Here is an 85498-nt window from a genome sequence, read left to right on the forward strand (position 1 = left end):
TATAGCTACCTATAAGCTCACTATGTGCATTTTGATGATTGTTGTCACTTCAAACAGTATTAAGAAGACCGCCTAGCCTTTAGAACAAGACCAATATGAAACACCTGAAGGGAACTCTCATGAATAACCGTAGAGCCTCTTCATAAATGGCCGCACCCGGTGATTCCGTACCTAAAATCCCGTTCCGTACATTCCTCCTCAGGGCACACCTGCTAAGGATCCTTTGGGGGTTCCCTCATGTCGGTTATGCTTTTTGCTGTAGTACTTCCGATAAACCGTGAACCGTCTCCTGTTTTATACGACACATTAATGTCCCTCATATTTTTGGGGGAAATAGTATTCAGCGCGATTATGATTATCGCAGTAAGTAAAGCACTCAAACACCGGTCTTAGCAAAACATATGTGGTTAATCCTCATTGGTCGCACGCGGTGGTGCTACTGTTGGAAGGACGCCGATATGAGTCAGGAGAGACCGCATGCGCACCCTTCACATACAACAGCAGGCTCTTAAAATCACCGACCACTACATTATTTATGATGATTTAGGCCGTGGGGTGTACCAGGTTGATGAAGAGTTCCGGATGATGGGGAAGAAGATCACCGTACTCAACCTAGAAACTGGGGTGAGCTTCATGTTTACCCGCCAGGGAGGTTTTACGAACGAGTTCTATGTGGCTTTCTCCACCGGTGCCCTAGTGAATATTAAAAAATACTTTGCGTTCTTCCAGCTAAAGCTTGATGTGGACTCCAACTGTGCCCCGCCAATGCAGGTGAGGGACAGGTACCTGGGGCGTGAGTTTAATGTACGTACTGAAGAGGCTGTTGTTGCAACCATCAATAAAAAGTACTTCACAATCGGCGACCAGTATGTGGTGATGGTATATGACGATAGGTGTCAGGATATTGTTGTAGCAATTTTCCTGGCAATCGACTATATCTTGGACCGCAGGAAAGGTTCAGGAGAGAGCAGCAGCTCGTCATAACACAGCAAGGCTCCGGGGTATGGGGGTGAGGCCCCGCCAGAAAGGGGTAATTGGCGGCGGAATCTTGATGGAATAGCTGTGTGATAAGAGGGGGCAACGCCCCCTTATTTGCGTGGCTGCATGCCAAGACATTTAGGGTTGGAAGCACGCCGATGGCAGGTTCGGGGACGCACCTAGTTAATATGTAAACCTTTGAGTGAGAAATAGAAAAATCTTTACTAAGGGTTGAAAGTTCTGGGCAGTGTCTCTTAGGGTGGGTGATGGAGGGATTTTGACAGGAAACATTCTGAACTCGCTCAAGAGTGCGGAGGTTTGACTGTTTATTCCTCAGACATGCATCCGCAATCATGTGAAAGGACTAAAGACCATGCCAACCGATAACACTGGTCTTTCCCGCCGTAAGCTACTGCGTACTACCGCCATTGGTGTACCTGCCGCTGGTCTGCTCGCTTTCGGCTCTACCCTCGTGACCGCAACAAGCGCGAACGCTGTTGAGGTTGACGGCTGGTGGGGCCCTGAAACCTCAGCGGGTATCCAGCGTCTGATGATCGCCATGTTTCCCAAAGAACAAGAGATCTTTCCCATAACTGTTGATGGCATTATCAGCGCGCAACCTTCGGATATGGCACCATACTGCCCAGGTATTGTTGGCGGTTGGGAATGGGTAGATCGTGCTCAGCAGATAGCTCAGGGACTCAGTATGGGATCGCCCACAATCGGGAGGATGCAACATTGGATGGATTCATATTCTAACCAAGAAGATCCCTATATGTGGATTGGTCCCGAGCTTATTGATTCTCTCCATAAACATTATGGTTACACCAGCGTCACTGAGGTTTCTGCAAAGAAATACGGTCTTAAACCCGGTACTCTGCCCGGCGGTGGTGGAGTTATTAAAGGGCTGCAAAACGAAATTAACCAGTGGGTTGGTTAACCAACGATTCCCTCTCTACTGCATAGCCGGGGCGTATTATCTGTGGCTTAGAGCGCGCTCTGACGTAGTCTTTCCTATTGTTCTGAGCCTGAAAAATACACGAAGGAAGAGTGTCACTATGGCGAATGAGCATTCTGGTATTTCTCGCCGTAAATTACTGTACACCGCCGCCATTGGTGTGCCCGCTGCGGGCGCGCTGGGTCTAGGGGCGAACTTTGCGGCCGCATCCGTAGCACAGCCAACGCTTGAAGCCGACGGCTGGTGGGGGCAGCAAACCACGGTGCAACTCCAAAAGTTCATCTTTACCCTCTACGCGCAGGAGCTTGGCAAGCCCACCTACGGGTATGAGGAAGGCATCATAAAATTCCAGCCAGCCATACGCAAAAAAGAAAACCCCGGTCTAGGCAGCGGCTGGGATTGGGCAGCTGATGACGGCACGCAGGGTTACGACTTCACCATCTACTACCTGCAACGCTGGCTAGGCGTAGAAACTGACGGGCTTATCGGGCCCAACACCATTAAAGCTCTGCAAACCCACTACGGCATCACTGCAGACGGTCGCCTGGATGGCCCCTCAGACACCATTAAAGCCCTGCAGAACGAGCTTAATCAGCATGTCAGCTAAACGATTAGTGCACTGCAAACCTGGCTTGGGCAGCCCGCTGATGGCGTACTTGATGGGCCCTCACCGACTATTGAGGCCTGCAAAACTACCTGAACTCTCATGAAGTTAAGGCCTAAAAGGATAAGTTGTTATCGCACAAATAGTGTGACATTTTCTCACCTCGTGCATGTGGTGAGGTGAAGGAGGAATATTATGAATCTCGAAAACACCGGACTTTCCCGCCGTAAGCTGCTGCGTACCGCCGCTATTGGCGTTCCCGCCGCAGGTGCGGTTGCGATGGGGGCTACCCTGATCGCCGCCCCCGCATCCAATGCGGCTATGATTGCCGCCGATGGTTATTGGGGAACCAAGACCACACGGATGCTTCAAACACTCTTCAAACTTGATGTGGTAGACGGTATCGTCTCAAGTCAGCCCGCATCCCGTGCGAGTGCTAACCCCGGGCTGGCAGGCGGCTGGGACTGGGTGTCTGATGCTTCTGCTAACGGCTCACAAACCATTCGTGCCCTTCAGGGCATGCTCAAAGTGACCCAGGACGGGCTCATTGGGCCGGGCACTATTTCCGCGCTCCAGGCACGCTACAAGCTCCCCCAGGATGGAGTGCTAAGCGCCGAGTCTCCCACCATTAAGAGGCTCCAGGCTGAGCTCAACCGGGTCGCTTACGACTAGTTCAGCATCCAAAGCTTCAGAATCCATACCAAGCTCTGGATATACCTTCTCGTAAAGTGGGGATGATAAAAATGACGAACGAACATTCTGGTGTTTCCCGCCGTAAGCTGCTGCGTACCGCCGCTATTGGCGTTCCCGCCGTCGGTGCTGCAGCCTTTGGTGCTAGCCTGGCGACTGCCCCGGCGGCAACCGCTCTTGCAGAGGATGGGTACTGGGGCTCCGAAACGACGGTTGAGCTGCAGAAGCATCTCAACAGTGTAGCTGCCGCGAATTCCGCTGTTGTGGGTGGTCTTCCCCTTGACGGGCAGATCGATAGCCAGCCTGCCTCGCAGTCCAGCGCGAACCCGGGCTTGACCGGTGGCTGGCAGTGGGTTTCTGATGATGCCGCATCCGGCTCAGACACCATTAAAGACCTGCAGCGGTGGCTGGGCGTGAACACTGACGGTCTGATCGGCCCCAACACGATCAGCGCCTTGCAGTCTTACCTTGGCCAGACGGCAGACGGGGTATTTGATGCCCCTTCACCGGCTATTGTTGCGCTGCAGCGTAAGCTCCTTAGCAGCAACTACCCCTAAACTGAGTACTATGTGAACGCGCGGCGCCCCCGGGGCGGGATACTTGAGGCTATTCGTAGCTCACAGGTTCCCTTCTGGGGGCGTTGAGCATATACTAGGGGCCTCTGCATGTGGGTTAGTGCAGAGGCCCCTAGTATTTATGCGGGTTTTTACCCGGCTCTCTAGTGCTTAATCGGCTCGCGGGAGATCACAACCTTCACCGCGTTATGCTCGGCGGCATTTGCGAACAGGTCGTATGCTTCCTCGAACTGGTCGAAGGTGAAGTAGTGGGTTGCCATTGCCTTCGCGTTCAGGCGGCCCGAACGCACCATGTTCAGCAGGTTGCCCACGGTGTTGCAGTTCACCAGACCCATGTTGATGTTCACGTTCGAGATCCACATGGTGTTAATCGGCAGCTCTACCGGCTTGCCGTGCACACCCGCGTTCGCAACGTTGCCGTAGGGGCGAACGATCTTGGTGCAGGTCTCGAAGGTCTGCGGCACGCCCACGGCCTCAATCGCCACATCCACGCCCAAACCGTCGGGGGAGAGGGCCTTAATCTTCTCGATAAAGTCCGGATCAGCTGCGTTGACCTTATCGGTTGCTCCCAGTTCCAGAGCCTTGTTCATGCGGTTATCGTCCATATCGACGGTAATCACACGCCCGGCACCACACAGGTTCGCCGTCATGATCGCGCCCAGACCCACCGGACCTGCGCCGATAACAGCCACCGTATCGCCCGGTTTGGTGTTGCCGTTGAGAATACCCATCTCGAAACCGGTCGGAAGCGCATCCGTGAGGAAGAGAACGTCCTCGTCCGTGAGCCCCTCGGGAACCATGTGCACCGACGTCTCGGCGTAAGGAATGCGCACATACTCGGCCTGGGTGCCGTCAATCATGTACCCGAAAATCCAGCCGACACCGCCTACGGTCTGGCAGTGTGAGGGCTTATTGTCCTTACAGTATGAGCACTTGCCGCAGTTCGTGACCGCCGGAATAATGATGCGGTCGCCAACTTTCAAATCGGTGACCGCCGAGCCGACTTCGGTAATCGTGCCGATAGCCTCGTGGCCCAGAATACGTCCTTCTTCAACTTCGGGAACGTCGCCCTTGAGGATGTGCAGGTCGGTGCCGCAGATGGTGGTGGTATCAACGCGAGCAATCACATCAGTGGGTTCAAGGACGGTCGGATCCGGAACTTCCTCCCACGCCCGCTTGCCTGCGCCATAGTAAACAACTGCCTTCATAATGACTCCTTCGTTGAGTTCTATGGAGGGGGGAGCGGCGGTGATAATGTCATCACCACTCCTATAAACTTATAAATATATGTTTATAAGTTATATGTCTATTAAACACTAAAACACCTCAGCTGCCTAGATGTTACGCAGATTACATTTAAGGTTGTGGTGACTGTAAGAGGCGGTGGCGGTACATTATTAAGCCAGGTTTAAAAGCGAGAAGCGGATTTTTGACCAAGAGGGTGATATTTTCTCACCTTTCCGGCCAAAAACCCGCTTCTCGCGTATACGCACGAGGGGGGAGCGATACAGCACGGGTACCGCCCGCCTCGTCGCTTAGATACTTGCGGCGTGCCCCACTTTCACGTGGCTGTGGCGGTCACGCTCTGCATCGTGATAATCCGACTTGAAGCCCTTAAGCACCACCTCAATATCGTTTTCCTTCGCATAAACGTTGGAGAAGTCCTCAATCAGCTCCAGCACATCACTGGCAATATACGAAGAGTTCTCGGCATTGATCGTGACCTTCGAGCCGGGGCGAATATTCTTCAGCGTCTTCTTAATAGCCGCCTTGTTCAGGAACGACACCTCTTCCGCCAAATCCAGCGTGATTTCGTCGGCCTCCGCCAGCTCCTCACGGCTGAGGTAGTAGGCGCGCTTCATATTGCCCTGCAGCACGAAGAAAATACTGATTGCCAGGCCAATAGCCACACCCTCCAGCAGGTCAAGGGCAACCACAGCATCACCGCGCGGTGCCGGTAAAAGCCCTTATGGGCGGCAGAAAAACACGACGATAAACGCATGGCCACACGCCTCGTAAATGGTAGGGTGGTTGCTAAAAATAGGCTGCATATGGGGGATAGCATGGCGGACAACTACACATACCGGGATATTTCCAGCGGTGAAGCATTCCGCGAGCACCTGGGCTCACTGGGCTGGTCGAAACCACGCAAAAATCAGCCCGTATTCACCCAAGAATACGGTGAAGACCTCATATTTCGGGCCGCTTTTCTCTACGCAACATTCAACCATACGCCGGGGAAATACAGCGGCATCCCGGCGTTTTATGTGATGTCTAAAAAATGGCGTAAAACCCTGCGAAAAATATCGGCACACCTCGATCAGCCTCTTAAATCTGTGCCCTCCCCACATGACGGCGATATGTACTTTATAAGCGTTGGCCACCCCCGCTACCACGAATTTGTAGATCACGAAGCGAGAATGACTTACCTGAGGCCCGACGGGACACTCAATATAGAAGCATTCACTCGTTTCAGCACCGCCGCTCATCGGTTCATGGAAACCTTTGATCTGGCGGACTATGTGGCACTTACCGAGCAGGAGCTGCAGCAGCAGCGCCTCGATACCGTGCTGCCGGATGTGCTCGGGTATTTGTCCGTAAACACGATGAACGACCTGCGCGATGAACTCTACCGGAACGTGCACGCACATCTTACCGACCGCAGCGCCACGCTCTTCGCGGATCAGCACGTGCTGCGCCGCCGGTGGGATGTTATCGCAGACTATTTCTCGCTGACCTGACAGGCGACGGTGAGAGCCTTGTGATAGGCACGGCAAAGCCTAAACCGGCAGGGAACGGGCGGTCTCAGGAATGCGTCTGACCCGCTGGTGCATCCAGGTAAACACCCACACCAGCACGAAAGCGGCGACCATCGTCAGCACAATCGTGCCGCCAGTCGGCAGGTTAAACGCCCACGAGAAGTACAGCCCCGCGGTCGAACACAGCACGCCGAAAACCGGTGAGAACAGCATCATGGTGCCTAAACGGCGGCATGCGAGCCGCGATGCGCTGGCCGGAACCACAATGAGCGCAAGCACCAGCACATTCCCGAGCGTCTGCAAAGAAATCACCACGGAAACCGTCACGAGCACATACAGCAGAATATCCAGCCACAGCACCGGCAACCCTAACGCGCGAGCACTTTCACGATCCAGGCTCACCGTCACCAGCTGCCGATGAAACAGCCACAGAAGCAGCAGAATCCCGGCGGACATAGCCGCCGCCTGGGTAATATCGCCGCGTGAAACCCCCACAATCGAACCGAACAGGAAATCCTGAATCGACCCCGAATACCCCGGTGCCAGCGAAATAATCACAATACCCAACGCGAACGAACCGGCAAAGAAAATACCGATCACCGAATCCTCACGCAGCTTCTGGTTCTGACTAAAAATAGCCACCAAAACCGCCGTGATAACGCCCGCGATCAAGCCCCCGAACACCAGGTTGCCGCCGATAACGAACGCAACCGCCAAGCCGGGAAACACCGAGTGGGCAACCGCATCGCCAATAAAAACCATGCCGCGCATCATCACATGGCACCCCACCACGCCCGTCACCAAAGAAGCCAAGGTCACTGCGGCCAGGGCACGCGGCAGAAACGCCAGGGAAGGGTTGAAAAGGTCAAACAGAAAATCAAGGGGAGTAATCATGCCGCTGCCTCCTGCGGGGTTACACGATGACCGGCAGGATGCCCCTGCCGGGTGCCGCCGGTCGAGTCGCCGCCTGCGCCCGGTACAAGTATCTCGGGCGATGGGTTTGTGCCCGCGCTTCCGCCTTTACCTGTGCTTTCTCCCTCGCCCTCAAGTTCGCGCCCGTGCACCCAGGCGTAAAGCTGCTGCGGCGAAAAATCCTCGGCTTTGCCGTCCAAACTCAAGGAACCGCGCACCCCGCACAGCCGCGAACAAGACTCCTGCGCCGCCACAATATCGTGGGTAGACATCAGAATCGTCACGCCCTCGCCCGCCAGCTGCCGGTACAGTTCGGTGAGCGCGGACTGGGTGGGCGCATCCACCCCCGTGAAGGGCTCATCAAGAAGCAAAAGCGCCGGTTCAACCGCGAGAGCACGCGCCAGAAGCACCCGCTGCCGCTGCCCGCCGGAAAGCTCTCCGATAGGACGGTTCTTCAGCTGCATTAAATCCGTGCGTTCCAGAGCGTGAAAAACCTTGACCCAATCAGCGGTTTTAGGGCGACGAAACCAGCCGATCTCGCGGGTTCGCCCGGTCATGACCGCATCCTTGACGGTGATCGGGAAATCCCACTGAAACTGGTGCTTCTGCGGCACATAGCCGATGCGCGCCCGCGCGGTGCGCGCGGTACTGCCCAGCACCCGAATGCTCCCCGAGGCAGGATGCAGCAGCCCCATAATGGCACGTAACAGCGTGGTTTTTCCGGCACCGTTCGCCCCGAGAAGACCCACAAATTCGCCGGGGTTCAGGGTGAGTGAAAAGTCCCGCAGCACCGCCCGCCGCCCGTACCCCGCATAGAGGTTCTGGATGCTCAGCGTCGGATTTTCACTCCCCGTCGCGGGGTCGTTTTTGGAGCCTAGCACGGTGGTACCTTTACTCATCCCGCGCACCCTTTCCGCTCGCCATGATGCGCTCGGCCTGCGCCTGCGCGGCCTTATTGCGGCGCATCATGAAGAGGCCCGCTGCGGCAAGCACCGCCACAGCCCCCACGCCGAGCGCCACCGGCAGGACAGGGAACCCGCCGGATGAGGCCCCCAGACTATCGGAAGCCGCCGCAGAGTGCGCGCCCTCCGATTCGCCCGCCGGTGCCTGATCCGTGGCCTGCTGCGCCAGAGCGTACACCTCATCCGCAGTCACCGAATCCCCGATGGCGAACTTCATATAGCGGGTATCGGAAACAACCGAACCATCCACAAGTTCCGCACGGGCCGTCACCTTCAGCAGATAGGCGCCGGGCTTGGTAAACACCCAATTGGCGTGGGTATGCGTGTTCTTCTCAACCCATATATCCTGTGGCTCGTGCTTGGACGAATCCCACAAAACCTGCGGCTTCGAGAAATTCCCGTTCTCCAGGTACAGCGTGAACTGCCCCGGTCCCTGAACCTGCTCTAGGGTGAGGGTGACCCCGCGCGGGGTTTTCTGCACAAGCCCCGGGTCCTGAGTGGTCCAGCCAGGCCAGACGACCCCCTTCGTCTCGGTCTGCGGAATCACATACACCTGCTCGCCGGGCCGTGCACCCACAAACGAATACCGGTCATCATCAGGAACCTGGCGCAGGGCCGCATCGGAGCCGCGGTACAGTACATCATCCACGCTGCGCCAGATGGGTGTAGCGGCATGATCGTCATGGATCATGAGCTGAAACTTACCGTCGGTAAAACGCGGGCCCATATCAACATGCCCGCTCGAAATTTCGGTGCGTCCCGTGCCCACCGGCTGCTCGGGCGAGAGCGTCTGCTGCAGAGCCTTCTGCTCTTTGCTGAGGTTATCCCCACTCGGTCTTGAAGAGGCCGCCGCAGGTGACGGGTCGGCATGGGCAACACCACCAGCCGAAACCAGCAGGGCAGCACTAAGGGCAGCTGAAATAACCTTCTGACAAGTATTTATGCTAAAAATAGAATTTTTCAAGGGTGTTTCCTTCACAGTACTAAAAGTGCATTTTGTGGGCGTCTACAAGCCGCCCATAGCCCGCTGTATAGCCCGAGCATTAGCGCGCATCATATCCGCATAGTGGGGCGCCTCATCATCGAGCGAATCAGAATACAGGGCGCCCACCTGAACCCCGTTTTCATGGGCGACCTCACCCAAAACCGGGCTTCGCGCGCGGGTATTCTTATCAAGAAATATGGCCGGTACACGCAAATCCCTGATAGTGCGCTGCAGCCGCTGCCGCTGCTGGATGCTCGGCTCACTGCCCGCCACCGGCGTCACAAACCCCGCCACGCTCAGCCCATAAGTACTCGCCAGATAGCGGTACCCGTCATGGGTGGTAATCAGGTTTTTCGAGGCCTCGGGCAAAGACGCATAGATGCCGCGAATCTCCCAGTCCAGTTCATCAAGCTCACGCATAACACGCTCAGTATTCGCCGTGTACAGGCTGGTTCCGGGCGGGTCAGCCTCAGCGAGAGCATCACGCATGACCTGCGCGGCCGCCTTCATATTCGGCACCGAATGCCATATATGCGGGTCTATCTCGCCGTGCACATGTTTGCCAAGCACCGCCTGCGCCAGCAAATACACCTGCCCCCGATGCTCGCGCGAAGACCCCCTCAAGAACCCGTATTGGCCACCCGCAGGAACCTCCTGCAGAGTGCGCGAAGGAACCGCAATGATCGTGCGAGCCAGGTCGTGCTCGGTGACTTTCCCGCCGCTATCGGCGCGAATCACAAGCCGCCCCGTATATGCATGAACGGCTATATCAGCATGTCCAGAGGCTAAAACGGTCATATTTGCGCCCAGACGAGAGGCAGCCTCGGCAGGGTCCTCACCCACCACAACGTGCAGTGTTCCCTGCGCCTGCCGCACCCCCTCGGGTGCGTTGCGGGGCGTAGCCAGAACATCAAGTTCGTACACACCGGCATCCGCAAAAGCCCACGAAAGATGCGTATGCGCCTGCAGCGGAAGCTCCAGCGACCCCATATCGCCGGTACGCACCCTCACACCATCCTGCGTGGATTCCTGCGTGCCGCGCGCCTGAGAATCGCACATCATCTCGACCGCGCCGAAGGTCTGCGTAATAAACGCCGCAACCTGCCCGGGCCCCTTCACACGGGTAACCGAAAACGCGACCGAAGCATCCGAATCTGAGGGCGACTCAGCGGAATGGCTAGCGGATGCGCCCGAAGACTCGGCGCCCTCAACGCGCAGCCCCAACCAGATAGAATCCAGCGAGGCATCCTCCACCACGGGCTCAAGCTTGCCGCCGTACTGCTCAATCCTCTCGGCAACCGCCACCTGCGCCGAACCCTGCGGCAGGTTAGAGCTCACCATCGCCGCCATTTTGCGCTGTTCCAGCAGCAGACCGTTGGTGAACGCCAACCGCGCGTAGGCGACATCGCGCACATCCCGCAGGCTCGGCTCATAAGAATGCGGGTCTGCACCATTAGGAATGAGGGCGTGTACCCGCGCACGCTCGCCGCCAACAGCACGTGCCACATCCGCCAAAATCGGGGTTGTCGCCACCACCTGAAGACGTCCGTCGGCCTCAAAACCCAAGGACGTATTCTGTGCGGTGCAGGCGCTTAACGCCGCGCAGACAGGCAGAAAACCCAGGAAAGCGCGGCGGCTGAGCCCATTACGCGGCATGACGCTTGCGGCGGCGCACGGCGTACACGATCATGCCGCCTAAAGCGACAGCAAGCACGGAGGTGCTGACCATAAACGGGTTAAAACCGGCCCCGGTGCTGGCCAGCTGACCGGCAGCAGCGGCCTGCTGCGCATCCTTAAGTTCCTGGTTGGTGAGGGCGCAGTCCTTACCCGAGGCGGTCTTACCAACGATGCGCACCTTCGTGCCGTCCGGTTTCGTCACAATACCGCTGGCCGCATCCACGGTGCCGCGCCCCGCCTGCTTATCGGGGGTTTTGCTCTCGCCAGCGGGCGCATCATTGTGCGCACCTCCGCGGTGGCCGCCGTTATCTGCGGGTTTCTGCGCCCCCTGCTGCTTATCGCCGCCGGAGGTGTTTTCCCCGCTGCCGTTACCCACCGTGAAGTTCAGGGTGGAGGTGCTCTCAACGGTCTGCCCGTTCTTCAAGCGCACCTGCCAGCCGATCGTCACCCGGTAGCGGCCCTCCGCAGTAAACACCCAGTTGCTGTGCTGGTGCGTATTCAGCGGAACCTGAAATGAGCCGCCGCGGGAGGTGAACACTTTCTGCCCGGCGGAACCGAAGTTACCCGAGAGGAACACCGACATTGAGCCGGGGCCGTCGAACCCCTTCAGGCTCATGGTGACCGGCCCGTCGGCCTGTTTGAGAAGCTCAGGATCCTGGGTACTCCACCCCAGCCACGGTACACCCGCCTGCTGGGTAGCACCAATCATGTGCACGGTACTTCCCGCGGGGGCAATATCTTCCATGCCTGCCGGGAATTTCAGCTTCGCAGCATCACCCAACACGAAATTGAGTGAGCTGGGGGAGACGTGCTTGGGCGGGCTGAACCGGTCATCTTTCACGGCAGAGCTCAACGTGGAGCCGTTCAGCACCGGACCCACATCGAAATGCCCTTCAGTGGCGCGGTCTGACCCGCCGTATTCAGCCACGTTCTGCACCGTTGCCGTGTGCAGCGCGGGCTCAACACTCGGGACGGATGCGGGGCTGCGCAGGGACTGTTTGGCGTCTTTGACCTGAACCTCGGTGGCGTAGCATTTCTCGCTGCCTGACCCCGCCGAATCCGACCCGCCTGAACCAGCCCCACTGGAACCCGCTCCGCCCCCGGCAGAACCCGACCCGGCTGCCGCACTCTGATGAGACGCACCGGGGGCCACATTGGCGCTATTGGAGCCGCGCACGCTTTTACCGCCGGATGCGCCCGCCGGCGGGGTGATGCTCTGTACAGTACCGTCTGTTCCGGTGCCGCCTGAGTCGGCAGTGCTGGCGGCACCATTACCCCCAGAAGGTTCCGCCGCGTTTACCGCCTCCGGGGTGCTGCGATCGGCAGCCCCCGACCCCTGACTGGCACTGTTGCCAGCCTGCTGCGCTTGGGGCTCTGGCGCGGACCCCTGCGCGGCAGGGCTCTCGGCTCGTGGCTGCTGCGGTGCACCGTTCGAGCCCCCGCTGGCGGGGGCACCCGCCTGCCGCACATTATGGGTGTTGGCCCCCGAAATATTGGCCGGGGTTTTCGGCGCGCCTGCACCGGCGGGGGAGGCCGCGCTCGCGGCTGCCGACCGGTCAGCGGCTTCGGGGGCGCCGCCGTGCCGCTCGCCCTCCTGGGTGCGCATCTGCTCAAAAATATTGGCCGGAACATCGCCCACCGCCACCGTGTAGGTCTGCTCAGCGCTGATCGGTGTGCCGTCGGCGCGCTGAGCTGTCGCCCGGAAAGTAAGCCGGTAAACACCCGGTGCGGTAAATGCCCACCCGGGGTGCGCATGCTCACCTGCGGTTATGGTGTGGGCGGGCAGATTCTCGCGTGAACTGAACAGGCGCGTGGGGCCGCTGGGGTCCTCATGGAAAACCTCAACGGAGCCACCATCGGGGGCCTGGGTGCGCACAAGTTCGAGTGATATTTTGTTCTCTTTCAGTGCGTCGCGGGGGATACTATCAGCCCCGAAGCCGGGGTGAAGAATCCCGCCGGTGCCGGTGTGCGGGATATACCAGATAGGGGTGCCTTTGGGGGCAATAAATTCATAGCCTGCAGCCACAGTGCTGCGGGTGGAGTCAGTATTTGGCAGGTGGAAAACAGTTCGTGCGGGATCGTAAATACCTTCACCGTCGTGTGTGCTGGCCCTCGAACCCAGTGTGAGGGCACCGTCGCGCAGGGAGAGATCTACCAGGTTGGCGTGCACCCCGGCAACAGTATTTTCCCCATCAATACGGTGGGTTCTCTGGTTGCTAGTGGTGTCCGATGCGCTCGCGGTGCCGTGTTCTTCGTGCGCGAGGGCTGGTGCTGCGGGGGTGAGGACAAGCCCGCAGGTGAGCGATGCGGCACTGAGTAGGGTCAGGGCGGATGTGCTTCGTTGCATGTGTTCCTCCAGGTGCGTGATGCGGTGACTGGGCGCGGTTTGGCGCGGGGGAGTACGTTCGCCCCCGCGCCGTTGGCGTATTCGGGAATCACTATACAGAGCATTTTTGTTAATGACAATTATTCGCAAAAATGCTACGCTATTGCCCGTAAAAATTAGAAAGGAAAGCATGAACACGCACCTCCGAACCCAACGTCGGGCACCCGGAAAACCCCTAGCGCGCCTCTCCGTCGCGGCGCTGATCATCCTCACCGGGTTAGCCCCCAGCATCACAGCCCACGCCGGGCCTGACGACGGGCGCATCATCACCACCAAAGGCCACGTGGACGCCCCCAAAGCCTACTGGGAAAACGGCACGTTCGTTCTCAAAAATGAATCCAACCCCTACAAGACCGGCGCCGACCTCTACGACCTCGACAAAACCGTCAACTGGGTCGGTAAAGGCTGGGACGGGCGTAACGGCGCCTCACAATACACCCTCACCCTCCCCAACTCACCCAGCCTAGGTTTTCTAGGTGAGCCCGGGCAGACCCTCTACATGGCGCCCACCCTCACCTGGGGCAACCACGACCCCATCTGGGCGGGTCTGGGTGCATCCGTCAAAATCCCTACCGAACAGTTCCGTGACGGGGTGTTCGCCACCGACATCCTCTCGGTGGACGGCCCCGGGCGCATGGAGCTATTCCGGTACAACCCCGACGACGGCCCCGCTCAGATCAACCGCATTCTCTCAAGTACCAGCACCGGCTGGCACTCCTGGCTGCTGAGCAAAGGCAGCCACACCCACAACACCACCACCTTCACCCGGCCCGGGCGGTACGAAGTCACCTACCGCACTGTGGCCCGCGGTACCGACGGCAGAATCATCCAGTCCGCGCCGCAGAAACTCGTGTGGCAGGTAGGCGGTAATAAGCCTATTCTTGGTGACGGAACCCCCACCGCCGTACCCACAGAAGAGCGCTATAACGCCGCGAATGTGGGGAACCTGGACACCGCCAAATATGTGCTGTCCGTGGCACCGCACACCCCAGACCCGGACCCCGCCAAGAGGAGAGACGCCGACGATAAGCTCAGCGACATCACCTTCACAGCGGGCGATAAAAACCTCAAAGGCAAGCTCACCCTGTACAACAACGGGTACTTTCTGACGGATCTTGATGTCACCAACGGCACCGCCACCTGGAGCGAAATGATGGGCGGCGAATCATCCCACCTGCAGGCGGTGTTCACCCCTGAAGGTGACAGCGGTGCACGCTGGATCTCGCATCAACTCGCGTATGAGCCTGGGCGGGCTGAGAGCGTGTACAGTGACGACGGCAACGGCCAATGGCCCGTAAAAACCCCCGAAGAGCGCAACACTACCCTCAATACCGCCACCTACACCCCCGCCAGCGGCGACTATACGGTGCGCACCGTACCCTCCACGCAGGAAGGGTACCGCACGATTGAGGTGACCTTTGCCGACCCGAACTTCCGCGGGTTTATTCGCGGCGGGTTCTACGCCCCCAACGACTACGAATACCCCAAATTCGATATTGAAACCACGGTCGAAAACGGGGTGGCGCGTTTTACCTACCGGGAAGACAGCTACTTTGAGAACAGTGAACTGATCGCCAAAGTACTGCCGCACCCAGATATGAACGCGCGCGCCTCGAGCGTGAAACTCACCGGTGACTACCGGCGCGGCGGCGACTATAGCGTATCCGGCACATTCACCGTGGAGGGAACCGCCGGGCAGGCCCCCGCCGACCCCGCACCCAGTGCTCCCGCCGGTGAAACGCCCGCCCCGTCGTCCAGCCCGAGCGCCACACCCGCTGCGCCTATTACCCCCGCCCCGTCCCGCACAGAACCAACCAGCCCAGCACCAGCCGCCTCAGGGCCAGCCCAGGGTGAGCCTGCCGCATCGGCTGCAGCGCCCCCACCCGCCCCGTCGCACCCCACCTGTGATGCCCGCACCCTTGATGGCCGCCGCAAAATCCACGACGGGCACCTTGACATTCAGGGGCAGCTGCGCGACAAGCAGCTTCACGTGGGCCTGAAAGACGATAGCGGTCTGATCGACCCGGACTCGACCGTGCGCCCCCTTGATTCGGTGGTGCTCACCGTGAGCGATCGGGCACGCCGCACCCGTAATGAGCACATGAGCAGCCCCGCCCTGAACTTCATCGGCCCGGTAGGCACCGCTTTCTACGGGCTGCCCCAGACCCAGATCAAGGGGCTGCCCTGGCCGGGGTACAGCACCGAGAATATTGACTACTCCCAGCTGTCGGGCGGGGTGAAACTGCACGTGGTGCCGCGCACCATGCCGCGCGGCGCCCGGTTTGGGGTGTTCACAGAGTCACTGACCGGAGCGGATGTGCTTCTTGACTCCACCACCGGCAAAGACACGATTGATATTGCGTACGCCACTCACGCGCACGCGAACTGGGTGTTTACCGAACCCGGCCGGTACGGGTTTGACGTGTACTACACCGCCACCCTCAAGGACGGTACGGAGGTAAAGAGCGAGGTGCAACGCATGCAGGTTGCGGTGGGGGATGAGGCCGCGAACGGCTGCTCAACCGGCGACTCCACCGGATCTGCAGCCCCCGGCGCGTCTGGGGGCGGCACCGCTGCACCCTCCGGTTCTGACCGCGCCACCCCCGGCGCCGGAACCACCGACAACACCACTTCTGCGCCCGCACCCGCTGGCGAACCTGAGGCCACAGCACCCTCGTCCGGGGCAGGTGACTCATCACCCGGTGCCGCGCCTGCACCCGCGAATAATGGCTATGGTGCCGGTGCTCATGGCTATACTGCTGGTGCTGGCACCGGTTCGGATAGCAGCTCATCAGACGGTTACGGTGCCTCAGCTGATAGTGGTGCTGGCGCGGCCGGATCGTACGCCGGTGGCTCTGGCGGATCTGGGGCGGTATCCGGTGGGTCTTCCGGTGCGGGCTCCTCGGCTGGGGCGTTGGCGCACACAGGGTTCGCGGCCGCTGGTGTGGCTGCTGTGGGTGCGGCTGCCTTGGCAGGCGGCATTATTTTAGTTGTCATTCGCCGCCGCAGCAGCTCACGCTGATTCTTGGCAGCAGCATACTCGCCCCACGAGTGAATAGCGTTCCTCTAGGGGTATATGGCGTCCCGGCCTGTAGAACAATACTGACAGGCCGGGACGCCATATTTCTGAGCAATATCTGGCTATTTACGTATGAACCTGAATGTATTAGAGTCCGGTGAACGATAAATGTGGGTTATTGTATGGAACCCTCACGCAGGTGCGTGCTAAAAAATATCCGAAAACACTCTTTAAATTTCACGAAATACATACATAGTGCGGGTGCCTGCCCAATAATTGTTTACAGATTTTCGTTTATAGGGTCACACAATAATAGGTCAGCATAGTGTGGTGAGTCTCCTCATAACTGCAGCCATACTTTCCTGGCATCCTAGGTACACTTAAAGACGGCAGTTACACGGTAATCACAAAAACACCGGCAGTACGGGGTGAGGAGGCACAATGCAGGCAGCGTATCAGGGCGCGCCGCTGGGTTCGTCCTACCGGCTGGTGGAGCCCGTGGGGGAGGGCGCGGTCGGTACCGTGTGGACGGCCACCCGTTCCGATACGTCTGCGTTATTCGCTGCGAAGCTGCTTAAACCTGAGTACGCGAACAGCCCCGAATTCCTGGAGCGTTTTGTCCGGGAACGCACCGTGCTCATGCAGCTTCAGCATTCGAGTATCGTGCCGGTAGTGGACATGATCGTTGAGGGCGGTAACCTGGCGATTATTATGGAGTACCAGCACGGCGGTACTCTGCGCGATATGCTCCGCACCTTGGGCACGATTGCCCCCGGCACGGCTTTGGCAATGATGGAGCGTGTGCTGCTGGCCCTTGAACAGGCGCACCGTAAAAAGGTGCTGCACCTGGACATTAAACCTGATAACGTGCTGCTTTCCGGTAATCCCACCGAGACGTTTCCTGAGCAGGTGCGGGTAGCTGACTTCGGTATCGCCGAGCTCACCGGTGACGGCCCCGCATCCAGTACCACCGGGCGCGGCAGCTACGGCACGCCCATGTACATGTCGCCTGAGCGTAAACACTATGGCACCGCCACAGAATCCGCTGACGTGTACTCGGTGGGGGTGATGCTCCATGAGCTTCTGATTGCCTACCCGCCCACACCGAACAGCGGCAACCCCGCCGGTGTGCACGAGAGCATCCCAAACGACCTGCGCACTGCCCTTGAGGCGATGCTCGCCACCTCCCCAGATACGCGCCCCACCGCCGCGCAGGCTGCCGCGTCGCTGCGCGCCCTAGCAGCCCGGTACGCCCCGGCCCCGCCAATGCTGCCGGTGAATCCTCCCAGCAGCCCCCAGCACACCCCGCCAGGCACCGGCCCGGGGGAGCGGATGGTAACGGTTGTGCGTGGGGCTTCAGCTGTCTCCCAAGACACCGTGATGGGCACCCAGATGCCGGTTGAGCCTTTGCCCCACTTGGGGGAGGCATCATCCCAGACGGTGCTGCGTCCGGTGCGTGTGAGCCCCGAACCTGAGCAGCAGGCACAGGAGGAAGAAGAGGAAGAACCAACGGGCGGCTTTACGCGGCAGCTGCGCCGCCCGATCGTGTGGGGGTCAATCCTGAGCGTGCTGCTGATTGTGGTTGTGATCGGCGTGGTGATTTGGAACCCTGTGGCCCCGAAGAAGACCGAAACCACCCACGAGAAGTGGTCTGCGCAGGGCAACGATTCTAAACCGTTGCCCTCGGGGCTGGGCACGCAGGTTTCAGCGGAATACGATTCATCCTCGCAGAGTGCTTCTCTTACGTTTAAGTTCTCGTCGCAGAAGTCCGCGCTGAAAGGCGATATTCTGCAGGTTATCCCCGGCACTGCCGAGGGCGGCACCTGCCCCGAGACGACGTGGAGCCCCTCTAAAGGCCAGAAAGCGCAGAAGAACCACGCCACAATCACCGGTATTGATAAGAAATGTTCGTGGTCTTTGCCGGAGGTGGAGATCCCCGCAAACTCGACGGTGTCGATGACTGCCACAGTGAAGGTCTCAATTTCGGATCAGAAGGACTTGCAGAAGTGGGTTTCTGAGATTGAGCGTAAAACCCAGGAGGCCATTACCGACCGCGAGGTGCAGTCCACCTCGTACCCGCTGCAGCGGTTGCAGGCGATTGCGGTGAAGGTGCCGGATAAGGTGGTTAATCAGAGTGCCCTGCCGATTACGGTGGTGCCGGTGTGGCCCAGTGGGCAGGACGATGTGCACCCCATCCTGCGTTCGCCAGCAACGGGGGACCCGTCACAGGTGGTGCAGGCGGTGGCCCCGGACCAGTCGGCGGTGCGTTTCACGGATAGCTGTGCGGGGCATATTTCGGTCTCCGCGGATGGTAAGACTGTTACGACCCTATCGATTGCTCCGCAGTGTACTATCACTGCGACGGTGGGTAATTATACGGATATTCGGAGTAACCAGTTCAGTATCACTGCCCGTTAGCACCCCGGCCAGGTACGCCCCAAGCCCCGAATATAGCGCGCCCCTAAGATCGGGTGCACCGGCAGCCCTCATTATTGGGGCATAGGAAACCCCCCAGAAGCTGCGGTATGTGTACCGCGGCGACTGGGGGTTGAAGTGGCTTCCCTCTCATCCGCAGGGCTGCTGTATGGCAGGGCGGCGACCTCACAGCATATTTTATAACTATGCGTTATTGTGTATGGCTAGCCTGCGAACCAGGTGATAGAAGCATCAGCTGCAGAACCCGCCGTTTGCGGCCGCAGCCCCAGTGACTGTTCGGAGGCGTGCAGAAGCGCGGGCTGGGCGGTTACCGCATTGGGCCGCGTAAAGTCTAGCGCCGGACCCGCAAGCCCCTCGCCGGAGCGCATCTTCACCGTTGCAAGAGTCTTAAGCACCGACTCGTTATTCATATCAAGGTTCAGCGCTGAGGCGTAGGCAAGGGCCACCACGGCATCATGGGAGCGGGAATCCGCATAAGCAGCCACGGTACTGAATTCCTGGTCGCCGCTGAGGGTCTGCACATTGGAGTCTGCGCTCATAATCCCCACCGCTTTCAAAAAGGCAGACATGCTCCGCCCTTCATCTGTGGACTGCAGCGCCACCGAGTCGGAAGTATCCACTCCGCTAGTGGCCAGCGACGAGGAGATGGCCCCACCCTGTTTCACCAGCTCTGTGCTAAAGACCGGGCTTATCGCCTGGGGCGAGAGCAGTATGGTGGTTTTGACGGCGGCCTCTTGAAGCGCCTTCACAAGGCTAGCCTGCATAGCGGCGGGCGCGGCAACTGTCACCGTCGTCCCGGGGCCAAGCTCCGCAGTTTTTTCTGCTACAGAACGGGCCAGCGCAGCCGGGTCGTCCCCAGGCTTATATGTGAGAGTGTGGGCTGCCAGAATACCGGTGCTGTACCCTTGGGCCTCAACCGCTACAACCTTATTCGGGTCTTCCACCCCGGACTGCAGGGCCACGAGCGACGCCTCAGCGTTGGGTGCAAACGACCACACCCCATCGCCGGTTCCAACGTTGTCGTACACCTCAATCATGGGGATATGGTACTCTTTCGCCGCTGTCACAGCGCCTTGCACGTGGCTTCCGGAAGAGGCCATGACGATGCCCTCAACCCCTTCGGCCTTCATCTGCTCCACGGCTTGCCGGGCGCCCGTCTCAGTGCCCCTATCGTTGAGGGTCAACAGCTCTACAGGCGCATTACCCATGTGCAGACGGTACGCGGCCACCGCCGCACCCTGAGCGGGCTGCAGCCACTCCGAGCCTTCAGTCTCCTCACCGTAGGTGACAATCACCCCGAGCTTAATAGACTTACCAAGCGTGGGAAGTTTAATATCTAACGGCACACTGGGAGCGGCGGCCGCACCGGGTTTTGGGGACTCGTTTTTAAAGGTCGGCAAGGGGCTGCGGCCCGAGGTGAGCCACATGCTGGTGGCCACAACCAGCGCCAGCACCCCCGCAATAACAGCCCCGACGGTCAACACGATTTTCACGCGTGACCGCCGAGGCGTCTGCTGCCCTTCGGGGTTAGCCATTCTGTGCTTCTCCCACGCGGAAGGTGTACAGCACCCGAACTTCGGCGTTACCAGCATCCGAAAGGTGGAACGGTTTCATCTTCTCCAGGGACTTGAGCGACTCCTTGAACTGCGCCTGACGCAGCTGAATGTTAGCAATATCTTCAGAACGGATGCTCGTGTACCCCTGCGCGTTCTGGGAGGCTAAAGCCAGCTGATAGTCGGCCGAGCCCGCCTTCGCAGAATTCGATTTGAGCGAGCCAAGCAGGCCAGCCCCTTCAACTTTACTGTCGCCAAGGTCAAGCATGATCTTATTCAAATCGCTGTACAGCAGAGCGGAGGAGCCTTCCAAGTCTCGGGTCGCTGCAGAGGTGCGCTGATCAAGCAGCCCCAGCGACTGCTGGGTAGCCCCGTCGAGGGCGGCCCGCACATTATTGGTACGCTCCGACAGGTCTTTACGCTGGTTCTCAACCGAATTGCCGGCACCAACCACAATATTGTCGGAGGTCTCTACCAGCTGGTTAATGGAGCGTGAGAACGCATCCTCAACAGCACGGTTGCCGCTCTGCCCACGGTCCGAGATCACACGGATCTGCTTGCCAATGAGGTCGTTCACCTGCTGCGCGGTCTTATCAGAGGAGTCTTTGAAGGCTGCCTTCACGGTCTCCGAGATTTTATTGTGCTGCTCCGCCAGATCTTTGAGGTTCTGCCCCAAATCGTCGCTCTTGCGGGTGAGAGCATCCACCTTCTGCTTGAGGGCGCTGATGTTCTTCTCCTGCTCACCGTTACGGTCACGGTTGGTGTCGCCGAGCTTGTTCGCTTCATCCTCTAGGGCTTTGAGCTGCCCGTCAAGATCATTCACCCGAGCGTTAACCCGCTTAGCGTCTGCGGCCAGGCCCTTTTCCGCGTTCGGGTCGGTTTCAGCAGAGACGATCCTCCATCGGCCCTGCTGCTCAACGATACGCTGATCCATGGGCTTACCGTGGTGCGGCTTCACCTCGTTAGCGTTCTCCACTACCGCTGCGGGGGTGGTAGCCTCACCGGATGCCCCCTCCGAAGGGCTCGCGCTGGCACTTGTACTTGCGGATGCTGAAGGCTCAGCACTTGTGCTCGGTGCCGCTGAAGGCTCAGCCGAAGGCTGATCGTTGGGGGTATTGGGGGTGTTAGGTTCGGGCGCAGGTTGCGGCTGCTGCCCACCACCTGCACCGCAGGGGGTAGCCGTGAGGTAGGAACGTAACCGCGCCACCTCATCGGGGCTCAAATGCCCGCCGCGTTCGGTAGAGAGCTCACACAACTGATCTGCGAGCTTCTGATTCTGCTCCTGGGCAGACCCTTCACCGGTGAGCTCTGCCTGAGCCTCCTGAGAAGTCTTATAGATACGCCCAATACCTTCCTGCAGGCTGTTAGAGGACTCCTTGAGCGAGTTCACGTTGCCACGGATATTCTTAATGGTTTCTTGAACTTTCGCGGTGTCTGCGCTACCTGAATTTTGCGAGTTCAGATAGTCAGAAAGCTGCTGAATAGACGCCTGCAGGTCGCTGTAGTTCTTATTGGCGCCCTTAAGGTAATCCGGTCGCATATCGTTAAGCAGCGAGTCGCTGGCCACGGTTAGACCAATCAGGTTAGCCTGCACAGAGGCTGAGGTGCCGTACAGGGCACAGGTCACCGAATCCCCACCGTGATCACGGCACTGTTCGGGGCCGGGGTCTTTCGGACCGATAATCTGCGAAAGGGTCCCCGACAGTTCCCGCTGGCATCCTGCGTTGGCTTGGGCGTAACTGCCAAGCACATCCGCAAGCTGCACCAGATTGGAATAGACAGAGCTGCCGCCATGGGGGGCGGACCGATCCACCGTGCAGGAGTTGCCGCTGGCGTTAACCTTCACGGAAGGGTGCACGGAGGTATCCCCCAGCGCCGAGTCGAGGGAGCCCACGGTGCGCTCCAGCTGGGTTATCAGCTGAGAATTATTGGTCTGAGCGGTTTTGGAAAGATCAGTTTTCAGATCACGGATCTGGCTGCTGAGCTCCTCCATGCGTTTGGTGAGCTTCTCGTTGCTGCCTTTAAGGTTTTCGGCGGTGCCATTACCCAAAGAACCAGCGGTGGAATCCAGGTTTTTGCGCAGCTCATTAATCTGGTCACTAGCCGAGAGCAGGGTGCCGTTCACATCCGAAACAACCTTCATGGTGCGCTGCAGCAACGCCATCTGGTTCTGGTCGTTCTTATTGAACCCGTTAGTGAGCACGTTTTCACTGGACAAAGAGTCAGCAAACCCCGGCTGCACCGCGATATCGAAGTTAGGAACCTTAAAGTCCTTCGCATCCATCTTTAGCACCAGGGACGCGTTCGCCTCAGTGGTAGGCGGAGTGATGATAGTACCCCACTGCACCACCGCCTTGCCGTCCGAGTTGGAACTAATCACACCGTTAGTGGCGTTAGGGTCCTTAGCGTCAAGGCTGCTGCCAGCAACCACCTGATTGGGGGTTGAATTTTCCAGCACTGTGGAAGCGGCAACAGTCAGCGGCACACCCACAAGAGCTTTTTTCTTATGGCTGCTCCCGCCAGCATCATAGGTAATTTCCTGCGGTTTAACACTCAGGTTTTCAACCGAAATTTTAATGGTTAGCGGCCCGGAATACCCCTTAAGCTCATTCAAGTCCGTGCCGTTGCCTTTATTGCTCTGGTACTGCACCGACACACGCACGGGCACATCGTTCACCACATCGCTCACCTTATACTTCACGTCTTTAGTGGAGCTCTGATGGGTGTGCTCATTCACATAAATATTGGTGCTATTGATTGCTTTAACCGACCCGGTGTGGTCAACATTAACGTTCACATTCTGCAGGATATTTGTGGGGTCACTTACCTGCTGTTCGCTTCTGCGGGTCTCTGTGGGGCCATCATCAGCCGAAGGGGAGTCGGAGGAACACCCTGCGAGCAGCAGCATTAACGCTACCCCCGCCGCCAGAGGTGCCTTGAGCAATCTAGATGCGCGGCGTTTCTGCGACGTTTGGCCGACTGTATCGCGGCTGTTAGGCGCTTGGCGGGCTGTCATAGTTACACTCCTGAGATAGGAAGGGTACGCGTATGCGCGGACCCAGTTAGTTTCGGTGATGTTCAACGTAATTCTTTTATTTTACGACTAATCCCCCTCCACTTTAAGTAACCTGGAGTGTGAGAAACGGAATGAGGTTGGATAATAAGGTAGTGAGATGAGCTGCCCCAGCCACTCTACGGGTGGTATTAAACACGCCAAACAAGTCACCGGAGAGGAAGTTACAGGGTGAAAATTCTAGTTGACCTACACGGGTTCACGCGCACCTTCGAGCTGGACCACTGGCAGGAGAATACTACGCTGAGCGACCTTATTCTTGCCGCCGGTGGACCCTATATCGCCCCCGACGACCCCCTGTATCTAGACTCTCAGCCGCTACAGGGCGCCTCGCAGCTGGGGTCGGTGGCACTGCTGGAGGGGAGCGTCATCAGTCAGCGCCCTCTACCGATGGCCCGCCCCATACGCGGCTGGAACCTCACTCTTGCTGGTGGTACCAGAGCCGGAGCCATCGTGCCCCTGGCGAAAGGTAGGCCCCTCATCGTGGGCCGCTCACCACAAGCCGACATTGTGCTGCCCACCGAAAGCGCCTCATGGGAACACTGCCGTATTGAACGCACCGAAGAAGGCGTGAAAATTACTGACGCCGGCTCCACCAATGGAACCTTCGTCAACGGTATAAAAGTACCCGAAGAAGGCACAGAAACCGACGAATTTGCGGTTATCTACACTGGTGGTGCTGTGCTTTTGCTACGGCCCCAACTGGCTGAGACCCCCGCCCCCAAACCCGGGATGCTCCCAAACCTCACACCCGCATACACCGCACCCTATAACCGTCCGCCACGGGTTGCGCTCATGCCAGCACCAGATACCGTCAAAATACCCAAACGGAAAAACGTCTCAAAACCATCCCGCTTTAGTATTGCAACGGTTCTAGCCCCCCTCATCTTCGCAGGCGCCATGGTCGCAATGATGCGTGAAATCCGTTACGCCCTCTTCGCAATACTGAGCCCGATAGCTGCCCTCGGCATGTGGCTCGAACAAAAATGGCGCTTCAAAAAGGAAACCCGCGAAGAAGAAGAACGCTTCAAACAGGAACTCGACAAAACCAAAGAAAAATTCAAAAATATCTACAACCACGAGCGTATGCGTCTTCAGGAGCTCGCCCCAGACCCTGTCAGCGTCATGCGCCGCATTGAACTACCCAGCGTGGAACTATGGCAGCGCCGCTTCAAAGCCGCTGACTTCATGGCGCTTCACGTGGGGTACGGCAACTATTCATGGGTTCCTACAAATGACCTAACAAGTAGCCAAGAACCCGAAAAAGAAATCCAAGAACTCCTAGACTCCTCCATGCTCATGGGGGCACCAATGATCGCCGACCTCACCGACTCAGGGGTAATCGGTATCGTAGGCAACCGTGAAGGCGCGCTCGCACTGGCCCGTAGCCTTCTCATGCAGTCCGTCACCCACTGCGGGCCCGCAGACCTTACCCTCGGTGTTTTCTTCGACCAGGGCAAAGAGGAAGAATGGGCGTGGACCTCATGGCTGCCGCACACCCGACAAAGCGGATCCGCTGTTGGGGGGCGCTGGATCTCACACAACTACGAACAATCCACCGCCATGCTCAAAAACCTACAACAGAGCATTGATGGGCTGCTCTCACCCGGTTTAATGCTCGTTATAGACTCCGAAGTACTCACCGAAGGTCACGACGCCCCCGCACGTAAACTCCTCTCCCACGGGCGAGGCAGCGACCCTAACCGGGCATCCAGCCGTGAGAAAAACCTCCACAAGGTGTATGGTATCGTGATCGCCACCTCTGAAGAACAGCTGCCAGCTTCCTGCACCGTAGTGGTTGACGTGGGGGAGGACGCCGCTGCAACATTCTTCGAGCCCGAAAAACGCCGCACCGTTGAGGACGTCATCATTGGCGGCATCGACTTAGAATACGCCGTTCAGCGCGCCCACCTGCTCGCAGAGTTCGAAGACCCCGAACTCGTCATCCCCGGCGCGGGCCTACCCTCACTGGTGCGCCTGCCAGAAATCACAGGAGTGGGCACCCCGCCCACCGCCCAGAAGATTATTAGTACCTGGCAGAAATCCAAAGGATACAGTACCGAAATCGGTGTCGGCGACCAAGGCGTGTACACCCTCGACCTCGTCAAAGACGGCCCGCACGGCCTCGTTGGCGGTACCACGGGTTCGGGTAAGAGCGAATTCCTGCGCTCCCTCGTGGCGGGCCTAGCAACCCATAACGACCCCACCCGTCTGAACTTCATCCTCATCGACTTCAAAGGCGGTGCGGCCTTCAAAGCCTGTGAACGGCTGCCGCACACCATCGGCACCATCAGCAACCTTGATGAGCAGCTGGCAAACCGCGCCCTCATCAGCCTCGAAGCCGAAATGGAGAGGCGGCAGCGGCTCTTCGCCGCCGCCGGTGAAGGCGTAGACAACATCACCGAATACCTGGCCACCAACCCGCCAGAACCCATGCCGCGCCTGCTCCTGGTCATCGACGAGTTCGCCATGCTCGCCAAAGACTTCCCCGATGTGCTCAGCTCACTTGTGAGTGTTGGTGCTGTGGGCCGAACCCTTGGCGTGCACATGATCCTGGCAACCCAGCGGCCCGCCGGCGTGGTGAACAACGATATTCTGGCAAACACCAACCTGCGTGTAGCGCTGCGTGTGCAGTCCAAAGAAGACTCCTCGAACGTGATCGAAGTTGCTGACGCAGCCTCCATTGAGCGCTCGCAGATGGGCCGCGCCTACATCAAACTGGGGCAAACCGATATTACCCCCATCCAGACCGCGCTGGTAACCGGGTTCAGCGGTGTTATTGAGCACGAACCTATTGAGCTGCGTTCCACTAGTATTTTCGGGGTTCCTGAAGCACCGCGTGCCCTCCCCAAACCCAAAAACAGTGACGCCAACGACCTGGACAACCTCATTGACGCCATTATCGCGGCGAATCAGGAGCAGCGCTACGCCCCGCCGCGCAAAGTCTGGCCTGAGGCGTTGGGCAATAACCTGCCCCTCAACAATTTTGGTGCACTCCAGCCCGACACTGCACAGACCGCACCGCAAGTAGACTCAGACGCGCCGCCGGTCGGAACCCTAAACGGTAGTACCGTGCTCTTCGGGCTTGCAGACATCCCTGAAGGTCAGTGTCAGGTACCTGTCGGATGGGACTTCAAAGTCAGCAATATGTTCCTCATCGGCACCCCCGGCAGCGGCACCAGTACAGCATTAGCATCTATGGCGTTCACCCTGTGCCTGAACACCGACCCGGAACAGTTCGACATGCTGATCCTCGACTTAGGCGCCGGAACACTCGCACCCCTGCAGAACCTACCGCACGTGAGCGCCTATGTGGGGCCCGGTGAAGGAGCCAAAGAACGGCAGACCAGGTTCTTACGACACCTCATTAACGAGTTAGAACGCCGCCGCTCCAACCCCGCCGGAAACCGCGACCTGATCATCCTCATCGACGGTTACGGAACCCTCCGCGACGAATTTATGGAATACTCTGGTACCGACTACCTAGGCGCCTTCCACCGCGTCTACTCGGAAGGGCCCGCACTGGGCATGCACTTCATCATGGCCACAACACGTCTCAAAGGCATCCCCTCCGCTGTGAACGATGTTACCCAGCAACGCTGGCTCTTCCACCTATCAGATCCCTACGACTACTCCGCCTACAAAATCAAGGGACCTGACATCCCTGCGCAGGTTCCTGGACGATGCGTCGATGGCAGCACCATCCGGCAGATCCAGGTCGCAATCCCACAGATGAGTTTCGCCGACGCCGTGGAGAACGTCATACACCGCTGGGGAGCCGTCGACAAACCGGATGTTATCGGTCAGCTGCCGTCCCTTGTGCCACTCTCAAAGATGGGAGTGGAGCCCTCTATCGGCGGCGAGAACTGGATTATCCCGGTTGGTATAGCAGAGCACAACCTTAAACCGGTGGCGATAGAGCTGTATGAGGGTGAAAGCGCCCTCATTGGCGGATCACCGCGCTCCGGGAAAACGACCCTGCTCCAGGCTATCGCCGACTCTGTCATACAGCAGCGCGAACGCGGCGAAAACAACGCCCAAGTGTGGGTTATGTGTACTAGGCGCTCGCCGCTGGCCCACCGTGATTTTGACCGTAAGGCAGTGACCCCGCAAGAGATCACAGCTTTAGCGGCCGAGCTGGAGATTACCGAGGAACCGGTTCTTCTGCTCATTGATGACGCTGAACGCATTGACGATGCGGGGGAAGGCATTACGAATATTCTGAAGGCGGAGTCCCCCTGGATTCGTGTTATTGCTACCGGCAAGCCGGGTGAGCTACGCACCATGTATTCGCACTGGACGAAGATGGTGCGTAAGTCGCGTACTGGTGTACTTCTGCAACCGCATGTTGACTATGATGGGGACATGTTCTCAATGAACCTGCCACGCCGCGCACCTGTGGCTCTCACTTCGGGGCGCGGATACGCGGTATTGGGCGGTATTCCGGTGTTAATGCAGGCGATGAGCCCCGACGGCCTTGAAATTAAGCCAAAGATGGCCTCATAGTGTGGAGCGTCTTCTAGAAAATATCCCTCACGATACTCGTTACCGTGAGGGATATTTCTGCAGTTACCAGCGTGTGCCTAGTTGAGTTTTGGCTCCATGTTTCCGGTGGCCATGCCGGTGATGCGGGGGTTTGCGGTGAGGAAGTCGATGACGCGGGGGTAGTGTTCGATGGCCCAGGTGATTTGTTGCATGTCGTGGGGGTTGTTGGGGTCTGCCCAGCGGTCTTGGGTGCAGCGGAAGTATAGGTGTGCGGGGATGGTGTATTCTTTCATGCCGCGTGGGGAGTAGGCGGCGATGGTGTAGCCTTTGTCGTTCCAGAGCCAGATGCTGTCGGGGTCGGTGCCGTCGTTGTCGGGACGGTTGGATTCTGGGGTGTATTGGTATTCGTTGATGGAGGTGGTGCGGAGTTTTCCGGTGAGTCCTCGGTAGGTGATGGTGTTATCGGGGTTGAACCTGAGGTATTTGGTTTCGTAGTAGTACATACCAATCAAACCGAAAAGGAGACCAATAACGGCAAAAATCACAACGATTGTTTGGAATTCTGCAAGGTGCGTAAACATGTATATATTCATCCCTCCAACTAGGGGAATGTAGATGCTCCAGACCCAGGGCTCTGAGCGGGGGAGCCTTTTGACGAGGGCTCCGCTGCGTTTGTCCCGGGCGCGACGTACCTCGTCCCGGGTGATGTAGAAGATGATAAAGAGGAATGAACAGGTAAGATAAATCAGTATAGGAGACATCTATAAGTGCCTTTCCCGTATCATTTAGTAATCTAGTTTAAAACTGGGAAGGAGGGTTTACTTAAAAGATACCCTTTAAGTAAACCCTCCTCCATCATATGAGCAGGTTAGTTTTCTGAATCGGTGGTTCGCACGACCAAACGATCGTCAAACACGACCATTCATACGGTTGTCGTTAATATTGGTACATGCACCCTTTCCAATAGATGCTATATCCTATGGAGCCCCTTATCACCTTAGTCTTGGCCCCTGCCTCTGTAATAAGGTCGATAATTGTAAAAATTAAACTAGGGTAACTCTACACATTCCTAGTTAATGGTAGGGTTTGTAGTATCGCGGGCAAGCCCTTTCATACTAGGATTCTCTGATAAATATCGTGTTATCACAGGATAATGTTCTATAGCTTTATTGATAGCCTGCATGTCATTTGGGTCAGCAGTGTCAGCCCAGCGGCCATTAATGCACCGGAAACATAGGTGCGCCCCAATAGAATACTCTTTAAAAGCTTGTGGGGAGAAAGAGGCGATATTGTTACCATCGTTATCCCAGAGCCAGAGGTTATCGGGTGAATCTGGTATATCGCTATTGAGGCTTTCGGTCCTAGAGGTATATTTGTACTCATTAATTGAGGTAACAGATGTTGTTTTTGTTTTCCCCAGAAAAGAACGATGAGTAATAGTTGCATCAGGATTAATGCTGAGGTATTTAACCTCATATCGGTATACGAGAGATGCGGCCACTAAGACAAACGTAACCATCCCAAGAATATGTGGTAGTTCAACACCTGGCATAAGTACACATAAAGCAACAGAGCAATCAACTGCGAAAACCAGTGTGAATATTCCTATCCATCCATCAAACCGAGGAAGGCGCTTCACATTTTTCTTTTCACGTTTAAAACGAGCACGTCGTAATTCGTCATAAATAATGTAAAAAAGTATGACTATCGGAGATGCTATGAGGGATGTTGCAATAATATTTGTTGGTGTGTCCATATCCGTACCTCTTGGAACAGGGTGAGAGGTAATCTCCTTGTGGGTTGCGGGGTGTGATGGTTAGTTTTTGGGTGTGTGAGGGTGAGGGTTTCGGTGGCGAGGTTGTTGCCGTTGGGGCTGATGCTGAAGTATGTCATCTCGTAACGGTGTCTCATAACGAGTCCAGTAAGTAGAAGAGTTACGACGAGCGCAACAACTGGTTCAGGGCTGATATCTATGGTGGCAGGAAGAGCTGCTATATCAGCAAATATAAGTAATACCAGTATGCTCGCCCACCCCCTCAAACCGATGGAGGCGCCTGACATTAGCTCCGCTGTGTTTGTCCTGTGTACGGTGTATTTTGTCCCGGGTGATGTAGAAGATAATAAAGAAGAATGAGCAGATGAAATATATCAGGAATGCAGGCATTATTCTTATCTTATAAATACGGGACGTTCACAAAGCATCACAGCTATCTTAAGCTTTCGGTCTGTACACACCCACAATACGGGATGTGTACAGACCGAAAACGTTATTCATGGGCTTTGCGCCTTATGAATAAGTCCCAGTAACCCAGAAACCAACTTAGAACCGGTAATGGGTTAGGTTACGTGAGCAAGGTACCTTTACTCTATTTTGCTGGGCCCTCTTTACGATGCCTAGGACCTTCTACTCCTTTCTGATGCCGTGGAGTCTTTGAGGTTTCAGGATCTTTGAAACCCTCATTTGGCTTTGCACCATAATGCACCCCATAACGTCCGTGATCATTTTCAAGGTGTTTGAGTCCTGTTCCGGTTGCTACGTTATCGATACCAGTACCCACGACCTTGTTATAGGCCCCAGTCCCGACGCTATTCAAGTAACTGTAATCCTTGCCGTTCTGGTCGTGGGCGACCGTCTTATCCTGAACCGGCTGCTCTAGTAAACTTGCTCCAGGCAGGCTTGATCCACGAGATACAGCTTCCTGCCTCAGGGAGTATTTCACCTTACCGGGTAAGGTTGTAGGAGTTTTCATCTCTGGCAGGGCAGAGTTGACTTTTTGCTCAATTCCGTGGGTAAGCACCCCAGAACCAAAGCCCGTTACCGCGTTTACAGTAGCCCCCGCCACAGTAGGGTGATCAGCATCTTTAATATAGCCAAGAGTATTTGCGGCACTGTTTGTCACACCACTCGCAAAGGCTTCAGTGGCATACTTTTTACCGGTTTCAGAGGCAAGCTTAGTGGTAACACCTGAAACTGCTGGAAGTTTAGAACCGACATAGGTAGCTGCCTTACTCGTTCCATTACCAACCATGGTACCTACGCCCGTAGCGGTGACTGCTTTCCCAAGTCCAAAAGTGGTTACTTGGATTGCTGCCTGCGTAACGCCTCCCTTAATCATTGAGCCTTTATCATACGTCCCGTCAGCGTTCATCTTGGTGCCATCACCTACGCCGTAAACACCTGCCCCTGCGATAGCAACATACGGGGCAGCGGGACCGCAAACAAGACTTACCGCCATAATGGTTGCACCAGCAATATGGTACAAAGTCTGTGTATTCTGTGTATCAACGTATTTTTTGAAATCCTCATGGCTTAATGGAGCTGTTCCCCAGGGGTCGATCATACCGACCGGGTCATGCCCCAGGAAAGAGTACGAGTCCGCGAACCAGCCCGCACCTATGATGGGCGGCAGGGGATCTTGGGAAAGGAACTTCTTTGACGATGGGTCAAACACTCGTGCGCCCATCAGCGCGAGTCCGCCCACTGCGAGCGTGCCGGAACCGGTGAAGGACACACCCTCGGGCAGCCCCACACTGGTAAGCAGCGCGGATGCACCCGTGCCACCAAGAGCACTGGGCAAGGTAGGTGCACCGGGAGTCTGCGGCGCACCAGTAGCGCTTATACCCCCTAGCCCGGGAGCGCTCAGGGCACCAAAACCGACCATATCCCCGGTATTGGGTACCCCGGGGACACTCCAGGGGTCAAACCCGCCCGGTACTGCCGCTTGGGAGAACCCGCCGTCAGCCCCTGCAACCGGAATACTCCCGGCCCCCAGCAGCTGCGGGGCCGAAGAAGTCGGATCCCACAGCAGCGGCACCGTTACCTGGTCGTTACCAGTGATAGCGGTGGCAACCCCGGCAGCGTCGGCGTGCACCCGAAGACGCGAACCTACAGTAATATCCCCAGTGTTGGTAGTGTCGCTGACGGTAGCCAGAGCACCGGTAATACCCCAGGTGTAAGTACGTTCTCGAATCACACCATCCGAGGTGACGCTCTTCTGCCCAGTACGCTGCCCGGCTGCGTTATAGGTGTAGGACACTTCGGTACTCACCCACGCGGCAGAAGCACCCTCAGGTGTGTGGGGCCTTTCAATCGTGGTGCAGTGCAGCAGCTGGTTGAGCCCGTTATAGATGAACTGACGCTCACCAAGCAGAACCCTGCCCTGAGTGGTCTCATCCTCGGTGGTGTTGTGGTGGTAAAGGCGCTCGGCAACCATGAGCCCTCCCTCATACACCCAGGTGAGTTCATACCCGTCAGCGCGAGCACCGGTCAGCTGCCCGGCCTCGTCGTAGGAGTACATCACCAACCCACTCGTCGTGGAATCAAGCCCGATAATCCGGCCGGTGTGGTCCCGGATCACCTGCACACCCTCAGCAGTGTTTTCATCGCCCTGCTCGCTGGTGTGTTCATAGGAGGACACCAACCCGTCCTGCTCGAAATCCCAGGTCGAGATAGTCTCGCCGACCTGAGCACGCACCAGGTGCCCCATCACATCGTAGGAGAACTCCCCAATGACCGACTCGCGCTCACGCACACTAGGGCCAGCGATTGAGGCTGTGTTGATTGAGCGGATCGGGCGTCCGGCACCGTCAAGCATCCACTGGGAAGACCCGTAGGGGGTGAACATCATCGTGCGGAACCCATCGGCATCATACGCATAGGTGAGCGTATACGAACCTGTACTGGTGAACGTCTCCAGGGCCTCAGCCGTACCGGGATCGCTGGTATTCTCGGTCCCATCGACCTGGCGGGTGTACTCGATCAGGTTCCCGGTGGCATCAAAGACACGCCGGTACGTCACCGGGGTATCCCCGGTGTGATCCTTCATCCACGTAATCGTCGATCCCGGCAGCGCGGGCGTACCCGTGCCGTACTCAGCAGCTAAGGAGCCGTCGATAAGCGTGCGGGTCAGATCCCCCGTGCGGGCATCGTACTCGAAGGAGCGGGTACGAACCCCGTCATCCTCAGACAGCAGGCGCCCGGCGGCATCCCACGTATAGGTGGTGCGAATAGCCGGAGTCGTAACGACGTTATCCGGGCGAGGCTTCTTCGCAACCTCAAGGATGCGCCCGGCGGCATCGTACTCGTACTCGGTGATGGCCCCAGTCGGATCCGTCACTGAGGTCAGCAGCCCGTCCGCGTCGTAGGCGAAGAATGTCCTATTTCCCAAGCCGTCGGTAACCCGCACCAGCTGGCCGAGCTCATTATAGGCGTAGCGGCGGGTACCAAAAGTGGAATCCTGCACCCGCACCAGCTGGTTGCACGCATCCCACGCATAGGTGGCAACGCGGCGTCCTGCTTGAACCTTTATTAACCGCCCGGCGGCATCATAAGTCATCTTTTCCACAAGCCCGTCAGGGGTGTGTCGCTCGATCACCTGTGAGGCAGCATCATACACCAGTGTCGTTACAGCCCACCGGGTCGGTTCTTCCCACGAGGACGCCCCGGTGACGGGATCGGTCACCCGCACAGGCTCATTAAGCCCCACACGCTCAGAGGACAGCCTTCCGCAGGTGTCGTAGGTGTAATCGGTAAACCGGCCCGCCGCACTAATAATGCGGGTGACACGTCCAGCGGCATCACGTACATACCGTGTGAGCCCACCATTGGCGTCCAGGGCCTCGACGATATTCCCGGCAGCATCATACGTAAACATCTGCCGACCCGTCGACTGCGAGGATGTACCAGCAGCGGCGATAGCCTCAGTAGAAGAGGATACTCCGTGCGAGATCCCCGTCCCGGTAGTACTAGCAATACCTGCACCAGCAGCACCAGCTCCCGTAGGCACCCCAGAAGCACTGTGCGAGGAGGATACAGAACTCCTAGATGTCCCGTCCTGCTGGCCGATTTCGGTCACCCGCCCAAGAACATCCACCTTGCAGAACGCCGACGAGAAAAGACCCTCACCGGTACCAGCAACAGACTCAACACCCTCACGCCGGTCGATCGACCGGCGGGAAATAACCCCCGTCGCATCCGTGATTTGGGTGATTTCCCCAGCATGATCGTACTCGAACCGCGTGATGGCTCCAGTAGGATCAGTCAGGCTAATCAACTGGGACAAACCGTCCCAAGAATACTCCCACACCCGGTTTCCGGCGGTGACCATCTTCACTAAGTTTCCGAAAGTATCGTACTCACGATGGGTCTTGCCTCCGGCCGCATCTGTGACAGTCGCGATATCCCCACCGGCTGTATAAGTGAACTCAACAGTCGCCCCATCAGGGTTAATGACTGCGCTGGGCAATGTGCCAACTGCAGAATTACGGGTACCACCTTGTAACTGTTCGCGCGCCATATAGGGGGTGCCATCGCCAACAGGGGACTCGGGGTAAACAAATGACCACTTGGCACCCAGCGGATTTATCACGGCGGAAATTACACCCGCTTCATTGTACTCAAGCGTGGTAGTGGCCCCTAGTGGGTTTGTGACAGAGGTTATCTGACCAGCGATATCTCGGGTAAATCGGGTAGTATTGCCAGCAACATCACCTAATGCAACAATATCGTGGTGCTCATCATACTCCAGGGTGATGTACACACCTGTTGGGTCGCTAATTTTCAGGATATCGCCTTCGGGGGAATACTCCCACGTGGTAGCTTCCCCGGCACCGTTGAGAACAGCTATTGGGTTTGGGTTCACCACCCAGGAGCCTTCCTCGTACCGGTACGAGCTCACCGGCATAGGCTCGCTGAGGTTTTTCACGTCTCGGGCATCACGCACACTTACTGAGAGCAGCCGATCCTGTTCATCCCAGGTGTACGTGTAATCAGCGCCCTCGGGGGTACGCTCACGCTTAATGTGACCACGCGCATCAGAGGTACGTACCAGACGTGAACCGTCACGTTCAGTGATGCTCACACGGTTGCTGAACCGGTCATAGCTCATCGACATGCGTGTACCGTCGGTTGCTGTAATGCTCAGCAAACGCCCCTTAGCGTCAGAGACCCAGAGATTTGAATTTTCGCCAGTATCAGCATCAGCAATGATGGTCGTGACATTCGGTGTATACCTGTAGGAAATATCCCGTCCGTACTCGCTGATCTGCCCGATCACACGGCCGGAATCATCATAGGTATTAGTGACTTCAAGATCACCGCGCGAGTTAATCACTCGGTGAATCAAACCCCGCTCAGTGTGCGTATAGGTACGTGTTCCAGCACCAGTCGTTACCTCAGTAAGCAAGCCAGATACCTGCACCGAGGCACTGGATTCAGCAGCTTCGGTATAGGAATAGACGACGTTCTGCACCGGTTTCCCGGCACGTTCACCAACGGTGTTGTACGTGAATGCCGCCGCTGGACGCACACTACCGGTTTCCTCAGCAGGCTCATAGTCCACATGAACACCGCGATGCGCTACTGGATGTACCAGATCCGTCACCCGGTTTTCAGCATCCAGAACGAACACGGTCAAACTGCTCAGATGCCCCTGTCGGTGTGCCACTGGTGCACCAGAGGGGGCGTAGAAATACGCCTCATGCTGGTTATTATGCGTCATCCACAAGAACGGAACCTCAGGAACCACAGCAGAGCCACCTGTGACTGTAGCCTGCTCATAAGCCCGCATTTGCGCATCGCGCACTCGGGTAAACAACTCATCCGTGGCGGGAACTTTGGTCAGCCACCATGGCTCCCGGGCTGCGCGGGCGAACCCTTCGCCCTCCCGGTCAAAGAGCACCGCACGTCCATCAGACATAAACCACGAAGCTTGCTCGTCCTCAAAGCTCAGATGGGTATCCAAGGTCGAGAACCAGCCAAGCCCGAACACGCCTGAAGGAACTTCGTCGGTATGTGTGACCGCCAGACTGTTATACATACGCTTTAGCGACAGCGTCATGGCACTGGTGGTTCCAGCAAAGATTAGGTCGGTCTCGGGTTCGATAAAGTTGCCTGTTGCCACATTGACTGGATCATTTGCAAACCCAGAGGTCGGTGTCGCACCAGAAACTTGGGGAAGCGTGACATCGATATGCGTAAGAGAAATCTGCGGACCTACCTGGGCGTCCAAGGTACTGTCAGCAAGAGCAACTGGGTTTCCGGAACTTGCACCAGCATCACGGAATGCTTGGGCAACCTTATGGAGCCAATCTGTGACGAGGTTACTCTGCTCATTGAGAGTCTTCAGACCACTCATAGCTGGGGAGATATCTAGAGTTCCGAAGGAGGTATCACGTGCTGAATCAAAAGCCGTAAAGGCATCATTGATAGCCCTGTATTCGTTAATGTGCGTATTGGTATCGTCGTTACAGCGGATAACATACACATCCAAGTTATCTGGCATAGCCGAAGAAGTCCCTGACCCGGAGCTTGGCGCGGGAGGCGCAGGAGCGGCAACACTTGAGGGTGCTACAGGTTTGGCAGGTGCGCCTTCATAGCCAGGGCCTACATCGTCATTCCAGGTACTTTCTATGGAGTCGCCCCACCTCTGCCAGAACCAGCGATCTTCCCAATCACGAGCATGTTGACGGTTCCGATTTTCACGGGCTACACATTCCTTGAAATAGTCCACAAGGTCTGCTGCGTATAAGAGCATCGCGGCAACGTTAGTAGCGTTTGCTTTAAGCTGTGCATGCCTGTCTTTAAAATCTTCTGAATATTTCCCAGTAAAGCTGGCGCAGCTTTCAGTGAGTTGTTGGTCGCGTCCGCCTGAAGATCCACCGCCACCTGCCTGCCCATAGGACTTCGTGAGATTATTGCCCGCAGTCCTAAGAGCTTGCCTTAAAGTGTCTGCAGCAGCATCACTAAATTTAACATTTTCTTGTGCTTTGGGTTCTTTCGAAAAATCAACAGACGTAGTAGGGTTGCTTGCACCAGATACACTCACAGTAGGAGCTTCACCACTATCGTTGCTGGCGGAAGTGCCCTCTGGAGTATAAGTTGGCCAGTTATTCCACCCGTTATTACTGTCTTGGGCATGTCCTGGGGTTTTGTACAGAGGAGTAGGGGGTTTTTGTTCAGTGGCGCCTGCCGCGAAGGCAGCGCCAATACTAGCCCCGCTGGCATTAGGAAACGAAGCTGAGCCAGAGCTGACACCATCAGATTGAGAGTACCCTTCTGTTGAAAGAGGAGGGCCATCAGAAGAGTTTGAAGGTTCGTTTTCCGGGAATCCTTCAGAGTTGCTTCCAGCGCTACTAGCGTCTCCTGCTGACGCAGGTGCGCTTACATAGTTCTGTGGCGAAGGCGAAGTAGTGCCTGACGTTTGTTCTATGGGTGTGCCATTGTCTCCATAAATAGCACTGCTTGCAGTAGGAGAAACAGCAGATGCAGCCGTGGTATCAGAACTGCCTAGACCGTCAACATGCTGGCCCGGCCCTCCGCCGGAGAATGTTCCGCTCTGTACATGTGTGTTATTTGAGGAATTGGTCTGTAATGAGGGGTCAGGGTTCACTTGGTGAGAAGACAGGGTTCCAGAACTCTCGTGGGGGTTTGGAAACTGGTGTGGAACGTTCGGATCGGGCTGTGGCAGGTTTACACGTTCGTGATGTCCCGTTATAGAGGATGAAGAAACTGGTGTCTCACCGTTCTCTCCCGGTTGTGCCCCATATGTTGTAGATGAGGCATCCGAATTTAGGCGAGGGTCAGGAAATGAGGTGGAGTGCTGATTCTGCCATGCCTCATGCTGTGATAGATCAGGTTTTCCCTGATCAGGTGCCAACGTATCACGTTGTACATGTGCATTGTTTGCGCTGTCACTCACAATTTTGCCGGTAACTGGCTGAGAATCCGGGTTCGGAGTTGGTGAAGGCATGGCAAAACCTCGTATCAAGACGTGTATAAATATATCTGGATTGGCGCAGAATTCCGCGAGCGAAATATTTAGAAAATGTAATTAAGTTATAAAACTATGAGAAGTTATGTAATGAAAAGCTTCCCCCAGCAATTCACTGTTGTAGTGATTAGGGGTTTGTGTGTTGCTGGGGGAAGCTGTTGGGGTGTCTAAGGGGTGTGTTCCTTAGGCGCCGCCACCTGCCTGGAAGATGTCGTTAGAGATCTGCTGCAGGTTGTTGTTGAGCTCGGTGAGCTTAGTGAGGGTGTTCTGCAGTGACTGGTGGGTGCTCGGCCAGGTGTCTGAGCGGAAGGTGGTGGCTAGGGGGCCGTCCCAGACGTTGGGTTCGGAGAGGTTCCTACCTTCGGTATCTAGAGCCTTGATCTGGTCGGTGAGGCCGCTGGTAATGATGGTCTGGATTTTCTGGATGGAGTCTTTGGCAGACTGGGAACTAAGAACGCGATCACTCATCACGGTTTCCTTTCGGTAAAGTGGGTGGGTTCTGCGCGGCGTGGCAGAACTCTAGGTTGTAGTGTAGGTTGAGGTTTGCTGTGATTCAAGGGATCTTGGGGTGTTGTTATCAAATCTTAATAATGGGTTGTGTGGTGGTGGGGTTTTGTGTGTCCTGTGTTTGTGAGGGAAGAGGGGTGATGGAGGGCGGCTTTGTGATGTTGGCGGGGGTGGTTATTATGTCAGAATATGACGTATATTTTACGGGGAATGTAATGGGGTTGCTGGGTGAGAAATAATACTGTTTGTGTATTTTTATTATTTGTCTTGTATTTATTTGTGTTGTCTAAAAATGTAAATAAGCGTGTTAATTAATTTTTGATTTTGTTAGCTTGGTTAGGGGCAATGGGGAATTCGAGTGGTTTGGCCCAAGCATGATCCTGTAAAAACCGTACCCCTGGCCTACTCGCTAGGATTTGTTGGAATCGTTCATCCTCCCACACCTGCACCCAATGCCCCATCTCCAGGCGGTACTGCAGCTGAGCGTAAAGAATCGTGGCATCAAACTGGTTCGTATCAAACCCCAATTTGATGTGTTTAGGCAGTTGGGTGCTTCTGATCTTCACCCACCCGTTTTTCCTGGTTTGCTCATAGGAGACTTTGTAGATGCTGTGGTAGTCGAAGTAGCGGACTTTGCGTCGCCAGTTGCGCCAGCGGATCCCGGTCGTCGTGAAGCAGTGGTAGTAGTTATGACAATGAGCCACAAAAATAAAACCAGCAGGACTGACCATCACCACAGAAATAAGATATTGACCCACCGGATCATAGCTATTTCTAACCCAGAAATAGATGGGCAGTCCAATGAACGCGATGAAGAGTATCCCGTAGCTGATGATGTAGGCGATCGGTGGGCGATGCTGTTCTACATTTAGGGTTTCTAATCCTTTTTTACGTTTGGCCCCGGGCATGATGTTCACCAGGAATCCGCCGAGTAGGCCGTAGAACGCAGGACCCATACAAGTACCCCTTACTGTATCTTCTTGTAAAGCATAAGTTATCAAAAACATACACCCTGGGGTGTGCTCGTGCAGAACACACAAACACACCCTAGGCCACTGTTAGGCACTCATGATGATCCCTGACAATGCTCTGTATTAGAGGTTTCTTGGTCTTCAGGTCCTTGCTCTGCTGGGTGGTTCCGGCCTGTATCCCAACCAATATAGAACACCCCGATGCTGATCAGCATACTCACAAACATTAACGCTCCCCAGCCTAGCTCTTGACTTATAAAGATATAGACTATAGTGCAAAGGAGAAATAATATTGTGAGCAGTACCCCTCCGGTCATGAGGCTGTACTTATAGATTTTAGTTTCAAGGTCCATCAGAGATATCTTTTAGGATAGAAGGTGCACAATATTTACACCTATCATTATAGTTTCTGTGCGTAACTATCAGAATTTTCAGAAGAACAATACTCTCACTTGGGGAAACATAGGTTTCCATAGACACTGAATGAACCTGTGGGTGCTCACTTTTGAGGGAGGAATATTCCTAAAAGATCAAGAAAACATAGATTTGGGATGGTTGATGAGTCAGGGTGTATAAGTGTTGTCGTTATAATCTCTTATAGGTCTTCCCGTGTGTTCATCACAGCCCACCTTCTATAGGTTTGGCAGAAGATCATCTGGCTTATAAGATACAGGAATTTTGCCTGCCTGCAGTTAGTATAATATTGCTATTTTTGTAATATATGGTTATCTATTCTTTAAGATTTTCGGTGTAAGCGTCTAGTATTTTATTGTAACTGTAAGTGTGTGCTTTTAAAACGGTTTATTTCTGTAGATGAGGCCTTGTAATTTGAAATATTTATAGGATAGCCTCCAACTTGCATTCCCAAAATACCTCATGCTTTAAGGATGGGATACATAATTAATTATGCTATATGCTATATCTGTAGAGTTCAGATATTTATCTTCAAAAACACTCCTTGATTAGAATTGAAATATAACTGTTACCGTAAATAATCACAAGTAACCTCAGGTGCAAGGATTCCGCTCTCTTCGAGTTCTTCCCAGGCAAACGGGGCACAGGCGCCAACCCAGTTAATCTAATTCGAGTTTTCTCTCATACGCCAACCGCTTAATGTGCTCAAGCATCTTCTCATACGACCCATATCCAGTCACCAACGCCTCAACTTGCTCAGGAGTTAGATTCTGTGGCCACTCTTTATGTTCCACCCGATACAGAATCATCGCAAATAAGATAGAGGCATTAAACTGCCACGGATCAAAACTGAGCCGTACTTTTTTGATGTTGCGGCTGCGTACACGTAGGTATCCGTTCTTCCCATTATTCTGCAACAGGATATCGCTTATACTCTCATACGGCATATACCGGGTTTTCCACCGCCAGTTCCTCCAGTAGACTCCGATTTCGGTTTGCTGGATATAAAACGCATGACAATGATTCACTAGAGAAAATACTAAAGGGCCTCCCAGAACCGTGGCTAAAATATAGAAAGATATATTAAATCCCTTTATGATAGAATAGTATGTCGCTAAACTATAAAGTCCTATCAAACATGCATAACTTATGATAAAAGCAAGCCTAGGTCGGTACTGTTTGACTCCGAGCACGGGTTGGCCCATCGTACGTTTCAGTGAGGGAACATTTCGGATAAACAACCCCGCCAAAAGTCCAATCAGTGCAGGAGGCACCACGACCTACTTTCTCCTAGAACCCACAGAACCCTACCCATTCTCACGAGGAAATTCGAGTGGTTTGACCCAAGCATGATCCTGTAAAAACCGTACCCCCGGCCTACCAGAGAGGATTTGCTGGAATCGTTCATCCTCCCACACCTGCACCCAATCACCAGTCTCTACACGATACTGCAACTGAGCATAAAGAATCGTGGCATCAAACTGATTCGTATCAAACCCCAATTTGATACGTTTAGGTAGTTGGGTACTTCTGATCTTCACCCACCCGTTCTTACTCGTCTGCTCATAGGAGACTTTGTAGATGCTGTGGTAGTCGAAGTACCGGACTTTCCGTCGCCAGTTACGCCAGCGGATCCCAGTTTCCGTGAAACAGTGGTAATAGTTATGACAATGAGCCACAAAAATAAAACCAGCAGGACTGACCATCACCACAGAAATGATGTAAGCCTCTACAGTAAGCCCATATCTGATCCAAAAGTAGATAGGGAGTCCAATGAACGCGATGAAGAGTATCCCGTAGCTGATGATATAGGCAATCGGCGGGCGATGCTGTTCCACATTTAGGGTTTCTAGTCCTTGTTTACGTTTGGCCCCGGGCATGATGTTCACCAGGACCCCACCGAGCAGACCCCAAAACGCAGAACCCATACCCAATACCCTTCTTTACCTTATCTTCTAAATCTTTTAGCAAAAATAAATTATCAAAACTACGCCTTGGGGTGTACTACACATATCTGCATGTCACACCCCCCCAAGACTATAATTTTTAATTACTTCATGCCAAACCACTGATCGGTCAGCTGAGAAAAGCCGTCCTTACCATTGCCTGACACCGTTCCATGAGCTGTACCAGCAGCCGATGCATTCATCAGACCGACACCCGTCTTAGAGTTACCTACCCCATGGAGCGACCGAGGCTGATTAACACCCATCTGCCGTATAGTATGTGGTTCATTCGTTCCTGATAATGACGGGTTAAATGTTGTACCAGCACCTGTTACGCCTGAGTACAATGCCTTAGCAGGTGATATCTCTTTACCCGCCATAGCATCTTCTAACACCGATGAACCAGCACCAATGAAACCATTATAGGTAGCCTGAATAGCTTTCTGGGCAGGACCAGTGGTAGTTAAATTCGAATTATAAGCTTTAATCGTACTACCAGCGGCAGGACCACTAAGGCCGCCTAAACCGCCAGCAACACCACCAGCAACAGTAGAGGCAATATGTGCCCTAAGATCGTACTTATAATTATCGTTACCCGTGGTAAGCCCAATCACAGGATCTTTAAAACCGTACACAAAACCTGCCGCCGCACCATTACCTGCGTTCACAGCAATATTAGTGCGTATTGCTCGAGCTGTCCTCTGGCTATAGTTAGCGGCTGCTTGAACAGGGGCTTTAAGCTTGCCTACACCTTTAGCAAGGTACTGTCCACCATATTTGCCGATAGCGCCACCAACCGCACCAAAAGCGGCGCCAACTCCACCAGAAATAGCCACATTGCCCCATTTAATGCGCCCATCAGGGCCTTTATTCTTATCCATCGCATCGGCAGCAGCCAACATACCACCCGATAAGGCACCAAGAGCGATCAGGGCGGCGCCACCAGTAACGAAAACAGCCGCAACAGCAAGGACGGTGCCTACTATCAGCAAACCTGTCTTGATGTAGTCTGCATTGTCGTCGAGCCATTTCCCGACACTATGCTGGTATTGGTCTTCCCGGATCTTATTCAAATTCTCCACACTAATCGGCGACAGACCCCATGGGTCTACTAGTCCCACAGGATTATTACCCACCAGCGAGTACGGGTTACCCACCCAACCAGCACCAGGCACTGGCAGAAGCGGATCCCGAGACGTAAACGACCTACTCACCGGGTCAGCCACTCGAGCGCCCATCAGCGCAAGCCCACCAATCGTGAGTGCACCGGAAGCATTAATACCCACACCCGGCACGGCACCAGCAACGGCAGCATCAGAACCCGTCAGAGGTGTGATTGGTAACTGGAACGGATCCAACAGCCCCGCCGAAGAAGCCAGCCCAGGCACAGAAGACACCCCAGCATTCGAGGTGAAACCACCCAGAACGTCGGCACCCCCGGCAAGCACCGACGACGAAGTACCACGCACTCCGGAACCACCAGAAGCAGGGGTACCCAGCATGTTCACACCCGGGGTCGGCACAGGCATCTTGCCCACACCCACCACGGTCGGCACCTCCGCCGTCGGGTCCATCACCACCGGGGTCCACCCCGAAGCAAGAGAGGAAATACCGGCAATGTCACCTGCCATTCCGGCAGCCACCTGCACTCGAGTACACGAACCACTATCCGCTGTGGTCCTTGAGGCAATACTGCCCGCCAGGCTATACCCCATCGTCACCGAAGATCCATCCGAGGCAACCTCACCCGTACGGCGACCGACAGCATCATAGGAATACAACCGCACCAGGGTCAGCGGCAGCCCCTCGACCGTGCGCCCGTCACCAGCAAAATTCAGGTCCACATGCTCAGGCAGTTGGGCTGTAAACTCGCTAGCGTTCCCACCGGAGAGGAACTTTCGCACCTGCTCAGCACCAGAATCGGCATTATCTGCAACACTGGCGGCGGTGTAGGTACCGATCGCACGCACCTGTGCCGCATCATCATACGCCAGCACACGCACCCAGCCAGCCGCCTCAGAGGCAGTATTATCGGTAGCCTCTTCACCAGTAGTAGTGTTTCGGGTGTATTCTTCGCGGATTAGGCATCCAGCGGCATCCCACACCCATGACATCCGCTCGTTTCCGCGGCGGGCAGATATTAACTGACCGGCGCCATCATAGGCGTACGTAATCAGCCCGGCGGCAGAATCTACTCCCACAATCCGGCCAGCTTCATCACGAATAATCTCAACCCGCACATCGGCAGAGTTATCAGCATCCGCAGCGGTTTCGGTGTACCCCGTTATCGCGCCGTGACCGTCGTAGGTCCACGAGCGCACCGTATCGGCTACCTGCGCCCGGATGAGCGCGCCGGCGGCATCATAACCAAGCGAAGACTGCTCACCCGTATCAGTATTCGTGATAGCACTAATATTCCCCACCGCGTTCCGCGTGTAGGCCAGTGCACCGTACGGACTGGTAAACCCAGTGCGGTAACCGTCGGCATCATACGCATACGACAGCTCATACGCACCATTGGAGGTGGCAGACTGGAACTTGCCCCACGAGCGTGCTACCGCAGTGATACGTCCGAGCCGATCCAACTCGTACCGAGATACCCACGGTAGGTTTTCGTCACGGTCATCGGCGGGAATACCGGCGGCATAGTCAGTCACCGTCACCGACCGGGTACGGTTATCACGATCTACCCGCAGCTGTTCGTTACCATCCACCGAATACGCACATGCCGCACCAGAGCTGTCGTAGCCCCACGCATGTACCTTCTGGGCTGCATCAACTACACGCAATACACGACCAGCAGCATCGTACTCATACAAGGTTATAGCGCCGGCAGGATCCATCGTCTTCACCATGTTCCCGAGCACATCGTACTCATAGGTGGTGATACGCCCGGCAGGATCCGTCACCTTCGTGACATTGCCAGCATCATCGTAGGTATACCGGGTAACACCGCCAAGACCATTGGTGACTTCGGTGACTTGCCCGGCGGCATCATAGCTGAACTTGCGGGTGCCCCAGGCGGCATCTCGAATGCTGCGCACACGTCCACACGCATCATATGTGTAGAATACGTCCCCGCCAGAACCGCCAATAGCCGAGACAACCCGCGAGTTTGCGTCATACGTAATCTTCTCGCTCATACCGGGCAGATTCCGCTCGGTCAGGCGCCCATCGGCATCATAGGAATACCGAGTCGTAACAGCCTCGGCGGTTTCAGCACCCTCAGTCACAGAATCCAAACGCCCACAGCTGTTATACGTGTATGCGGTAATACGCCCCGCAGGCGAAACCTGACGCACAAGCTGGGAGGCGAGGTTGTACTCGTACCGGGTCAGACCACCTTCGGCATCCAGGATTTCCACCGGATTACCGGCCGGATCGTAAACCACCAGCTCGGCGGCTGACTCGGGGGTATCGGTTTTCTCTGCCCGTGCTTTAGGAGCTTCCTGGGCTGCCTCAGTCGGTGAGAAGATTTCTTCACGCGCAACGGGGCGGCCAAGATGGTCGAACTTAACCCGTACGCCGTCGGTGCCGTCCCAGCTGGTAACACTGCCGCTCTTGCGATCTGCCTGAGTACGCACGCGTACCCCGGTCGGATCTGTCATCTTCGTGAGCACGCTGGCGGCATCGTAGGTGTTTTCCCAGTGACCACCGGCTGGATCAACCGTACGAATAAGCCGTGAGAGCCCATCCCACACATACGAGAACACGCCCCCATTGGGCAGGGTTACTGTGGCGACGTTTCCGTTTTTATCAAAGGTGCGTTCGGTGCGGCGACCGAGCGGATCGATAACCGCAGTCATATCACCGCTGGGTCCGTACTCATAGCTCGTGCGTGCACCAGAGGGGTCAATGACTGCGACCAAACGACGACCAGCGGTGTACTCGAACTTCCAGCGGGAACCGTCAGGGTCTTGCCGCCCGGTAATATTGCCAGCCGCGTCATGGGTGAACGAGGTTGTTAGCCCTAGCGGAGTAGTAACCTGAGCGAGGTGCCCGGCAGCGGTATAGGTGAACGAGGTTGTGTTGCCCTCTTGGTCGGCAAAGCTGGTCAGGTTGCCAAACTCGTCATAATTCAGGGTCATGTTGACCCCTTCGGGGCCGGTCAGGGAGGTCAGCAAGCCGCCCTCCCAATTTAGTTCGGTGACCCCGCCCAAGGCATCGACAACGCGGGAGGGATTGTGATCCCAAGCGTTAGCGTACTCGTAAGTAATCGTTGAGATCGGAGTGACCTCACCGGTATCAGCCTCAGCATCCGCAGCATTGCGGCGTGCCTGGGTGGCTGCATAGCGCTTCTTCGGGTCCGTTTCAAACGCCGATATAGATACCGCCGTCACGCGATCGTACTCATCGTAAGCGTAGCGGGTATCTTGACCCTCTGGGGTAACATCGCGGGTAATGCGTCCGCGGCTGTCGCTGATGCGGGTTGTGCGAGAACCATCACGGTCAATCACCCGGATACGGTTGCTGAACCGGTCGTACCCGAAGGATGTGCGCCCACCGTCAGCGTCAATAATTGCGGTTAGGCGGCCGCTGTCATCACTAATCCACACATTGGCTTGGGATCCGTCTTCATCAGCAACTTCGGTCACTCCGCCGTCAAGGTACAGGTACCGCACATCGCGACCGTACTCGGTATGCTGATGTGCAATTCGGGCAGATTCGTCATAGGTGTTGGTCACCTCGACGGTGCCATCTGCGGCGATGACACGGTGGATTAGCGCGTTGTCATCGTGTTCGTAGGTGCGTGTTCCTGCACCGCTAGTCACGGATACCAGGTGCCCGGTAGCGGTACTGCCTGCGGGGGCGTAGGCGTATTCGACACGTTCCCCTGCCGAGGTTCGTGCTACCGCGACGAGCCCATCCACATAGTCGAACGTGATGGAACGGTTCAACTCATGCACCAGGGATGAGATAAGTCCGTCAGCAGCGCGCGTGACCGCCAAAGTGGTGCCTTCTCCGCCCGTGGAGCCAAGCCATGCGCCGGTGAGCGTGAAGAACCACTGGTGACCCTGGTTATCAGAGATGATGTACAGGTCAGTTTCAGTGCTCAATGCACAGGTTTCCAGGATGAAACGCCCCATGGGTGTAGTGGCGATTTCGCTGGCACCGGTGCGAGTAAGCCAGGAGGGATCGGTCTCAACCCGCGCAAAACCTTCACCAGCGCGGGCAAAGAGCAGGTGACGGCCGTCCGGCATAATCCAGGTAGCGCCTTCATCAGAGAAATTCAGAACCGTATCAAGGTTAGAAGACCAGCCCGGGCCGAAAACCCCAGCCATCGGTGGCAAATCATCGCCATTACCGTGCACAGTCAAACTGTTGTACATGCGCGTGACGGCACACGAGGAAGCGAGGTTGCTAAACGCAATATCGATTTCCTCTTCGATAAAGTTACCGGTCGCAACGTTGACCGGGTCATTCGCATATCCGCTAGAAGTAGGGTGGCCTGTGACAGTAGGAGCGGGAACCTTTAGATCTTCGCGGCTACTTTTAATAGATTTGCTCTCAAGAGCAGCCTGAAGCGCTGCATCAGAGAGCTTTTTTATGGTGTTTTCGCCGCCTGCTTTGTCGAACGCATCCGCAATCGTGGTTGCCCACTTATCCTCTTGATCGTTGGCATTATTCCACTGATCAAAAGCTTCCAACAATTCTTTGCAGTCAACGGTACCCCATTGACATTCTTCCTTGAATCTAGCAGCTTTAGCACGAATATCACCAGGAATATTCCTAAAATCTTCGAACAGCTGATGTGAGGCATTTGCGCTTTCCCTCAGATCAGATGGCTTTGCTGAAGAAGTGTCTTTTGCAGACCCTGAGCCGCTCCCCGGCCCCCCTTGAGCAGGATGGTTACGTTGTTCTGGCTGAGGTTCCTTGATAGCAGTATATGGAATATAGGGGTCGGGTAGCTTTGGCGCTGACCCCCAGAAATTATCCCAACTTTTAAAAAAGCCAAACCAATCATCTTCATAGTGCCGGGCATCCTCACGGGCCTTTTGCTCTTTGTGAGCGGCCTCTTTCAGGTTATCCACTGCTGTGGCAAGTTGGTCGAGAATGTCGGCGATTTCGTTGCCATTCTTAACGGCAATCCTAATGTTATTTTTATAGAGTTCTGAAAAATACCCTTTGAAGTTGGCCTGAGCAATTTCTGCTTTACTACTTTGATTAGGTATCTTATCCCGGAGGTCTCGTGCTGTGTTTCTGCATGCATTAGCAAGAGCATCTGATGTAGCATCATCAAACTTAACATCAGTACGGTTGGCATAGTGAGGGCTGTTACGGTCTGGTTCGTCGCTCATTGGGAAGATATTCCTTTGAGATAAAGGTACAAAGTAGGGTAGTTTATCGAGATAACGCTGAGTGGGTGTGTTAGTACAAGGGAAGATTAGGATTTGTGAAGCTGTGGTGTGCTTCCCCCTGCAGTTTTTTGTGTGTTGCTGGGGGAAGCTGTTGGGGTGTCTAAGGGGTGTGTTCCTTAGGCGCCGCCACCTGCCTGGAAGATGTCGTTAGAGATCTGCTGCAGGTTGTTGTTGAGCTCGGTGAGCTTAGTGAGGGTGTTCTGCAGTGACTGGTGGGTGCTCGGCCAGGTGTCTGAGCGGAAGGTGGTGGCTAGGGGGCCGTCCCAGACGTTGGGTTCGGAGAGGTTCCTACCTTCGGTATCTAGAGCCTTGATCTGGTCGGTGAGGCCGCTGGTAATGATGGTCTGGATTTTCTGGATGGAGTCTTTGGCAGACTGGGAACTAAGAACGCGATCACTCATCACGGTTTCCTTTCGGTAAAGTGGGTGGGTTCTGCGCGGCGTGGCAGAACTCTAGGTTGTAGTGTAGGTTGAGGTTTGCTGTGATTCAAGGGATCTTGGGGTGTTGTTATCAAATCTTAATAATGGGTTGTGTGGTGGTGGGGTTTTGTGTGTCCTGTGTTTGTGAGGGAAAAGGGGTGGTGGAGGGCAGCTTTGTGGCGTTGGTGGGTTGGTTAGTTTTTGGGGTGTGTGGGGGTGGTGAGGGTTTCGGTGGCAAGGTTGTTGCCGCTGCGGAACCTGTGCAGGGATCGAATGATGTTTAGGGGGTGGGCGGCGGCTTTTTTGATGGTGTGTGCGTCTTCTGGGGTGTTCATGTCGGCCCAGCGGTGTTCGGTGTGTCGGAAGATGAGGTGGGCTGCGATGGTGTATTCCTTGAGGATCCTGGGGGAGAAGGAGGCTATTATTTGTCCTTTGCTGTTGTAGAGTTTGAGCTGGTCGGGGTGGAAGTCGCCTTCGGCGGTGGTTTCTGTGGGGGTGTAGGTGTAGGCGTTGATGGAGGTGATGGGGGTGGTGATGCGGCGTCCGGTCCAGGTGCGGTGGGTGATGGTTCCGTTGGGGTTGATGCTGAGGTAGCTGGTGGCGTACCTGTGTAGCAGGAGTAGTCCGAGGAGGCAGAAGATTGTGCTGGTGAGGATGGCGCCTGTTTCGAGTGTGGGGGTTGCGAAGAGGAGGAGGGCGAGGGCGTTGGCCCAGAAGAGGGTTGTGGTGATGCCTATCCATCCGTTGTAGCGGGGTGGTCGTTTGATTTTGCTGGTGTTGTGTTTGTCGCGGGCGCGTTGTATTTCGTCATGGAGGATGTAGAGGGTGAGTACGAGGGCGGAGGTGGAGAAGGTGAGGATGGGGATAGACATCTAAATCTCCCGGTTGGTGGTAGGCTGTTGCTATTTTAGGCTGGGGTGGGGGTGTGGTTGGCGATTCCTGTGGCTTCGGTGTTTTCTTGTAGGTAACGGATGATTTCTCCGCGTCCTTTGCTGGTGGTGGCTTTTTTGATGATGGCTGCTTCGTCGGGGTTGTTCATGTCGGGCCAGCGTCCACGTGCGCATCGGAAGACGAGGTGGGCCATGATGCTATATTCTTTCAGGTACTCGGGGGAGTAGGTGGCGATGGTGTTATTTTTGCTGTCCCAGAGCCAGAGGTTGTCTTCGATATATTCGTTGTTTAAGTGCGTGTGTCCTGGGGTGTACTTGTATTCATTAATTGAGCTCACGGGTGCGGTGTGGGGTTGTCCGAAGCTGCTGCGGTAGGTGATGGTGGCGTCGGGGTTGATGCTGAGGTATTTTGTTTCGTAGCGGTATAGTAGAGCGATTCCGGTTGCTGCGGAGAGTATGCCGCCTGCGAAGTAGTACCAGTTGGGGAGCCATTCGGATGCTGGGAGTGCTATGAATAAGGCGATGAAGAAGCCGACGAGGCAGATGCAGCCGAAAATAGTTGCGGCGCCTTCAAGGCGGGGGAGGCGTTTGACGATTTTCCCTTTTTCTTATCGCGGTAGCGTTTGTATTCGTCGTGGATGCCGTAGAGTATCATGATCCCTGCGGAAATTTGTAGGATTGTGGTGAGGGTGTGTAGTGGCATGGCGTGTTTTTCCTTGTGGTCTGGGTTTTAGTGTGTGTTTTTGGGTGTGTCGCGTATTTTATTCATAGTTATCTCTATCTTGAAATAAATTTGTAGCGATTATAATTCAATAATTTCTTACCCGATATCATATATTAACTCTTTGTCTAATTTTTGAAATCACTGGCGTGTTCCAGTGAGTGTAGGTAGGAAGCTAAGAACTGATAGATCTGTGCGCCAGCGAAAATATGTTATTCACCGTCTTTCTGGCCAGGATGGCTGGACCGTATACCTGGTATGGCTGAGCAGTCTTAGATCATATTAGTGATTCGGTGAACCTTGCTACGATATATGTACATTTATGAGTACCCCCGTAGGGTGTGCCAAATGCCCAAATTCTATGATGAATAGGGGCATGCAAGGAGGGAAGAATGGAGCCGTCAAGGTACCCGCGTGTGGATGCCATTATTCGAGGGCCAGCTGTTGTTGAGTTGGCTGTTCAGGATCAAGGGGTTCGCTTCATTCAAGAGGCCACAATTGATGCTGCTTTGTCCCGCTCCTATGTTTATGTTTCCACTATTGCCAGTAACCTAAGGCGCCCGGTATACGTCCATGTAACAGATGCGCAGGGCGGTAACAGAGTCATGGTGGTATACCCGAATGGTTTTGTCGAGCCCGAAAATGTGGTGTTTTCTCAAGCTGCGGTAACGGCCTCTGCTGCGGAGAACAAACCCTTCTACAAGCGGGCAGTGTTTCTTGTTCCGCTGGCGCTGGTTCTTGTTGTGGGGCTGCTGGGTGGCGGCGTGTGGGGGGTCATGTTTTTTCTCTCGAATCAGGGGGAGAGAACTGTTGCGGCTGAGTCTCATGAAACTAGCGCAGAACCCCAAAGTCCCAGCTCTACCCAAGAGAAGAAAGGTGACACCGTCCAGTTAGCCGGTGCTGCTGAAGTTTCCGCCGTCTCTCAGGATGGTAAATATGTCACCTACCTGTCCGGTAAAACACTGTATGTTGTATCGGCTCAGACGGGGGAGGAAGTCAGCAAAACGGAGGTAAAAGAGCCTGATAGTGCGCTTTCTGAGCTGACAATACGGCCCCACCAGGGTGGTTTTGCATACGTCGGTAAAGAGTCCTACCTCACGTGGTCCAGTGATAAGAAATTCAGTGAGGTGCTGCGGTACTCCGCTAAAGACCAGCAAATGCTCACCCGTCAAGGGGTTACTGCTTTGGTTAACCGTGATAACCCGTCTAAACCAGCGAAAGTAACGCTGCTGGGGTCATCGCCCAAAGAGTTTCGCACCCCGGCCGAGGGCGCGTCGTTTATTTCTACTGATGGTTCACGGGCGTACTGGGCTACTTCCCAGGATGGAGGAACAGTTGTTACGGCTGATTCGTCCGGCAAGGTTGAGGGTTCGCATAAGCTTGCCTCACCGGGGGAGGGGGCACGTCTTATATCGTGGGCTGGGGTGAGCTCGCGTGGCGAGGTGATGACGCTCTGGTCTGTTGATGGCCGTTCAACCCTGGTTTTTCAGTCGGTTAGTTCTGATGATATTGCGGCGAAGGTCTCCGTTGAGGCATCAGAGGGGGCCAAGGTAGATTTTTCTGGTTCGACACTACTGTTAGGTAAGCAAATTATCGACTGTAACACTCGTTCAACGTATACCATAGAGATGGTCCCTGAAAAAGCTACCCCACTTCCGGTGGGCTTTCACCTTTCTGGCGGCACGGGCGGCGTTTCGTGGGCTGGCCCCGGTGGGGTGCGCAAGAGCCCGGAAGGTGAGGTTCTTGGTGTTAACCATGATGGAGCATCCGTGCTGTTATCAGCCGACCATCACCACATGACAATTATTAAGAAAGATGGAGAGTGAGTGACCCCATGAAGAAACAAGTGACAGTGCTAGGTGGTTTGGCTGTTCTTGCAGCTATTAATATGGTTCCGGCTATGGCTGATGACGCCCCCTCTGAAGCGTACACCCCGGCGGCTGTGGCAACTGAAGAGCCCGCTGCTGCGGCTTCCCCGACGGCTGTCGTTCAGCCTGCTGCTGAGCCTGAGGCTCCGGTTCTTGCCACAGACCAGGACCCTGTCGGTTTATTCCCGACTCCTGGACTGACTCCCACTCCGGGGGATGCGACACCGGCAGATCCTGCTATTGATCCGACCCCAGCACCTGCCGACCCGGCAATTAACCCCACTCCAGCGCCTGATGCCCCGGTAACTCCCGTCCCGGCGGCTCCTGTGGTTGATACCGATCCTGCTCCTGCTCAGCCTGCCCAGCCCGCACCAGTTGAAACCCCTGTTCCGGCAGCCCCGGTAGCTCCTGCCGCCCCGGCCGACACCTCTGTGGCAGGCGGTTCCGTTGCACAGGCCCCGGTTCAGGCAGCGCCCGTGCAAGCCCCTGCCGCTCAGGCTACTGTTCAGGTGGCCCCCGCCGCGCAGGCACAGGCTGCACAGGCTCCGGCCTATACTCCTGCCTACACCCCTGCTTCTGAGGCGGCAGCTGGCGGCTCGGGTGCTGGTGCTGCAGCTAATGGTGCGTCCGGCGGGTCTGCCGCTGTTGCAGGTTCTCAGGCCGCCCCGGCTGCTCCTGCCGCTCAGCAGGCTCAAGACTCTGGGACTGTTGCTGTGCCTGCTAATAACCCGGCCGCTGCTTCTGCTGCGCAGGGTGTGCAGAGTGAGAGTCAGGCGACCGCAGCGAAGAGCACCGGTAGCTTGGCGAACACCGGCTTCTCGACTACTCCGGTGGCTACCGCTGCAGGACTATTCGCAACGGGTGTAGCTCTCACCTATGCCGCATCGCGGAAGCGCAAGCAGCAGGCATAAAGAGCCCTCCAGGGAACTGCTTTAGTCCTACCACTGCGGTTGTGAGTGTTCCCAGACGTGTGCTTGTTATATGCCTTGCAGCTATAGATTAACTATTCTTGAAAAGAACTAAAGTTCGCCTGGATTGGGTGATGAAACAGCCTCTCAATCCAGGCGAATTGTTATATAGCACAGGGTAGACCCGGGGTGCTGTATCAGACCTCTGCTTAAGGTGTTTGAGTGGTTGCATGGTTTATAGGCCCGGGTAGCTTTTACTTTACGGATAAATATAATTTTTTACCTCTTGAGGTTTTAAGATAGTTTTAGAAGTATCTATCTGCAATATGATTTATATATAGCATGTTTGAATCTTTAATATTCATTTGTCTATAATAAAATTTGGACGGTACAGCCGTTTCATCTGCCGATAATTAGAAAGAAATATACCTTTATGAGAACGCCGATAAGGTGTGGCGCTGCTGCTGGCTCGGGTAGCTTTACAACGGTATCTGCCATTGGCAGCCGTGGGCACATTGCAGTACCCAAAGGGCAGCATGGCAGAGGTGTGCTTGCCCTCCTTTCTACAACTATTGATAACGTCGGACTATCTTCTTCTTTTACATACACTCCACAGAGCCCCCTTATCGTTACTCGCTATCTCCTGGCATTTAGGGGGTTATTCCTCCGTAAAACGAAACAGAGGGCTAAGGTGCAGCCCGTTCACACACAAAAGTTACGGTGTCTTCTGGGTATTGGGCGCGGCACCAACGAGGTATGGGCAGCCTGCCAGCCCGTGCGTGACCATTATGTTGGGGGCTGGTCGGCCAGTCATGTTTATCGCGGAGGAACCTGCACTGTTGGACCCACCTGCGGTATCGGCAGATGGTGGGCAGCTGTTCTTATAACCATGATTGCCACAGTCAGTAATTATTGTATGAATACTATTTTGGAGGTGCTTAATGTCTCGTGTGCTTGAGGGGCAGAAGCGTAATTTTCTTTTTATCGTAATGCTCGGCGTGATCCTAATACTGGCTGTTTTGCTGGTGTGGAATCTAATGGGAAATAAGGGAGAGACTAAAAACTCTGCTGAGGGTGCAGCGGCGGCATCATCTAGTTCTGCGCCGTCGGCTGGCGGGCAGCCCTCAAGTGCGTCGTCCTCTAGCGCTACAGGCCGTGGTGATCATAAGTGTGATGTGCCGGTGGCTCCTGATAAGGCTTTTAGCGCTGAGCTGCCGTCTGATTATCGGTTTGAGACAACAACCCATGGTGTTATTTACCCGATATCGGCTCAGTATGGTCCTACCTATAAGCCAGGCATGGTGGTGGGGTATTGTTTCGCTCATAACCCAACAGGTGCTGCTCTGGCGGCTAGTCAGGGTAGCACGATTGTTGGGGATACTCGGGCTACTGAGGCCGAGCTTCGTGGACTGTATTCTTCGCGTATAGCAGCTGATCTTCATTCCGCGCCTAATAGTAATACTGAGCGTGTACATGCTCGTATTGCTGGTTATGATATAGAAAATTATTCTCCTGAAAAAGCTACTATCGGTATTGTTGTTATCGCTAAGGACTCGGATGGGAAAAATACGGGATTTAAGGTATCTATACCATTAATTTGGGAGGATAATGATTGGAAAATAGATACTGATAAAAAGCCGGAGCCGTCTCCTTTAACCAAAGAGCCAACTTATATTTTTAAGGCTCAAGGTGGATCACAAAATAGTTAAAATAATGGAACTATGGGTGTAAAATTCTGAGTGTGAATAACCGTGAATACATTTACTGCGGGATTCAGGGTAGATCATACGCATTAGTGCAACATAAATATAGTTCTAAATGTGATTATAAATATCAAGCAGCTGTGGCGGCCATTCAGCGGCCGTAATATTTGGTAATTATTTTATTAATATTTTTTTGGAGGTGCTTAATGCCTAACGTTTCTAAAATCCGGGGGCGTAATTTTCTTTTTATTGTCATGCTCGGCGTGATCCTAATACTGGCTGTTTTGCTGGTGTGGAATCTAATGGGAAATAAGGGAGAGACTAAAAACTCTGCTGAGGGTGCAGCGGCGGCATCATCTAGTTCTGCGCCGTCGGGTAGCGGACAGCCCTCAAGTGCGTCGTCCTCTAGTGCTACAGGTCGCGGTGATCATAAGTGCGATGTTCCGGTGGCTTCTGATAAGGCTTTTAGTGGTGAGGCGCCATCAGATTATCAGTTTAAGACGTCAACGGTGGGGATCGTGTACCCGGTGAGTGCGTCGGCGGGGCCGACGTATACCCCGGTTGTGGTTGGGTATTGTTTTGCGCATAATCCGGTGGGGGCCGCAATGGCTGCGGCGCAGGTTACGGCTGTGTCGGGGGATTCTCGCGCGTCTGGGGAGGAGTTAAAGGATCTGTTTTCTGCTTCTGTTCGGGAGAACCTTGATATGTCTGTGGCTAAGCCTGTTCATGATACCCGTATAGCTGGGTATGAGGTTGAGCAGTATTCACCGGAGAGGGCAAAGATTGGGGTTGTTGTACTGGTGACTCGTGAGGGTGAAAGTAAGCAGACTGCGGTGAAATTTACTCTGCCGTTGGTGTGGGAGAACGATGACTGGAAGGTGGACGTGAATCCAGACACGGTGGAGCCGGTGTTGGTGACTCGTGCGCCGGAGCAGGTGTTTAAAGCCAACGGAGGCAAAAGCTAATGAATAATTACGTGGCTGATTTCGCTGCGGGTACAACCAAAATATTGGGGATTTCAGTTGTGATATGAACCCTGCGATTGATGATAAAGCGGAATGTCATGAGAATGTGGCTGCTGCCTCTGAAAAGGTGCGAGGGGCTGTTGAAGATCCTGATGGCACTGCTGTTAAAACTGAGCTTGAAGGCCTGAGTAATGATTTTCCGATCTCCCTGTGGGCCGGAGCTGTTAACTTTTTCAGACATTTATTTCGTCATGGATTCATGCTGGCCCTGTTATTAGTCTTGAAAAAGACACAATGGACTGGATGAAGGTAGTAACCAGCCCTATAATGTGGATCTGCGCAGTAGATGATGGGTAGCTATTCGCTGCGATAGTGGTCGCAATATTCAGCAACTATTTTATTAATATTTTTTTTGGAGGTGCTTAATGCCTGATGTTTCTAAAATCCCGGGGCGTAATTTTCTTTTTATTGTCATGCTCGGCGTGATTCTAATGCTGGCTGTTTTGTTGGTGTGGAATCTAATGGGAAATAAGGGAGAGACTAAAAGCTCTGCTGAAGGTGCGGCGGTATCATTAAGTTCTGCGACTTCGGGTGGCGGACAGCAAACAAGCACACCACCTACAGGCCGTGGCGATCATAAGTGTGAGGTGCCGGTGGCTTCTGAGAAAGAATTCAGTGTAGAAGCGCCATCGGATTATCGGTTTAAAAAAACTTATGATGGTATTAAATATCCGGTCTCTGCAACGTATGGTCCTACCTATACGCCTGGTGTGGTGGGATATTGCTTTGCTCATAACCCAACCGGTGCTGCTATGGCAGCTATCACGTACATGGCTGCTGAAAGTGATATTAATGCAACTGAGGCAGAGCGTAGGGGTTTGCTTTCAAAGCGTGTTGCTGCTGAATATAAGCCTGAAGCTCCTGAGAGCCATCCGGCTGACTCTGCTGATGCCCGTATCGCTGGTTATGATATAAAGTCTTACTCGCCAGAGCGGGCTGTGGTTGACGCTGTTTTTCTGTGGAAATCTGATGGGCAGAATCATATTGCTAAGTTCTCCGTGCCGATGGTGTGGGAGGACGGTGACTGGCGTGTTGATGCCGTTGAGAGCGAGATCCATCTTGAAACTGTAGAGCATATGCCAAGCCAGGTTTTTAAGGCACAAGATAACGAGGATAAATAGTGGTGTATCAGTATGGGAAGACTCATATGAGGAGTGCGTAACTTTTATGGGTAATCATGGCCACGGGCGATACCTGTAAAAGCCTCCTGCTCAGTAGGCTTGCCGTAGGGGGTACGCGCCTAGGCGCCTACTGTCGCTCTTAATGGATGTGGCCTGCATTCTATTGTTAATAGCGCACGCACCTTCGAACCGCTACTTCTGCCCCCGCCGCTGTATGATAAGAGTGCGCGATCACCTTATGTGGAAAGGATGCGACCCCTGTCATGACTTCCGTATTGAACCGCCGCACCGCCCTGGGCCTTCTGGGCGCAGGGTCTGCTGCATTTTTAGCGGCCTGCGCCCCGCTAAGAAGTGTCAAGAAAAGTAGCGGCGATAGCAGCAGCAGTAGCAGTAGTAGCAGCCCCAATTCACATTCTCCGGAGCCGTCTGAGGAGTCCGTGAGTCCTGCGGTCTCTACGTCATCGTCTTCATCAGCATCTTCGGAGCCTGCGAAGAGCTATAAAGGTGAGGCAAAACTAGAGAAATACGAAACCTCCGCAGGCACCTATGAGCCCGGCACCAGCGAGCACCCCCCGCGGAACGTGCCTAAACCCATTAAGCCAGCGAATATGAATGAAAACTCGGTGGCTGGTCTATACTCAACAATCGCCTTCTATGCCGCTTCGTTCCAGTATTTTGTGACAACAGGCGACCGGCAATACCTGGACCAGGTAAAGACTGATGAGGAAGAGGACCTGAGTGACTACGATGAGATGGCACAATATATCGCAGGCGGTGTCGCATGGTTTGAAAACCCCAAGATTGTTATTACATTAACAACTGACCAGCCCACCAAGTCAGGCTCTAGTTACACATGGCCCTCTACGGTCGTTTTTGATTACGGTAAAAATGTTCATAACGCACAAGGCCAGACGGTTCCTGTGCCTTCTACAGGGGCTGAAAAGCCTCAAAAGGGGTATATGAAAGGGAAATATACTGGTGGCGTGTGGGAAGTTACCATCATGATCTATGATCTTTCAGATAACTCATAAAAAGAAATTTAAGGTAATAAAAACGAATTTTAGCTACAATAAAAGAGTCAAACATCCTGAATCTGGACAAATGAGATCGATAATATTGTGACTTCCGTATTTAACCGCCGTGCCGCGCTGAACTTTGCGGGTGCTGGATCTGCTGCAGCATTGTTGTCTGCCTGCGCCCCTATAAGAACCGTTGTGAAGCATCAAGAGGCTGAGAGCAGTAGCGCATCGTCCAGTGCCTCCGCCGGTCCAGCGAGTTCGTCGTCTTCTGCTGCCTCTAATTCACCGTCCAGCTCGTCGTCGGTAGACCATAAAGGGGAAGTGAAGCTCGAAAGCTACGACACTTCTGCGGGAACCTATTCGCCAGCTACCCGCACCCAGCCAGCGAAGAACGTGCCCAAGCCCATCAAACCAAAGAACATGAACGAGAACTCTGAGGAAGGGTTCTACTCATCCTTGGCATTCATGGCAGCCTCAATGCAGTACCTCATGACCACTGGGGATTCCCAGTACACTGAGCAGGTCAAACTTCACCCAGAGGAGAAGAAAAACTACGACATAATGGTTGAACAGTACTCGGTTCTGCAAACAGGCGAAGTCTGGTTTGAAGCTCCCAAGTATGTCATCACCCTAGAAACATCCTCGTCCAATAAATCGGGTAAATACTATCTATGGCCAGCAACCATCACAACCGCAGTAGGTGCCTACTTGGTGACTGCCGGTCAAGTGCGCGATATGCCTGCTAATGAACGGAAAACTAGTAGCAAAGTTGTTATGCGTGGCGAGTATACGGGTGGCGTGTGGGAGCTTGCAGCTCTTCAGGCACTCTCCTCAACGGTGAAGCCCTAAGCCGCCCCTTGCACCTTGGTATGCGGAAAAATTCTTGCCTGCGCAAAAAGCTGCAGCGCAGATTTGGGCTGGAAAACCCCCGCTCACCGTGGTGAAAGCTCAGTATGATGCTGAGGCTGGTTATTCCCAGCTGAAAGGAAACCTAACATGACATTCATAGTGAACCGCCGTGCCGCCTTTGGCTTTTTAGGCGCTGGCTCCCTTACGTTTTTAACCGCCTGCAGCGGTTTAAATATAAACTCTTCTGCCTCGGATATTTCTGGTAATGATCAGACAAAAGAGCCCGAGAAAGACTATAGAGGTGAGGTGAAGCTCGAAAGCTACGATACCTCTGCGGGAACCTACTCGCCAGCTACCCGCACCCAGCCAGCGAATAACATACCAAAACCTGTTAAACCCGATAATATTCATGAGGACTCAGTGGCGGGCCTCTACTCGTCTCTTGCGTTCATGGCAGCGTCGTTACAGTATCTTTTCGCTACGGGAGACGACCAATATTTTGAGCAGTCAGACCTCAATGACAAAGAAAAACGGGATATGACTAAGGCTAGTTCTACCAAGGCTATGTTAAAGGCGTTTAAAGAGGGGAAGGCATGGTTTGGCAATCCCACTTTTACGTTTTTTCTGGAAGAATCCCAGCCTACTAAACATGATGACACCTACCATTGGTCTGCTACATACACCTTTGATCTTGGGGAATATATAGTAGCTTTCGGAAACGTGCGCGAGCTCAAAGAGACAGAACGGAAGCATACGGGTAAGGACGAGCTTACTGCCAAATATTCGAATGGTGCGTGGCATATTAGTGACTTCAACTCTCAGTCGCCGGGTGGTGCATCAGCCAGTGCCTCACCCAGCAGTTCAATCTAGGCGGTTACCTGCGTCTGCTTCAAAGACACGTGGCTGGTGCGGCGCTGCTGAAGTGTCGGGTGTGCACCATGACTGACTAAAGTACGTAACAGGGGTGCCCCAGATGGTTAACCATCTGGGGCACCCCTGTATCACGGGCCGGAACCTGCTTCTACGGTTCGTGTTAGCTGGCAGGTTACAGGTAGGCACGGGCCGGGTCGATAACGTCCCGTGGGGTGCGTGCGGCGCCCGGTAGCGGCGAACCCACGGCCTTAAACACCCAGTCGTTCCCGTCCCGGCTAATGGAGGCGACCATCAGGCCCGTGTGCGAGCCTTTCTGCGTCATCTCAAAACGGGCCAGCTCCTGCCGATTTTCCACATTTTCGACGCGCACAAACGCGTTCTCAATACTGCTGAACTGATCACCCGAATATGATGTGATCACCAACGCCAGGGTGTTGACGCGGGCATCCACCCCGGGCAGGTTAATGTCTATAACCTCGTCGTCGCCATCACCGGCACCAGTGAGGTTATCACCGTGGTGGATGATTGAGCCGTTTGCGGCACGCAACGACCCGTAAAACACGGCCTCAACCATTTGCCCCGAGGCATCATAGGCCAGCACCGAAGCGTCCAAGTCCACGGCCTTCTCCTTGGTGCGCCCAAAGAAGCCCTTCACCTTGATCGGGTCCCAGCCCAGACCCAGGCGTACCTGGGTGAGGCCGCTATCTTTTGACAGGTTAATCTTTTGGCCTTTTGAAAGGTTAATGGCCATAGTTTCTCTACCCTTCTACATCGTTGTACGTTAGTTGTCATGCCGCGCCGGGTGACAGCGCCCACCCCAGTGGGGCGGCCACCCGGCAGCGGTTACGGACACGCTCACAGGGCGGCCTAATCGGTTGAGCTTCCCGAGGTTACGGGTTCTTTGGCGTCCCCATCATTCTCGGCGGCTTCGGCACGGTTAGCGCGGCGGGATGAGATGACCGAACCCGCAATGAACACGATGCCGGATAAACCGATCACATAATCCGGGATATCCCACTTCAGGGTCGCTATTAGCATGAGCGCCAGAACACCGATCGCCCAGTGCGCGCCGTGATCCAGGTAGCGCAGCTCCTGCAGGGTGCCTTTCTCAACCAGGTAGATCGTCATTGAACGAACGAACAGGGCGCCCACACCCAGGCCGATCGCAATAATAATCGGGTCGGAAGTCACCGCGAAAGCGCCCAGCACCCCGTCGAAGCTGAATGACGCATCCAGCACCTCCAGGAAGATGAACATGGAGAACGCGGCCTTACCCGTGAGCATGGCGACCTCCGACAGAGACTCTTCCTGAGCCTCATTGCGGTCCTCCATGAACGTCGCCAGACCGTTCGTCGCCAGGAACGTGAGCATACCCAGCAGCCCGGAGAGCAGGATCGTGTACTGTTCATGGTGCTCGGCCCCGAACAATTGTGCGGCCGCCAACAGGATCGCACCCGAAACCAGCACCGGCATTGAGTCGAAATGCCCCGCCTTAGCCAGTGGCCTCTCAATGACCGCCAGCCAGTGCACATCCTTACCTGCCTCGAACAGGAATGAGAGGAACAGCATCAGCAGGAACATGCCGCCGAAAGAGGCGATCGTGTGATGCGCCGATTCCAGGATGTAACCGTAAGTGCCGGGGGTGTGCGGGTCGCCGCGCTCCATGGCCAGGTTCCACGCTTCGACCGGTCCCACGTTACCGGCCAGGCATACGATCAGGAACGGGAACACCAGACGCATCCCGAATACCGCAACGAGCACGCCTACAGTCAGGAAGATACGGCGCCAGGCGTGCGACATCTTGTTCAGGTATTTTGCGTTCACGCCCGCGTTATCGAACGAGAACACGATCTCAAGCACGATCAGGATCGCGGCGGAAACCATGCCCGAAACACCGCCGTAGAACATCGCCACAACGAGCGCTGCGAGGGTGATGAGCAGGTCATATTTGAAGAATTTCAACAATGCCATTGATTAAAAGCTCTCCTTATAGAGCGTGTGTGTGCTGTCTAGAGGGTTCTAGACGGTAAAACCGTAAGAGGTGAGCAGGTGCGGCAGGCCACCGGTGAAGGGGTCTTCCACAGCCTTGAAACGCCACTCGCCATTATGGCGGTACACCACAGCGAACAGCACCGCCGGTGCCGCCGAGCAGTCTTCGGACAGGTCGTAGCGGGCGATCTCTTCGTTGGTGTCGTCATTAATCAGGCGCACGTAGGCGTTGCGCACCACACCGAAGTTCTTGCCGGTCTTCTCACCCTCGTAAATAGAGGCGAGGATGTGCACACGCTGAACCTGCGGGTCCACCTTCTCAAGGTTCACGATAATCGTCTCATCGTCGCCTTCGGCGTCACCCGTGCGGTTATCACCGGTGTGCACGATCGCCCCGTCCGCGCTGGTGGGGTTATTGAAGAAGATCAGGGAGGCGTCATCGAAAATGATCTTGTCATTCTCATCGGTGAGCATGACCGAGGCGTCCAGGTCGTACGTTTCCCCGGCAATTGACAGGTCCCAGCCGAGACCGATGGTGAGGTTCTTCAGGCCGGGGGCCTCCTTGGTGAGGTTAATGGGGTTGCCTTTGGTGAGCTTAATAGCAGCCATGTACCTTTCCTTATCTCTTGTCTATTTATGGTGGTTATTTCTAGCCGATAATGGCTATTGCGAGCGTAGCGTACCCACTCTCGCTTAATACTAGCGCGCCCCTGTCCAGGGTTCGGGTAAACCCCAGGCTGGTGTTGGCCAGTATAAGATTTTCTCCGCCCACAACCAGCGAACGCAGCTGCGTGAGCGCCCGCGGCGGTATGCTCAGCACCGTGCAGTCGGTGTTGAGAGTGATCCTGGTGACCGTATCAATGGGTTCGGGCCGTGAAGGCTCAGGGTAGTCGATGGTGGTGCCGTCCCAGGTGAGCAGGGTTGCGTGCAGGTTCGTGCCGGTGATGCTCACCCCGCCGATTCCGGACTGTACCGCATCAAGTATGAAGGCCCGTTCCTCCTGCGCCGCTTCGGTGATATTCGGGGCGGACCCCCACCAGTGCGGTTCGGGGTCTGGTATAGGGCTGGCGGTTACGGGTGTGGATGTTTCGGTGGTTTCGGCCCCGGAGGGTGCCCCCGATATTCGGCTGTTGGGCTCTGCGGGGGTGTAGGTGGCGGTGCGGCGCGCGGGTTTACGCATATCCGGCGGGGCCACCGACCGCCCCGCGCTATTCGACCCGCCGGGTTTGACGACTGAGGGGGCCTGCACGCGACGCCCGCCGCCACCGGGCTGTGCCGCCGGTGTGGGGGAGCTGTGCCGGGTGTTTTGGGTAGCGGCCGAGGCTGTTCGCTGGGGTGCGTGAGCCGCCGCGCTGCCCGTGGTGGCAGGGGCGCTGCCGCCGTGGTCACGAGTATTCTGCGGCGCCGGGTCGGCCAGGTACGCCGTTAAGAAGCTGTAGCGGCTCACAACCCGAACCCCCGCAGCATCGCTGGAACATCTGCCCATTCGTCACACACCGCACGCACCTTCCAGTCCCCACGGTGCCGGTACACCTGCATGAGGCGCACCGCCGCGCTGCGGCCCACCTGCGCCAGTGGTGCACGGAACATGGTGGCTCCCGTGGCCGGGTTAATGACGCGGGCCCGTATGCCGCTGGCACGGTTAAGCCGTATTGAGCTTTCCCCGTTAATGAAAAGCACCACCTCCAGCGAGTCCACATCCGCCGGAACCTCCGGTAAATGTATGCCGAACTGTGCCTTGTCGTCGCCCATGATCTCGCGGCGGTGCACACTGGCGGAGCTGTCAAGCACCTGGTGTGCGAACACGAAGTCGCGGCGGTTCACCAGGCGCCCGCCCGTTGTGAGCAGCACCCCGGCTTCCAGGCATTCACGCAGCAGCGGTTCGTCGGTGCGCCACCGCAGCCCCACCAGGATATTGTGCACCTCGGGGGCGGCCTGGGTCAGGTTCACGTTCTGCCCGATGCTCAGTTCCATCATGTTACCGCCCCCATCATGCCACCATGCGCTTACGCATAAATAGGGTGTGCGTCTCAAGGTCCATGCTGTGCCCGGCCCGCACCAGGTTCAGGGCGGTGGAGAACTCGCGGTTCGCCTCCGTGAGCGCCTGCACCAGCTCGGTGGTTTGCGTCTCGGTGGGGGAGTGGGTGCGCGTATAGGCGGTGAAAAGGTTCGGCAGGTAGGTGCTTAGCGCCGTCTGCAGGGTGTATGAGGTTGTTTCCGGCAGCGCCCGGTGCGTGTTAGACCCCGCCTCATCCGTGATCTTCCGGTAGGTTTCGACCATCTCAAACGCCGGAAAGAGCGCCCGAGGCGGTACCGTGTCAGCGAACTGTCCCAGGCGTATGCTGGCCTCCGCGATCACCTCGACGGGTGTGGGCTCGTGTACCTGCGGGTACGCCTGTGCGTTACCGGCCTGGGCAGTATGCTCGCCCACCCCCGCCCCGGGTGGGGCTGGCTGCTGCCCGGGCTGGGGTGCAGGGTGTGTATCCTGAACCCCAAGAAACCATTTAAGGAAGCTCATTGGCGCTAGTTCCCGGTGATGGCGCGGGCAGAACCGCCGCCGGTGACCGTGTTCTCTTCGGCGTTGCTGCGTTCGACGCGGCGCATCGAGTCGGCGGTGAGCTCCCGCAGCATCTGGTTTGACTGGGCGAACGCATCCACCGCCCCCTGCCTGAAGGAGGAAATCTCATCAAGAGCGGCCAGCACCTTGCCGTGCGCCTGCTCCAGCACCTGCGGGTCGATTGCGGGCTGGGACGCCATCTGCTGGATGCGCGTAGCCTGCGAGGACAGCATTTCGGCGTTGCGCGTGATCGCGTTCTCCGTGGTTTGTTTCAGGGCGCCAAGCTGCTGCAGCACCGCCTCCTGCATGCCCAAAGAGCGGGCGATGTAGGCGGTCATCTTGTACGCCCACAGGGTGGTGTCTTCGGCGCGACGGATACCGCGAATCAGCTCTTTACCGTTGCTGGAGACAACGTCACTGGTCAGGTACGCCTGCCCGGCAATTTCAAGCTTCGTGAGCAGGTCGCTGATGCGCTGCTCGGTCACGTACAGCACCTTCTCGGTGTAAATGCGCGCGGTCTCTTCATCCCCTTCAAGCCGGGTCTCTTCGGCGGCGGCACGCACCATATCGGCGAACTGTTGAAGCACCGCAACCTTCTCGTTCAAATCCCGCATGCCTTCCTGCAGGCGTTCACGCAGCTTCACCAGTTCCGCCTGCTGCATCACCAGGGCGTCCGTGGACTTTTTAAGTTTTTTGCTGATGCCCTCAATATTGCGGTTGACGGTGGCGTACTGGTAGAAGAACGCCTCCATCTTGTTTTTGCCGCGCCCCAGCAGGCGTTTTGCCAGGCCGCGCTTGCCGGGGGTGCCGTCAATTGCGCTGTAATCCAGGGAGTTGATCTGCGCGCGTAGTTCAGCCAAGTTTTTCGAGGCTTTCGTCTGCGGTGACTCGGGGGCGAGCTCAAGCTCCTGCATGTTCAGCAGCCGCTGGGTGATTACGTCAATACCGTTGAACGTGTCGGCACCGTACACCGAGATCGTGTTCTCAAGGGTGTCAAGCAGCGTGGGGGATTTCAGGTCGGTGTTATTCAGCGCTATTGCCAGCTCATCAGCGCCGTTATTCACCGTGGCTGCCTCGGGTGCGCGGGTCTCTTTTTTCACCAAATCCAGGGTGCCTTGGGTGCCCAGTCTGGCAGGGGCCTGGGTAACGGTTGGGGGTGCACCGAACTGTGGTTCGGAGGCGGGAACGTCAGACACTGGACACCCTTTCTGTAGCGCACTAATAGTCACGGTGAAGCCGCCAATACGTACCGTGCACGGTTATTCGGGTGCCGCGCACCTGTACGGAGGCAACGTATTCTATTGTACGGAAAGAACCTGAATAGTCGCGCAAAAGCGGCCCGGACAGTGCGGCGCGAAGCGTTTTAGTGCTGCTTTAACACAATATTCAGGGGTAACGTTTGGGCATGCGCTGCGCGCCGACGGACGGTGCGTTGGAGACTGAACCTCCACCCGTTTTCGGTTCTCTCAGATGAGCCCAGGACGATCAGCTTTCAGGCCCAGGCGCCCGTCGCCAGAGATGAAATACTTGCCAAAATAACAAGCAACACCGTGGTTAAGCCGTTAAACTAGATACCTCCATGCAGATAAACTAATATGGCAATCACCAATCGTTGAGGATGACACGCTATGACAACTTCCGCCTATACCCGCCGCACCGCACTCATGACCGTGGGTATTGCAGCCGCTACCGCGTTCACAGGATGCGCCTCCACACTGGTGCCTGCCACCACACAAACAATAGAGGAAGGGGCAGCCAGCCCCTCAAACTCTGAACGCACCGACTTTAGCGGCGAAGCGAAAATCGAGAACTACGACACCTCCGCGGGAACCTACGAACCCGCCACCCGGGAACACCGCGCCAAAAACGTCCCCAAACCTATCCTTCCCGAAGAAGCGAATAAGAACAGTGTGGCCGGACTCCACGCCAATATTGCCTACTTGGCTGCCGCCTACATCTACGGGTTCACCAGCGGCGACGCGGAATGTGTTGGAAAAAGCGCATTAAACAGCGAAGATAAAGCCTCTCTGACAAGGGCTATAGGCCATGTGAGTGACTCCACCTGGGTTGCTGACCCCACACTCATCATTAGTCTTAAAGAGGCTACACCCCGGCAAGACGGCGATACCTACACGTGGCCAGCTCTGCTCACTCTTAAAATCGGCCCCTTCCGGGTGAAGAATCGTTCAGTGGAAGAAGTCCCAGAATCAGAACGGTCAAAAGAGTTCCCCATGGATATTGTTGCCCGGTACAAGGACGAGCGGTGGGTCTTTGATACCCTGCCCACCAACCGTAGCTCCTCATCGCCCGGTGCAGGGGGAACCTCCCGCGTCTAGGATGCCAGCACAAGGCTGCTGCCGCGCTCGTCCCCAGGACCCGGTGCCCTGTTTCTTCTGTGCCCCGTGTAAAGTGGAACAGCTCACGAGTGTTACAGATGATTCACAAGCCATAACACTGGTTACCTGCACCGCAGTGAAGGCGGTGGGGTCTTTAGATGTTCCCCGGCGGTCGATATGATGAATGAAGAACCGACCATCGACCGCAAAAAGGAACGATGACCCTATGACTTCCGCATTAAACCGAACTTCCGCCGTGACCCGCCGCGCCGTGCTCACGGGGATCGCCGCAACAGGTGCCACCGCGTTAGGGGCCTGCACCTCCTCCGCCCAGCTCACAGACATAAGGGGAGACTACTCGGGCGAGATCAAGTTCGACAGCTACGACACCTCCGCGGGAACCTACGAACCCGCCACCCGAAAGCACCGCGCCAAGAACACGCCTAAACCCGTCAAACCCGCCAACATCGACAATAAAACCGTTGCGGGAATCTACTCCGCCCTCGGGCATTATGCGGCCGCCATCACCTACGCCATAAACACCGGGGAAGACACCTGTATTCAGCAGGTGAACATGGAGGAGGCAGACAAAAAGGGCGTGTACGAGTATTTTGGGAAACCCTTCACCCAGGCATGGGTGGGGGAATCCAAGTGCGTTTTCATCCTTAAAGATCCTCTGCCCACGAAAAAAGACGACACATACATGTGGCCTTGCACAACGAAAATCACTATCGGGGAGTTCGCTGTGTCAGATGGCCGTGCGCGAGATATTTCCAGTGACAAGCGGGAAATAACCGATGACGCAGAGATGCATCTAACCTACAAAGACAACAAGTGGGTCATCAGCACTGACGCCTTGTTCTTCTCCTCCGCAGCCAGCGGCACGAACAAGGTATAGATGCACTCTTATGCACCCGCGAAGGATATAAAAATCCAACACTGCGAGCTAGAAGCCGCGCCGTATGGGTAATGATGAAACGGTGATAAACCAGGTGGTTAACAGATACAGCAGGGCACACAACCTTATTCCTGCCACCGCCCTCTCCCGAGTAGGGTCGATCGCCTACACTGTGGTGGTCGCATGGTACGTGAGTCAACATGCAGGTAATCAGATGGTGGGGCTGATGAACGCACTCAATGGGGCAGGGGTGCTTCTTGCCAGTATTCTGGGGTTCACGATTATTGACAGATACAATAAGAAAACACTGCTTATCGCCTATGACATTATAAACAGTATTTTCTGTATAGTCGCCGCCGTATTATCGATATACCTTGACAGGCACGCAAGTGTTTTTATTGTGCTCATTCTTTCGGCATGGTTGTCGCTTATCGCAACAATATATGCGCCCACCAGCCGGGCTATCATTCCTGAAATACTCCATACTCAAGAGTTTGAAAAATACAATAGTGTTTATTCGGTGGTAGGGGAATTATCGCGTTCGGCGGGCCCGCTAGTGGGTGCAGCTATCCTGGCGCAACAGACAGCTGATGCTCTTGAAGCTGCGCTGATTGTCAATTTTGTCTCTTTCATGCTCTCTTTGGTAATCACTCTGTATCTGCCTTCGGGGCGGCGTGTGTCTCGTGCTGAGGTGAAGGAAGAAAAACCTCGAATAACTCGTGATTTAAGTGATGGACTAGTATATATAGCCTCTTCAGCATATCTTAGACGCGAGGTGCTCTACATTACGGTCATTAACGTGTGGGGAGCCTCCACTCTGTATCTGCTGCTGGGGCGAGTGGCGCACCTGGGGATGGACTCAAACATGTATGGGTTGGGCATGTTTATCTCGGCGCTGGGTGCTGTGGCTGCATCCGCTACTATTCATAAAACGCCCAGTCTCGGGGCAAAAGCTCACCCAAATACTCTACTGTTTCTGATGTGCTGCGCGTACTGTATAGCTATTATTCCCGGAATTATTAGTGTATTTTGTGCATTATTTATAAGCGCAGGAATTATAGTTATTTACAATATTCGACTATATAGTGATGTGCAGAAGAACAGTACCCCCAAACATATTGGGAAAGTTATGTCGGTTATTTTCCTGGCAACTGCACTCTTCACCGCATTAGGCAGCCTGCTGTTCTCACATGTGAGTGTGTGGGCTGATACCGGGCTGTACGCCATAGTGTGTGCCGCATCCCTCATAGCTGTTACAGCGGGTCTTACCCTCACCAAGTGGACCCGCCGCACGACCTAACATCTAGCCCCTGAGGCCGCGAGCAGAGGATATGTGTTCTAACAGAGGAGAAAATATCCGCTGCTCGAACCGATACCCTCTGCCCGCAGGTTTGTGGGTCTGCTAAAGATTTTGCTAAAGGCGCAGGGCGCTACAGCCAGATGCGCACCCGCTCCTCGGGCGGCAGGTACAGCTGATCCCCCTCGGCAACACCGAAAGCCGTGTAGAACTCGTCAATATTGCGTACCGTGCCGTTCACCCGGAACTCATCGGGGGAGTGCGGATCCACCGAAATCATCATCTCCGCGTGCTGCGGGCGGGACTTCGTGCGCCAGCCCTGGGCCGTGGACCACAGCAGACGCTGCGCCGCGCTCATCCCATCAAGCACCGGCGCATCCTCCAACGAATTAATACCCTGCTGCTCAAGGGCGATCTTATACGCCTCAATCGCAATCGACAATCCCGCCAAGTCACCAATATTCTCACCCAGTGTCAGCTCACCGTTTACCCGGAACTTTTCCGGGTCAAGACCCACCGGGGTGTAGGCGTTATACTGCTCAACCAGGGCGTGCGTGCGCTTATTGAACTCCTCATAGTCCTCATCGGTCCACCAGTTATTCAGTGCCCCCGTGCCGTCATAGCGTGAGCCCTTATCATCAAAACCGTGGCCGATCTCGTGCCCGATCACCATGCCAATACCGCCGTAGTTTGCTGCATCGTCGGCCTCGGGGTCAAAGAACGGCGGGCGCAAAATAGCGGCCGGGAACACGATCTCATTCGCCGGGGGCATATAGTAGGCGTTCACCGTCTGCGGCGACATCAGCCACTCGTTCTGATCCACCGGCTGGCCATTGCGTTCCAGCATAAAATCACAGTCAAAGGCGGAGACGCGGCGCAAATTCTCGAACAAATCGCCCTCAACCAGCTCAAGTTTCGAGTAGTCACGCCACTCATCCGGGTAACCGATTTTCGTCACGAACATGGACAGCTTCTCCAGGGCCTTCGCACGGGTGGCCTCGGTCATCCACTCCAGGTTCGTGATCGAGCGGCGGTATGCCTCCAGCAGGTTATCCACCAGTTTGAGCATCTTCGCCTTATGCTCCGGCGGGAAATGCACCGCCACATACTCCTTGCCGACCTCCTGATCGAGCGCCTTCTCAACCGTGCCCACGCCGCGTTTCCACCTATCGCGCAGCTTCTCCGTACCCGAAAGGGTGCGGCCGTAAAAATCGAAATTCGCCTGCACCAGCTCGTCATACATAAACGGTGCCCGCGAATGCACAGCATTCCACACCGCCCACAGCTTCCACGTCAGCAGCGGCGTCTGCTCCCACAGGCGCGCCACACCCTCAAAGAACGACGGCTGAGACACCACCACCTTGCCCATGCTGTCGGGGTCAGCACCAAGCGCCCGCAGCCAGTGCGAGAACTGGAACCCGGGGAACTTCTTCTCAAGCTCGGCCGCATCCACCGGGTTGTACCGCGCCTCGGCGTCGCGGTTAGCGACCACATCCCAGTGGTGGGCGGCAATCTCGGCCTCATGCGCAAAAATCAGTTTCGCCGCCTCCGCCGGGGTGAGGCTAAACCCCTCCGCCAAACCGGTCAGCTCAAAAACACGCGCAATATGGTCAATATAGGCGGAGCACACCTGCTCGTACTTCTCCTCACGGTAGTACGCCTCATCCGGCAGGTTCAGGCCCGACTGGGTCATATAGAACGTGTACTTCTGCGGGTCTTTCGAATCGATACTCGTGTACCAGCCGATCAGCTGCGAAATACCCGCGCGTGAGAGCAGCGCCAGGGTGACCGCCAGCTGCTGCGGGGTCTGCGCGTTCAGGATGGGGGCGACCTCTTTCAGCAGCGGGCCCAGGCCATCCGCCTCAATTTTCTTGGTGTCCATGAATGAGTTGTACAGTGCACCAATACGGGAAGCAGGCTGTTCCTTGGCGACGCGCTCAATAATCTCACGCACATGCTTCTCGGCGTCATCGCGCAGGGTGTACAGGCCGCCGTCTTTGGAACGGTCGGCGGGGATCTCGTACGTGTCGAGCCACGCGCCGTTCACGTGGCGGAAGAAATCATCGCCCGGTTTGACGTTTGAATCGACCCATTCGGTGACAATACCTGATTTTTTAGTGTTATCCATGAACCCATTCTAGGGGGTGAGCAGATGGCGCGCCTCACCACGCAATATGAGGTTACCCCTCAGCCTGCCCGCAGGATGGCCCGGGACGCGGGTAAAACAATCCGCGAACAGCGGGTATTTTGCCGAAAAGGTGATATTTTCTCACCTTCTCAGGCAAAACCCCGCTGCTCGCGGACCTATAAAGAGGCTACAGGCTCGCCCGAACCTTCTTCGCGGCGGACACTACGTTCTTGAGCGTCCTCTTCGTCTCCTCGTAGTCGCGGGTCTTCAAACCGCAGTCCGGGTTAACCCACAGGTCAGAGATGGTTCCGTACCCAATCGCGGCACGGATCAGCTCCTCAACCTCGGCCTGCGAAGGCACACGCGGCGAGTGAATATCCCACACGCCCGGGCCCAGCCCCGAAACATAGCTTTCGGGAATATCCGCCAGCAGCTCCATATGCGAGCGCGCCGCCTCAATACTGGTCACATCCGCATTCAGGGCATTAATCGAATCAATAATCTCGTTGAACTCCGAGTAACACAGGTGGGTGTGAACCTGAGTTTTATCCTCGACCGCGCTCGTCGCCAGGCGGAACGCATTCACCGACCACGCCAGGTACGCGGGCTGCTCATCACGGCGCAGCGGCAAAAGCTCACGCAGTGCTGGTTCATCCACCTGAATAATGCGTATGCCTGCCGCCTCCAAATCGGCGATTTCGTCGGCGAGCGCCAATGCAACCTGATTCGCGGTTTCCTCGCGCGGCTGGTCATCACGTACGAACGACCAGGCCAGAATAGTCACCGGGCCGGTCAGCATGCCCTTGACGGGACGATCGGTGAGGGACTGGGCGTAGGAAATCCAGGGCACGGTCACGGCCTCGCCGCGCAGCCCTTCACCTGAGCGTTTCACATCGCCGAACAGCACCGACGGGCGGGTGCAGCGTGAACCGTAGGACTGCACCCAGCCGTGCTTCGTCGTGGCGAAACCATCGAAATTCTCGGCGAAGTACTGCACCATGTCGTTACGTTCGGCCTCACCATGCACGAGCACATCCAGGCCCAAATCTTCCTGGAGTTTAATAACGGAGGCGATCTCTTCACGCAGGAACTCCTCAAGCTGCTGCTGCGTGATTTTACCGGCACGTGCCTCTGCACGGTGGCGGCGAATATCGCCGGTCTGCGGGAACGAACCAATGGTTGTGGTCGGCAGCTTCGGCAGGTTCAGATCGGCTTGGGCATCCCGGCGGGTCTTCAGTTCAGGGCGCTCAAAATCCTGCGGTTTCACGGATGCGGCACGCTCACGGATTGCCGCATTATGCTTACGCGGATCCGCTGTGAAACGTGCTAGCGCTTCGTCGGAGGTCTTCAACTCTGCCTCAACCGCAGACTCACCGTCGGCAAGACCGCAGGCAAGAGTCACGATCTCGGCGACTTTCTGGTCGGCAAAAGCCAGACCGTCTACGGGCACATCGGCGGGGTCTTCAAGGTCAAGATCGTGCGGCACATGCTGCAGCGAGGTTGAGGACGCAACCGCCACCGCACCGCCATTAATGTTCTGGAGCGCGTGCAGGAGCGCTCGCAGGTCGGCACGCCAAATATTGCGCCCGTTAATGGCACCCGCCACCAGGGTTACGCCGGAGTCTTTGAAGGCGGTCAGCGCCTCGGCATCGTAGAGCGTGGAAACCAGATCGAGATGCAGCGCCTCAATACCGGTGTCTAACAGTGCGGGCAGGTTCTCGCGCAGATTGCCGTAGGGGCTTGTCACCAGGATTGCGGGGCGGTTCGTCTCGGCTGCCAACGCGGTGTAAGTTTTACGCGCCAATTCGGCGATTTTGGCGTTGGGAATGTCGCGGTCCACGGTCAGGCCGGGTTCGTCGAGCTGCACCCACTGCACGCCGCGTGCCGCCAGCTCGGCGAGCACCTGCCGGTAGGCTTTCACGAAATCGTCCAGGCGATCCAGCGGCGTGAACCCTTCGGGCGAACCCTGTTCGGCTTTCGCCCCAAGAAGCAGAGTGAGCGGGCCGACCAGCTGCGGGCGCACCGTCACCCCATGTTCCTTGGCGACTTCAAGCTGCTCGTCAATAGCCTCAAGATTCAGCGTGATCTCGGTATCCGGGCCGATCTCGGGCACCAGGTAGTGGTAGTTCGTATCGAACCATTTCGTCATCTCCAGCGGAGGCAGCGTCTCTGTGCCGCGCGCTAGAGCAAAGTACCCGGGCAGATCGAGCAGGCCGCGCGCATCCTTGGCGTCGGCAAGACGCTTGGGCACGAGGGTGAAAAGGCGCACGGCATCGAGCACCTGATCGTAGTACGAGAAAGTCGCCGGGATAGACGAATCGGTGGCGCTAAGACCGCGCTCGATCACACGGTCATAGTAGGTGCGCTGCACATCTGCGGCCGCCTGGCGCAGCTCATCCTGCGTGATTTTGCCTTTCCAGAACGCTTCCTGTGCCTTCTTCAGCTCACGGAAACGGCCCACGCGGGGGTAACCGACGACGGTTGCTGTGGGGAATGGGGTGCGGGTCATCCTAGTTCCTTACTGTGGGAGGGGGTCAAATAAAAGGGGAGTTTAGAGGTATTGAAGATCGCTCAGGGGGAGTTTGAAACGGTTCGAGTAGCGCGGAACGTCGAGTTCTTCGAGGACGTCCAGCACAGCCTCATGCTCGTTAAATGTGAAGAAATGCAGGCCGGGGGCGCCAGCATCAAGCACCTTGCGACATTGGTCGAGTGCATGTTCCACGCCGATGCGGTGCATCTCGCGCGGATCGCTCGCGGTTTCCAGACGATGTGCCAGCTCGCGCGGTACTTCAAGCCCGGCAAGCTCGCACAGCTTCGTCAGCCGAGTCAGCGAGGTAACGGGCATAATACCGGGGATAATGGGCATCTGAACCCCGGCAAGGTGCGCAGCATCCACCAACCCCGAATAGCGCTCGGTCTCAAAGAAAACCTGGGTGATGGCGAAATCCGCCCCGGCACGCTGTTTTGAAAGCAGAATCTCAATGTCTTGAAGAAGCGAGGAAGATTCGGGGTGTTTATGCGGGTATGCCGCAACCCCAATCGATACCTTCCCCGCGGCAAGATGCGCGAAATCCTCACGTTCCACCCTGCGAATCAGTTCCACCAGGTAGCGGGCAAAAGGCAGCTCAAGCGGGCGCGTGTCTTCGGGCGGAATATCGCCGCGCAGCGCCAAGAAACCGCGCACACCAAGCCCCAGAATCAGACGAACCGAGCGTTCCAAATCGGCCACGGAATGCCCCATACAGATGAGATGCGCCAGCGGATTCAGCGAGGTTTCATGCACCAGGTGATCGAGCAGAGCCAACGTCTTTTGGCGGCGCTGCGCATCGCCCGAATAGGTGACGGACACGTAATCCGGGTTGGTTTGCTCAAGCTCGGCAATGGTTTTGAGCAGGGACTCGCAGCTTGCGTGCGACCGTGGCGGATACAGCTCGTAGGAGAGAGCCGGGTGAACTGTCGTCATTTTCATTCCTTCGTGTTCACCCGATAGAAGCGTGCCCGAAGGTACGCCGAATTCTTTATGCACAATGCGAAGGGAATTCACTTCTATCGGTTCTGGCGGGAGCACCTTGTCCGCCCACCCCGTGGGGTGGAGGCTGGCGAGGTTGCTGCGACGTCTAAGAGCCAGATCTCTCGGTCGCTCTGGATAGATAACACTCCTACTTTAGGCAGGATGCGCGGTGTCAGCAAGAATATGTCGGCACATGTCGTCGCACGGTCATAACCGCTTAATATTGCGGGATTCGGCGAAACAATACGTCATATAGGTTCGCGGCAGTGTGGACTAGCGTATTGACACCTCGGCTGATTTGGCCGCGAGTAGATAATATGTCGACGAGCAGATAGCGGAATGTTATCTGATCGTCACAAAACTATCTGCTCGCGAAAGAATTGCAGGGTGCCTTGTACGTCATGTTGCGACCACGTCCTGTCAAACACGGTAGAGTAAACGTATGGAACGCATCGAATCTCCCGCATATGCACGCCTGGGTAACTCCGGGCTGGTCGTGCCCTCCGTCGGTATCGGCTGCAACAACCTGGGACGCCCCGGCACTCCCACTCAAACTCAGGAAGGCACCAACGCTGTTATCGCCGCCGCAGTTGAGGCGGGCATCGGCTTCTTCGATATTGCCGACCTGTACGGTGCCGAGCCCGGGCTGTCAGAAACCATGTTCGGTACCGCGATGCGCGAACTCAATCTCAACCGCGATGACCTGATCATCGTCACCAAATTTGGGCTTCCCACCGGTACCCTCAACGGCAATGATTGGGATGCGCGCGGCTCACGCCGATACATTATGCGTGCCGTCGAAGGTTCACTGCGCCGTCTGGGAACCGAGTACATTGACCTGTATTTCTACCACAGCCCCGACCCGAACACCCCGCTGGAAGAGACCCTGTCTGCTCTTGATACGCTTGTGACCAGCGGAAAGGTTCGTTACCTGGGGCACTCCAACTTTGCGGGGTGGCAGCTTGCCCACGCCGAGCATCTCGCCCGCGAACTCGGCACTGAGCGGTTTATCGCCGCCGAAAACCACTACAACCTGCTGGATCGCCGCGCCGAACTCGAAATTCTGCCCGCCGCCCGCCACTTCGGGCTCGGGGTGCTCCCATACTTCCCGCTCGCTAACGGGCTTTTGACCGGAAAATACCTCCGCGACAGCATCCCGGCAGGGTCACGCCTGTCGCACTCCAAAGCGCAGGTACTCGCGCAAGCCGATTGGGAACAACTCGATGCCTACCGCGAATTCTGCGCCGATCTGGGGATCTCTGAGGTTCAAGCCTCCATCTCTTGGCTCAAACAGCAGAACCCCGTTGCCAGCGTGATCGCCGGGGCAACCACCCCCGACCAGGTACACGCAAACGCGCAGGCCGCAAGTGTGCGGTTCAACGACGACGAACTGGCGCGGCTCAACGAGATTTTCCCCGCCCCCGAGAGCATCGCGCTTTTCTAACACAACCTTCACCACAGATATTGCTGAATGGGAATACTGCCGCCGGGGCGAGCGTTAAACCCCTGCACCACACAAAAACGCAGAACACCCGACCGCATGAGAGACAAGAATACCCGCATGAGCATCACCACTGAGCCGCCGAACCGCGCCAGCACACTACCCCCGCTCGGGCAGGGCGCACACACCCGCCGCCTGGGCGTTATCGCACTGGTGGCAACCTTCGGCGGGCTCCTCTTCGGGTACGACACCGGCGTTATCAACGGTGCCCTCGACCCCATGAGCCGCGAACTCGGCATGGACAACACCATTCAAGGCTGGGTCACAGGCTCCCTCGCCTTCGCTGCCGCCCTCGGAGCCATGGTCACCGGGCGCATCTCAGATGCCATCGGGCGACGCAAAACCATCATCGGACTCTCAATCCTCTTCATCGCGGGCGCGCTCGGATGTGTTTTTACCCCCAGCATTGCTGTACTGTTGATGGGTCGCACGATGCTCGGGCTCGCCGTGGGAGGCGCATCCGCGGTCGTGCCTGTATTCCTCGCCGAACTTGCACCCTATGAAATTCGCGGCTCACTCTCCGGGCGTAACGAACTCATGGTCGTCGGCGGGCAGCTCGCAGCGTTCATCGTGAATGCCATCATCGGCAACCTCTGGGGTGAACACGACAGTGTATGGCGGTGGATGTTCGCCGTCTGCGCCCTGCCTGCGCTCGCGCTTTTTATCGGTATGCTGCGCATGCCCGAATCCCCACGCTGGCTTATCGCCCAGGGGCGCACCGAGGATGCGCGCGCCATTATGCGGCGCATCCGCCCCGCCGAACGTGCTGACGCCGAAATTGCGGACATCACGCGTTCACTTGAGGAAACCCGCACCCAAATCGGCTCGGGGGCTAAGGGCAGCACGGGTAAAATCCTGCGTGAAAAATGGTTTGTGCGGATTCTGCTGGTCGGTATTTTGGTGGGTGCCGGGCAGCAGCTCACCGGTATTAACTCCATCATGTACTACGGCATTAAGGTGCTCAAAGAGGCCGGGTTTGACGAAGGCTCGGCGCTCATTGCGAATATCGCGCCGGGCGCTATCGCCGTGGTCGGCTCAATCTTTTCGCTGCGCATGATGGAACGCGTGAACCGCCGCACGATGGTGATTACGGGGTATTCATTGACCGCGTTTTTCCACCTGCTGATCGGGGTGGCGTCTATGCTCCTGCCGGAAGGCAGCCCCGCGCGCCCTTATATTATTCTGGTGCTTGTGGTCGGGTTCGTGGGGTCGATGCAGACCTGCCTGAACGTTTCGACATGGGTGCTGATGAGCGAGCTGTTCCCGCTTCGGGTGCGGGCGGTCGGCATGGGTCTTTCCGCATTTTGCGGGTGGATGATGAACGGCCTGCTGTCCCTCGTGTTCCCGGTCATTCTGGGTGCACTGGGGCTGACCGGATCGTTCTTCGGGTTCATGGTGGTGAACGTGCTGATTGCCGTGCTCATGTGGCGTAACCTGCCCGAGACCCGCGGCAAAACCCTGGAAGACGTGGAGGCGGGCGTTATCTCGGGCGCAGCCTACCCGTTTGCGGCTACTCGGTAGACGGCACCCCCTCTTAGCTCGCGAGCAGGTAGGAGCTCATACCAAAATCCACCTGCTCATGGATAAATAAGGCCGCTGGATACGGTTTACGGATTCTGTTGTAGAAAGTCTTCAAGAGAGATGCGGTAACCATCATCTTTGGCACGGGCTTTACGCAGAGCCTCAATATCAAGTAGCTCTTCGTATTCTTCTACAGGGCTTATATCAGGCATATGGCCTACTCAAGGTGATGCATTGATAGGGAAGGCTTGTGTTAGTCTTAACATATCTTCGCAAAGTTACCTGCGTACAGCGGAAGACTCAGCAGCGGCAACTACTGAGTCTTCCTGGTAGGTAGAGCACTACTTCAGAAGCTTAATGAGGCTTGAAGCAAAGCTCATGATGTACGAGACGGTCTGAGCAGCTCCATCGGTAAGGGCAAAACTTACCAAGAGCGCTTGGGCCGTTTCTACGTAGTCGTAGAAAGACATCGTATCCCACCGCCTTTCCGCCCCGGGAATCTCCACAGGATATTCTTCGCAAAGTGGCTGTGGGATTACCCTGCAGAAAGGGCACTTCTAACTTTAAAGCACGTATGTATTAAACCTGTAAACATACAGCATGTGACTACCTGAGGAACTAAACCAGCAACAGTTCTATGTTTTTGTTGACCCCAGCAAAGGCACCCCTATCCTGCGGGGCAGGCGGTTAAGTGCTACCGTCAAATAAGACGGCACTACGCCGAAACAAACGCGCGCAGGCTCTCGGCACACACCCGTGGCGCGCATCCACCCACCCGATGAGCCAAACATAACAACTGAATCAGGGGCAAAGAAGTGACCAACACCGAGAAAAATGACTGGGATTTGCGCAGCGAGAAGGTTCAGAAGAACCAGGTAGCCGCCTACGACGAGATGCGCCGCCGCTGCCCCGTAGCGCACGACGAGTTCATGGGCTACTCCGTGTTCAAGAATGCTGATGTGCAGCATGTGCTCGACCATCCCGACATTTACTCGAATGTTGTCTCGACGAGGCATATTGCCGTGCCGAACGGTATGGATGCGCCCGAGCACACAACGTTCCGTGCCGTGAATGACAAATACTTCACCCCCGAACGTCTGAGGGAGTTCGAGCCGAAAATTCGTGAGGTCGTCAAGAACCTGGTGGCTGATCTGCCGCGCGGCACCGAGGTTAATGTGATGGACGGGTTCGCGCAGGCTTATGCTATGCGCATTCAGAATGCGTTCATGGGCTGGCCCGCGAGCCTTGAGAAGCCGCTGATCGAGTGGATTGAGAAGAACCGCGAGGCTACGCTGCGCCGTGACCGTGAGCAGATCGGCAAGGTCGCCCTTGAGTTTGACACCTATATTCGTGAGCTTCTGGATGCGCGCCGCGACCAGGCCGCCGCCGGGAACCCGCAGGATGTGACCGCCGAGCTGCTGACCGACACCGTGCAGCTGCCCGGCCACAAGCCGCGCACCATGACCGATGAAGAGATTGTGAGCCTGATTCGTAACTGGACGGTGGGTGAGCTTTCGACCGTTTCGGCGTGCGCCGGGATTATCGTGAACTTTTTGGCGCGCAACCCGCAGGAGCAGGCACGGCTGCGTGACTCACTGGGGGAGGGGCATGCGGAGGTCGCCGCCGCGGTTGAAGAGATTATGCGCCTTGAAGACCCTCTAGTGACGAACCGCCGCGTGACTACCGAAGACACCGTGCTGGGTGGGCGTACTATTCCGGCGAATTCGCGGGTGACGATTAACTGGTCGAGTGCCAACCGTGACGAAGACGCGTTCGAGGATGCGCTCACCTATAACCCGCACCGTGACCAATCCCGCAACCTGGTGTATGGCGACGGTATTCACGTCTGCCCGGGTGCCCCGCTGGCCCGCCTAGAGTTGCGCCTGCTCATGGAGGAGCTACTGAAGGCAACCAAGAGTATTGTTCCTGGTGACGAGTCTGACGTGCCCGCCACCGAGAACGCCACCTACCCGATCTCGGGTTACTCGACGGTCCGGGTGGTGTTTGGGTAGGGTTTAGGGCCTCATAGCAGCTTTCGACCAATTGCGAAGGGGGCGGGCTACACGTCCTTACCTTCCTTACGTAGGACGTATGACTGTACGCCACCCCAGGGCAGCGACGCAGTGGTGCAGATTGGGCTGTACCACTCAAAAACCTGTGTCATATTGTGGACAGATGCAGACCGAATATCTAAGAAATAGAGCACTTTTTCTTTAATATTTTTTAATTTTTCACCCTGACCCACAGAGTGAGTATTGAGTGTCGTTTTCAAATATGCTAAGTTGTTTTTCCCTTCGAGATTGGGGTTAGGGGCCAATAATTTAGCGGCTAAACAGCCTGAAAACTGTACTGCGCAAGCAATAATTCGCCATCAGATTTTAAATATTTACCCGTAAAATTTAAACACTAGTTTGTATTTTGATATTTTTGAATGTTCTTTAGTGCTGTGATGGAAAAATTTTCACAATCTGGTATTTGTCTCATTGGGTTTGGTTAATCGCGCAGATATCCTCTACAGTCGAATGGCGGGTTTAGGAAAATCTGTTCCTCAAGTTGAGGTTTAAAGTCTTCCGGTCATAGTGTCTAGAACAGTTGTTAGGGGTTGCTCTCGTGTATCTCAATACCTTGACAAAACCAAACCCCAACAGCCTGTGCCGTGCCCACCATCTCTTCTTACTCCATAGATGGGTTCCCCACGTATTTTTTCTGCCTGTAACAGGGAATAACCCCTGCCTGTCTGCCTGCCCCCAAACACCTGCTGCCCCTTTGGGCATGTTAACTACTCGCAGCGACTGCCCACGCGAGGCAGCGTGCATGAGCAACGGCCAAGCAGGCAGCTTTACGGGACGGATCGGGGCATATAAAATCCCCAGTCTAGAGCCCCTTTCGGTGCATAGCCACCGCAGCTGGAAGGCACTGAATTCTATCCCACCCTGCAGCAGAGAATCGGCTGATAATGCCCTTGCTCCCGCCTGCTGCTTACGGCGCGCCAGTACACGACCATAGCCCGCACTAGTACAGCCCAGTAACGTCAGTAAATAACCAGCAGCAGGATAAGGGAGGTGAGAAACGATGTACACCACGCATCACATAGGCACAGCGACCCGCTCACACGGTTACTGCACCGCACCGGTGGCGCAAGATAAAGATCGGGGGAGGGCGCCGCCTGTGCTGTGTTCACCCCCGAAACAAGAAGAATAGGGTTAACCGCGGGATCCCATCCCATCCGTGTCCCTGCACGGGCGGGATCTGAGGGGATAAATTGCTGTTCCTGGTATCCCTAAGGGGCCGCAACGAGGTTCTCAAAGCGGTCGGGTGAACGCACCTATTGGCCCTATTCGCTGGAAACACCGCTAGTCCGGAAAGTGGTGTCTCTGGTTATCACCGATATTTCCCTGTTGACCCAAGAGGCAGGGGAACAGGTTTAGAAAGGAGAGTAGAGAGAATCCCCAGAACAACAGTGATCTTTTAGGTAGCAGAGTCTAGTGGATGATATTGAAGACTTGGCAGACGGTATGCCCTAAGCCGTTTCGTCAGCTTCAGTTCAGCTTCCAGCCCGTGAGGTGGGGTGCGCAGCCAGTGCATCCACCGAGGCGTGGTAGCCACCCACTAGGTAGGTGACTACCCCGCTTAGATATGTTGTGCAGAAAGAATGGTTAGCTAGCATCTCTCAGCAACATGTCTAGGCACACCTAAACACTTGGGCTGCTGTCCGTCATAGGCGGGCGGTAGCCCAAGTTTGTGGGTGCTCTCACAGCGAGCACGCCCACTATTCTACTACAGGCGATGATGGTACCCGAAGAGCATTTAATATACTGATAAAACTATATATCGCAGTGGCGCGTATTTTAGAGAGCAGCAGATATTGAGAATGTGGCTTTATTTCTCTGCTATAGCAAGGGTTTACGATATTCCTTGATAAGTAAAAGTGCATAACTGAAATTTTACATACGAAATTATTTACAAAAAATTTAAATTTTTTTAAAAACTTATGGATTAAAAATTTAACCTCACCTAGGATGGGGACTATCGGATTGATAATCCGACCTGAGAGTACACCACTCTTAGGAACACCCTAGAGATAGGAGTCTCTACATGCAGTACATCAATGCTGATATCCGCGAGCTTGGCTCGTTTGAGGAGGCCACGAGCGGTCTCTGGTTTGGGGCTTACCGTGACATTTTTGCTGGCCGTCTCTTCTTCCAGTTCTCCCTGTAAAAGGGCGTACCCTGGCAAGGAAATTCTAGGGATAGGAGTTTTACCATGCAGTACATCAATGCTGATATCTGCGAGCTTGGCTCGTTTGAGGAGGCCACGAACGGCTTCTCCTTCTTCGGCCTGTACCGCGACCTGTTCTTTGGGCGCACCAACGTGATTGTCCATGCAGGCTACTACCCCTAAGCCTACATTTAAGAAGGTGCCTCACCTTTGAGGCACAGGCACTGTAACTCAATGAAGTAATATCCGGTGCCGAACCCTCTGTGTATGTAATCCTACATTGTAAGAGCGCATATTTCGGGATAAAAAATGCACCCGAAATATGCGCTCTTTCCGCTCTTATGTGCGCACCTATTTATTAGATCGTCAGGGGAATACAGGGGAGGGGCTTTATTATCGGAGGGCAGCTCCAATAAATACTTAATTATTACCCTGAAAAATAAAAACAATGTAAAACTGGCTATATGGTGGAGAATCTGCGGCTGCCTGGTTGTTTCAATAAGCTGTAGTGAAAGAACAATAACAGTACTCACCGCAGTAGGAGAGGGTGAACCCTACAAGTTCTGCCCTTCGTACATGACTTCCCAGGCGGTGCCGAACCGGTCGATGCAGCGCCCGTCGTATGCTTCCCACACCTGCTTCTCAAGCGGGTAAAGTACGGTTCCGCCCTCTGACAGCGCTGCAAAAACGCGATCCGCATCGGGCACAGAATCAGCCGAATAGACCAGAAAACTTGCTGGTGCGCCTTCGGGTGCTTCCTCATTCATAACATCTGAGCCCATGAGAGTCATGTTATTAAACATTAAGGCGGTGTGAGCGATCTTCTCACCCCATTCTTCCTTGTACATCCCAGCGCTCTTGAGCGCGTCTGCCATGTCCCGGTAGCGGATAAGGCCATCTCGCTGCGCCCCAAAAAGCTCCTCATAGAAGTCGAAAGCTTCACGGGTGGTTCCGTGGTGGTTTGAAAGATAAACATTCATCTGTGCCATGTGAAATTCTCCTGATTTCGGATGATGGGGACAATAATTTCACGGTAGCAAAGCCACACTGCCCTTTGCTTATCTTCAATTGCGCACTTATTGACTCTTACGGGATGACAGCAGGTAACGTGCCAGCAACACCGGAAAATTCATGATGATAGGCGGGTCTTCGGGCAGAGGCAGGCGCATCATCAGGTGAACCGGCTCAGGTGTTGTTGCCGCATCAAATGTTATTGAGGAGTCTGCTTTAGCGCGGTAATTCTGGCTCAGCGCCTTTAGCGGATGCACCCCGAAACGCACCTCGCACGCCAGCAGGTAGTAGGTTCCGGGTGGAATATTCGTGAAGGTGTATTCCGCAGAACCAACCACCGCCACCCCAATAACCGGCTCTCCTTTAGGAATCGCAGTAGGAAACAACCCCATAAACGTAATATCGCTGCGGTAATCTGGTGGGTACACGGCTCGCACCGTCAGCTGATGCGGTGTTGTGACGGCGCTTTGACGGTGCTCAAACTGGGCGGTGCGACCGCACAGCCCCAAGAGCACACTCCGGGCTTTAAAAGACTCCCGGCGATAATCGCGAGGCGAGCTACCCGTATGCTGTTTGAAGGTGCGGGAGAAGGACGTTAAGCTACTGTACCCGGCAGTAATAGCGCTAGCTGTTACGGTACTAACGGGCGAGGAACGATCCAGAAGCCTCTCAATACTGCACTGAATTTTCAACACCTCAACATACTGCTTAATGGTGTATCCCCTCACCTGCCTAAACCGACGTGAGAGATAGTACGGGCTGTACCCGCAGGCTTTAGCAATGCTGGTGAGGCTGGGCGTGTCCCTTATATGGTCACGAATATAACGTATGACGGCAGTAGTTTCCATGTAAAATTATTTCCCAAGTATGTGACAAGTTCCAGAGCTCCTCCGTATACTCATCCCCTCATAGATTAGTATGCTAGAAATTTATCTTATCTAAGCTATATACTATTAAAAATACACCAGATATTACGAATATACTGTATTCAAATAATATAAATCAAGAAGTGTTTATTTCTTTGGTTGAATCTCCAATTACTGATTATTTATTATTGGTAATGATTACTTTGAAGCACTGTTTCTATATTATATTTGAGGGTTATCCGGGGGGCTACGGGGTGGTTCCCTGAGTAACCATCATGCTGTGCAGGGGAGAGGTCACTGCATTTTTATATTACTAATAAAAAAGTCAAATGATGGGGCAACCGTCATGAGAAAACCATCGGAATGCAAAACACAAAGAGAATTATCGTGCGGATTAAAACATAAAAAACCAGAATCCGATAAACCTATAGCAAACATATTTTTAACCATTTGTTCATCGAAAAAACTTGGTTCATGAGAATCTATGACTATCTCATCAATAATATTTAATGGGATTTGATAATTGGGGCCATCGGAAAAAGTTTCCTCAAGAAGCATATCTTCATTCCACAAGTCATAAAATGCGCCTCCGTCATAATTTTTACAATCTTTTGCATTGAATAGCGCTTGTGAAATCCCGTCTTTGTTTTTATACAGGAAATCTATATAAGCTTTAGGGAGTCTATATTTTTCAAATATTTCCTTCATATCATGCTCCTTCAGCTATAACTTGAGACAAGTACCCATGTTTAGCTGCTCATTTTGCGATTTTAAATATTCCTCTGCCCGCTTCTTTAAGGTTTAATCACCAAGGTATTTTCGTCTTGGTTATCTGCGGTACAGGCCCGCTGCCTGGGCGGATATATTCGGGGTGGCAGCAGCCGAGCTAGGGGCCGGTGCATCAGCACGCACAATCTGCGACTGTTTAAACCGGCGGTCAGGGGTGCAGGTCTGCTTGTATTTAGTGTCCGCTAAGCTGCGGATCTTCTGCACATAATTCTGCGTCTCGGGGTACGGCGGGATGCCCTTATACTCCTCAACCGCGCCCGGCCCGGCGTTATACCCGGCCAGCACCAGATCCAGCAGCTCATCATCATTCGCGGCGTATTTAGCTAAACGCTCCTTCAACCCAACCAGGTAGCGGGACTGTGCAGCAATCGCATCGTGCGGGTCGCGCCGATCCCCGCCCTGACCCCACTGCGCCCACGCGGCATCGGTAAACTGGGCGATACCCTGCGCCTGTGCGTCGGAGACGGCACCCACCTGCCAGTGGCTCTCCGTCTCAAGCTGCGCGGCAAGAATCCCCGGGCGGTACCCGGTAGCGGATGCGCCCCGCAGCAGATCCTCACGCACCTCGGCGGGCGCATAGGTCAGATCGGTAACCTGGCAGTACTCGTCATAGGTTGCCGCGAGCCCCACCACGCCGCCTCCGAGCAGTACAACGGACGCGATCACCTGCCAGTTAGCCATGAAACCAGCCACGAACTTCGTGAGGAACCCCGCCCTCGACTTTTCAGACGCCATGCCTTCTAGAATAACGCACCCCGCCGCGGAAGCGGACGCGGCCCACACGCGCTAATCGCCGGAGCCTCCTCACGGTGAACGGGGTGCGTGCCGGTGCTGGTTACCGGCACCGGGCGGTGGGCAACCGGGCCGTTGTGCGCAGGTAAAATTTAGACGGGCAACCCTAGAAGAAAATGCTCATATTATTCGCACCATCAGGGAAAGGGATTATGGAAGCTTCTCAGGATAAAGAGCATAAATCAGCAATTGAACTGGATCTATTATTAGATGATTTTGTGTTGGATAAAAACAGTAATTGCTTAAAAGAGCTATTTGAATTACCTAGCGGGAAGTGGGCTGAAGTTAAACATTTCTTTGACCAAGATTATTACGCTTCAAACTATCGCAATTCGAATATTTCTGTCTGCTGGCTGCCAGATGTTGACGGAAGCAGCGATAAGTATCGAATAATCGTATTTTTTGATACAAATGATTTGGTGTCTCAGGTAATATCTTTGAACATGGCAACTTTGTCATCGAATAACTCTTGCTGACTACGCCAGGGCAGGGCGCAGATGCTATTGCCCAGAAGGCATCGGCAGAACTGCCTGTCCTGTTAGGTGAGGACGAAGTTTTTGGCCCACGTGAAATCTCCCGAGGCGCTCTGCCTACTCCGAAACTCCGGCCCGAACTCAGGACCCCCAGCAGGACAATACTCTTTCCCGTACCCACCATGAGCTAACCCCG

The 85498-nt window shown here is 55.4% G+C and carries 64 protein-coding genes and 1 riboswitch; of the genes, 27 read left to right on the forward strand and 37 right to left on the reverse strand.

Translation table 11 applies throughout. The features are described from left to right. The first annotated feature begins 477 nt into the window (after positions 1-477). From D8M41_RS10485 to D8M41_RS10505, 5 genes are all read left to right on the forward strand, one after another. Positions 478-984 carry an LURP-one-related/scramblase family protein gene (locus D8M41_RS10485; RefSeq protein ID WP_023133914.1) on the forward strand — a complete coding sequence of 169 codons (507 nt, stop codon included), beginning with the start codon at positions 478-480 and terminating at the stop codon, positions 982-984. A gap of 367 nt (positions 985-1351) precedes the next feature. Beyond that, on the forward strand, positions 1352-1918 hold the full coding sequence (locus tag D8M41_RS12030) for a peptidoglycan-binding protein (protein WP_238693523.1): 567 nt from the start codon (positions 1352-1354) through the stop codon (positions 1916-1918). A 118-nt stretch (positions 1919-2036) separates the two neighbouring features. After that, the gene (locus D8M41_RS10495) at positions 2037-2543 is read left to right on the forward strand and encodes a Tat pathway signal sequence domain protein (protein ID WP_023133912.1); all 507 of its coding nucleotides are present in this window, start codon (positions 2037-2039) and stop codon (positions 2541-2543) included. A 192-nt stretch (positions 2544-2735) separates the two neighbouring features. After that, positions 2736-3212: a peptidoglycan-binding protein gene (locus tag D8M41_RS10500; RefSeq protein WP_126926984.1), complete on the forward strand. Its 477-nt coding sequence runs from the start codon at positions 2736-2738 to the stop codon at positions 3210-3212. Positions 3213-3283: 71 nt separating this feature from the next. Beyond that, positions 3284-3787 (forward strand): peptidoglycan-binding protein, encoded by a 504-nt coding sequence (locus D8M41_RS10505; RefSeq protein ID WP_126926985.1) that lies wholly within the window; start codon positions 3284-3286, stop codon positions 3785-3787. Positions 3788-3948: 161 nt separating this feature from the next. On the opposite strand, the gene D8M41_RS10510 is transcribed toward D8M41_RS10505, so the two are convergent. Beyond that, positions 3949-5013: an alcohol dehydrogenase catalytic domain-containing protein gene (locus tag D8M41_RS10510; RefSeq protein ID WP_126926986.1), complete on the reverse strand. Its 1065-nt coding sequence runs from the start codon at positions 5011-5013 to the stop codon at positions 3949-3951. Between the two features lie 327 nt (positions 5014-5340). Next, positions 5341-5742 (reverse strand): SulP family inorganic anion transporter, encoded by a 402-nt coding sequence (locus D8M41_RS10515; protein ID WP_126926987.1) that lies wholly within the window; start codon positions 5740-5742, stop codon positions 5341-5343. Positions 5743-5868: 126 nt separating this feature from the next. Here D8M41_RS10515 and D8M41_RS10520 point away from each other — a divergent pair, with 126 nt between their 5' ends. Next, positions 5869-6546: a hypothetical protein gene (locus tag D8M41_RS10520; RefSeq protein WP_231375397.1), complete on the forward strand. Its 678-nt coding sequence runs from the start codon at positions 5869-5871 to the stop codon at positions 6544-6546. Positions 6547-6585: 39 nt separating this feature from the next. Here D8M41_RS10520 and D8M41_RS10525 read toward each other — a convergent pair whose 3' ends face one another. The 5 genes from D8M41_RS10525 to D8M41_RS10545 are packed head-to-tail and all read right to left on the reverse strand — an operon-like array spanning position 6586 to position 13447. Further along, positions 6586-7458 carry an anchored repeat-type ABC transporter permease subunit gene (locus tag D8M41_RS10525; protein WP_023133905.1) on the reverse strand — a complete coding sequence of 291 codons (873 nt, stop codon included), beginning with the start codon at positions 7456-7458 and terminating at the stop codon, positions 6586-6588. Continuing rightward, complete coding sequence (locus D8M41_RS10530) at positions 7455-8375, reverse strand: anchored repeat-type ABC transporter ATP-binding subunit (protein WP_023133904.1); 921 nt, start codon at positions 8373-8375, stop codon at positions 7455-7457. Before D8M41_RS10530 ends, D8M41_RS10525 begins: the two co-directional genes overlap by 4 nt. Continuing rightward, complete coding sequence (locus D8M41_RS10535) at positions 8368-9402, reverse strand: choice-of-anchor M domain-containing protein (protein WP_126926988.1); 1035 nt, start codon at positions 9400-9402, stop codon at positions 8368-8370. The genes D8M41_RS10530 and D8M41_RS10535 overlap by 8 nt, the downstream gene beginning before the upstream one ends. Positions 9403-9444: 42 nt before the next feature. Further along, a complete protein-coding gene (locus D8M41_RS10540) occupies positions 9445-11079 on the reverse strand; it encodes an anchored repeat ABC transporter, substrate-binding protein (RefSeq protein ID WP_126926989.1) in 1635 nt (544 codons plus the stop codon). Further along, entirely contained in the window at positions 11069-13447 is a 2379-nt protein-coding gene (locus tag D8M41_RS10545; RefSeq protein WP_126926990.1) for a TIGR03773 family transporter-associated surface protein, read from the reverse strand. Before D8M41_RS10545 ends, D8M41_RS10540 begins: the two co-directional genes overlap by 11 nt. 169 nt (positions 13448-13616) lie before the next feature. On the opposite strand from D8M41_RS10545, the gene D8M41_RS10550 reads away from it, so the two are divergent. Together D8M41_RS10550 and D8M41_RS10555 are read left to right on the forward strand one after the other, a co-directional pair. Further along, the gene (locus D8M41_RS10550; protein ID WP_126926991.1) at positions 13617-16508 is read left to right on the forward strand and encodes a choice-of-anchor M domain-containing protein; all 2892 of its coding nucleotides are present in this window, start codon (positions 13617-13619) and stop codon (positions 16506-16508) included. 438 nt (positions 16509-16946) lie between these two features. After that, positions 16947-18923, forward strand: a complete 1977-nt coding sequence (locus D8M41_RS10555; RefSeq protein ID WP_126926992.1) for a serine/threonine-protein kinase — start codon at positions 16947-16949, stop codon at positions 18921-18923. A 221-nt stretch (positions 18924-19144) separates the two neighbouring features. On the opposite strand, the gene D8M41_RS10560 is transcribed toward D8M41_RS10555, so the two are convergent. Then, the gene (locus D8M41_RS10560) at positions 19145-20476 is read right to left on the reverse strand and encodes a hypothetical protein (RefSeq protein WP_126926993.1); all 1332 of its coding nucleotides are present in this window, start codon (positions 20474-20476) and stop codon (positions 19145-19147) included. Continuing rightward, complete coding sequence (locus tag D8M41_RS10565) at positions 20469-23510, reverse strand: hypothetical protein (RefSeq protein WP_238693524.1); 3042 nt, start codon at positions 23508-23510, stop codon at positions 20469-20471. Before D8M41_RS10565 ends, D8M41_RS10560 begins: the two co-directional genes overlap by 8 nt. A gap of 228 nt (positions 23511-23738) precedes the next feature. Between D8M41_RS10565 and D8M41_RS10570 the strand changes: the two genes are divergently transcribed. Beyond that, positions 23739-28073: an FtsK/SpoIIIE domain-containing protein gene (locus D8M41_RS10570; protein ID WP_126926994.1), complete on the forward strand. Its 4335-nt coding sequence runs from the start codon at positions 23739-23741 to the stop codon at positions 28071-28073. 77 nt (positions 28074-28150) lie between these two features. On the opposite strand, the gene D8M41_RS10575 is transcribed toward D8M41_RS10570, so the two are convergent. From D8M41_RS10575 to D8M41_RS10635, 12 genes are all read right to left on the reverse strand, one after another. After that, entirely contained in the window at positions 28151-28633 is a 483-nt protein-coding gene (locus D8M41_RS10575; protein ID WP_238693525.1) for a hypothetical protein, read from the reverse strand. 488 nt (positions 28634-29121) lie between these two features. Continuing rightward, positions 29122-29808 (reverse strand): hypothetical protein, encoded by a 687-nt coding sequence (locus tag D8M41_RS10580; protein ID WP_126926996.1) that lies wholly within the window; start codon positions 29806-29808, stop codon positions 29122-29124. 610 nt (positions 29809-30418) lie between these two features. Beyond that, complete coding sequence (locus tag D8M41_RS10585; RefSeq protein WP_238693526.1) at positions 30419-36334, reverse strand: DUF6531 domain-containing protein; 5916 nt, start codon at positions 36332-36334, stop codon at positions 30419-30421. A 1671-nt stretch (positions 36335-38005) separates the two neighbouring features. After that, a complete protein-coding gene (locus D8M41_RS10590; RefSeq protein WP_126926998.1) occupies positions 38006-38290 on the reverse strand; it encodes a pyrophosphorylase in 285 nt (94 codons plus the stop codon). A 350-nt stretch (positions 38291-38640) separates the two neighbouring features. After that, positions 38641-39285 (reverse strand): hypothetical protein, encoded by a 645-nt coding sequence (locus D8M41_RS10595; protein WP_126926999.1) that lies wholly within the window; start codon positions 39283-39285, stop codon positions 38641-38643. A gap of 1088 nt (positions 39286-40373) precedes the next feature. Beyond that, a complete protein-coding gene (locus D8M41_RS12035) occupies positions 40374-40661 on the reverse strand; it encodes a hypothetical protein (protein WP_238693527.1) in 288 nt (95 codons plus the stop codon). Positions 40662-41021: 360 nt separating this feature from the next. After that, a complete protein-coding gene (locus tag D8M41_RS10610; protein ID WP_126927002.1) occupies positions 41022-41642 on the reverse strand; it encodes a hypothetical protein in 621 nt (206 codons plus the stop codon). Positions 41643-41764: 122 nt separating this feature from the next. Continuing rightward, the gene (locus D8M41_RS10615; RefSeq protein ID WP_238693528.1) at positions 41765-47308 is read right to left on the reverse strand and encodes a DUF6531 domain-containing protein; all 5544 of its coding nucleotides are present in this window, start codon (positions 47306-47308) and stop codon (positions 41765-41767) included. A gap of 827 nt (positions 47309-48135) precedes the next feature. Further along, positions 48136-48420, reverse strand: coding sequence for a pyrophosphorylase (locus tag D8M41_RS10620; RefSeq protein ID WP_126926998.1), 285 nt, complete (start codon positions 48418-48420; stop codon positions 48136-48138). 212 nt (positions 48421-48632) lie between these two features. Continuing rightward, positions 48633-49310: a hypothetical protein gene (locus D8M41_RS10625; protein WP_126927004.1), complete on the reverse strand. Its 678-nt coding sequence runs from the start codon at positions 49308-49310 to the stop codon at positions 48633-48635. A gap of 35 nt (positions 49311-49345) precedes the next feature. Further along, positions 49346-49666 carry a hypothetical protein gene (locus D8M41_RS10630; protein ID WP_126927005.1) on the reverse strand — a complete coding sequence of 107 codons (321 nt, stop codon included), beginning with the start codon at positions 49664-49666 and terminating at the stop codon, positions 49346-49348. Between the two features lie 170 nt (positions 49667-49836). Then, a complete protein-coding gene (locus D8M41_RS10635; RefSeq protein WP_126927006.1) occupies positions 49837-50031 on the reverse strand; it encodes a hypothetical protein in 195 nt (64 codons plus the stop codon). A gap of 410 nt (positions 50032-50441) precedes the next feature. Here D8M41_RS10635 and D8M41_RS10640 point away from each other — a divergent pair, with 410 nt between their 5' ends. From D8M41_RS10640 to D8M41_RS10680, 9 genes are all read left to right on the forward strand, one after another. Continuing rightward, positions 50442-51875, forward strand: coding sequence for a hypothetical protein (locus D8M41_RS10640; protein WP_126927007.1), 1434 nt, complete (start codon positions 50442-50444; stop codon positions 51873-51875). Positions 51876-51883: 8 nt separating this feature from the next. Beyond that, the gene (locus D8M41_RS10645) at positions 51884-52828 is read left to right on the forward strand and encodes a hypothetical protein (protein WP_161970783.1); all 945 of its coding nucleotides are present in this window, start codon (positions 51884-51886) and stop codon (positions 52826-52828) included. Between the two features lie 938 nt (positions 52829-53766). After that, complete coding sequence (locus tag D8M41_RS10650) at positions 53767-54534, forward strand: hypothetical protein (protein WP_126927009.1); 768 nt, start codon at positions 53767-53769, stop codon at positions 54532-54534. Positions 54535-54734: 200 nt separating this feature from the next. Next, entirely contained in the window at positions 54735-55493 is a 759-nt protein-coding gene (locus D8M41_RS10655; protein ID WP_126927010.1) for a hypothetical protein, read from the forward strand. Positions 55494-55557: 64 nt separating this feature from the next. Then, positions 55558-55800: a hypothetical protein gene (locus tag D8M41_RS10660; RefSeq protein ID WP_126500735.1), complete on the forward strand. Its 243-nt coding sequence runs from the start codon at positions 55558-55560 to the stop codon at positions 55798-55800. A gap of 118 nt (positions 55801-55918) precedes the next feature. Next, a complete protein-coding gene (locus D8M41_RS10665; RefSeq protein ID WP_126927011.1) occupies positions 55919-56674 on the forward strand; it encodes a hypothetical protein in 756 nt (251 codons plus the stop codon). A 263-nt stretch (positions 56675-56937) separates the two neighbouring features. Then, a complete protein-coding gene (locus D8M41_RS10670; RefSeq protein ID WP_126927012.1) occupies positions 56938-57705 on the forward strand; it encodes a DUF6318 family protein in 768 nt (255 codons plus the stop codon). 87 nt (positions 57706-57792) lie between these two features. Continuing rightward, on the forward strand, positions 57793-58542 hold the full coding sequence (locus D8M41_RS10675; protein ID WP_126927013.1) for a DUF6318 family protein: 750 nt from the start codon (positions 57793-57795) through the stop codon (positions 58540-58542). Between the two features lie 147 nt (positions 58543-58689). Then, positions 58690-59412 carry a DUF6318 family protein gene (locus D8M41_RS10680; protein WP_126927014.1) on the forward strand — a complete coding sequence of 241 codons (723 nt, stop codon included), beginning with the start codon at positions 58690-58692 and terminating at the stop codon, positions 59410-59412. A 175-nt stretch (positions 59413-59587) separates the two neighbouring features. Here the strand turns inward: D8M41_RS10680 and D8M41_RS10685 are convergent, their stop codons facing one another. The 7 genes from D8M41_RS10685 to D8M41_RS10715 form a co-directional block, all read right to left on the reverse strand. Further along, positions 59588-60166, reverse strand: coding sequence for a TerD family protein (locus tag D8M41_RS10685; protein WP_126500729.1), 579 nt, complete (start codon positions 60164-60166; stop codon positions 59588-59590). 116 nt (positions 60167-60282) lie between these two features. Further along, positions 60283-61386, reverse strand: coding sequence for a DUF475 domain-containing protein (locus tag D8M41_RS10690; protein ID WP_006889107.1), 1104 nt, complete (start codon positions 61384-61386; stop codon positions 60283-60285). Positions 61387-61434: 48 nt separating this feature from the next. Next, entirely contained in the window at positions 61435-62013 is a 579-nt protein-coding gene (locus D8M41_RS10695) for a TerD family protein (protein ID WP_126854670.1), read from the reverse strand. A gap of 40 nt (positions 62014-62053) precedes the next feature. Next, on the reverse strand, positions 62054-62851 hold the full coding sequence (locus tag D8M41_RS10700; RefSeq protein WP_006889094.1) for a hypothetical protein: 798 nt from the start codon (positions 62849-62851) through the stop codon (positions 62054-62056). Continuing rightward, positions 62848-63381, reverse strand: coding sequence for a TerD family protein (locus D8M41_RS10705; protein WP_006889085.1), 534 nt, complete (start codon positions 63379-63381; stop codon positions 62848-62850). Before D8M41_RS10705 ends, D8M41_RS10700 begins: the two co-directional genes overlap by 4 nt. A gap of 13 nt (positions 63382-63394) precedes the next feature. Next, entirely contained in the window at positions 63395-63922 is a 528-nt protein-coding gene (locus D8M41_RS10710) for a hypothetical protein (protein WP_126927015.1), read from the reverse strand. A 5-nt stretch (positions 63923-63927) separates the two neighbouring features. After that, on the reverse strand, positions 63928-65157 hold the full coding sequence (locus tag D8M41_RS10715) for a toxic anion resistance protein (protein WP_006889106.1): 1230 nt from the start codon (positions 65155-65157) through the stop codon (positions 63928-63930). 432 nt (positions 65158-65589) lie between these two features. On the opposite strand from D8M41_RS10715, the gene D8M41_RS10720 reads away from it, so the two are divergent. The 3 genes from D8M41_RS10720 (at position 65590) to D8M41_RS10730 (ending at position 68495) form a co-directional block, all read left to right on the forward strand. After that, positions 65590-66297 (forward strand): DUF6318 family protein, encoded by a 708-nt coding sequence (locus D8M41_RS10720; protein ID WP_126927016.1) that lies wholly within the window; start codon positions 65590-65592, stop codon positions 66295-66297. A gap of 226 nt (positions 66298-66523) precedes the next feature. Then, on the forward strand, positions 66524-67195 hold the full coding sequence (locus D8M41_RS10725) for a DUF6318 family protein (RefSeq protein WP_126927017.1): 672 nt from the start codon (positions 66524-66526) through the stop codon (positions 67193-67195). A 64-nt stretch (positions 67196-67259) separates the two neighbouring features. Next, entirely contained in the window at positions 67260-68495 is a 1236-nt protein-coding gene (locus tag D8M41_RS10730; protein WP_126927018.1) for an MFS transporter, read from the forward strand. A 130-nt stretch (positions 68496-68625) separates the two neighbouring features. On the opposite strand, the gene D8M41_RS10735 is transcribed toward D8M41_RS10730, so the two are convergent. The 3 genes from D8M41_RS10735 to D8M41_RS10745 all read right to left on the reverse strand — a co-directional run bounded on the left by D8M41_RS10735 (position 68626) and on the right by D8M41_RS10745 (position 74083). Next, positions 68626-70620, reverse strand: a complete 1995-nt coding sequence (locus D8M41_RS10735; RefSeq protein ID WP_126927019.1) for a M13 family metallopeptidase — start codon at positions 70618-70620, stop codon at positions 68626-68628. 187 nt (positions 70621-70807) lie between these two features. Next, positions 70808-73129, reverse strand: a complete 2322-nt coding sequence (metE, locus tag D8M41_RS10740; RefSeq protein WP_126927020.1) for a 5-methyltetrahydropteroyltriglutamate--homocysteine S-methyltransferase — start codon at positions 73127-73129, stop codon at positions 70808-70810. Between the two features lie 42 nt (positions 73130-73171). Further along, positions 73172-74083, reverse strand: a complete 912-nt coding sequence (locus D8M41_RS10745; RefSeq protein WP_126927021.1) for a methylenetetrahydrofolate reductase — start codon at positions 74081-74083, stop codon at positions 73172-73174. Positions 74084-74163: 80 nt separating this feature from the next. Beyond that, positions 74164-74273: riboswitch (SAM riboswitch) on the reverse strand. A 300-nt stretch (positions 74274-74573) separates the two neighbouring features. On the opposite strand from D8M41_RS10745, the gene D8M41_RS10750 reads away from it, so the two are divergent. Further along, positions 74574-75575: an aldo/keto reductase gene (locus D8M41_RS10750; protein ID WP_006889108.1), complete on the forward strand. Its 1002-nt coding sequence runs from the start codon at positions 74574-74576 to the stop codon at positions 75573-75575. Positions 75576-75671: 96 nt separating this feature from the next. Further along, positions 75672-77153 carry a sugar porter family MFS transporter gene (locus D8M41_RS10755; protein WP_006889116.1) on the forward strand — a complete coding sequence of 494 codons (1482 nt, stop codon included), beginning with the start codon at positions 75672-75674 and terminating at the stop codon, positions 77151-77153. Positions 77154-77239: 86 nt separating this feature from the next. On the opposite strand, the gene D8M41_RS10760 is transcribed toward D8M41_RS10755, so the two are convergent. Further along, positions 77240-77365 (reverse strand): hypothetical protein, encoded by a 126-nt coding sequence (locus D8M41_RS10760; RefSeq protein ID WP_006889090.1) that lies wholly within the window; start codon positions 77363-77365, stop codon positions 77240-77242. Between the two features lie 129 nt (positions 77366-77494). Then, positions 77495-77623 (reverse strand): cell division protein FtsL, encoded by a 129-nt coding sequence (locus tag D8M41_RS10765; RefSeq protein ID WP_232617579.1) that lies wholly within the window; start codon positions 77621-77623, stop codon positions 77495-77497. A 345-nt stretch (positions 77624-77968) separates the two neighbouring features. On the opposite strand from D8M41_RS10765, the gene D8M41_RS10770 reads away from it, so the two are divergent. From D8M41_RS10770 to D8M41_RS11710, 3 genes are all read left to right on the forward strand, one after another. Then, a complete protein-coding gene (locus tag D8M41_RS10770; RefSeq protein ID WP_006889117.1) occupies positions 77969-79165 on the forward strand; it encodes a cytochrome P450 in 1197 nt (398 codons plus the stop codon). A gap of 2083 nt (positions 79166-81248) precedes the next feature. Continuing rightward, a complete protein-coding gene (locus D8M41_RS12105) occupies positions 81249-81371 on the forward strand; it encodes a hypothetical protein (RefSeq protein ID WP_006889120.1) in 123 nt (40 codons plus the stop codon). Positions 81372-81416: 45 nt separating this feature from the next. Further along, a complete protein-coding gene (locus tag D8M41_RS11710; RefSeq protein ID WP_006889091.1) occupies positions 81417-81554 on the forward strand; it encodes a hypothetical protein in 138 nt (45 codons plus the stop codon). Between the two features lie 371 nt (positions 81555-81925). Here D8M41_RS11710 and D8M41_RS10775 read toward each other — a convergent pair whose 3' ends face one another. The 4 genes from D8M41_RS10775 to D8M41_RS10790 form a co-directional block, all read right to left on the reverse strand. Then, positions 81926-82360 carry a VOC family protein gene (locus D8M41_RS10775; RefSeq protein WP_006889086.1) on the reverse strand — a complete coding sequence of 145 codons (435 nt, stop codon included), beginning with the start codon at positions 82358-82360 and terminating at the stop codon, positions 81926-81928. A gap of 87 nt (positions 82361-82447) precedes the next feature. After that, positions 82448-83230: a helix-turn-helix transcriptional regulator gene (locus tag D8M41_RS10780; protein ID WP_006889110.1), complete on the reverse strand. Its 783-nt coding sequence runs from the start codon at positions 83228-83230 to the stop codon at positions 82448-82450. Positions 83231-83542: 312 nt separating this feature from the next. After that, entirely contained in the window at positions 83543-83956 is a 414-nt protein-coding gene (locus tag D8M41_RS10785; RefSeq protein ID WP_126927022.1) for an SMI1/KNR4 family protein, read from the reverse strand. 120 nt (positions 83957-84076) lie between these two features. Further along, complete coding sequence (locus tag D8M41_RS10790) at positions 84077-84772, reverse strand: lytic transglycosylase domain-containing protein (protein WP_094758794.1); 696 nt, start codon at positions 84770-84772, stop codon at positions 84077-84079. 209 nt (positions 84773-84981) lie between these two features. Here D8M41_RS10790 and D8M41_RS10795 point away from each other — a divergent pair, with 209 nt between their 5' ends. Beyond that, positions 84982-85305 carry a hypothetical protein gene (locus D8M41_RS10795; protein ID WP_126927023.1) on the forward strand — a complete coding sequence of 108 codons (324 nt, stop codon included), beginning with the start codon at positions 84982-84984 and terminating at the stop codon, positions 85303-85305. Positions 85306-85498: the final 193 nt, after the last annotated feature.

Source organism: Rothia sp. HSID18069 (genome assembly GCF_003989155.1).
GTDB classification, from domain to species: Bacteria; Actinomycetota; Actinomycetes; order Actinomycetales; family Micrococcaceae; genus Rothia; species Rothia aeria.

What these genes read in the sequence shown, in the direction of transcription:
- D8M41_RS10485 (WP_023133914.1), top strand. Translation starts at nt 478, where the DNA reads ATGCGCACCCTTCACATACAACAGCAGGCTCTTAAAATCACCGACCAC.
- D8M41_RS12030 (WP_238693523.1), top strand. Translation starts at nt 1,352, where the DNA reads ATGCCAACCGATAACACTGGTCTTTCCCGCCGTAAGCTACTGCGTACT.
- D8M41_RS10495 (WP_023133912.1), top strand. Translation starts at nt 2,037, where the DNA reads ATGGCGAATGAGCATTCTGGTATTTCTCGCCGTAAATTACTGTACACC.
- D8M41_RS10500 (WP_126926984.1), top strand. Translation starts at nt 2,736, where the DNA reads ATGAATCTCGAAAACACCGGACTTTCCCGCCGTAAGCTGCTGCGTACC.
- D8M41_RS10505 (WP_126926985.1), top strand. Translation starts at nt 3,284, where the DNA reads ATGACGAACGAACATTCTGGTGTTTCCCGCCGTAAGCTGCTGCGTACC.
- D8M41_RS10510 (WP_126926986.1), bottom strand. Translation starts at nt 5,013, where the DNA reads ATGAAGGCAGTTGTTTACTATGGCGCAGGCAAGCGGGCGTGGGAGGAA.
- D8M41_RS10520 (WP_231375397.1), top strand. Translation starts at nt 5,869, where the DNA reads ATGGCGGACAACTACACATACCGGGATATTTCCAGCGGTGAAGCATTC.
- D8M41_RS10525 (WP_023133905.1), bottom strand. Translation starts at nt 7,458, where the DNA reads ATGATTACTCCCCTTGATTTTCTGTTTGACCTTTTCAACCCTTCCCTG.
- D8M41_RS10530 (WP_023133904.1), bottom strand. Translation starts at nt 8,375, where the DNA reads ATGAGTAAAGGTACCACCGTGCTAGGCTCCAAAAACGACCCCGCGACG.
- D8M41_RS10540 (WP_126926989.1), bottom strand. Translation starts at nt 11,079, where the DNA reads ATGCCGCGTAATGGGCTCAGCCGCCGCGCTTTCCTGGGTTTTCTGCCT.
- D8M41_RS10545 (WP_126926990.1), bottom strand. Translation starts at nt 13,447, where the DNA reads ATGCAACGAAGCACATCCGCCCTGACCCTACTCAGTGCCGCATCGCTC.
- D8M41_RS10550 (WP_126926991.1), top strand. Translation starts at nt 13,617, where the DNA reads ATGAACACGCACCTCCGAACCCAACGTCGGGCACCCGGAAAACCCCTA.
- D8M41_RS10555 (WP_126926992.1), top strand. Translation starts at nt 16,947, where the DNA reads ATGCAGGCAGCGTATCAGGGCGCGCCGCTGGGTTCGTCCTACCGGCTG.
- D8M41_RS10560 (WP_126926993.1), bottom strand. Translation starts at nt 20,476, where the DNA reads ATGGCTAACCCCGAAGGGCAGCAGACGCCTCGGCGGTCACGCGTGAAA.
- D8M41_RS10565 (WP_238693524.1), bottom strand. Translation starts at nt 23,510, where the DNA reads ATGACAGCCCGCCAAGCGCCTAACAGCCGCGATACAGTCGGCCAAACG.
- D8M41_RS10575 (WP_238693525.1), bottom strand. Translation starts at nt 28,633, where the DNA reads ATGTTTACGCACCTTGCAGAATTCCAAACAATCGTTGTGATTTTTGCC.
- D8M41_RS10580 (WP_126926996.1), bottom strand. Translation starts at nt 29,808, where the DNA reads ATGGACACACCAACAAATATTATTGCAACATCCCTCATAGCATCTCCG.
- D8M41_RS10585 (WP_238693526.1), bottom strand. Translation starts at nt 36,334, where the DNA reads ATGCCAGATAACTTGGATGTGTATGTTATCCGCTGTAACGACGATACC.
- D8M41_RS10590 (WP_126926998.1), bottom strand. Translation starts at nt 38,290, where the DNA reads ATGAGTGATCGCGTTCTTAGTTCCCAGTCTGCCAAAGACTCCATCCAG.
- D8M41_RS10595 (WP_126926999.1), bottom strand. Translation starts at nt 39,285, where the DNA reads ATGGGTCCTGCGTTCTACGGCCTACTCGGCGGATTCCTGGTGAACATC.
- D8M41_RS12035 (WP_238693527.1), bottom strand. Translation starts at nt 40,661, where the DNA reads ATGCCGTATGAGAGTATAAGCGATATCCTGTTGCAGAATAATGGGAAG.
- D8M41_RS10610 (WP_126927002.1), bottom strand. Translation starts at nt 41,642, where the DNA reads ATGGGTTCTGCGTTTTGGGGTCTGCTCGGTGGGGTCCTGGTGAACATC.
- D8M41_RS10620 (WP_126926998.1), bottom strand. Translation starts at nt 48,420, where the DNA reads ATGAGTGATCGCGTTCTTAGTTCCCAGTCTGCCAAAGACTCCATCCAG.
- D8M41_RS10625 (WP_126927004.1), bottom strand. Translation starts at nt 49,310, where the DNA reads ATGTCTATCCCCATCCTCACCTTCTCCACCTCCGCCCTCGTACTCACC.
- D8M41_RS10635 (WP_126927006.1), bottom strand. Translation starts at nt 50,031, where the DNA reads ATGCCACTACACACCCTCACCACAATCCTACAAATTTCCGCAGGGATC.
- D8M41_RS10640 (WP_126927007.1), top strand. Translation starts at nt 50,442, where the DNA reads ATGGAGCCGTCAAGGTACCCGCGTGTGGATGCCATTATTCGAGGGCCA.
- D8M41_RS10645 (WP_161970783.1), top strand. Translation starts at nt 51,884, where the DNA reads ATGAAGAAACAAGTGACAGTGCTAGGTGGTTTGGCTGTTCTTGCAGCT.
- D8M41_RS10650 (WP_126927009.1), top strand. Translation starts at nt 53,767, where the DNA reads ATGTCTCGTGTGCTTGAGGGGCAGAAGCGTAATTTTCTTTTTATCGTA.
- D8M41_RS10655 (WP_126927010.1), top strand. Translation starts at nt 54,735, where the DNA reads ATGCCTAACGTTTCTAAAATCCGGGGGCGTAATTTTCTTTTTATTGTC.
- D8M41_RS10660 (WP_126500735.1), top strand. Translation starts at nt 55,558, where the DNA reads ATGAACCCTGCGATTGATGATAAAGCGGAATGTCATGAGAATGTGGCT.
- D8M41_RS10665 (WP_126927011.1), top strand. Translation starts at nt 55,919, where the DNA reads ATGCCTGATGTTTCTAAAATCCCGGGGCGTAATTTTCTTTTTATTGTC.
- D8M41_RS10670 (WP_126927012.1), top strand. Translation starts at nt 56,938, where the DNA reads ATGACTTCCGTATTGAACCGCCGCACCGCCCTGGGCCTTCTGGGCGCA.
- D8M41_RS10680 (WP_126927014.1), top strand. Translation starts at nt 58,690, where the DNA reads ATGACATTCATAGTGAACCGCCGTGCCGCCTTTGGCTTTTTAGGCGCT.
- D8M41_RS10685 (WP_126500729.1), bottom strand. Translation starts at nt 60,166, where the DNA reads ATGGCCATTAACCTTTCAAAAGGCCAAAAGATTAACCTGTCAAAAGAT.
- D8M41_RS10690 (WP_006889107.1), bottom strand. Translation starts at nt 61,386, where the DNA reads ATGGCATTGTTGAAATTCTTCAAATATGACCTGCTCATCACCCTCGCA.
- D8M41_RS10695 (WP_126854670.1), bottom strand. Translation starts at nt 62,013, where the DNA reads ATGGCTGCTATTAAGCTCACCAAAGGCAACCCCATTAACCTCACCAAG.
- D8M41_RS10705 (WP_006889085.1), bottom strand. Translation starts at nt 63,381, where the DNA reads ATGATGGAACTGAGCATCGGGCAGAACGTGAACCTGACCCAGGCCGCC.
- D8M41_RS10710 (WP_126927015.1), bottom strand. Translation starts at nt 63,922, where the DNA reads ATGAGCTTCCTTAAATGGTTTCTTGGGGTTCAGGATACACACCCTGCA.
- D8M41_RS10720 (WP_126927016.1), top strand. Translation starts at nt 65,590, where the DNA reads ATGACAACTTCCGCCTATACCCGCCGCACCGCACTCATGACCGTGGGT.
- D8M41_RS10725 (WP_126927017.1), top strand. Translation starts at nt 66,524, where the DNA reads ATGACTTCCGCATTAAACCGAACTTCCGCCGTGACCCGCCGCGCCGTG.
- D8M41_RS10730 (WP_126927018.1), top strand. Translation starts at nt 67,260, where the DNA reads ATGGGTAATGATGAAACGGTGATAAACCAGGTGGTTAACAGATACAGC.
- D8M41_RS10735 (WP_126927019.1), bottom strand. Translation starts at nt 70,620, where the DNA reads ATGGATAACACTAAAAAATCAGGTATTGTCACCGAATGGGTCGATTCA.
- metE (WP_126927020.1), bottom strand. Translation starts at nt 73,129, where the DNA reads ATGACCCGCACCCCATTCCCCACAGCAACCGTCGTCGGTTACCCCCGC.
- D8M41_RS10745 (WP_126927021.1), bottom strand. Translation starts at nt 74,083, where the DNA reads ATGACGACAGTTCACCCGGCTCTCTCCTACGAGCTGTATCCGCCACGG.
- D8M41_RS10750 (WP_006889108.1), top strand. Translation starts at nt 74,574, where the DNA reads ATGGAACGCATCGAATCTCCCGCATATGCACGCCTGGGTAACTCCGGG.
- D8M41_RS10755 (WP_006889116.1), top strand. Translation starts at nt 75,672, where the DNA reads ATGAGAGACAAGAATACCCGCATGAGCATCACCACTGAGCCGCCGAAC.
- D8M41_RS10760 (WP_006889090.1), bottom strand. Translation starts at nt 77,365, where the DNA reads ATGCCTGATATAAGCCCTGTAGAAGAATACGAAGAGCTACTTGATATT.
- D8M41_RS10765 (WP_232617579.1), bottom strand. Translation starts at nt 77,623, where the DNA reads ATGTCTTTCTACGACTACGTAGAAACGGCCCAAGCGCTCTTGGTAAGT.
- D8M41_RS12105 (WP_006889120.1), top strand. Translation starts at nt 81,249, where the DNA reads ATGCAGTACATCAATGCTGATATCCGCGAGCTTGGCTCGTTTGAGGAG.
- D8M41_RS11710 (WP_006889091.1), top strand. Translation starts at nt 81,417, where the DNA reads ATGCAGTACATCAATGCTGATATCTGCGAGCTTGGCTCGTTTGAGGAG.
- D8M41_RS10775 (WP_006889086.1), bottom strand. Translation starts at nt 82,360, where the DNA reads ATGGCACAGATGAATGTTTATCTTTCAAACCACCACGGAACCACCCGT.
- D8M41_RS10780 (WP_006889110.1), bottom strand. Translation starts at nt 83,230, where the DNA reads ATGGAAACTACTGCCGTCATACGTTATATTCGTGACCATATAAGGGAC.
- D8M41_RS10785 (WP_126927022.1), bottom strand. Translation starts at nt 83,956, where the DNA reads ATGAAGGAAATATTTGAAAAATATAGACTCCCTAAAGCTTATATAGAT.
- D8M41_RS10790 (WP_094758794.1), bottom strand. Translation starts at nt 84,772, where the DNA reads ATGGCGTCTGAAAAGTCGAGGGCGGGGTTCCTCACGAAGTTCGTGGCT.
- D8M41_RS10795 (WP_126927023.1), top strand. Translation starts at nt 84,982, where the DNA reads ATGGAAGCTTCTCAGGATAAAGAGCATAAATCAGCAATTGAACTGGAT.